The 88,890-nt window shown below is 71.1% G+C and carries 75 protein-coding genes (1 of these 75 cut by a window edge); 52 read left to right on the forward strand and 23 right to left on the reverse strand.

Features of this window, described 5'->3' with window-relative positions:
* Both ABZ808_RS00945 and ABZ808_RS00950 read left to right on the forward strand, forming a co-directional pair.
* A protein-coding gene (locus tag ABZ808_RS00945) for an NAD(P)-dependent alcohol dehydrogenase (RefSeq protein WP_356999046.1) crosses the window boundary here: on the forward strand, positions 1 to 139 show its 3' end. 953 nt of this gene lie to the left of the window's left edge; only the last 139 of its 1,092 coding nucleotides appear in the window; the start codon falls outside the window, past its left edge; the stop codon is at positions 137 to 139.
* Positions 140 to 319: 180 nt separating this feature from the next.
* Positions 320 to 1,537 carry an oxygenase MpaB family protein gene (locus ABZ808_RS00950; protein WP_356999048.1) on the forward strand — a complete coding sequence of 406 codons (1,218 nt, stop codon included), beginning with the start codon at positions 320 to 322 and terminating at the stop codon, positions 1,535 to 1,537.
* A gap of 14 nt (positions 1,538 to 1,551) precedes the next feature.
* On the opposite strand, the gene ABZ808_RS00955 is transcribed toward ABZ808_RS00950, so the two are convergent.
* The gene (locus ABZ808_RS00955; RefSeq protein ID WP_356999051.1) at positions 1,552 to 2,715 is read right to left on the reverse strand and encodes a TetR/AcrR family transcriptional regulator; all 1,164 of its coding nucleotides are present in this window, start codon (positions 2,713 to 2,715) and stop codon (positions 1,552 to 1,554) included.
* Between the two features lie 79 nt (positions 2,716 to 2,794).
* Positions 2,795 to 3,991, reverse strand: coding sequence for a TetR family transcriptional regulator (locus tag ABZ808_RS00960; protein ID WP_356999055.1), 1,197 nt, complete (start codon positions 3,989 to 3,991; stop codon positions 2,795 to 2,797).
* A 183-nt stretch (positions 3,992 to 4,174) separates the two neighbouring features.
* Between ABZ808_RS00960 and ABZ808_RS00965 the strand changes: the two genes are divergently transcribed.
* Positions 4,175 to 5,389, forward strand: coding sequence for an acetyl-CoA C-acetyltransferase (locus tag ABZ808_RS00965; RefSeq protein WP_356999058.1), 1,215 nt, complete (start codon positions 4,175 to 4,177; stop codon positions 5,387 to 5,389).
* A gap of 10 nt (positions 5,390 to 5,399) precedes the next feature.
* Positions 5,400 to 7,547, forward strand: a complete 2,148-nt coding sequence (locus ABZ808_RS00970) for a 3-hydroxyacyl-CoA dehydrogenase NAD-binding domain-containing protein (protein WP_356999061.1) — start codon at positions 5,400 to 5,402, stop codon at positions 7,545 to 7,547.
* A 4-nt stretch (positions 7,548 to 7,551) separates the two neighbouring features.
* On the opposite strand, the gene ABZ808_RS00975 is transcribed toward ABZ808_RS00970, so the two are convergent.
* From ABZ808_RS00975 to ABZ808_RS01000, 6 genes are all read right to left on the reverse strand, one after another.
* Entirely contained in the window at positions 7,552 to 9,498 is a 1,947-nt protein-coding gene (locus ABZ808_RS00975; protein WP_356999064.1) for a GMC family oxidoreductase N-terminal domain-containing protein, read from the reverse strand.
* Positions 9,498 to 10,250 (reverse strand): ABC transporter ATP-binding protein, encoded by a 753-nt coding sequence (locus tag ABZ808_RS00980; protein ID WP_356999067.1) that lies wholly within the window; start codon positions 10,248 to 10,250, stop codon positions 9,498 to 9,500. Before ABZ808_RS00980 ends, ABZ808_RS00975 begins: the two co-directional genes overlap by 1 nt.
* Complete coding sequence (locus ABZ808_RS00985) at positions 10,247 to 10,999, reverse strand: ABC transporter ATP-binding protein (protein ID WP_356999070.1); 753 nt, start codon at positions 10,997 to 10,999, stop codon at positions 10,247 to 10,249. Before ABZ808_RS00985 ends, ABZ808_RS00980 begins: the two co-directional genes overlap by 4 nt.
* Positions 10,996 to 12,936: an ABC transporter permease gene (locus tag ABZ808_RS00990; RefSeq protein WP_356999073.1), complete on the reverse strand. Its 1,941-nt coding sequence runs from the start codon at positions 12,934 to 12,936 to the stop codon at positions 10,996 to 10,998. Before ABZ808_RS00990 ends, ABZ808_RS00985 begins: the two co-directional genes overlap by 4 nt.
* Before the next feature lie 77 nt (positions 12,937 to 13,013).
* Positions 13,014 to 14,246 carry an ABC transporter substrate-binding protein gene (locus tag ABZ808_RS00995; RefSeq protein WP_356999076.1) on the reverse strand — a complete coding sequence of 411 codons (1,233 nt, stop codon included), beginning with the start codon at positions 14,244 to 14,246 and terminating at the stop codon, positions 13,014 to 13,016.
* Positions 14,247 to 14,670: 424 nt separating this feature from the next.
* Entirely contained in the window at positions 14,671 to 15,822 is a 1,152-nt protein-coding gene (locus ABZ808_RS01000; RefSeq protein ID WP_356999079.1) for an acyl-CoA dehydrogenase family protein, read from the reverse strand.
* A 75-nt stretch (positions 15,823 to 15,897) separates the two neighbouring features.
* On the opposite strand from ABZ808_RS01000, the gene ABZ808_RS01005 reads away from it, so the two are divergent.
* Positions 15,898 to 17,388: an aldehyde dehydrogenase family protein gene (locus ABZ808_RS01005; protein ID WP_356999081.1), complete on the forward strand. Its 1,491-nt coding sequence runs from the start codon at positions 15,898 to 15,900 to the stop codon at positions 17,386 to 17,388.
* Position 17,389: 1 nt separating this feature from the next.
* Here the strand turns inward: ABZ808_RS01005 and ABZ808_RS01010 are convergent, their stop codons facing one another.
* The gene (locus ABZ808_RS01010) at positions 17,390 to 18,070 is read right to left on the reverse strand and encodes a GntR family transcriptional regulator (protein WP_356999084.1); all 681 of its coding nucleotides are present in this window, start codon (positions 18,068 to 18,070) and stop codon (positions 17,390 to 17,392) included.
* Positions 18,071 to 18,114: 44 nt separating this feature from the next.
* Between ABZ808_RS01010 and ABZ808_RS01015 the strand changes: the two genes are divergently transcribed.
* Genes ABZ808_RS01015 through ABZ808_RS01030 form a run of 4 tightly spaced genes read left to right on the forward strand, consistent with a single transcriptional unit; the run spans position 18,115 to position 22,283 of the window.
* Complete coding sequence (locus ABZ808_RS01015; protein WP_356999087.1) at positions 18,115 to 18,936, forward strand: enoyl-CoA hydratase-related protein; 822 nt, start codon at positions 18,115 to 18,117, stop codon at positions 18,934 to 18,936.
* Positions 18,933 to 20,090 (forward strand): CaiB/BaiF CoA-transferase family protein, encoded by a 1,158-nt coding sequence (locus ABZ808_RS01020; RefSeq protein WP_356999090.1) that lies wholly within the window; start codon positions 18,933 to 18,935, stop codon positions 20,088 to 20,090. The genes ABZ808_RS01015 and ABZ808_RS01020 overlap by 4 nt, the downstream gene beginning before the upstream one ends.
* Positions 20,090 to 21,118 (forward strand): LLM class F420-dependent oxidoreductase, encoded by a 1,029-nt coding sequence (locus ABZ808_RS01025; RefSeq protein WP_356999092.1) that lies wholly within the window; start codon positions 20,090 to 20,092, stop codon positions 21,116 to 21,118. Before ABZ808_RS01020 ends, ABZ808_RS01025 begins: the two co-directional genes overlap by 1 nt.
* Before the next feature lie 28 nt (positions 21,119 to 21,146).
* Complete coding sequence (locus ABZ808_RS01030; protein WP_356999094.1) at positions 21,147 to 22,283, forward strand: acyl-CoA dehydrogenase family protein; 1,137 nt, start codon at positions 21,147 to 21,149, stop codon at positions 22,281 to 22,283.
* Here the strand turns inward: ABZ808_RS01030 and ABZ808_RS01035 are convergent.
* Both ABZ808_RS01035 and ABZ808_RS01040 read right to left on the reverse strand, forming a co-directional pair.
* On the reverse strand, positions 22,269 to 23,018 hold the full coding sequence (locus ABZ808_RS01035) for a helix-turn-helix domain-containing protein (protein ID WP_356999098.1): 750 nt from the start codon (positions 23,016 to 23,018) through the stop codon (positions 22,269 to 22,271). The genes ABZ808_RS01030 and ABZ808_RS01035 overlap by 15 nt on opposite strands.
* Before the next feature lie 106 nt (positions 23,019 to 23,124).
* Entirely contained in the window at positions 23,125 to 23,586 is a 462-nt protein-coding gene (locus ABZ808_RS01040) for a hypothetical protein (protein WP_356999101.1), read from the reverse strand.
* Between the two features lie 150 nt (positions 23,587 to 23,736).
* On the opposite strand from ABZ808_RS01040, the gene ABZ808_RS01045 reads away from it, so the two are divergent.
* The 3 genes from ABZ808_RS01045 to ABZ808_RS01055 all read left to right on the forward strand — a co-directional run bounded on the left by ABZ808_RS01045 (position 23,737) and on the right by ABZ808_RS01055 (position 25,082).
* The gene (locus ABZ808_RS01045; protein ID WP_356999104.1) at positions 23,737 to 23,988 is read left to right on the forward strand and encodes a hypothetical protein; all 252 of its coding nucleotides are present in this window, start codon (positions 23,737 to 23,739) and stop codon (positions 23,986 to 23,988) included.
* Positions 23,985 to 24,758, forward strand: a complete 774-nt coding sequence (locus tag ABZ808_RS01050; protein ID WP_356999107.1) for a hypothetical protein — start codon at positions 23,985 to 23,987, stop codon at positions 24,756 to 24,758. The genes ABZ808_RS01045 and ABZ808_RS01050 overlap by 4 nt, the downstream gene beginning before the upstream one ends.
* Positions 24,759 to 24,989: 231 nt before the next feature.
* Positions 24,990 to 25,082 carry a BBE domain-containing protein gene (locus ABZ808_RS01055; protein ID WP_357002688.1) on the forward strand — a complete coding sequence of 31 codons (93 nt, stop codon included), beginning with the start codon at positions 24,990 to 24,992 and terminating at the stop codon, positions 25,080 to 25,082.
* Positions 25,083 to 25,184: 102 nt separating this feature from the next.
* Here ABZ808_RS01055 and ABZ808_RS01060 read toward each other — a convergent pair whose 3' ends face one another.
* Positions 25,185 to 26,285 carry a lytic polysaccharide monooxygenase gene (locus tag ABZ808_RS01060; protein WP_356999109.1) on the reverse strand — a complete coding sequence of 367 codons (1,101 nt, stop codon included), beginning with the start codon at positions 26,283 to 26,285 and terminating at the stop codon, positions 25,185 to 25,187.
* Between the two features lie 826 nt (positions 26,286 to 27,111).
* On the opposite strand from ABZ808_RS01060, the gene ABZ808_RS01065 reads away from it, so the two are divergent.
* From ABZ808_RS01065 to ABZ808_RS01095, 7 genes are all read left to right on the forward strand, one after another.
* A complete protein-coding gene (locus tag ABZ808_RS01065; protein WP_356999112.1) occupies positions 27,112 to 29,982 on the forward strand; it encodes an AAA family ATPase in 2,871 nt (956 codons plus the stop codon).
* 152 nt (positions 29,983 to 30,134) lie between these two features.
* Entirely contained in the window at positions 30,135 to 31,160 is a 1,026-nt protein-coding gene (locus ABZ808_RS01070) for a hypothetical protein (RefSeq protein ID WP_356999114.1), read from the forward strand.
* 126 nt (positions 31,161 to 31,286) lie between these two features.
* Positions 31,287 to 33,563 (forward strand): TOMM precursor leader peptide-binding protein, encoded by a 2,277-nt coding sequence (locus ABZ808_RS01075; RefSeq protein ID WP_356999116.1) that lies wholly within the window; start codon positions 31,287 to 31,289, stop codon positions 33,561 to 33,563.
* Positions 33,564 to 33,615: 52 nt separating this feature from the next.
* Positions 33,616 to 35,070 carry a SagB family peptide dehydrogenase gene (locus tag ABZ808_RS01080; RefSeq protein ID WP_356999118.1) on the forward strand — a complete coding sequence of 485 codons (1,455 nt, stop codon included), beginning with the start codon at positions 33,616 to 33,618 and terminating at the stop codon, positions 35,068 to 35,070.
* Complete coding sequence (locus tag ABZ808_RS01085) at positions 35,067 to 35,876, forward strand: hypothetical protein (protein ID WP_356999121.1); 810 nt, start codon at positions 35,067 to 35,069, stop codon at positions 35,874 to 35,876. The genes ABZ808_RS01080 and ABZ808_RS01085 overlap by 4 nt, the downstream gene beginning before the upstream one ends.
* The gene (locus tag ABZ808_RS01090) at positions 35,873 to 38,056 is read left to right on the forward strand and encodes an NHLP family bacteriocin export ABC transporter peptidase/permease/ATPase subunit (RefSeq protein ID WP_356999123.1); all 2,184 of its coding nucleotides are present in this window, start codon (positions 35,873 to 35,875) and stop codon (positions 38,054 to 38,056) included. The genes ABZ808_RS01085 and ABZ808_RS01090 overlap by 4 nt, the downstream gene beginning before the upstream one ends.
* 24 nt (positions 38,057 to 38,080) lie before the next feature.
* Positions 38,081 to 41,104 (forward strand): ATP-binding cassette domain-containing protein, encoded by a 3,024-nt coding sequence (locus ABZ808_RS01095; RefSeq protein WP_356999126.1) that lies wholly within the window; start codon positions 38,081 to 38,083, stop codon positions 41,102 to 41,104.
* A gap of 8 nt (positions 41,105 to 41,112) precedes the next feature.
* Here the strand turns inward: ABZ808_RS01095 and ABZ808_RS01100 are convergent, their stop codons facing one another.
* The gene (locus ABZ808_RS01100) at positions 41,113 to 41,859 is read right to left on the reverse strand and encodes a MerR family transcriptional regulator (protein WP_356999129.1); all 747 of its coding nucleotides are present in this window, start codon (positions 41,857 to 41,859) and stop codon (positions 41,113 to 41,115) included.
* Positions 41,860 to 42,228: 369 nt separating this feature from the next.
* Between ABZ808_RS01100 and ABZ808_RS01105 the strand changes: the two genes are divergently transcribed.
* From ABZ808_RS01105 to ABZ808_RS01125, 5 genes are all read left to right on the forward strand, one after another.
* Entirely contained in the window at positions 42,229 to 42,591 is a 363-nt protein-coding gene (locus ABZ808_RS01105; protein ID WP_356999132.1) for a hypothetical protein, read from the forward strand.
* Positions 42,592 to 42,738: 147 nt separating this feature from the next.
* Positions 42,739 to 43,113, forward strand: coding sequence for a hypothetical protein (locus tag ABZ808_RS01110; protein ID WP_356999134.1), 375 nt, complete (start codon positions 42,739 to 42,741; stop codon positions 43,111 to 43,113).
* Positions 43,114 to 43,140: 27 nt separating this feature from the next.
* Entirely contained in the window at positions 43,141 to 44,307 is a 1,167-nt protein-coding gene (locus tag ABZ808_RS01115; RefSeq protein WP_356999136.1) for a YcaO-like family protein, read from the forward strand.
* Positions 44,300 to 45,697, forward strand: a complete 1,398-nt coding sequence (locus ABZ808_RS01120; RefSeq protein WP_356999138.1) for a TfuA-like protein — start codon at positions 44,300 to 44,302, stop codon at positions 45,695 to 45,697. The genes ABZ808_RS01115 and ABZ808_RS01120 overlap by 8 nt, the downstream gene beginning before the upstream one ends.
* 10 nt (positions 45,698 to 45,707) lie before the next feature.
* Positions 45,708 to 47,840, forward strand: a complete 2,133-nt coding sequence (locus ABZ808_RS01125) for a radical SAM protein (RefSeq protein ID WP_356999140.1) — start codon at positions 45,708 to 45,710, stop codon at positions 47,838 to 47,840.
* 78 nt (positions 47,841 to 47,918) lie between these two features.
* Here ABZ808_RS01125 and ABZ808_RS01130 read toward each other — a convergent pair whose 3' ends face one another.
* A complete protein-coding gene (locus ABZ808_RS01130) occupies positions 47,919 to 48,491 on the reverse strand; it encodes a zinc-binding dehydrogenase (RefSeq protein ID WP_356999142.1) in 573 nt (190 codons plus the stop codon).
* 115 nt (positions 48,492 to 48,606) lie between these two features.
* Between ABZ808_RS01130 and ABZ808_RS01135 the strand changes: the two genes are divergently transcribed.
* Positions 48,607 to 48,981 (forward strand): MerR family transcriptional regulator, encoded by a 375-nt coding sequence (locus tag ABZ808_RS01135; protein ID WP_356999145.1) that lies wholly within the window; start codon positions 48,607 to 48,609, stop codon positions 48,979 to 48,981.
* Between the two features lie 150 nt (positions 48,982 to 49,131).
* On the opposite strand, the gene ABZ808_RS01140 is transcribed toward ABZ808_RS01135, so the two are convergent.
* A complete protein-coding gene (locus ABZ808_RS01140) occupies positions 49,132 to 49,539 on the reverse strand; it encodes a RidA family protein (protein WP_356999147.1) in 408 nt (135 codons plus the stop codon).
* Between the two features lie 75 nt (positions 49,540 to 49,614).
* Between ABZ808_RS01140 and ABZ808_RS01145 the strand changes: the two genes are divergently transcribed.
* Positions 49,615 to 50,235 (forward strand): TetR/AcrR family transcriptional regulator, encoded by a 621-nt coding sequence (locus ABZ808_RS01145; RefSeq protein ID WP_356999149.1) that lies wholly within the window; start codon positions 49,615 to 49,617, stop codon positions 50,233 to 50,235.
* A gap of 154 nt (positions 50,236 to 50,389) precedes the next feature.
* Here ABZ808_RS01145 and ABZ808_RS01150 read toward each other — a convergent pair whose 3' ends face one another.
* Entirely contained in the window at positions 50,390 to 50,917 is a 528-nt protein-coding gene (locus tag ABZ808_RS01150; RefSeq protein ID WP_356999151.1) for a cupin domain-containing protein, read from the reverse strand.
* Entirely contained in the window at positions 50,914 to 51,129 is a 216-nt protein-coding gene (locus tag ABZ808_RS01155; RefSeq protein WP_356999153.1) for a TetR family transcriptional regulator, read from the reverse strand. Before ABZ808_RS01155 ends, ABZ808_RS01150 begins: the two co-directional genes overlap by 4 nt.
* A gap of 236 nt (positions 51,130 to 51,365) precedes the next feature.
* Between ABZ808_RS01155 and ABZ808_RS01160 the strand changes: the two genes are divergently transcribed.
* The 3 genes from ABZ808_RS01160 to ABZ808_RS01170 all read left to right on the forward strand — a co-directional run bounded on the left by ABZ808_RS01160 (position 51,366) and on the right by ABZ808_RS01170 (position 54,516).
* Positions 51,366 to 52,601 (forward strand): low temperature requirement protein A, encoded by a 1,236-nt coding sequence (locus ABZ808_RS01160; protein WP_356999155.1) that lies wholly within the window; start codon positions 51,366 to 51,368, stop codon positions 52,599 to 52,601.
* An 85-nt stretch (positions 52,602 to 52,686) separates the two neighbouring features.
* Positions 52,687 to 53,259, forward strand: a complete 573-nt coding sequence (locus ABZ808_RS01165; protein ID WP_356999158.1) for a TetR/AcrR family transcriptional regulator — start codon at positions 52,687 to 52,689, stop codon at positions 53,257 to 53,259.
* Positions 53,260 to 53,337: 78 nt separating this feature from the next.
* A complete protein-coding gene (locus ABZ808_RS01170) occupies positions 53,338 to 54,516 on the forward strand; it encodes a GDSL-type esterase/lipase family protein (RefSeq protein ID WP_356999161.1) in 1,179 nt (392 codons plus the stop codon).
* A gap of 52 nt (positions 54,517 to 54,568) precedes the next feature.
* Here ABZ808_RS01170 and ABZ808_RS01175 read toward each other — a convergent pair whose 3' ends face one another.
* Positions 54,569 to 55,174, reverse strand: a complete 606-nt coding sequence (locus ABZ808_RS01175; RefSeq protein WP_356999164.1) for a TetR/AcrR family transcriptional regulator — start codon at positions 55,172 to 55,174, stop codon at positions 54,569 to 54,571.
* Positions 55,175 to 55,369: 195 nt separating this feature from the next.
* Between ABZ808_RS01175 and ABZ808_RS01180 the strand changes: the two genes are divergently transcribed.
* The 7 genes from ABZ808_RS01180 (at position 55,370) to ABZ808_RS01210 (ending at position 63,182) form a co-directional block, all read left to right on the forward strand.
* Positions 55,370 to 55,930 (forward strand): hypothetical protein, encoded by a 561-nt coding sequence (locus tag ABZ808_RS01180; protein WP_356999167.1) that lies wholly within the window; start codon positions 55,370 to 55,372, stop codon positions 55,928 to 55,930.
* Between the two features lies 1 nt (position 55,931).
* Positions 55,932 to 57,353, forward strand: a complete 1,422-nt coding sequence (locus tag ABZ808_RS01185) for an NAD(P)/FAD-dependent oxidoreductase (RefSeq protein WP_356999170.1) — start codon at positions 55,932 to 55,934, stop codon at positions 57,351 to 57,353.
* 94 nt (positions 57,354 to 57,447) lie between these two features.
* A complete protein-coding gene (locus ABZ808_RS01190) occupies positions 57,448 to 57,747 on the forward strand; it encodes a hypothetical protein (protein WP_356999173.1) in 300 nt (99 codons plus the stop codon).
* Positions 57,748 to 58,008: 261 nt separating this feature from the next.
* Positions 58,009 to 58,758, forward strand: coding sequence for an alpha/beta hydrolase (locus tag ABZ808_RS01195; protein ID WP_356999175.1), 750 nt, complete (start codon positions 58,009 to 58,011; stop codon positions 58,756 to 58,758).
* Between the two features lie 418 nt (positions 58,759 to 59,176).
* Positions 59,177 to 61,210, forward strand: coding sequence for a hypothetical protein (locus ABZ808_RS01200; RefSeq protein WP_356999177.1), 2,034 nt, complete (start codon positions 59,177 to 59,179; stop codon positions 61,208 to 61,210).
* A 112-nt stretch (positions 61,211 to 61,322) separates the two neighbouring features.
* Complete coding sequence (locus ABZ808_RS01205) at positions 61,323 to 61,478, forward strand: hypothetical protein (protein WP_356999180.1); 156 nt, start codon at positions 61,323 to 61,325, stop codon at positions 61,476 to 61,478.
* Positions 61,479 to 61,616: 138 nt separating this feature from the next.
* Positions 61,617 to 63,182, forward strand: a complete 1,566-nt coding sequence (locus tag ABZ808_RS01210) for a hypothetical protein (protein WP_356999183.1) — start codon at positions 61,617 to 61,619, stop codon at positions 63,180 to 63,182.
* Here ABZ808_RS01210 and ABZ808_RS01215 read toward each other — a convergent pair.
* Positions 63,143 to 65,329 carry a hypothetical protein gene (locus ABZ808_RS01215; protein ID WP_356999186.1) on the reverse strand — a complete coding sequence of 729 codons (2,187 nt, stop codon included), beginning with the start codon at positions 65,327 to 65,329 and terminating at the stop codon, positions 63,143 to 63,145. The genes ABZ808_RS01210 and ABZ808_RS01215 overlap by 40 nt on opposite strands.
* Positions 65,330 to 65,623: 294 nt before the next feature.
* On the opposite strand from ABZ808_RS01215, the gene ABZ808_RS01220 reads away from it, so the two are divergent.
* Positions 65,624 to 67,114 (forward strand): S8 family serine peptidase, encoded by a 1,491-nt coding sequence (locus tag ABZ808_RS01220; RefSeq protein WP_356999189.1) that lies wholly within the window; start codon positions 65,624 to 65,626, stop codon positions 67,112 to 67,114.
* A gap of 94 nt (positions 67,115 to 67,208) precedes the next feature.
* On the opposite strand, the gene ABZ808_RS01225 is transcribed toward ABZ808_RS01220, so the two are convergent.
* Positions 67,209 to 68,804 (reverse strand): ricin-type beta-trefoil lectin domain protein, encoded by a 1,596-nt coding sequence (locus ABZ808_RS01225; protein ID WP_356999191.1) that lies wholly within the window; start codon positions 68,802 to 68,804, stop codon positions 67,209 to 67,211.
* Between the two features lie 263 nt (positions 68,805 to 69,067).
* On the opposite strand from ABZ808_RS01225, the gene ABZ808_RS01230 reads away from it, so the two are divergent.
* From ABZ808_RS01230 to ABZ808_RS01245, 4 genes are all read left to right on the forward strand, one after another.
* Complete coding sequence (locus ABZ808_RS01230; protein ID WP_356999193.1) at positions 69,068 to 70,672, forward strand: beta-1,3-glucanase family protein; 1,605 nt, start codon at positions 69,068 to 69,070, stop codon at positions 70,670 to 70,672.
* A 386-nt stretch (positions 70,673 to 71,058) separates the two neighbouring features.
* Complete coding sequence (locus ABZ808_RS01235; protein ID WP_356999196.1) at positions 71,059 to 71,547, forward strand: sigma-70 family RNA polymerase sigma factor; 489 nt, start codon at positions 71,059 to 71,061, stop codon at positions 71,545 to 71,547.
* Between the two features lie 115 nt (positions 71,548 to 71,662).
* Positions 71,663 to 72,625 carry a zf-HC2 domain-containing protein gene (locus ABZ808_RS01240; RefSeq protein WP_356999199.1) on the forward strand — a complete coding sequence of 321 codons (963 nt, stop codon included), beginning with the start codon at positions 71,663 to 71,665 and terminating at the stop codon, positions 72,623 to 72,625.
* A 112-nt stretch (positions 72,626 to 72,737) separates the two neighbouring features.
* On the forward strand, positions 72,738 to 73,625 hold the full coding sequence (locus ABZ808_RS01245) for a hypothetical protein (RefSeq protein WP_356999201.1): 888 nt from the start codon (positions 72,738 to 72,740) through the stop codon (positions 73,623 to 73,625).
* A 214-nt stretch (positions 73,626 to 73,839) separates the two neighbouring features.
* Here ABZ808_RS01245 and ABZ808_RS01250 read toward each other — a convergent pair whose 3' ends face one another.
* On the reverse strand, positions 73,840 to 74,601 hold the full coding sequence (locus tag ABZ808_RS01250) for an AraC family transcriptional regulator (protein WP_356999203.1): 762 nt from the start codon (positions 74,599 to 74,601) through the stop codon (positions 73,840 to 73,842).
* Between the two features lie 188 nt (positions 74,602 to 74,789).
* On the opposite strand from ABZ808_RS01250, the gene ABZ808_RS01255 reads away from it, so the two are divergent.
* On the forward strand, positions 74,790 to 75,236 hold the full coding sequence (locus ABZ808_RS01255; RefSeq protein ID WP_356999205.1) for an SRPBCC family protein: 447 nt from the start codon (positions 74,790 to 74,792) through the stop codon (positions 75,234 to 75,236).
* A gap of 305 nt (positions 75,237 to 75,541) precedes the next feature.
* Here the strand turns inward: ABZ808_RS01255 and ABZ808_RS01260 are convergent, their stop codons facing one another.
* Both ABZ808_RS01260 and ABZ808_RS01265 read right to left on the reverse strand, forming a co-directional pair.
* Positions 75,542 to 75,997 carry a DUF4913 domain-containing protein gene (locus tag ABZ808_RS01260; protein WP_356999208.1) on the reverse strand — a complete coding sequence of 152 codons (456 nt, stop codon included), beginning with the start codon at positions 75,995 to 75,997 and terminating at the stop codon, positions 75,542 to 75,544.
* 35 nt (positions 75,998 to 76,032) lie between these two features.
* Positions 76,033 to 77,265, reverse strand: a complete 1,233-nt coding sequence (locus ABZ808_RS01265; protein ID WP_356999210.1) for a CAP domain-containing protein — start codon at positions 77,263 to 77,265, stop codon at positions 76,033 to 76,035.
* Between the two features lie 231 nt (positions 77,266 to 77,496).
* On the opposite strand from ABZ808_RS01265, the gene ABZ808_RS01270 reads away from it, so the two are divergent.
* The 10 genes from ABZ808_RS01270 to ABZ808_RS01315 form a co-directional block, all read left to right on the forward strand.
* A complete protein-coding gene (locus tag ABZ808_RS01270) occupies positions 77,497 to 77,988 on the forward strand; it encodes a hypothetical protein (protein WP_356999212.1) in 492 nt (163 codons plus the stop codon).
* Positions 77,985 to 78,281 carry a hypothetical protein gene (locus ABZ808_RS01275; RefSeq protein ID WP_356999215.1) on the forward strand — a complete coding sequence of 99 codons (297 nt, stop codon included), beginning with the start codon at positions 77,985 to 77,987 and terminating at the stop codon, positions 78,279 to 78,281. Before ABZ808_RS01270 ends, ABZ808_RS01275 begins: the two co-directional genes overlap by 4 nt.
* 77 nt (positions 78,282 to 78,358) lie before the next feature.
* Complete coding sequence (locus tag ABZ808_RS01280; protein WP_356999217.1) at positions 78,359 to 78,718, forward strand: hypothetical protein; 360 nt, start codon at positions 78,359 to 78,361, stop codon at positions 78,716 to 78,718.
* Complete coding sequence (locus tag ABZ808_RS01285; RefSeq protein WP_356999220.1) at positions 78,715 to 79,455, forward strand: hypothetical protein; 741 nt, start codon at positions 78,715 to 78,717, stop codon at positions 79,453 to 79,455. Before ABZ808_RS01280 ends, ABZ808_RS01285 begins: the two co-directional genes overlap by 4 nt.
* A 3-nt stretch (positions 79,456 to 79,458) precedes the next feature.
* Entirely contained in the window at positions 79,459 to 80,676 is a 1,218-nt protein-coding gene (locus ABZ808_RS01290) for a hypothetical protein (protein ID WP_356999223.1), read from the forward strand.
* Positions 80,677 to 80,725: 49 nt separating this feature from the next.
* Positions 80,726 to 82,219, forward strand: a complete 1,494-nt coding sequence (locus ABZ808_RS01295) for an SCO6880 family protein (protein WP_356999226.1) — start codon at positions 80,726 to 80,728, stop codon at positions 82,217 to 82,219.
* Complete coding sequence (locus ABZ808_RS01300) at positions 82,216 to 83,919, forward strand: ATP/GTP-binding protein (protein WP_356999229.1); 1,704 nt, start codon at positions 82,216 to 82,218, stop codon at positions 83,917 to 83,919. Before ABZ808_RS01295 ends, ABZ808_RS01300 begins: the two co-directional genes overlap by 4 nt.
* Positions 83,916 to 85,679 carry a TraM recognition domain-containing protein gene (locus ABZ808_RS01305; RefSeq protein ID WP_356999232.1) on the forward strand — a complete coding sequence of 588 codons (1,764 nt, stop codon included), beginning with the start codon at positions 83,916 to 83,918 and terminating at the stop codon, positions 85,677 to 85,679. The genes ABZ808_RS01300 and ABZ808_RS01305 overlap by 4 nt, the downstream gene beginning before the upstream one ends.
* Before the next feature lie 146 nt (positions 85,680 to 85,825).
* Entirely contained in the window at positions 85,826 to 87,514 is a 1,689-nt protein-coding gene (locus tag ABZ808_RS01310) for a hypothetical protein (RefSeq protein WP_356999235.1), read from the forward strand.
* Between the two features lie 155 nt (positions 87,515 to 87,669).
* Positions 87,670 to 88,890: hypothetical protein (locus tag ABZ808_RS01315; protein ID WP_356999238.1), on the forward strand; the 1,221-nt coding region annotated here is incomplete at its 3' end.

Below are 88,890 nucleotides of genomic sequence, written 5' to 3' on the forward strand. Positions count from 1 at the left end.
CGAACTGGTGGATCTCCACCAGCGCGGCCTCTTCCCGCTGGACCGGCTCATCGCCACCTTCCCCTTCGAGAACATCGGTGACGCCGTGGACGGCATGCGCGACGGCTCCGCGATCAAGCCCGTCCTCACCTTCGACTGACCCGCGCCGCCGTCGCCGAGATGGCGGCGGCGCCCATGTCGTACCTGCCCCTTGCAGGCGGAGTCAAGCTCCTCTATGTTAATAGAAAATCACACGCCTGGACGACTTGAAACGCGCTTGTAGTGCCCCAACAAGCTGGCGTTCAGGGCGATGTCCGGCTGGCCCGGGAAGTGGTGGCTAATGGAAAATCTCAGCAGACGAAGTGTCCTGACCCTCGGTGCCGCGCTGGGTCTGGTGACCGTGGCCGACGTGCCGAAGGCATGGGCGTGGTCGTCCGCCAACTCGATCGCCGGGACCAACACGGTCACCGACCCGTGGGACGTCTGGGACGACGACACCGACCCGCTCGTCGCCTCCCTCCTCGACAACGGCCAGATCCCGGCCGTCAACAACGCTTTCAAGACGTTCATCAGGAACGGCGACCCGGTGCCGAGCGGCCTGCCCCCCGCGCTCGCCACCTACATCAGGCAGGTCAACAAGCTGCCGTCCTGGGCCGACCAGGCCAAGCTGGACCGTGCCGCCCAGTTCAACAAGCGCATGAGCATGTACCTGTTCCTGCTCTACGGGCTGGGCAGCGGCATCATGAGCACGGTGATCCCGCGGGAGGCCCGCAACGTCTACTGGTCCGAGGGCGGCGCCGACATGAAGTCGCGTGCGGCCAAGACCTTCACGTACGGCTACGATCTGAACACGCCCGACGCCTTCAAGGCGACAGGCAAATTCATCACCACCTCCACCAAGACCCGGCTGACGCACGCCGCGGTGCGGCACCTGCTGCCGCAGTCGGCAGCGTGGCGGGGGGTCACGGACCACCCGATCCCGATCAGCAACGGCGACATCCTGATCACCTTCCACAGCCTGGGCACCTACGTGCACAGCAAGCTGGTGGAGTGGCGTCGCTACGGCCTCAAGGTGTCGGCCGCCGAAGAGGAGGCCTACCTGCACATGTGGCAGGTCGCGCTGCACCTGCTCGGCGTACGGGACGAGTTCATCCCCGCCACCTGGGCTGCCGCCCACGAGCAGTCGCAGTACGCGCTGACGCCGATCCTGGCGCCGACGCGGGAGGGCATCGACCTGGCCGACACCCTGCTGAACCTGACGTCCTCGGTCGACCTTGGCATCACCAAGGGATTCCAACGCGAGTTCGCGCGCTACGTGCTCAGCGACCGGATCGGCAACTGGCTGAGGTTGCCGCGCGACCTCATCTCGCGGGGCGTGATCGAGGCCGGCTGGCCGACGTACATCATGTTCCGTGAAGGGTTGTCGCCGGTCATGCCGGGCACCTTCTCGATGTTCGACCACTTCGTGCGCGGCCTGGCGATGCTCTTCCTCAACAACGGCACCTCGTCGTCCCACACGCCCATCACCATCCCGACGATGAACCGGCCCGGCAGCTGAGTAGGCGTCCCGGCCTACCGGATCAGGGCACCGGTGACCAGTGCGGTGACCGTGTCCCGATGGCCGGGCGCATCCTGCCAGCGCAGGGCGCGCCCGGCCTCGACCACCACGCCGAAGCCCGCATGGACCAGCATCCGGGCCTGTCGGGGGTCCAACTCCGGGCGGACCAACCGCAACTGCTGCTCCCAGACGGCGATGTGCTCACGCTGCGCGAGGATCAAGGGGCGCCGCAGGTCGGCCGGAAGACCGGCGACCTCGGCGTCGGCAACGCTGTTGAGCGCGTTGTGCTCGAAGCAGTAGGCCACGTACGCCGCCGCCAGAGCGACCACGGCCTGACGTGGATCGGTCGCCCGCTGAAGGCTCCGCTCCACCGCCTGGGCCAGCAGGCCCGCCGCCTGCAGACAGGCGGCCACCAGGATGTCGACCTTGCCGGGGTAGTGGCGGTAGATCGCGGACGGGGCCAACCCCACGGCCTGTGCGATCTGCGCGTTCGTGACGTTGGCGAACCCGTCCTGCGCGAACAGCGGGATGGCCGCCGCCAGGATCTCGGCACGTCGAGTGCGCGGCACGGGCTGGGCGGGCAGTTCGACCAGGCTCGCGCTGCCCGTCGCCGCCGCCGGATCGGTCGCGACCACGCCCAGGGCGGATGCCAGCAACAGATCCTCGATCCGGCGTTGGGCGATCGAGGTGTGATGCATGGTGACGGACCCGATCACACCGAGGGCCGCCACCGCCCGCAGGTGCTCGCCGGGCAACGGATATTCGCACCGCACCAACTCGGTCACCCGCTCGACGACGTGGGCGAACTTCGTCCGAAGCAGCCGGCGGTCCGCGCGTTCGAGGTAGCGGGCCTCCCACCGGTAGAGGCCGCCCGACGCGCGGCGGGAGACCGTCACCCTGGTGAGGGCGACGAGTACGTCCTTCAGGGCGGCCTCGGGCGGGCACTCGTCGATGACCTCGACGAGCTTGTTCACGATGACATTGGCGCACTCGGCGAACAGCGCGTACTTGTTGGGGAAGTGCCGGTACAGCGCCGGGCCGCTGATGCCGACCACGGCGGCGATCTCCTCCATGGACGCCGCGTGGTAGCCGCGCTCGCTGAACACCTGGCCGGCCGCTTCGACGATGACCTGCCTGCGGTTGCGCGGTCGGGTGGCAGCAGTCGGCCCGGTGGTCACCGGATCAATCGATCAGAGGCGGGCGGACGCAGTACCATACGCGCTAGTCAATCACAGCGCCATCGAGGCTTTCGAGAGCTCAGGCGTGCAGCACCGCGAGGGCGAGGCGGGCCGTCTGGGTGTCGTAGCCCTCGGCGCGGTCGAAGCGGCCGAGCCGGCCGATGTCGGTGACGACGTTGAGCGCGGCGTGCACGAGCACGCGGACGTCGGCGGCCGGCAGGTCCGGTCGTACCGTCTCGACGAGGCGCATCCATTCCTCGACGTGCAGGCGCTGCGCCCCGCGCAGCTGGTGACGGTCCTCGTCCGGGAGGTTGTTGTTCTCCGCAAGGTAGACCGCGACGAGGTCGCTCTGGCCGAACGCGTAGGCGACGTAGGCCTGCACGACCCGGCGCAGCGCGTCCGCCGGGTCGCTCGCCTCGGCGATCGCCGTCGTCGTGGCCCCGGCGAGTCGGTCGGTGGCACGGTAGTAGGCGGCCGCGAGCAGGTCGGCCTTGCTGGGGAAGTACCGGTACACGCTGGAGGCTTGCATGCCGGCTGCGCGCCCGATGTCCTCGACGGCGACGGCGTGGTAGCCGTGGCGGTGGAACAGGCGGATCGCCTCGATCAGCAGCAGTTCACGACGCGAGGCCGGGCGCACCGGCGCGGTGCCCGGCGTGGCGTGCTGCTGTGGCGGCAACTGGGGCGCGTCGGCCCGCAGCAGAGTCCAGGCGACCCGGGTGAGCAGCTTCTCGGTGTCGGTGCCGGTTGCCGCCGCGCGGTAGGTGGTCACGCTGCCGAAGGCACTGAGTGCCGCATTGACCAGCAGCTCCGCCCGCCCGGCGGTCAGCTCGGGCCGCAGCTCGCGCAGGGGACCGGCGAGGCGGCCGACCAGCGTGGCCAGGGTCGTGGCGAACTCCTGCCGATGCTCGGGCGTGAGGTAGCGGCCCTCCCACTGGTACAGCCCGGCGACGCGCCGTTTGCTCACGGCGACTCCGGCGAGCGTGCTCAGCAGCTCGTCGAGCACACCCTCGGTGGTGCTCGCCTGCGGGTCGGCGGTCGCGGCGAGCAGGGCGCCGACGACCTCCCGGGTGGCGTGCACCAGGATCGCGTACTTGTTCGGGAAGTGCCGGTACACCGCCGGGCCGCTGATGCCGACCACGGCGGCGATCTCGTCGACGGTGACCAGGTGATAGCCCCGCTCGCAGAACAGCTCGGCGCCGGCCAGCGCAATGCGGTCCTTGCGATCCTTCGGTCGTTTGGTCGTTGCCGGGCCCACACCGCTCGCTGCTGGTCGCACCCCTACACGTTAGCGCCACCTCGCACGGTTGCGGTGATTGCCCTCGGCTTTCTCTCGTGCCGTGCATCGGCAAGGCCGAAGGTAGCCAGCGCGCATCGGGTGTGGACATTGCTTGACAAGCGGCCGTGAGCTCAACGAAAGTTAGGCTGGATTCGCATTGGGTGAGCAGCGAGGAGCTTGGCTATGACAACCGAGGCGTTCATCTACGACGCACTGCGCACACCGCGCGGCCGGGGCAAGCCGAACGGATCGCTGCACGGGGTTAAGCCGGTTTCGCTCGTCGCCGGTCTGATCGAGGAGACCCTGCGGCGGATGCCCGGCCTTGACCCGGCGCTGATCGACGACGTCGTGCTCGGCGTGGTGTCCCCGCTGGGCGAGCAGGGCGCCGACATCGCCAAGACGGCCGCCATCGTCGCCGGCCTGCCCGACACGGTCGCCGGCGTGCAGCTCAACCGCTTCTGCGCCTCGGGGCTGGAAGCGGTGAACATCGCCGCGCAGAAGGTGCGTTCAGGGTGGGAGGATCTGGTCCTCGCCGGCGGCGTCGAGTCGATGTCCAGGGTCCCGATGGGGTCCGACGGTGGAGCGTGGGCGCTGGATCCGGAGACGAACTTCACCACCGGCTTCGTGCCGCAGGGGGTCAGCGCGGACCTGATCGCCACCCTCGACGGCCATGGCCGCGACGTGGTCGACGGCTACGCGTTGCAGTCGCAGGCCCGGGCGGCGAAGGCGTGGGCCAACGGCTACTTCAACCGCTCGGTCGTACCCGTGCGGGACCGCAACGGCCTGACCGTCCTCGACCGCGACGAGCACATCCGGCTGGACTCGACCGCCGAGGGCCTCGCCGCGCTTCGCCCCTCCTTCGCCGGCATCGGCGAGAAGGCCGGCTTCGACGCGGTCGCGCTCCAGAAGTACCACTGGGTCGAGCGCATCAACCACGTCCACACGGCGGGCAATTCGTCCGGCATCGTCGACGGCGCCTCGTTGGTGGCCATCGGCAGCGAGGCCGTCGGTGCGGCCGCCGGTCTCACCCCGAGGGCGCGCGTCGTCGCCACGGCACTCAGTGGCGCCGATCCGACGATCATGCTCACCGGCCCGGCTCCGGCCGCTCGCAAGGCGCTGGCCAAGGCCGGCCTCGGCGTCGAGGACCTCGACCTGGTGGAGATCAATGAGGCGTTCGCGGCCGTGGTGCTGCGGTTCGTCGCCGACCTGGGTCTGAGCATGGAGATCGTCAACGTCAACGGCGGTGCGATCGCGATGGGGCACCCGCTGGGGGCAACCGGAGCCATGATCCTCGGCACGCTCGTCGACGAACTGGAGCGACGCGGTGGTCGCTACGGGCTCGCCACGCTCTGCGTCGGCGGCGGCATGGGCATCGCGACCGTCATCGAACGAATCTGAGGAGTCACGAATGGTCAACACAATCCGGTGGGAGCGCGGCGACGACGGCATCGTCCTGCTCACCCTCGACCACCCCGGGCGTTCGGCGAACGTGATGAACGACGAGTTCGGTGCGAGCCTCGTGGCGACTGTCGATCGGCTCGAAGCCGAGCGGGACCAGATCGCCGGCGTGGTCATCACCTCGGCCAAGAAGACCTTCTTCGCCGGCGGCGACCTGGAAGCCCTGCTGCGGCTGACGCCGGCCGACGCCGAGACCTCGGCGGCGAACACCCGCCTGCTCAAGAACGCCGTACGCCGACTGGAGACACTCGGTCGTCCGGTCGTGGCCGCCATCAACGGCTCGGCCCTCGGTGGCGGGCTGGAACTCGCCCTGGGCTGCCACCACCGCATCGTGCTCGACAACCCGGCCATCGAGATCGGCTTCCCGGAGGTCACCCTCGGCCTGCTGCCGGGCTGCGGTGGCGTCGTGCGCAGCGTCCGGCTGCTGGGCGTGACCGACGCGCTGACCAACTGGCTGCTCCGCGGCCAGCGGCGCCGACCGCAGGACGCACTCGCGCACGGGCTGGTCGACGAGATCGTCCCCGATGAGGCGGCCATGCTGAGCGCGGCCCGCGCCTGGGTCGCCGCCAATCCCGACGCGGCGCAGCCGTACGACCGCAAGGGCTACAGGATTCCCGGCGGCACCCCGTCCACTCCGGCGCTCGCCGCCCAGTTGCCGGCGATGCCGGCCATTCTGCGTCAGCAGCTCAAGGGCGCGCCCTATCCCGCCCCGCCCAACATCCTCGCCGCCGCCGTCGAAGGCGCCCAGGTCGACCTGGACACCGCCTTCACCATCGAGGGACGGTACTTCACCGAGCTGGCCACCGGTCAGATCGCCAAGAACATGATCAAAGCACTCTTCTTCGACGTGCAGACCGCCGGATCGCGGGACATCGGCGCGGGCCACCCGCCGCTACGGCGGGTGGCGGTCATCGGCGCGGGCATGATGGGCGCCGCCATCGCCTACGTGTGTGCCCGGGCCGGAATGCAGGTCCTGCTCAAGGACGTGACCCTCGCGGGGGCGCTGCGGGGGAGGGACTACTCGGTGGGCCTGCTCGACAAGGCCGTCGCCCGCGGTGTGTCCACGCTGGACGAGCGCGACGCGATCCTGGCCCGGATCCAGGCGACCGAGGACCTCGCCGACCTCGCCGACGTCGACCTCGCCATCGAGGCGGTCTTCGAGGATCCCGCCCTCAAACACAAGGTGTACGCCGAGATCGAGCAGGTCGCACCGAACGCGCTCATCGCCTCCAACACGTCGACGCTGCCGATCACCCTGCTTGCCGAGGGCGTCAGCAAGCCGGAGGAGTTCGTCGGCCTGCACTTCTTCTCGCCGGTCGACAAGATGCCGCTGGTCGAGGTGATCCGCGGCGAGCGCACCAACGAGGCCACGCTGCAACGGGCCCTCGGCCTCGTACGTCGGCTCCGCAAGACGCCCATCGTCGCCAACGACAGCCGCGGCTTCTTCACCAGCCGGGTCATCGGGACGTTCACCAACGAGGGCATCGCGATGCTGGCCGAGGGAATTCCAGCGGCCACCATCGAGCAGGCCAGCAGCCAGGCCGGATACCCCGCACCGGTCCTGGCGCTGATGGACGAGCTCACCCTCACCCTGCCCCGCAAGATCCGGCAGGAGACGGCCGCGGCCACGGTGGCCGCCGGCGGCACCTGGCAGCCGCACGCCGCCGACGCCGTCATCGACCGGATGATTGACGACTGCGGGCGGACCGGACGCTCGGGTGGCGCTGGCTTCTACGACTACCGCGACGGCAAACGGGTCGGCCTCTGGCCGGGCCTGCGGGACACCTTCGGCGGAACGAACCTCGACACGCCCTTCGAGGACCTCAAGGAGCGGCTGCTCTTCATCGAGGCGGTCGAGTCGGTGCGGTGCCTCGAAGAGGGGGTGCTGACCTCGGTGGTCGACGCCAACGTCGGTTCGATCCTGGGCATCGGCTACCCGAGCTGGACCGGCGGCGTCCTGCAGTACATCAACCAGTACGAGGGCGGGCTGCCGGGCTTCGTGGCCCGCGCGCGGGTGCTCGCGGAGCGCTACGGTGACCGGTTCAGCCCGCCCCACCTGCTGTTGGCCATGGCCGAGCGGGGCGAGCGGTTCGAATAGGAGGTCAGAGCCCGGCGGCGAGTCGTTGGGCGTTCATGTACGCGATGGCCTCGACGGAGATCATCGGGTTGACGCCCAACGACGCCGGGAACGTGGACGCGTCGGCGAGGACCAGGTTCGGGACCTCCCACGTGGCACCGTCGGGCCCGGCGACCGACGTGGCCCTGCTGCCGCCCATGCGGGCCGCGCCCATGATGTGCAGGGCGGCCATGGCGACCTGGCCGGGCGCGGTCCCCAGGGTGTCCGTGTGGCGGATGAAGTCCTCGATGGAGCCCTTGCCGCGCTCCCAGATCCTGCCGCGCTGATGACCGGAGAACAGCTTGCGGGCACCGGCCGCCTCCACGATCCGAGCGGCACCGGCGATCCCGGCCCGCATGTGGGCCGCGTCGTAGGCGGAGAGGCGGTAGTGCACCACCGGCTCGCCGTCGCTGCCGACCCTGACCTGTCCGCTGTCACGGTCGCGGGTGATGATGCCGACCCCGCTGAGGTTCGGCAGCGACCGCATCTGGTCGAGGTGGGTCCGGGCGCCCGTCCAGCTCATGAAGGACACGGCAGTGGCCGGGTTGGTGGCGGCGGTCTCGTAGATGACGCCGTAGCCGAGGCCGTCGAGATCGGCGTGTTCGGTGGAGTACCGGGTCTGCATGCCGCCCTCCCACGGGCGGACCTCCTCGGCGAACACGCCCCAGACGCCGGTGGCCGGGTGCAGATGGAGGTGCCGGCCGATGTTCGGGTTCGTGAGGCCGGAGCGGCGCAACAGGGCCGGCGTCTGCACGCTGCCGGCCGCGGCGACCACCGCGCGGGCGCGAATGGTCACCGGGTGACCGTCGGCGGTGTGACCGGCGACGCCGGTCGCCCTGCCGGCCGTGATGGTGACCGTGCGGACGTCGACGTCGACGAGGAGGCGCGCACCCGCGCGTTGGGCGTCCACGAGCCAGGTCTTGGTCGCGGATCTCTTGGCGCCGATGCGGCAGCCCAGGCCGCACCGCCCGCACTCGATGCCGGTGTCGCAGCCGTCGACGTTGCGGGGCATCTCGTCGACGTGCCAGCCGAGCGCGGTCAGTCCGCGCTCCATGAGCGCGTCGCGGGACGAGATCCGGCCGTGGTCGCGGTTGACGCCGAGCCGCGACCACACCGCGTCGAGGCAGCGCTCGTACTCATCCGTGGCGAACTGTGGAACGCCCAGCGCGGCCCACTCGTCGCGAACCCGCGGCGGGGTGCGGAACGACGTGGTGTAGTTGACGACGGTGCCGCCACCGAGGCACTGCCCCTGGAGGATGCTCAGTTGGCCCTCCGCGCTGGCCGAGGGGCCTGGGGCGTAGAGCCGCGACAATCCCGACAGCTCCCCGCCGTCGAAGTCCCTGTCGTCGTAGTACCCGCCCTTCTCCACGACGATCACGTCGAGGCCGTGGCCGGCGAGGACGGCCGCGGCGGTGCCGCCGCCAGCGCCCGACCCGACGATGACGACGTCGCAGTCCAGGGTGGTCGCCGTGGACGGGCGGATCGGCGCCAGGACGGGCTCGGGGGCGTCGGTCCTGGTGCCGAGCGGGCCGGGGTAGCCGATGGCGGGCCACACCGGCGATCGACCGGTCGGCCCCGGCGCCATGTAGTAGGACAGGGTGGCCGCGCCCTTGAGCGCCTGGAAGAGCGCCCGCTTGCGGGTGACGCCCGACTCGGCCAGGGCGAGCAGCATCTGCTCGCGGCGCTGCTGGGTCTGCCGGGAGAACCGCCGTGCGCCGCCGCCGAGGATCAACTGGGTGGCGGGGGAGTCCCACCGATCCAGCAGTTGGAGGAACTGCGTGACCTCGGCGGCGCGAGGGTTGTGCAGGACCAGCGCGGCCATGATGTCGACCGCGCCGAGCTGACTGGCCGACGGGAGGTCGGCCCCGTCGCCCGGTGCGAAGGTGTCGCAGATGCTCGCCAGGGCGGCGCGCTGTTTGGCAGATAGTTCCATCATTTATCCGTTCGGAGCGGTGGGCGGGGTCCCGCGTGGCCGGCGCCAGGCGCGGGGGCGGTGCCGAAGTAGGCCTCGGCGACGCCGCGCCTGTCGGCGCGGAGTTCGGCGGCGGACCCGGTGAGCACGACTCGGCCGTGATGAAGCACCATCGCCCGGTCGGCGACGGACAGGGCGAGGTCGATGTGCTGCTCGACGAGGACGACACCGACACCGAGCCGGTCGGCCAGCGCTCGGATGCCGGGCAGCAGGGCCTGGACCGCGATCGGGGCCAGACCCATGCTCATCTCATCGATGAGCAGGACCCGTGGCTGGCAGGCCAGTGCCTTGGCGATGGCGAGCATCTGCTGCTCACCGCCGGACAGCTGACCGCACCGGCGTGACATCAGTGGTTTCAGAGCGGGGAAGAGGTCGAGGGCGTGCCCCAGGCTGGAACGCCAGCCTCGGGCGAGGGCGAGATTCTCGCGTACCGACAGGCTGTGGAACACCCCTCGCGTGTCAGGTACCAGGATCAGGCCACCGCGGGCGTTCTGTTCCAGCCGTCCACGCAGCGGCCGGCCGAACGCGGTGACGGTGCCGACCATTGGCCGGATGACCCCGGCGGCGGTCAGCAGCGCCGTGGTCTTTCCCGCACCGTTGGGGCCGAGCACGGCCAGGACCTCGCCCTCGCCGAGGTGCAGGTCGAGCTCCCGGAGGGCGGGGATGCCGGCGTAGCCAGCCGTGACGCGGTCCAGTCGCAGGACATCGCTCATGGCACGAGCTCCGATCCGAGATACGCGGTACGCACCGCCGGGTCGGAGAGCACGGCGCCCGGCGTTCCGGAGGCGATGACGGCCCCGTAGTCCAGGACGTACACGCGATCGCAGATGTCCGCGACGAGGCTCATGTCGTGCTCGATGAGCAGCACCGCCCGACCCGATGCGGCGATGGCACGGACGTGGCCGCCGAACTCGGTGCTCTCGTCGGTGTCCAGCCCGGCGGCCGGTTCGTCGAGCAGGAGGACGCGAGTGGCGCCGGCGAGGGCTCGGGCGACGCCGACGATCTTCTGCCGGCCGAGGCTCAGCTCACCGGGGCGGCGATCGGCGATGACGTTCAGGCCGAACATCTCCAGCACGTCGTCGTCGTGGTCGGGCCGGCGACGACCGGCGAGGTCACTCCAGAGGTTGTGCAGCGGCCCCCGGCCGGACGCGATCGCGATGTTCTGACGCACGGTCAGGTCGGTGAACAGCTCTCCCGCCTGCCAGGTCCGGGCCAATCCGGTACGCCTGCGCTGGTGGGGCGCGAGCCGGTCGATCCGCCGCCCGGCCACGCTGATCGTGCCCCGGGCCGGGGTGAATCCGGTGACGGCGTCGACGAAGGTGGTCTTGCCGGCGCCGTTGGGGCCGATCAGCCCGACGACTTCACCCTCGTCGACATGGATGCTGATGTCGCTGTTGGCCACGACGCCGCCGTAGCGGACGGTCAGGCCGGTCGTGGTGAGCAGAGGCTGGGTCTCAGTCACGGGGTGACCTCCCGACGGGTGTGTCCGCGCAGCAGGCCGGTGGCGCCGCCGGCGATACCCGATGGATTGAGTACGGCGGTCACGACCAGGGCGCAGGCTGCGATGAGGGTGTAGTAGTGGCCGAGGCCGAACGTGCCGTTGAGCAGCGTGTAGAGCACGCCCAGTGGGGCGACGAGCCCGGCGATGAGCGCACCGCTGATTCGGGTGATCCCGCCGACGTAGGCCATGCACAGGACGCTGAGCCCCACGATGATGTTGAACGACTCGACCGACAGCTGTGAGCGGCTGTAGCCGATGAGGCATCCGCCGACACCGGCGAGGAACGCGGAGAGCGCGAAGCCGGTCAGTTTGACGCGGGCCACGTTGATGCCGACGCTTGCCGCGGCCCGCTCGTTGGAGCGGACGGCCAGAAACGACTGGCCGGTCGCGCCGGCCAGGATCCGGGCGACGGCCAGGGTCAGCAGGCCGACGATGACGATCACTGTGGTCGCGAACGCGGAGGTCGTCAGGTCGGTGCCGCTGCGCACCGCCAGGTCCCAGCCGAGCAGGGTGGGGTCCGCGATGAGGTTACCCTCGAACGGGGTCAGCGCCGGGTTGGCGAAGACGAGTTGTTGCAGGGCGACGGCACCGGCCAGGGTCACGACCGCCAGTTGCGCCCCGCGGACCCGTAGCGCCGGCAGGCCGACGATCACACCGACGAGGGTGGCGGCGCCGGCCGAGACCACGATCGACAGCGGGAACGGTATGTGCCAGGACGTCGTCGCGCGGGACAGCAGAAACCCGGCGGTACCGGCGAAGGCCATGGCGGCGAGCGAGATCTGGCCCAGGTAGCCGGTGAGCACGACAAGCGATAGGGCGATGAGCGCCATGATGATCGAGGTGACGACGCCGAACCGCCAGCTGCCCGAGGTCAGCGCGACGGCCAGGGCGGCGGCACCGACCAGCGCCACCGCCGCCCGGAACGGCCGTCGGGGCAGATCTACTGCCGGCATGCGTACGGTGCCCAACGCGCCCCGTGCGGGGAGGTGCCGGCCCAGGACGACCAACGCGACGATGACGAGCACGAACGGAACGACGTCGCCGAGGCCGGCCTGAGCCCAGACCGGCCAACCGTCGAAACTGCTCAACAACAGCAGTACCGACTGGAGGACGCCGATGCCCACACCGGCCAGGCACGCGATGATGATCGAGGTCAGGCGGGCCAGGAGGGCGGCGGCGAGGCCGGGCAGGACGTAGAACATGTAGCCGATCGGGTCGAGGCCGAGTGGCGGGGCGGCGAGGACGGCCACCAGTGCCGTCGCCGCGCCGGTGAGCAGCCACATGACGCTGGCCAGCCGATCCGGTGACAACCCGGTCAGCCTGGCGGCGAGCTCGTCCTCGGCTCCGGCCCGGGTCGCCACGCCCCACCGGGTGAACCGGAAGTACGCCGCGAGCACCACCGCCACCACCAGGGCCGCGACCAGAAGCACCAGGTCGCTGATGTTGATCACGGCGCCGCCCACGGACAGCGTCCGGTCGGTGAGCAGGGTGGGCGCGAGCACTCCGTTGGTCGAGAAGCGCAGCGGCACCAGCGAAGCGATCGCCAGCATCAGCCCGACCGACGCGACCACCTGTGACAACGGTGGTGCGGTGCGCAGCGGCCGGAACACCAGCCAGTGCGCGGCGAACGCCAGTCCGGCCGCACTGAGCACGCCGAGCGCGACAGCGGGCCAGGCCGGCAGTGGTTGCGAGCTGAGCCGCACCGCGCCGATGGGGAACACGAGCGTGCCGCTCTCCCGCAGCTCGGCGACCACCCACACCGCCCACAGGGCCAGGGAGCCCTGTGCGAAATTGAGGACTCCGGTGGCGGCGTACAGGGACACGATCGACGTGGCGATCACGGCGTACACCGCCCCGCCGGCGAAGCCGAGCGTGACGAACAACAAGACCTGATCCATTGTCGATTTCCTTGCGCTGGCCCTGACATGGACGGTGGGCGACGGCGTGCGGCCCGCGCACGCCGTCGCCGCGGGGCTTACACCGCGCCGGGAATGATGCGAATGACCTGGGGCATGGGCGTGATCCAGGTGTCCGTGGCGGGCTTGATCGAACCGTCGGGCTGGACCACGAAGAGCAGGAGTTGTGTCGTGCAGTTGGGTGAGGTGGCGCTGCCGCAGGTGATCTTGGGGCCGAGGAAGCTTGGGAAGTCCTTGAGCGCCTTGAGCGTCTTGAGGACACCGGGGCCGGTCAGGTCGGCTTCGGTAAACGTGGACATCGCCTTCGCGAAGTTCATGAAGAGCGCGAACTCACCGAACGCGTAGTACCCGGCGGTCCCGCCGGACACGCCGGAGATGTACTTCTCGGCCAGCGTCAGGTCGCCCTGGACCTCCGCCGGTGCGTACCGGGCGGCGGCGGGCAGCCAGTTCGACGAGTACAGGGCACCGCCGGCGGCCTGCTCCGGGGCGCCCTTGATGTAGTCGGTGCACGCGGCGGTGAAGATCTCGCCCTGGTACCGCAGTTGCCGCAGCGCCTTGACCAGAGCCGTGCAGACGGCCTCGCTCGGCGCGGCGACCAGGCCGCCCACATCGGGGTTGTCCCGCGCGATCGTGGAGGCCACGGCGGTGAAGTTGGGGTTCGTGGGGGAGAAGTAGATGCCCTTGGCATCGATCCCGAGCGCCTTGGCCAGTGCCGGAAGGAGATTGTCGATGGTCTGGTGCGACGACGGGGTGTCGACGAGGGCCAGCGTCACCGACTCTTTGCCTTCGGTCTTGAACGCCTGCAGGGCGCCGATGAGGAAGGCGGCCTGCGGCGCGGCGAAGAACACGCGGTTCTCCGCCTTGGCGCCGGTCACGGAGTCGAACGGAATCATTCCGACGAGCGGGATCTGCGCGGCGGTCAGGGTCGGCAGGGTCGCGCTCGAGGACAGGTTGTAGCCGTCCATGACGGCGACCACCTTCTTCTCGACGAACATGTTGGCACACGACTGTGCCCGCTCCGGTGTCGTGTCGGTGTCGCACGAGACGACCTCGAGCGGGTGGCCGTTGATGCCACCGAACTCACCGTTGATGTAGGACAGCGCCGCCTTGACCCCGGTGTCGGTGCCCGGTTGGGGGACCGGCCCGCCGGACGGGTTGAGGAAGCCCACGACGATCGGTGGCTTGGACAGTTTGGAGGTCGTGCTCGGGGTGTCCGAGGCGCAGCCGGTCGCGGCCACCAGGGCGGCGACGAGAATGGTTGAAGCCCGCAGGACGGCAGGGCATCTGGGCATGGATCCTCATTTCGACGCGACGGTCGGTGCCGTCATCCGTTCGAGGCGGCCGACCGAACGGCTCTCCGTGATGCGACGGGCCTGTCCTGCGGTGTTCTGTCAGACGTCGCCGAGTGGTGGCGTGGCGGTGTCGGCGAATGCCCAGGACGGCGCACCGCCCGACCGGTGCGTGACCGGAGCGGCGGTACCGGCGGTGACAGGCGATCGGCCCGCGATTGCTGGCGCGGGCATCCTCTTCGTGCTTACGGCACTGTAAATCAGACGTAACTTCTTGGGAAGAGTTCGGGACCCGCCCCCTGGTAATCTCGCCCTGCTGCCCGCTGACGGCGAGTATGACGGGCGGGCACTAGCGAACCATGCCTAACAAAACACCCCGTCCGACGAGTGTTGAGCACACTCGTCGGCCGGGGCGTGGCGCTGAGCCTTACCGCATGTGGTCGGACAGTCCGTAGGTCTTCGCGATGATCTCGCGCTGGATCTCGCTGGTGCCGCCGTAGACGGTGGACACGACCGAGGAGCGGACCAGGCGCTCCATGTCGAACTCGGTCGCGTACCCGTAGCCGCCCATCATCTGCATGGCGTCCAGGGCGACGCGGCGGGCGGTCTCGGTGGCCTTGAGTTTCGCCATCGACGTCTCCCGGGGCAGCACCGTGTCCGGAGAGCGGTCGACCTGGGCCGCGGTGTCGTAGACCAGGAGCCGGGCACACTCGATCTCGGTGGCCAGATCGGCCAGGCGGTGCCGGATCACCTGGAACGACCCGATCGGCCGGCGGAACTGCTGCCGGTTCTTGACGTATTCCACGACGTCGTCGAACGCCCGCTGCGCGGTGCCGAGCATCAGGCTCGCGAGGATTAGCCGCTCCATGTTGAGCCCGGCCATCAGCTGCCGCCAGCCGTTGTCGATCTGGCCGACCACGGCGTCGGCGGGCAGCGCGCAGTCGGCGAAGTAGAGGTCGTTGACCTCCCGGCCGCCCATGGTGTCGATGCCGGAGATGGTCAGTCCGGGTGCGTTGGCGGGGACCAGGAACATGGTCAGGCCGTTGTGGTCGCCGGCCCGGCCCGACGTGCGGGCGACCAGGAGAATGTGCTCGGCGAGATGGGCGTTGGAACACCAGGTCTTCTGGCCGTTGATGACGAATCCGTCGCCCCGGCGCTCAGCGCGGCAGCTCAGGTTGGCGACGTCCGAGCCGGCCTCGGGCTCGGACATCGCGACCGCCTCGACGACGCCGCGGGCCACCCCGCTCAGAATGAGCTTCTTCTGCTCCGCCGAGCCGAACCGTACGTAGGTGGCGGCGACGATGATCGACGTGGTGAAGCCGCCGATCGGCGCCATCGCTCTGGCGGTCCCCTCCAGAAAGAGGCAGAGCTCCACCATCCCCGCGCCACCGCCGTCGAACTCCTCCGGCAGCGACAGGCCGAGCCAGCCGAGGTCGGCCATCTTGCGATACAACTCCGGGCTGTGGGGTTCCCGTCCGCCGTTGGTGAGTCTCTGCCGTTGCTCACGGGTTCCGGCCTCGCGGCGGCAGAAATCCTGCACGGCCGCGACAAGGGACCGTTGCTCGTCGCTCCATTCCACAGCTGTACCTCCAGCGTCGCAAAGGGATTGACAGCAAGGCTAGACTATCGAATATCAAATGTCAGGAGGCTGCCGATGACGTCCCTCGTTGAGCACCCTCGCCGGTTACACGTCGTCGATCCGATCACCGGCGAGTCCCGCACCGATTACGACCTGGCCGACGAGGCCGCGGTGAGTGCCGCAGTCCAACAGGCACGCGAGGCGGCGGGCTGGTGGTCCGGCCTGGACGCCCGGCAACGTCGGCGTCATCTGCTCGCCTACAAGACACTCGTCGCGAGCCGCATCGACGAGCTGGCCGAGCTCATCCGGAGCGAGACCGGCAAGTCCCTCGCCGGGGCCCAGCTGGAGGTGATGCTCGCCGTCGAGCACCTGGACTGGGCCGCCCGGCACGCCCGGCACGTGCTGAAACGGCGGTCGGTGTCCTCCGGCCTGCTCGCGTTCAATCAGGCCAGCTCCGTGGAGTACGTGCCGTACGGCGTCGTCGGCGTGATCGGGCCGTGGAACTATCCGGTCTACACGCCGATGGGGGCGATATCGCACGCGCTGGCCGCCGGCAACGCGGTGGTCTTCAAGCCCAGCGAGTTCACGCCCGGCGTCGGCCTGTGGCTGGCCCAGCGCTGGAGTGAGCTGCATCCCGACCGGCCGGTCCTGCAGGCCGTCACGGGTGACGGCACGACCGGGGCCGCGCTGTGCCGGGCAGGGGTCGACAAGATCGCGTTTACCGGGTCGGCCGCGACGGGGCGGGCGGTCATGGCCGCCTGCGCCGAGAACCTGATCCCCGTCGTGATCGAGGGCGGTGGCAAGGACGCGCTCATCGTCACGGCCGACGCCGATCTCGACGCGGCCGCCCAGGCGGCCGTGTTCGGTGGCCTGGGCAACGCCGGGCAGACGTGCGCCGGAGTCGAGCGCGTCTACGTCGAGCAGGCCGTGTACGAGCCGTTCCTGGCCAAGCTGGCCGATCTGGTGCGGCAGGTCCGGCCGGGCGCCGAGCCGGATGCGGCGTACGGGCCGATGAGCACGCCGGTCCAGCCCGGCATCGTGCTGAGCCACATCACCGACGCGATCGACCGGGGTGGCCGCGCGGTCGTCGGTGACACGAGTTCGGTGCGGCCTCCGTTCGTCGAGCCGGTCCTGCTGGCCGACGTCCCCGAGGACAGCACGGCGGTCACCGACGAGACCTTCGGTCCGGTGCTGGTGGTCAACCCGGTGGCCGACGCCGACGAGGCGCTACGCCGGACGAACGCGACAAGCTACGGGCTCTCCGGCTCGATCTTCACGCGCCATCGCCGCCGAGGGCTGGCGCTCGCCGCACGGCTGCGCGCGGGCGCGGTGTCGGTCAACTCGGTGCTGGGGTACGCCGGTGTGCCGTCACTGCCCTTCGGCGGCGTCGGCGACTCGGGTTTCGGGCGGGTCCACGGCGCGGACGGCCTGCGCGAGTTCAGCCGGCCACGGTCGGTCACCTGGCAGCGGTTCCGGCCGGCGATCGACGTGATGACGTTGCAGCCGACCGCTTCCGCCATGCGGACCTCGTTGGCGATGTTCAAGTGGCGTCATGGTCGCCGGTGACTCACCCGCTCCACAGCCCCAGACCATCGAGGTGCTTTACCAGCCGCTCCGCGCCGTCGGTGAAGTGGCGGGCCATGACCGGCCGGACGGTGACCGGGTCGTGGGCATCGAGCGCGTTGAGCAGGGCCTCGTGATCGGCGATCATGCTCGCCCGCCACTCCGGGTCGGCCGCGTAGAACCGCGACGGCGTGTAGCGCGTTGCCGTCCGCAGCAGCCAGGACAGCTTGCGCGCGTCGGTCAGCCGGTTGATGCTGCGGTGGAACTCGAACTCGAGCTGCTCGACCCGGCTGACCTGCCTGGCCTGGGCGGCCCGGCGCAACCGCTCGTGCTGCTGCCGCAGGTCGTCGAGCTGGGCCGTCGTGATGCTGACGGCGACCCGGGCGGCGAGCTCGCCGGCGATGTGGCCCTGCAGGCTGAACACGTCGATGATGTCCTGCCTGGACAGCGGCGCGACCACGTGGCCCCGCCGCGGTTGCAGCTCGACCATGTCCTCCGCGCGCAGCATCAGCAGGGCCTCGCGCACCGGCGTGATGCTCAGCCCGGTCTCCTGCGCGACCTCCTCGAGCCGGATCCGCTCACCGGGGCGCAGCTGCCCCGACATGATCCGGTCGCGCAGCAGGCTCGCCACCGTCTCTGACAGCTGAGGATGAGAAACGTCCTGGACCTTGCTCCGCTCCGCCACACCGATAAGAGTATCAAATGTCAAATGTCACAAGCGATGCGTCGATGAGGTCGTCCCTACAGGACGCCGAACCGGCCGGTCGCGGTCTGCGAGCCGCCACCCACGCCGGGGTCCGCACGATCTGGTTCGACCGGCCCGACCAGCGGAACGCGATGACGCTGGACATGTTCCGCGACTACTACGCGGCGTTGCAGGCCGCCGACGCGGATCCGCAGGTGCGGGCGATCGTGGTGACCGGTGCCGGCGACTGGTTCTGTGTGGGCGCCGACCCGGAGGCGCTGCACGCGCTGCTCGACGAGCGTCACCGCGACCTGCTGGTGGACGAGTTCGGCTTCGCACCACATCTGCCGATGACGCTCGGAACGCCGATCGTCGCGGCGGTCAACGGCGGCGCCGCCGGCCTCGGCCTGGTCCACGCGCTCTATGCCGACGTGCGGTTCCTGTCGTCGCAGGCACGGCTGGCCGCCGCGTTCAGCCGGCTCGGCCTCATCGCCGAGTACGGCAGCGCCTGGCTGTTGCCCCGGTTGGTCGGTGTCGGCAACGCGCTCGATCTGCTGGTGTCCGGCCGCAAGATCGACGCCGCGGAGGCGTTCCGGATCGGACTGGTGCAACGGGTGCTCCCACGCGACGAGGTGCTGGCCGAGGCACAAGCCTATGCCGCAGATCTCGCCGCGCACTGCTCACCGGCGTCCATGGCGGTCATCCGGAGGCAGGTGTGGTCGGGCCTGGAGACCGGGGCCGCCGAGGCCGCCGCCGACGCCAACCGGCTCATGGCCGCGTCCCTCGCCGGGGCCGAGTTCGGTGAGGCCCTCGCCAGCCAGGTCCAGGGGCGCGCTCCCCGCTTCGCGGCGCGGTCCGGCGCATGAGCGGCCCGCTGGACGGCATCCGCGTCGTGGAACTCGCCGGGATCGGCCCGGGCCCGTTCGCGGCGATGCTGCTGGCCGACCTGGGCGCCGACGTCGTCCGGGTCGACCGACCGGAGCCGGGCGCGCTGTCGGCTGGCTCCCCGGGACGGGACCTGCTCAACCGGGGCAAGCGGTCGGTCGTCGTGGACCTGAAGCATCCCGACGGGGCCGAGGTGGTCCTCGGACTGGTCGAACAGGCCGCGATCATGATCGAGGGCTGGCGTCCCGGGGTGGCCGAACGGCTGGGCATCGGACCGCAGGCCGCGCTGGAGCGCAATCCAGGTCTCGTCTACGGACGGATGACCGGGTGGGGACAGCAGGGGCCGCTGGCCCGCGCCGCCGGCCACGACATCGACTACATCGCGGTCGCCGGCGCGCTCCACCCGATCGGCCGCGCCGACGAGCCGCCGCAGATTCCACTCAACCTCGTCGGTGACTTCGGTGGTGGCGCGCTCTACCTCGTCGTCGGCTGCCTGGCGGCGCTGCACGTGGCCCGGACCACCGGCCGCGGGCAGGTCGTCGACGCCGCCATCGTCGACGGCGCGGCCCACCTCACCACGATGTTCGCCGGCCTCCTCGCCGGTGGCGCGTGGCAGCCCGAGCGTGGCCGCAACCTGCTCGACGGCGGGGCACCGTTCTACGACGTCTACGCGGCCGCTGATGGCGGTCACATGGCGGTCGGCGCACTGGAACCCCAGTTCTACGCCGAACTGCTGCGGCTGCTCGGGCTGGCCGACGCTGACCTGCCGGCCCAGCACGACGTCGCCGGATGGCCGGTGCTGCGCGAACGCTTCGCGAAGGTCTTCGCCGAGGGCACCCGCGACGAGTGGACGAAGCTGTTCGAGGGCACCGACGCCTGCGTGGCGCCGGTGCTGTCGCTCGCCGAGGCGCAGCGCCATCCGCACCTGGTGGCCCGCGCGACGTTCGAGGAGCACTCCGGCGTCCGGCAGCCCGCGGTGGCGCCCCGCCTGTCGCGGACCCCGGGGGTGATCGGCGGCAGCCCGCCGGTGCCGGGCGCGGACACCGAGACCGTGCTCGCCGAGTGGGGTCTCGGCGCACACCGACAGCGGTGGCTGGACAACGGCGCCGTCAGCCAGACACAAGGAGTTCGCTGATGCGGATCGCGACACCGCTGGCCTATGCCACGGACCCCAAGAGCGGCGCGGACGCCGTGGCCGACTGGGAGCATGACGGCCTCGACGTGGTCTGGGTGTCGGAGGCCTACGGCTTCGACGCCCCGACCATCATGGGCTACCTCGCCGCAAGGACGACCCGGTTGCAGATCGGCTCCGCCATCCTGCCCATCTACTCCCGAACCCCGGCGCTGCTGGCACAGACCGCGGCCGGCCTGGACGCGATCTCGGGCGGCCGCGCCATCCTCGGCCTGGGCGCGTCCGGACCGCAGGTGATCGAGGGATGGCACGGCGTCGCCTACGACCGGCCGCTCGGACGGACCCGCGAGGTGATCCGGATCTGTCGGCAGGTGTGGCGACGCGAGACGTTGATCCAGGACGGCATCTACCGGCTGCCGCTGCCCGCCGGGGAGGGCACCGGCCTCGGCAAACCGCTGAAGATCCTCACCCACCCGGTCCGCGACCACATCCCGATCTACGTGGCGAGCCTGGGTGACAAGAACGTGCAGATGACCGCCGAGCTCGCCGACGGGTGGCTGCCCTTCCTGTACGACCCCGAGCGCGCGGCCGACGTCTGGGGCGCCGCGTTGACAGCCGGCCAGGCCAAGCGGCCCGACGATCTCGGACCGCTCGAGGTCGTGGCCGGCGGTCCACTGGCCATCGGCCCGGACGTGACAGGCCTGCGCGACCTCGCCCGGCCACTGATCGCCCTGTACGTCGGTGGCATGGGCGCCAAGGGTCGGAACTTCTACCACGACCTGCTGTGCCGCTACGGCTACGCCGCCGAGGCGAGCCGCATCCAGGAGCTCTACCTGGCTGGCCGCAAAGCGGAGGCTGCCGCCGCCGTGCCGGCGGAGCTGCTGGAGCGCACCAGCCTGATCGGGCCGCAGAGCTACGTGCGGGACCGCGTCCAGGCCTATCGCGACGCCGGCGTCACGATCCTCAACGTCACGCCGCTGGGCTCCGATCCGCGGCGCCTCATCGCCTCAGTGAAGGACATGGCCCGGTAGGGACCTGTGGAGCAAGGAGCTGACGTACATGGCGAACCGCACCATCTTCTCCGACGACCACCTCGCGTTCACCGAACTGGTGCGCGCCTTCATCGACAAGGAGATCGCGCCGCACCACGACCGCTGGGAAGCCGACGGCATCGTCGACCGCGGCCTGTGGCGGGCCGCCGGCGCCGCCGGCCTGCTGGGCTTCTCCGTCGACGAGCGGTACGGCGGCGGAGGGGTGACGGACCGGCGCTTCAGCGCCGTCCTCACCGAGGAGTTGGCCCGCGCGGGCGCGAGCGGGCCGGCGTTCGGCCTGCACAACGACATCATCGGGCCGTACCTCACCGACCTGACCAACGACGAGCAGAAGCAGCGGTGGCTGCCCGGCTTCTGCTCCGGTGACATCATCACCGCGATCGCCATGTCCGAACCCGGTGCCGGCAGCGACCTACAGGGCATCACGACCACCGCGGTCCGCGACGGGGACACCTACGTCCTCAACGGGCAGAAGACCTTCATCAGCAACGGCATCCTGGCCGACCTGGTCATCGTCGTGGCGCGCACCGATCCGGGCGCGGGGCACCGGGGGATCAGCCTGTTGGTGGTCGAGCGGGGCATGGACGGCTTCGAGCGCGGCCGCAACCTCGACAAGATCGGGCAGAAGGCGCAGGACACCGCCGAACTGTTCTTCGCCGACGTCCGGGTGCCGGCGGCCAATCTCCTCGGCGTCGAGGGGCAGGGCTTCGCCTACCTGATGCGCAACCTGCCCTTCGAGCGGCTGTCGATCGCCGTCGCGGCGCTCGCCGGTGCCGAGACGGTGTTCGAGCAGACCCTCGCGTACTGCAAGCAGCGCGAGGCGTTCGGCCGCCCCATCGGCAGCTTCCAGCACAACCGGTTCGTGCTGGCCGAACTCGCCACCGAACTGCGCCTCGGCCGGGTCTTCGTCGACCAGTGCCTGGTCGAGCCCGCCCTCACGGCGGAGACGGCGGCGATGGCGAAATGGTGGTGCACCGAACTGCAACACCGCACCGTCGACCGCTGCCTCCAGTTGCACGGCGGCTACGGCTACATGCGCGAATATCCGGTGGCCAAGGCGTACCTGGACGCCCGCGTCCAGACGATCTACGGCGGCACCACCGAGATCATGAAGGAGGTGATCGGCAGGTCACTTGGCCTGTGAGTCGCACTCCAGCATGGGCACGAGGAACCGCCGGGCCACGGCACGCAGTTGGTCGGCGTCGTCGAGGTCGACGACGACGCTGGGAGTGACGAGGAAGGAGCAGGACAGGCGCGTCATCAACTCGGCCACCACCTCGACGTCCACCGTCTCGGAGATGGTGCCGGCGCGTTGCTCGCGGCGGAGTTGGCCGGCGACGAACCGTTGCACCGTGGCCAGCGTACGCCCGCCGTCGCTGGTCATCGAGGGGATGACCGCGTCCGGTTCGGCGGTCATCAGCCCCCCGATCAGCGGGTTGCGGCGGAAAGCCTGCAACGCGCTGACGAAGCCCAGCACCACCCGGTCGCCGACGGTCGCCGCCTGCTGGATGTCGAGGAGGAACTGGTCGAAGTAGCGACGGAACTCCCGCCGGACCACCTGCTCGACCAGCCTGTCCTTGGTGGCGAACCGGCGGTACGCGGTGATCCGGGAGACGCCGGCCCGGCGGGCCACGTCCTCCATGGTGGACCGCCGGATGCCCATGCGGCAGAACTGCTCGTAGGCGGCGTCGAGAAGCCGTGCGGTGACCTCGTCGCTGTCGTCCGCGCGCTCCAGCGCATCGGTGAACGCGCGTTCCAGCAGCGAGTCCGGGCCGGACGCGACCCCCAGCGCGGGCAGCAGCGGTTGCGCGGTGTGCCCGTCGTGACCTGCCTCGGACAGCCCGGGGGACGGTGCGTTCGCGGATGCGCTCCGGGCCATGGCTGCCCTCTCGTGAGATACGGTGACGCACTTCGTGCATCACGGTACCAACCACGAACCCGCAACTTCGAGTACGGCGGCTCGGCGGCCCGGCGTCGGACCAGGCTCAGGCGGGGAAGCCTCCCGCCCGGAGCAGGGCACCCGGGAGTTGACTGCCGAGCCTTCCTTCCAGCCAGGACACGGCCGAGGTGAGCTCCGCCAGGTCCAGGCCGGTGGGCTGCCCCATCCGGTTGAAGAGGTAGACGAGGATCGCGTCGAGGGCGGTGACGCCCGCCTGGACCGCCGCGACGGCGTTGGCCACGCCGGCGTGCCGGGTGTCGTGCAGGTGCAACCGCAGCGGTGTGCGGGATTCGGAGATCTCCCGGGCGAGCGCCAGCCGACTGGTGACGGCGGAGGGTACGGCCACCCCGATGGTGTCGGCGATCGGTCCAAGCCCCGGCGGTTCATCACCAGGCCCTGGTACCGGACGCCGTCGTGCCGGGGGAGCTCGGCCATCAACTCGTCCGCGTCGGAGGTCCAGATCGGACGGTCGACCGACTACGCAAGCGTCCTGCCGATATACCTCCATCCTGGAGCCGCAGAAGCGGCTCGCGGGTGGGTTAGAGTCGGCGTTGTGGCGCCCGAGGAGCGGTTACGTATCGGAATGTCCGGACCGAATGTTCTGGAATGAAGTCGCGATCGATTAGAAGCGACCACTCCGCGAGAAGGATGAAGAAGCGTGTTCACTGAAAGGCCGACAGAGGAAGCGGTCCGTGCCGCAGCCGCAGCATCCGGAGACGCGGAACTTATCGCGCTTGTTGCCGCTCCGGGATCGTTCTTGCTCCGCAAGCGCGTCGACGAGGACTCAAAGCAGGATGTCTACGACCTTCTGGTTGTCAACGCGTCCCACCCCCCGCTGTTTCGAGTCGCCGTCGACCGGCAATCCGGCTCGGTCACCATTGCCCACACTGAAAGCGGTGGCCCGAGGTGACCGCCGACCCCCATACCGTCGCTAGCCGCGTGGTCGGCACCGAGGCCGACCAGCAGACGCGCGACTACATTCTCGGCTATCTGATGGAATCAGAACGGGGAGCGGAAATCCTCGGCGAGATCTGGAATTCCAACACCGACGTGACCTTTTATTGGTCTGATCGCGGTACCTACGCCAACAATGAACACATGTGGCTCGACCGGAACGAAAACCTCGAAGACCTACTTCCTGCGGCCGCGCACGAGATCTACCACGTGCGAGCGTACGTGGGCGGCGAAAGATCCTGGCCGGGCCAGGACGGCTACGTGCCAAATATGCTTGGCGAGGAAGCGCGGGCCCATGCTGCGGCTTTCGTGATACATATGCAGACGGGTCGGCGATATCCCGCTCCGCGCAATTTCGGGGATTTCAGACACAGCTACCGCAATATTGTCACGCCTTCGAGAGGTCAGCCCAATTTTGCCAACGTCACTCGAGCAGGCGAGTTCTTCTGCCGCATGCAGATGTCCAACGGCTTGTGGCTGACCAGCAACACCAACGAGAGGTATCGCGACTACTACGAACGTTTTCACCAAGCCGCACTCCAGAACAACCAGAGCAACCAGAGCAACCAACCCGCGCCGTCCTCCGTAGCTGCCGCAGCGCGTCTCCGTCAGTCACCGCGAACACCTTCCACCCCGACGGTCGCCAAGATCAACGAGGCCGACTCCCCGACACGACCGGCCAGAGGACGGCCCGGGGGCCAGAGCTCGAGCGGGATACGGCGATAGCCACGTTCGGTCCTAATCAAGCAGTTGGTCCACATGATGGAGCACGGGCGCGGACGCGCCGGAGGTCAGTCCGGCGCGTCCGCGCCGTCGTCCCAACGCTGGGCGACAAGTCTGCGGGGGGTGCCGTGGCCGCCACCGCCACGGACGCCACGGCGTACGCCTGGCGCGACGCCAACTTCCTGATCGCGGCACCGGCCCGGAGGCTCTGGCACGCGCCTTCCGCCCGATCACCTGCGGCGGCTCCGGGATCTCAAACGCCGGTGGGACCCGACCGGCCTGTTCCGCGACAACTTCGCCATCGACCCGTCGGCGGACGACGCCTGACGAAACCACCGGCGGATCGTCGCCTGCCACGGGGTGAATCCGCGCACGAACGCCGGTGTCCGAGTCTCCCGGGAGGGAGTGCAGGACACCGGCGTCAGCGGTTCAGGACTGCGGATGCCACAGGGCGGGGACGTTCGGCGGCTCCCAGCCGGGTTGGGCGACGTGCCCCTGGCGGGCGACGTAGCGACGACCGTCGAAGGTGACGAGCGCGCCAACCGGGTACGCCGTCTGCGGCTGCCACTGGCCGGATGTCGCGCCGGCACTGGACTCGGCCAACCAGAGCGCCGCGACCAGCGGCGGCTCCCAGCCGGGCTGGGTGGTGTGGGCCTGCCGGCAGACGTAGACCTGGCCGTTGTGGCTGACCCGGGCACCGACCGCGTAGGCGGTGCCCGGTTGCCACGGAGCGACGACACTCTGCGCCAGGCGCTGCCCCGGGGTGTGACCGCCCCCTGCGCCCTGCTCGTGGTGGCCACCGTGCTGCTGGCCCGCGTCACCATGGTTACCGTGCGCAACCGGCGTGGGCGACGGCGATTCGGTGTGCTCCTCGTGCGGCGGGGGCTGCGCCGGGCCGCCATCCTGACCGCCGAAGACCACGTCGGAGCAGGCGTAGAACGCCTCCGGGCTGTCGGTGCGCTGGTAGACGGTGTAGATGAGGTGGCGGCCGGTCCGGCCGGTCGGAAGCGTGCCGCGCATGACGTAGGAACCGTCGATCAACGGCGGCTCGTCGACCGCGAGGAACGGCTGCGAGTCCAGGTCGGACCAACGCAACGGTTGCTTCGGGTCGTATCCCGGACGGGTGAGGTAGAACTCGAATCCGCCCTTGTGCGGCGCGGTCGCGCGCCAACGGAACTCGTAGCTCGCACCGGCCGCGAGCGTCGTGGCCGGCCAGTCGGCGCGGGGCAGGTCGAAGCCGGCGAAGGGCGCGTTTCCGGCGCTGCACAACTGCCCGTCGGGGATGAGGCGGTGCTCGCCGCCGGCGTGGCCCCGGTTGATGCCGTTCCAGTCGTAGAAAGCCTGAGAGCCGCCCCGATCCAACGCGGCCTGACACGCGGGAGACAGTGCCGCCGCCGTCAGTTCCAGATAGCAGGTGTACGCCCGGCTGACCGGCGCCTGGACGGAGCCGTGCGCGCGAGCACCGCGGTCGTCGAAGCTGACCGCCAGGAGCACGCCCGAGGCGGCCAGCAGCACGAGCGCGCCGCCCACGAGTATCGCTTTCCTGAGGTTGGGGACTAGAACCCGCACGGTGATTCCCCTCTGTGTGGTGCCATCGATCCGACACGTGCATGACGAACCGGCACCGGTCACGGTTCAACCTCTGCTCGATTGGTCGTGTCGACGTCTCCCACCTGCCGTGCCGCACGCCTGACAGGCTCTGCCCGCGCAGGGCTTCGGCCAACGGCCGTCGGGGAGCGTGGGGTGGTCACCGACCCGCGTCGCGAGGTCCCGGACATTGCGCAACGTGTCAACGAAACGCTGATCGATCTGTAGAAGGGTGGCCAGCCCTCGCGCGGCGACGATATCGCCGATTGGCTCCGCCGCCGTGTCGATGGCTCATGGGAATGTTATGACAGTAGTCGCGTCGACGGCCGTTCGGGCGGACTTATCCAACCGGGAGGCTCGTCATAAGTGCTCTGATCGTCAGGGTGATGGTGCGGTAGAGATATGACCGCTTCGGGTGGTTCGTATAGGCGTTCGTGATTCTGGTGTTATCGGGCGGGTGTCCTCTCCGATGGTCGTTCAGGTCAGGCTGGATCCGTACAGAAGCCCTGCGGTGGCCCCGACCTGCTCGGAAGGTGGCTGGACCCGGGTTGGCGAGGGGTGATTTATTGGGTTTCAGGGATATCGTTCCGGCATTTTGGTGACCGGTACCTTTCTGCGGGTTGTGGCCCGATGCCGAAAAAAACCTCTGCCCCGGCCTCGTCTGGCGAAATGGCAACCAACCGCATTTAACATCTTCGACATCTGACGGTGCTCCGGTATAGTGCGACCAATCCCCTTTGAGTGTGCCGGAAAGCGTCTGATCTGCGTGATGACAACTGGGCTGGAAAATGCGGCAACAGACCCGCGCTTCGTCGGGCGGCGACCACAGTTGGCGCGTATCGGGAGAGCCCAGGCCGCCGCGCTGAACCGCGGCCGGCAGATGGTGTGCGAGGTGGTGGGGGAGCCGGGCATCGGCAAGACCCGGCTCGTCCGCGAGGCCCTGGAGCGGTGCGTCCCCACCGTCGCATGGGCCATCGGGACCTGCGCGCCGGATGAACGAGGCGTTCCCTTCCACGTGTTCCGACACGCCTTCACCGAGGGGCAGCCACGCCGACGCGGGCTGCGCGCCGGGCGATCCACCACGGAGACCTGGGCGGAGTCCGCCGACGCGGTGCCACCGTCGCCGGCGCGGGCGTCGGACGCCCGGCGGTTCCGGACCTACCAGTTGGCCCGCCGGCTGATCGGCCTGGCGGCGCGGGACGGTCTGGTGCTGGTCCTCGACGACCTGCACTGGGCGGACGCCTCCTCCACCGGTCTGATCGCCCACCTCCTGCGATATCCGGTGCCCGCCCCACTGCTGCTCGTGCTCGTCTACCGCCCGCGGCAGATGGCGACCCCGATGCCGTTCGGTCCACCAGATCCCCACGAACACGCCGATGCGGACCCGTCGCCACGCGATCGGATCGAACTCCGCCCTCTCGGCCTGGCCGATGTCGCGCTTCTGCACCCCCACGTCGACCCGGCGGAGTTGCGCGCCCGATACGACGTGACAGGCGGCAACCCCGGTTACCTCGCGGCGCTGCCGGGTGGCCCCACATCCGACAGCGCCGACCCGATCCGTGCGGCGCAGGGCGCCCGGTTGTCCGATGCGGCGGTGGCCGTGCTTCGCCGCGACTGGGCGGGCCTGCCGTCGGTCGAGCTTGCCTGCCTGCGGGCCGGGGCGATCGTCGATGCGCCCTTCGCGGCGGACCTGCTCGCCGAGGTCGCGCAGGTCCCGGTGTCACTGGCGGTCGAGGCCAGTTGGCGGTTGGCCCGGCTCGACCTGATCCGCCGCGTCCCCGGCACCGGACGGTTCGCCTTCCGACACCCGGTGCTGCGGATGGCGGTCGCCGAGGACACCGACCCGGCGTGGCGGGTGGAGGCCTGTGCGCGGGCGCTCACCGCGCTGGTCGATCTGGGCGCGCCACCTGCGGACCGGGCCCGCTTCGCGGAGCGCCTGCTCGCCGTGCCGAACGGCCGCTGGGCCGACAGCTGCGTCGACGTGCTCTGCCGGGCCGCCCAGGAGATCCGACGCGAGACACCCGACCTGGCCATCCGCTGGCTGCGGCTGGCGCTGCGGGCGCTACGGCCGACGGCCGGTTCGACGCAGCGTCGCCGAGACGTGTCACTCGCGCTGGCCCAGATCACCGGGGAGGCCGGCAACCTGGCCGAGAGCAGGGCCCTGCTCCAGGAGATCGTGCCGCTGTTCCCGGCCGACCCGGAGGGAGGGCGAGCCCACGCGGTAGCTCTCTGGGCGCGCGTGGAACGCCTGCTCGGCAACTACGCGGAGGCGGCGGCGATCAGCCGGCGTGAGCTGGCCGCCCTGCCGGCCGCAACCGGGCCGACCGGCGGCTACCGACTCGCCGCCGAGATCGGCGCCGCCGGCATCCTGGCCGGCCGCCCGGTGGTCGGGCTGCCCGACGCGCTCACCGGAGAACTCGGCGGGGACCGGGCCGGTCTACTGGCCATCCGCAGCCTGGCCGCCGTGCACGACGGCGCACTCGACGACGCCCGGGGTCTGCTCGACGCCGGCGTCCGGATCGTCGACTCGCTGCCGGACCGGGACGTGCGGGACCACCCCGACTGCCTCACCGCGCTCGGCCTGACCGAGTTGTACCTCGAACGCCAGGCCGACGCGACGCGGCACCTCGACCGAGGGCTGGCGCTCGTCCGCGCCGCGCACCGCGACGACGGTTTGTGCCTGCTGCTGCTCGGTCGCAGTCAGGTGGCCTATCACGGCGGTCAGCTGGCCACCGCCATCGGCCTGGCCACCGAGGCGGGCATCGTCGCCCGGCGCATCGGCAGTCGGGACCTGCTGAGCTTCGCCCTGGCGTTCGAGGCGGAGGCGACGGCGTGGCGTGGTGGCCCTCGCGACGACGACCGGGCGGTCGCGCTGGCCCGCAGCGCCATGGGAATCGCCCCCGACCTCGCCACCTGGTGCGGTCGTACCGCCGCGATGGCGCTGGCGACCGCGGCACTGCTGTCCGGTGATCCGGCGACCTGCGCCGAACTGGTGCACTCAGCAGGTGGCGACAGCCGGCTGAGCCGTCTCCAGAGCACCCTCCGGCCGATGTGGTACGAGCTGCTCTGCGCCGCCGCGCTCGCCGCGGGCGAGGTGGCCGACGCCGAGCGGCAGGCGCGACGGGCGATGGCCGAGGCGGACCAGGTCGGTCTTGCCGGGCAGCGGGGCTTCGCCGAGTCGGCGTACGGCGAGGTGCTGCTCGCCCGCGGCGAGATCCCGGCGGCGCTGCTCCACCTGGAAGCCGCGGTTGATCTGTTCCGCTCTGGCGGGATGGCCCTACGGCGCAGCCTTGCGCTGGCCTCGCTGGCCCGGGCGGCCGAAGCCGCGGGCCAGGTCGGGGCGGCGGCGCGGGCCCGCCGCCGGGCGCTGGAACTGGCCCGGTGGTGCGGGACGGAACGGGTCGGCCTGCGCCTGGCCCGTCCGGTCGGCCCGCGCGAGGTCGCCGCCCTGACCGACCGGGAATGGCACATCGCGCGGCTGGCGGCGACCGGGGTCACCAGCCGGCTGATCGGGCGGCAGTTGAACATCAGCCCCCGCACGGTGGAGGCGCACCTGACCCGGATCTACCGCAAGGCGGGCGTCGCCTCCCGGTCGGGTCTGGTCGCCTGGGTCGCTCGGCTCGATGACACCGAACGGTGACCGCGATCCGGGCCGGATGACGTCGTTTGGTGCAACGCCGACAGGCCGTGCAGCACGAGGCCGCGCCGGCACCGGTGTGGCCCGACGGCCGCTCACATACTCGAATGCATCGGGCGCGATTCCCGTGTACCGGGTGGTGGATGGAGGACGAGATGCTGGGCAGAAGATCCGTCAGGAGCCCGCGTACCCCCGCCGCGCCGGTGCCGGCGATGCCGTTCGCCGCCGCCGCGGTGGCGCTGCTCGTGCTGACCGGTTGTGGCGGCGAGCCGGTGGACGCGGCCACCCCGGAGCCCGACGGTTCGGCCACCTTCGGTCGGGACCGGGCCGCGCTGGTGCTCACCGCCTTCGACCAGGCCGACTCGGCCGCCTCGGTGGCCGGTGACGTCGAGGCGCTGCGGACCCAGGAGGTGTCGCCCTCGCTGGACCTGAGCATCGCCGCAGTCCGCCGGGCCGCCTACAACCAACGTCCGCAACCGTCTTTTCAGCACATCAACCCGGCGTTCGCGGTGCCGCCCGGCGACCCGGCCTGCTTCCTCGTCACGGCCACCCTCAGGCTGGCCGGCTCGGAGCTGGCGCCCACCGACGTCAGCCAGTTCGTGCTCGGTGCCGACGGCCAGTGGAAGCTCAGCCACAACGTCCAGGTCACCCAACCGTCGCTGGTGGTCGCCCGGAGCATCGACGGCCGGCCGGCCACGGAGGGCGGCACCGCCCTGGACGAGACCAGCCGGCGGGCACTCGCCGCCGAGGTGTTCGCCCGCAGCATCGGGTCCACGACGAGCAATCGGTCCCTCGTCGCGTCGAGCCCGCTGCTCGACGGCCAGTTCGCCGGCGGTTGGGAGGTCTACGGGCAGCAGCTCGCCGGCGTCGGCGCGGCGGTGCAGCGGACGATGGACCGCGCGGAGTGGTCGGACTGCGCGGTCGCGGTGCCGACCGGCACGCTGACCTTCCTGACGATCCACGCCACCGACACGCTGCGCCCGGCGCCCGGCGGCCCGGCCACCGTCCGGATGGTGCCGCAGAGCCCGGATCTGATCGCCACCGGTCACCGCGAGGACGTCAGCGGAAAGTCCATCCGGGTCACGCGGGTGGAGACCTTCCTGCTGCTCGTACCGGCGCAGGCCACCGGCACATCGGTGCTGGGGCTCAACGACACCGCGCTGACTGTCACCGCCAGCTGACCGGGCCGGAGGCGGCCGACGGCAGAAACCGGTGGCATCACTCGGGATCGGACGCTGCGGACCGCGACGATGGCAGCAGCGGTGATCGCCGGCGGAGCTGGCGGTCCAGCAGGCTCGGGAGGAACCATGTGGCGTCCGCGTTTCCGATCGGACTACGTACCGGTGCGGCTGCCCGACGGTCCGCTCGTGGTGCTGGGGGAGACCCGCAGCCTGCTCGTCGACGATCCGGTCGCCGCGGACCTGGCCGACCAGCTCGACGGCGCCGCGCCGCTGGCCGACGTGGTGGCCCGGCTGGCCACCCGGCACCCGGTCGCCGCCGTCGCAGCCGCCCTCGCCCGGCTGCGCGACCACGGCCTGCTGGTGTCCGGTCCGGCGCACACCTCGCCGGCCGAGGCCGCCGGCTGGGACGCCCGGGGTGTTCCGCCGGAGGCCGGGCAACGGTGGATGGCCGGAGGCCCGGTCACCATCGTGGACCTCGGCGCGCCCCGGGTGGCCGAGACCGCCGACGCGCTGCGGGCACTCGGGCTCGCCGTGACGGTGGTCGGGCCGGCGGGACCGGACCCCGACCCAGGCACCGCCCAGGTGCTGGTGCTGCCGTCGTCGATGCTCGACCCCCGGCTGGCCCTGATCAACGATCGTCACCTGGCGGCCGGCCGCGCGTGGACCCTGGCCCGGCCGCACGGCAACGTCGTCTTCCTCGGCCCGCACCTGGTGCCCGGCCGCACCGGCTGCTGGGTCTGCCTGCGGCAACGCTGGCAGGAGAACGAGCAGGTGAACGCCTTTCTCGGCGGGCAGGACCTGGCCGGTCCGCTGCCGCAGCCCGGCCGGGCGGTCCTGCCCGGACTGGCCACCATGGCAGCGGGACTGCTCGCCGCCGAACTCGCCGTGCTCGCCGTACGGGGAACGTCGCCCCGACTCACCGGCCGGATGGTCGCCCTGGACACCCGGGACCTGAGCACGGAGAGCCACCAGCTGGTACGCCAGCCGCAGTGCCCCGCCTGCGGCGACCCGGACCTCGTCGGCAAGGCCGAGCCCCGGATCGACCTGCCACCGAGCGGCGCCCAGCCCAGCCGGGCCGAGGACTCCCGCACCCGGGAGCCCGCCGAGGCGTACGCCGCGCTCGCCCACCACGTCAGCCGGTACCTGGGTGTGGTGAGCCGGCTGACCCCGCTGGAGGCGACCGACAACGGCGTCACCCACACGTACTCGGCCGGGCACAACTTCGCCCAGCCCCGCCAGCTCGCCGCTCTGCGCCGCAACCTGCGTGGGCAGAGCGGCGGCAAGGGCCGGACCGACCTGCACGCCCGGATGAGCGCGATCGGGGAGGCGGTGGAGCGCTACTGCGGGGTGTGGCGCGGCGACCGCCCGGTGCACCGGGCGACCTACCAGCAGCTCGGCCCGGACCGCGCGGTGCACCTGCGGGAGTTGCTGCTGTTCTCGAAACGCCAGTACGCCGACCGGGAACGGCTCAACCGCGACTTGGGCCACCTGCACCGCGTTCCCCGCCCGCTGCCGGACGACGTGGAGCTGGACTGGACCACGGGCTGGTCGCTGACCCGCCAGACAGCGCGCGAGTTGCCCGCCGCGCACTGCTGGTACGGGCATCCGGAGCTGGCCGGGCTCGGGGTGTGCTCGGCCGACTCGAACGGCTGCGCGGCCGGCGGCAACCTGTCCGAGGCGATCCTGCAGGGCTTCTGCGAACTCGTGGAGCGCGACAGCGTGGCCCTGTGGTGGTACCACCGCTCCCGGATGCCCGGGGTGGACCTCGCCTCGTTCGGTGACCCGTGGACCGCCGCCTGCGTCGACCACCACGCCACCGCCCTGGGCCGCGAGCTGTGGGCCCTCGACCTGACCGCCGACCTCGGCGTACCCACGTTCGCCGCGGTGTCCCGGCGGGCCGACGGAGGGCCGGAGGACGTCCTGGTCGGCTTCGGCGCGCACCTGGACGCGCGGGTCGCGCTGACCCGGGCGCTCACCGAGGTGAACCAGTTCCTGCCCGCCGTTCCCGGACCCACCTCCGCGCGCAACCGGTACGGCGTCAACGATCCGGACACCGCGCGCTGGTTCGGCACGGTGCGGGTGGCCGACCAGCCGTGGCTGTCTCCGGACCCCACCCGCGCACCGAGCACCGCCGCGGACCACCCGGCGCTGACCACCGGCGATGTCGGGGACGACGTGCGTCGGTGCGTACGCCGGGCGGAGCGGGCCGGCCTGGAGGTGATCGTCGTCGACCAGTCCCGTCCGGATGTCGACCTGGCGGTGGTGAAGGTCGTCGTGCCGGGCCTGCGGCACTTCTGGCGCCGGCTCGGTCCCGGCCGGCTGTGGGACGTGCCGGCTCGCCTCGGCCGGGGCCCGCTGGCCGCCGACGAGGCGTCGGCCAATCCGCTGAACGTTTTCTTCTAGCGAGAGGTGCGCAGATGACCACCGTGGGGGACCCGGTCGGTCGGCGGTCGTCATGAGCGGCTCCGTCGGCGGTCCGCCGATCCAGGATTCGTACCGACTGCGCCGCGACGCGGAACTGCGGCTCGGCGAGGACGGCTCGCTGACCCTGCGGCAGACCCGCTTCCAGCTCACCCTGGAGCAACCGGGGATGGGCCGGCGGGCGCTGCTGCTGCGGCTCGCCGCCGACTGGGTCAGCGACGTCGAGGTCGGTCGACTGATCAGCGGCCTGGAGGGGGAGAGTCGGGTTCTGCCAGCGCAGTTGCTGCTGCGCAGGCTGCTCGCCCACTCCTGGCTGGAGCGTCGCGTGCAGGTCGACGACCGGGCGCTGCTCGACCTGGTGCCCACCGGCCTGGGTCGGGGCAGTCTGCCGGAGAGCCGCCCGCACACCCCGGGGGCCCGCTACCGGCTCTCCCGCTTCGCCACCCTCCAGCACGAACGGGCCATGCTGGTGGCCGCGTCACCGCTGAGCACCCTCGCCGTCGGCTGCGCCGATCCCGCCCTCGGCGCGGTGCTGGCCGCCGCCGTGCCGGGCGTCGGAGGAGACACGGTGGCCCGCACGCTCGGCGTGCCGCCGGAGGCCGCCGGCCGGGTGCTCGACGAGCTGGCCACCGCTCGGATCCTGGTCACCGACGCCGAGTTCGAGGCGGAGCGCGACGACGCGCCGCTGGCCTACTGGTCGCCGGAGGAACTGCGACTGCACCACCGCTCCCGGGCCGGCCGGCACGCGCTGCCGGTGGGCGGCACCTACCGGATGCGGGAGCGCTTCGCCCCGCAACCGCTGCGCCGCCAGTACGACGGGGGCCGGACGATCGAGCTGCCGCTGCCGGACCTGGCGACGATCGCCAAGGCGGACCCCGCGTTCAGTCAGGTCGTCGCGGACCGGCGCAGCGTACGCGAACACGACGACACCGCGCCGCTGCCCCTGGAGCGGCTGGCGGAGTTCCTGCACCGGTCGCAGCACACCACCGCCGTCGGCGAGGCCGGCGGGCAGGAGGTCGGCCACCGGCCCTACCCGGGCGGCGGCGGGGTCTACGAGCTGGAGATCTACCCGCTGGTCGCGCGCTGCGCCGGGCTCGACCCCGGGCTCTACCACTACGACGCGGTCGGGCACCGGCTGGAGCCGGTCGCCGGCTGGGGAGCCGCCGCCGACCGGCTGCTGGCGTACGCCCGGGCGGCCGGCGCCATGGCCCGGCCGCCGCAGACGGTCCTGGTGGTCACCGCCCGGGTTCAGCGGCTGATGTGGAAGTACGAAGGGATGAGCTACGCCATGATTCTCAAGGACGCGGGTGTGCTGACCCAGCAGATGTATCTCGTCGCCACCGCCATGGGGTTGGCGCCGTGCGCCCTCGGCGCCGGGGACTCCCAGGCCTTCGCCGAGTTGTCCGGGCTCGATCCGCTGGTCGAGCCGAGCGTGGCCGACTTCCTGCTCGGCTCGCGCTGCGCCGCCGGGGCGGGGGGTCAGCCATGAAGTTCCGGCGGCAGGCACTGCGCCAGTTGGAGGCGCCCGAGCAACTGGACCGGGCGGTCCGGCTGACCACCGTGCCGAACTGGCTGGCCACCACGGCGCTGGTCATCGTCGTGGTCGCCGCGGGTGTCTGGTCGGTGCGTACGGTGGTGCCCCGGACCGTCGAGGCGGCCGGGGTGCTGATCCATTCCAACGGGATCTCCGCCCTCGACGCGCTCGACAGCGGTCAGGTCACCAAGGTGTGGGCGTCACCGCACCAGCGGGTGACCAAGGGAACCCCCCTCTACAGCCTCCGCACGATGGACGGCAAGGTGCGGGTGGAGAACGCGCCGGGTGACGCGTACGTCGTGGCCTGGCTGGTCTCGGAGGGCGAGATCGTCACCCCGGGCACGCACCTGGCCGACCTGGAACGACTCGACACCGCCGGGGACGCGTTGCAGGCCGTCGTCTACGCCCCCGCCGTCGCTGCGCCGCTGCTGCAACCCGGCGTACCCGTCGAGGTGGCCGCCGCGGCGGCACCGCGCAACGTGTTCGGCACGCTGGCCGGTCAGGTGACAATGGTCGGCGCCTTCCCGGAGACCGAGGCCTCGTTGCGGGCCTTCCTGGGCACCGGGCCGGACGTCCGGCGGCTGCTCGCCCGCGGCAGCGTGATCCGGGTGACGGTCGCCCTGGAGCCCGACCCGGCCGCCCCGGGTGGCCTGCGCTGGACCAAGTCCCCACCGCCGTTCCAGCTCAACTCGGCCAGCGAGGTCACCGCCTGGTTCACAGTGGACCAGGAGCACCCGATCGACTGGTTGCTGCGGCGATGAGCGCGCCACCGATCCCCGCCGCCGGCACACCGGAGCTGCCCCGGATCCGGCGTCGACGGGTCCGCACACCCACCCTGATCCAGATGGAGGCGGTGGAGTGCGGCGCCGCCGCACTCGGGATCCTGCTCGCCCACCACGGCCGGCACGTGCCCTTGGAGGAGCTGCGCCGGGTGTGCGGAGTGAGCCGGGACGGCTCCACCGCCGCCACCGTGCTCAAGGGCGCCCGCCGGTACGGGATGGTGGCCAAGGGTTTCCAGATGGACCTGACCGGCCTGGCCACCGTGGCGCTGCCGGCGGTGCTGTTCTGGCGGTTCGAGCACTTCGTGGTGCTGGAGGGCCTCGGCCGCAAGGTCTACATCAACGATCCGGCCACCGGCCCTCGCGCGGTGAGCTGGGAGGAGTTCGACGGCGCCTTCACCGGCATCGCGCTCACCATGGAGCCCGGCCCGGAGTTCCGGCCGGGCGGCACCCGCTACCGGATGGTCCGGGCGCTGGCGCAGCGGTGGCGCGGCCCCGGCTCGGCGATCGCGCAGATGCTGCTGCTCGGGCTGCTGATCGCCGTCGTCGGTCTGACCATCCCGGTGATGGCCAAGGTCTTCGTCGACCGGGTGCTGCTGCAGGAGGACCGGGCCGCGTTCGCCGGCCTGGTGGCGGCGGTGGCGGTGGCCACCGTGCTGACCTTCCTGGCCAGTCTGCTCCAGCAACACCTGACGGTACGCGCGGAGACGGCGCTCGCCCTGGCCAGCGCCGCCCGGTTCTTCCGACATCTGCTGCGGCTGCCGCCGACCTTCTTCGACCAGCGGCAGGCCGCCGACCTCAGCCAGCGGGTCCGCGGTAACGAGGTGGTCGCCGAGGTGCTCACCCGCCGGGCGGCCACCACCGTGGTGGACACCGGCCTGGTGCTGGCGTACGGGGTGCTGCTCTGCCAGTACGACCTGCTGCTCGGACTGTGCGCGGTGGTCCTCGCCGGGCTGAACGTCAGCGTGCTGCGCTACGTCGCCTCGACCCGGTCGACCGCCGTCGCCGGGCTCCAGGCGGACCGCAGCAAGTTGGTGACCACCGTGTACACCACGGTCCAGATGATCGAGACGGTGAAGGCCGGTGGCGAGGAGGAGCGCGCCGTGGCCCGGTTCGCGGCGCGCCACGCCACCGTCGCCACCCGTCAGCAGCGGCTGGGGGTGCCCACGGCGGTGCTCTCCGTCCTGCCGGCGTTCCTCGCCTCGGGGACCACCGCGGTGCTGCTGGGGTTGGGCAGCCGGCAGGTCATGGCGGAGGCGATGAGCGTCGGCGTGCTGGTCGGCATGCAGAGCCTGGCCGCCGCGATGAACCGGCCGCTGGGCAGCCTGACCGCGCTGGGCTCGCGGTTGCAGGACATGAGCGCCGACCTCAACCGGCTGCGCGACGTGGAGCAGTATCCGCTGCCGTCGGCCGGGGATCGACCCGCCCGACCGTTGACGCCGATGGAGGGGCACCTGCGCATCGAGGAGGTCACCTTCGGCTACAACCCGCTGGGCCGGCCACTGCTGGAGAACTTCAGCCTGGACCTGCCGCCGGGTGCCCGGGTGGCGCTCGTCGGCCGCTCGGGCAGTGGCAAGTCGACGGTGGGCCGGCTGGTCGCCGGGCTCTACCGTCCGTGGAACGGCCGGGTCACCGTGGACGGCGTCGAACGGCCGGGGGCCGACGACGGGCTCTGGGCGGCCACCGTAGCCATCGTGGACCAGGACCAGCGGCTGTTCGAGGGGACGGTCCGGGACAACGTCACCATGTGGGACCTCACGGTCGCGGACGAGGACGTCGTCACCGCGCTGTCCGACGCGTGCCTCTACGACGAGGTCGCGGCCCGTCCGGGCGGCCTGGCCAGCCCGGTACGGGAGAACGCCCGCAACTTCTCCGGCGGCCAGCGGCAGCGGCTCGAGATCGCCCGCGCGCTCGTCCGCAACCCCCGGGTGCTGGTGCTCGACGAGGCCACCAGCGCGCTGGACGCCGAGACCGAACGCCGGATCGACCTGCACCTGCGCCGGCGGGGGGCGACCTGCCTCATCGTGGCCCACCGCCTGTCCACGGTCCGCGACTGCGACCTGATCGTCGTGCTGGACGGCGGTCGAGAGGTGGAGCGCGGCACCCACGAGCAACTGGTCGCCCGGGACGGGGCGTACGCGCGCCTGGTCCGGGACCACTGACCACGACGATCCGAGGAGACGCTGATGAGCGGCGCGGTGGAGGACCCCCAGGCCGGCGGCCTGATCGGCTTCTGCGCCGACGGCGTACGCCAGGTCTGCCGCCTGGACGGCCCGATGGCCGGCTGGCTGGTGACCGGCGGCGAGGCCGACCTGTTCGCGGTGCGCCGGGCCGGGTTGAGCCCGTCGCGTCGCCACCATGTGGCCCGGCTGCCCGAAGGTGGCCTGGTGCCGACGTCCACCGCGATCGGTGCGTGGCAGTTGATCCTGGTGCCGCTGCCCGGTACGGAGCTGCGCGGGCTGTCCCGGCGTCACCTGTCCCTGCTGGAGCGGCACGTCAGGCTCGGCCGTCCGGCGGACGAGGGGCGGGCGCGGACCGCCGCGAGGGAGCTGGTCGCGGGGGTGGACCTGGTGCTGGTCACCATCGCCGACGCGCTGCGGCGCGGGCAGGCGCCCCGGGAGGCGTCCACGCTGCACGGGCGCGAGATCCTCTCGTTGGCGCAGGGGAGCGCCCTCACCTCCACCGGCGGCGCCTGGTGGCTGCGCAGTGCCGGCGGACAGCTGCGCCGCAACGACGGTGGCCCGGTGGAGATGTCGGGGGAGCGGGAGCTGCTGCTGGTCGCCGAACGGGACTGGGTGGTGGCCGAGTCGCCGTGCGCGGTGGAGAGCCACGGCAGCTGGGACCTGCTGGTCACCGGTGAGCTCCGGTCGGCGGTCGACCAGCACGTGGCCCGCCTGCTGCGGATGGTGGAGACCCGGATCGAGGAGGCCGACGCGGCCCTGCTGAGCGCCGTCGAGCGGCGCCGGCAGATCGACGCCGCGGTGCTGGCCGCGGCGGCCCGCCGGTCGATCGGGGTGATCGGCGCGGGCGGCGCGGTGCCGGTTCCGGACATCGAGGCCGGCTTCGACCGGTACGGGCGGGCGGCCTCGGTGGTCCGGGTGGTCACCGAGGGTATGGGCAGCCCGGTCAACGAGCCGGCGGACCGCAGCCGTGCGCCGCTGGACGACCGGGCGGCGGTGCACGCGGTGTCCCGGGCGTCCAGCCTGTTCCTGCGCGAGGTGCACCTGCCGGACCGGTGGTGGCGGCGGGATCTGGGGCCGCTGGTGGGGTGGCGGACCGGCGATGACCCGGAGCGCGCCGTCGCGGTGCCGCTGCTGTTCCGCCGAGGTCGCTACCACCACGTCGACCCGGACACCCGGGCGTACGGTTCGATCGACGCGACGGTGGCCGCGACGTTCGCCGCCGAGGCGACCCAGGTGCAGGCACCGCTACCGCCGACCGCGCGGATGCGCCACCTGCTGCGGGCCGGGCTTGTCGGTGCGGCCCGCGACGTGCGGGGCCTGCTGTTCGCCGCCGTCTGCGTGGCGCTGCTGGGCCTGGGCGTGCCGCTGGCCACCGGCGCGGTGCTCGGCCAGTTGGCCCGGCAGGGCGAGGTGCACGGCCTGTTCGGCTTCCTCGGGCTGCTGCTCAGCGCCGCGGTGGTCGCAGGGCTGGTCGGTGTGGTGCAGAACCTGCGGCTGCTGCGGCTGGACGGCAGGTTGCAGTCCGGCGCGCAGATGGCGATCTGGGACCGGCTCATGCGGCTGCCGGCCCGGTTCTTCACCGGTCGCAGCAGCGGTGAGATCGCCAACTCGATGTTGGGGATCTCGTTCGTCGGTGAGGCGCTGAGCGCGCTGCTGCCGCAGCTCGTCTCGGCGGGCGCGACAGTCGTGGTGACCCTCGGCATGCTGCTGGTGATCGAGCCCGTGCTCGGGTTGTGGGGGGCGGGGATCGTCGGCGTCACCATGCTGGCCTTCGGCGCGTTCGCCGTACTCATCGTCCGTCAGCAACGGTCCGCGCTGCCGGCCGAGCACCGGGCGGCGGCGATGACCAACCAGTTGCTCGGCGGCATCATCAAGATCAAGGTTGCGGCCGCCGAGGCGCGGGCCCACGCCCGCTGGTCCGAGGTGGCCGCGGTGGCCCGGGCGGCGCTGCAACGGGTCCGGCAGAGCCAGGCGGGCCTGGTCGCCTTCGCCACCGTGCTGCCGGTCGCCGGTCAACTGGTCCTGTTCGCCGTGCTGATGGGGCCGCTCGCCGGCCGGGTCGCGCCGGCCGACTTCTTCGTTCTCAACGTCGGTTTCGCGATGCTGCTCGGCGCGCTGCTGGTGCTGGTGACGGCCGGGGTCGAGGTGATCGCGGCGGTGCCCCGGCTGGGCAGCCTGCGGGACATCCTGCGCGCCGACCCCGAGGCGCGGCCGGACCGGGTGGACCCGGGCGAGTTGCGCGGCGAGGTCGCGCTGCACCGGCTCACCTTCGCCTACCAGCCGGACGAGCCGCCGGTGCTCGTCGACATCGACCTGCACGTCCGACCGGGTGAGTTCGTCGCCATCGTCGGGCCGAGTGGCTGCGGAAAGTCCACGCTGCTCCGGTTGCTGCTCGGCTTCGAACGCCAGCAGCAGGGCGCGGTGCTCTACGACGGCCAGGACCTCTCCGAACTCGACGTGCACGCGGTCCGCCGGCAGTGCGGGGTGGTCCTGCAGGACGGTCAGCTCTTCGCCGGCTCGGTACGGGACAACATCTGCGGCGCCGGCAGCTTCCCGCTGGACCAGGTCTGGGAGGCGGCGCGGATGGCCGGCCTCGCCGACGACCTGGAGGCGCTGCCGATGGGAATGAGCACGATGGTGCCGTTCGGCGGCGGGACGCTCTCCGTCGGGCAGCGCCAGCGCGTGCTGATCGCCCGCGCGCTGGCTCCCCGGCCCCGGATCATCTTCCTCGACGAGGCGACGAGCGCCCTGGACAACCGGACCCAGGAGGTGGTCACCCAAAGCACCGCGGCCCTGGCCGCGACCCGGGTGGTCATCGCCCACCGGCTGTCCACGGTGCGTGCGGCGGACACCATCGTGGTCCTGGAAGCGGGGCGGATCGTCCAGCGGGGCAGCTACGACGAGTTGATGGACCAACCCGAAGGGCTGTTCCACCGACTGGCGCGGCGGCAACTCGTGGAACAGCCGGATCGGTCCGACGCCGAGGTGGCGAGCCGGCAGCCGGACGGGCAACCCGCGACGAGCTGACGGTCCGGTCAGCCGTTGTCGATGGCCGTGCCGTCCTCCAGGCACACGTCGGCGTCGAGGTGGTTCTCCAGCAGTTCGGCGACGTGCGCCTCCGCCTGGTTCTCCACGGCGAGCCGGAACGCCTCGGTGAGCACGTTGACCACACCCTGGGTCAGCAGCAGGGTCTCCCGGTCGAGGTCGGCCCAGGACGACCGGGCGCCGCTGCGCACCAGCTCCGGCGCGAGGGCCAGCAGCCGGGCGGTGACGGCGGCGACCAGTTCGTCGGCTATCGGCCGGAGGCTGTCCAGCACCTCGCTGAGGGTCTGCAGTGCGGGCACCGTGCCCACCCGTACCCGATGCAGGTCCAGGGCGGCGCGCAGCGGGCGTGGCCGGACGGTCCGGACGGTGCCGTCGGCGGCGCGGCCGATCACGCCGTGCCGGGTCAGCGCGTGGGCCAACGCGGGACGGTCGGTGGCCAGGCGTTGCAGCATCGCGGTCAGTCCGTCCGGCGCCTCGTCACTGGCCCGGACCCCGAGCATCGCCTCGATGGAGACCAGGTTGAAGCCCTGCCGTTGCAGGGCGAGGATCGCGTCCAGCCGGCGGACGTGGGAGTCGTCGTAGAGCGCGGCCCGGCCGTGTCGCACTGGCGGGGGCAGCAGCCGCCGGGCCTGGTGTGCGCGGATGTTGCGTGCTGACATCCCGACCTTGCGAGCGAGTTCCTCCACGCTGTACCCGACCGGGCCGCCGGACGTCGTCGTCACCTCGTCGATGGTCACGGTGGCCTCCGGCAGCACTCGGTGACGGAACCTGGCACCCCGTCGAACCGCTGTCACGGTGGGCGGGCCGACGATCGCAGCGTATGTGCGGGCACCGGGCGGGTAACAGGCGAGGAATTACTACTTGTCTATGGCGACAACGGTCATTAGAATCGCGATCCGCCATCGGCTGCTGATTCCCAATTACCCGGCTTTCGCCGCAGCGCGACCTTTTCGCGGCCGCATTCGATGAAATTCCCACTCGTTGGGCAAACCGGATCGGCCGGTGGCCCACGATGAAGCGAAACCGGCGGCCCGGGGAACCTCCCGCGCTGCCTGTCGCCGCCCCGGTGTCGCCGCCGGTGGCCGACCATCGAAGGGAGCAGGGGTATGACGCCTATCGATCGAGCGGTGTTCGTGGCCGCGTACAGCCGACTCGTTGCCGACGTCTGGGCCGACCCGGTCAAGGAGCAGGCGCTCGACCGGGACCCGCGGGGTTTCCTCGCCGGCTACGGCCTTCAACTGCCCGAGGACGTGCAGGTCCGGGTGGTCCGGGACGTCGCCGACGCCGATCCCGACCTTGAGGTGCAGGTCGAGTCGTGGGAGCAGGCGGGGACCACCGGCGCCTTCGTGCTCTTCGTGCCGTCGCTGCTGCCGGTGGCCCAGGCGGAGTTGGCCGAGGACGAGCTGGACAGCGTCGTCGCCGGCCTGGACTCCAGCTGTGCCTGCTGCTGCCCGTGCTGCTGCACCTGACACCGATGTCTGCCGCCCGCCGGCCGCTGCGGCAGAAACTGATGGCAGTCAGAGGAAATCCTTGATTGCCGAACCTCGATCTTTCTAGCGTTCTCCCCACGGCAATTAACCGCTTCTCCGCAGCGATCCCGAGGAAAGGACCGAACGATGAGCAACGACGGACAGGAATATGGCGCGAGGTTCGTCACCAAGTACTCGGAACTGGTCACCGCGGTGTGGCGCAGCGACGAGGAACTGCAACGCCTCCTCGCCGACCCGACCGGGTACGCGACGGCGGCGGGCCTGCCGGTCGCAGCCGGCGCCACGGTCGAGGTCGACCGCGCCCAGCCCGCCACGCTCTACACCAAGGAGGAGATCGTCAACGACTGGGCCGGCACGCCCGGCCGGCACGTGCTGCACGTGCCCGAGGTGCCGCTGGTCGACCTCAACGAGCTGACCGAGGCCGAGCTGGAGACGGTCGCCGGTGGCGTGGCCCCGGTCGCCGACAACAACGTCAACATCATCGCCGTCCTCATCCTCTGAGATTCCCACCCCCCACCGGGAGCCTCGATGACTGACATGACCGAGACCATCGCGTTCCGATCCGGCACCTACCGGACGGCCACCGTGGAGCAGACCTGGGAACGGGTCGGTGGCATGCTCGACCGGTTCCGGATCACCCGGGTCGCCGACATCACCCGGCTCGACGAGATCGGCCTACCGGTGCACGTCGCCTACCGGCCGGTCGGAGCCACCATGGCGGTGAGCGTCGGCACCGGCGCCACGGCGACGCAGTCCCGGGTCAGCGCGGTGATGGAGAGCATCGAGTCCTGGCATGCCGAGAACCTCCGGCCGGGGACCGTCGTCCGGTCCCCGGCCGAGGCGCTCGACCTTCCGTACGACGTCCGGTGGTTGCACCTGGCGGAGCGGTCACCCCTGACCCCTGCCGTCGAGCTCGACTGGGTGGCCGGCCGTGGCCTGGTGACCGGTGCGCGTTACCTGGTGCCCCGCGCCACCATCGAACTCGACTTCACCGTCCGGCGTGGTTGGGACCGCGCCCTGTTCACCCCCAGCAGCAACGGGCTGGCCACCGGGAACACCTTCGCCGAGGCCAGCCTGCACGCCCTGCTGGAGGTCGTCGAGCGCGACTGCATCGCCCCGTACTGCACCTCGCAGTTGGACGAGCGCACCTACACCGACCCGGGCACCGCCACGAACGCGATGACCCGCACCGTGCACGACGCGCTGGTGCGCGCCGGCTGCTGGGTGGAGGTCTGCGACATCACCAACGCGGTGGGCGTGCCCTGCTACGCCGCCTCGATCTGGTCGGAGGACCTGCCGGTCACCTTCGGCGGCTTCGGCTGCCACGTGGACCCGGAGATCGCCGTCGGTCGGGCCATGTCGGAGGCCGCCCAGTCGCGGCTGGTCATGGTCTCCGGGGCGCGGGACGACATCGACGCCACCGCGTACCACGACGTCGGCGCCCCGCCGGTCCCACCTCCCACCGTCGACCGGCCCGTCCGGCCGGTCCGTCGGGACCAACCGCCCGCGGGGGACGTGACCCAGGTGCTGCGCGAGTTGGCGTCGCGGGTGCAGCGGATCACCGGCGTCGAGCCGTTCAGCGTCGACCTGACGCACGACGACATCGGCATTCCGGTGAGCAAGGTGTTCGCCCCCGGCCTGCGGATGTTCGACGAGCGGGCCCTGAGTACCCGACCAGGAGTGCCCCGTGACTGACGTCGTCTTCATCGGTCCGAGCCTGCCGGCCGACGAGGTCGGTCGGCTGTTGCCCGACGCGGTGGTCCTGCCGCCTGTCGCGCACGGCGACCTGCTCCGCCTGGACGTCGCACCCGGCGACCGGGTCCTCGTCGTCGACGGGTTCTTCCTGCAACACCCGCCGGTCCGCCACCGGGAGATCCTCGACCTGCTCGACCGTGGGGTGACCGTGGCCGGCGCCGCCAGCATGGGCGCCCTGCGGGCCGCCGAGTTGTGGCCGTTCGGGATGCGCGGCGTGGGCGAGGTGTTCCAGCTCTACCGCGACGGCATCGTCACCGGCGACGACGAGGTGGCGGTGGTGCACGGGCCCGCCGAGGACGGCCATCGTCCGTTGAGCGAGCCGCTGGTGAACATCCGCGTCGCGCTGCGTCGCGCCGTCGCCGCCGGCGTGCTCAGCGACGCCGAGGCCGCGCTGCTGCTGGACATCGGCCGTGACCTGCCCTTCCGGCGGCGGTCGTACCGCGCGCTGGAGCGCACCGCGCCACCCGAGGCCGCGGCCGTGGTGGACCGGTTCCTGACCTGGCACCGGCGAGATCCCGCCGACGCCAAGAGCGCCGACGCGCGGCTGCTGCTGTCACTCGCGGCGGACGACGCGCCCGAGCTGTGCCCGGCGCACGACGGCGATCAGCCGATCGACAACCTGCACACCCGCTTCCTCGACAGTTGGCGATCGCGGTTCGCCGGGGCGTCGGTCGGCGGGCACTGGGTCAGCGACCGGGAGGCCGCGGCGGTGCTGATGCTGCTGCACCCCGAGGAGCCGACCTGGCACCGACGGGGGGTGCTGGCCGGGCTGGCCGGCGTCGACATCGCCGACCCGACAGTCGAGGAGCGCGCCCGCGAGGTGGCCCGTGAGCGAGGGCTGACCGCCGGGGCGCCGGGCGGGTGGGACTGGCTGACCGACCGGGAACGGAGCCTCGACGACCGCGAGGCGGTGCTGCGGGTGGTGGTGCGGGCGTTCGGCACCACGCCGTACCGCAGCCTGGCGCTGTGGATGGTCGCGGCGCCGCTGCGTACGCCCGCGATGCTCGCCGCAGCCCGGCAGGTCGCGGCGACCGCAGCATCGCTGAACGAGACAGTCGTCCCACGTACGACCGGGCACCGCCGCCCGGGTGGTCGGCTGCACTTCCGTACCGAGGTCATCGACGCGTGCTTCGCCAGGCTGTGGGGCTGCGACGCCGACGGGCTGGAAGCGGCGGCGTGGGACCGGGGCTTCGTCGACCTGGCGGCGTTCCGGTACGCCGCCGAACCGCTTGTGGCATACGTGAAGGCGTTCGGCGCTCCGCGGCTGCCGGAGGTGGCGCGACGCGCGCAGGAGGACACCCTGGCCGGTTCCGTGGCCCGGGTCGGCTGAGGAGGCGTCGATGAGCGGCACGGTGAACGCGGCACTGATCTACCCCCCGCTGACCGATCCCACCTCGGGATACCACTCCCTGAACTACCTCGACTCGTACGCCCGGGCGCAGGGGCACCGGCCGGCGGAGATCATCGACGCCAACATCGAGGCGTTCCACCACTCCTACACACCGTCGGCGTACGAGTGGCTGCTGCGGGAGCGGTCCCGGCTCTCGATCGACGACCTCAGCGGCCCGGACGCGCTGATGGCCCGGGCGAATCAGCTCGGCCTGCCCGACCCCGATCCGGAGCGGCTGCGCCGGTCGATCGGGGTGTTGCAGGATCCGACCCTGTTCTACGACTACCGGCACTACCAGGACGCCGTCGAGGGTGTGATCTCCTGGATGGACGCGCTCGGCGCGGTCGGGTTCCCCGGCCAGTTCCGCGCGGGCTTCCGACTCCACCCGCCGCCGATGATCTCGATCGGCTCGGTGGCCGCGCTGACCGACGAGGCGCTGCTCGGCCGGCTCAACCGGCCCTTCCAGCCGTACTACGAGGACGTGCTGATCCCGCGACTGGCCGCTGGCGGGCACCAGGTGATCGGGATCAGCGCCACCTATCAGTGGCAGCTTCCGTTCGCGCTCTGGATCGCCCGACTCGTGCGGCGGGCCTGCCCGGACGTCTTCCTCATCGCGGGTGGCACGGAGATCTCCGACGTCTGGAAGTGCGCCAGCAAACCCGAGTACGTCTTCCAGGTGCTTGCCGACTTCGACGCGATTGTGGTCGGCGAGGGGGAGAGCGCGTACACGGAAATCCTGGACGCGGTGGCGGCCGGCACCCTGCCGGCCGGGCACCCCAATGTCCGCCTGCACCCGAAGTACGGCCGGCAGCGCCAGCTGCCGCTGCGCTACGAACGCCTGGCGCAGATGCCCGTCCCGGACTTCTCCGGCCTGCCCTGGGACCTCTACCTCAGCCCGGAGCGATTCGTCTACTACTCGCCGACCCGAGGCTGCTACTGGAACAAGTGCACGTTCTGCGACTACGGACTGAACACCGACGGCCCCACCAGCCCGTGGCGGCAGGACACGGTGGACAAGATGATCACCGATGTCACCGAGCTGTCGAAGTTCGCCAAGTTCATCTACTTCTCGGTGGACGTGCTCGCTCCCGCGACCATCCTGCGCTTCGCCGAACAGGCCGTCGAGCGGGGGCTGGACTTCCGCTGGGGTGCGGAGATCCGGCTGGAGAAGTACTGGTCGGACGAGCGCTGCGAGCTGCTGCGGCGCAGCGGCTGTGTCGCCATCTCGGTCGGTTTCGAGTCCGGCAACCAGCGCATCCTCGACCTGATCGACAAGGGCACCAAGCCGGAGCAGGTACGGCGCACCATGACCGCGATGACCAAGGCCAACATCGGTGTGCAGATGATGGGCTTCACCGGGTTTCCCACCGAGACCCGCGAGGAGGCGCTGGACAGCATCACGTTCCTGCGCGACAACCCGGACCTGTGGACCCTCGGCGGGCTCGGTGACTTCATGCTGACCCCGGGCGCCATCGTCGCCAAGGAGCCGGAGCGGTTCGGCATCACCAACGTACGGCCGGTGGAGGGCTCGGACATCGTCCGGATGCTCCGGTACGACGAGCCGGTGACCGAGGCGGCGCAGGAGGAGGTCGCCCAGGCCAAGGCCGGCCTCAACCCTGGGCACTTCCACCGTCCGTGGCTGGGCAGCACCGACACCCCGCACACGTTCTTCTACCACGACCGGTACGGCACCGCCGTGCGCGGTGTGCTCGCCCACGACCGGGTCCGGCACGACACCGACGACCAGACCGAGTTCCTCGCCAACGGCTCCTTCGTGGACCACGACGACGAGCGGGTCCGCGACGCGTACCGGCGGATCCGGTCGGATGAGCAGGACGGCGTCCCCGGCGACCTGCCGGCGGACCGGAACCTGTTCCGTCGGGCCGACGGCCAGGTGTTCGCGCTCAACCGCAGTAGCCGGCTGATCCTGGAACTCTTCACCGCGCCGCTCACCCTCGCCGAGGCGCAGAGTCGGCTCTGGATGGTCGAACCGACGGTCGCCGAGCGGGTCTGGCGGACCTTCATCGGAGAGCGGCTGATCCGCCGGCATCACCCCCCGGCCCCGGCCGAGCCGACGCGGTGACCCGAGCGCGGGGCGCGGCGGCCAGATCTGACACGTGCGAGCGTCCCGACCGGCCGTGCCGGTCGGGACGCCTGCCGATCAGGCGGTGACAGCGATCACCAGCTTGCCGGTGGTGTGACCGGTCTCGACGGCCGCCAGTGCCTCCGCGCTCTGGTCGAAGGTGAACGTACGCGTGATCTGCGGGTCGATGGTGCCGTCCACCATCAGCGCGGCGACCGCTTCGAGCGACGCTCTGCCGAGGCGGCGGGTCAGGTACTCGCCGCCCAGTTCGCTCACGATGCTGTCCGCGGCTGACAGCAACTGCTTGGCATCCTTCACCAGCCCGGCGATCGCGCGCAGAGAGTCGCCGCCGACGAGGTCGATCACGCCGTCGACGCCGGAGGGGGCGAGCTCGCGCACCTGCGCGGGCACATCGCCGGCGCCGACCGCGAGCACGTCGCCAGCGGCCTCCATCCCCATCACCTGCGGGAATGGCACGTGCCCATTCAGCATCCGGACAGCTCCGGATCGGAGCAGGTGGTCGAGGCGTGCGACCCCAGCGGCCCGGACCTTGACGAGGATCTCACCGTCGCCGGGCTGCGGGTCGGGCCGATCAAAGTACAACTGGACCTCGGGGCCACCGAAGGCACGGTATCCAAATGCGCGGCTCATAGTAACGCGGCTCACACATCCGGGTGGTGGCTTGGGCACCGGCTACCGTGCTTGCTGACGGTGACGTCAGGGGTAGGAACACCCGACGTGGTGTGACGCGAAGGAGGGGGCGGTCGTGCGGATCGGCGAGGTGGCGGAACGATCCGGAGTCAGCGTGCGGGCGCTGCGCTACTACGAAGAGCAGGGCCTGCTGTACGCCGAGCGCAGCACCAGCGGGCAGCGGCGCTACGACGGGACGGCGGTGGACCGGGTCCGCCTCATCCAGCAGCTCTACGCCGCCGGGCTGTCGAGCAGGGACATCCTCGAACTGTTGCCGTGCGTCTACACCGGGATCGCCACACCCGACATGATCGCCAGGCTCGGGGTCGAACGCGATCGCATCGACCGCCAACTGCGGGGCCTCACCGAGACCCGGGACCGGCTGGACTCGGTGATCCGCACCGCATACCAGCACCTGGACCAGGCTCCGAAGCCGGAATCGCGCGCGTGACAAGGGCTGTCGCGATCGTCGCCTCGCCGGCTGGGTCGGAGCATCCTGACCGGTGACGATACGGATGAGCGGAGGTCGCCCTGGCCGGGGCGGTTGAGCCCGACGCGACACCGGCGGTCGCCGGTGTCGCGTCACTCGGCACGTCTGCCCTCAGCTGAGGACGGCGGTGGCCTCGACCTCGACCAGGAAGTCGGGGGCGGCGAGCGCGCTGATGCCCAGCCCGGTGAGGGGCGGGGTCGGGGTGATCCCCAGCTTCGCGGCCGCCCGGGAGATCCCCTCCAGCAGCAGAGGCATCTTGTCCGGGGTGAAGTCGACGATGTAGACGGTCAGCTTCGCCACGTCGTCGAAGGACCCGCCGACCTCGGCCAGGGCGGTGCCGACGTTGAGGTAGCACTGCTCGACCTGAGCGGCGAGGTCGCCCACCCCGACGGTGCTTCCGTCGGGGCCGAGTGCGACCTGGCCGGCGAGGAAGACCAGCTTCGAGCCGGTGGCGATCGAGACCTGCTGGTGGGTGGCCACCGTCGGCAGTCCCTCGGGGTTGATCAGGGTGATGGGCATGCCGTCTCCTTCGTCGCGGAGCCTGTGGACTCGGTTCGGAAAACATAACACAGCAATGTTATGTATCCTGGTGTGATGGCGAGAACACGGGACCCCGCCGTCCGCACCTTGCTCGTCGAACGAGCGGCGACGATGCTCCGCACCCGCGAGCCCATCACCCTGCGGTCACTCGTCGAGGGGACGGGCGTCTCGACGATGGCCGTCTACACCCACTTCGGCGGCATGGACGGCATGTGGAAGGCGTTGCGGCAGGAGGGTTTCACCCGCTTGGCCGCCCGCTTCGCCGCCGTGCCCACGTCGGCGGACCCGGTGGGGGATCTGACCGCCCTGGCCGCCGCCTACCTCGGCAACGCCCTGGACCATCCCGACCTGTACCGGGTGATGTTCGACGCGAGTTTCGACCTCGAAGACCTCAAGGCCGCGGACGCGACCCTGGAGTACCTGGTGCAGGCCGCCGGGCGAGCCATCCAGGCCGGTCGCTTCCGCGCCGACAGTGTCCCCCTGGACGTGGCGATCCAGACCTGGACGGTCACCCACGGGCTGGTCTCGCTGGTCGCCAACGGCCCGCTGCCGCCCGAGACGCTCGCCAACGGCGTCACCCTGCTGACCGCGCTGTTCACCAGTACCGGCGACGACCCGGAGCGATGCCGCCGGTCGGTCGAGAGCGGCTGGCGGCAGTCGGGCCCGGCCAGGTGAGAGGGGGTACGGGGAGGACTCCGACGCGGGCGGAGTGGCGGACGACACCCCGTACGCCGGCCAGCGCCACAGGCGCGAGGCGCGTCAGTTGTCGCGGCTGCGTCGAGGGGGCCTGATCTCGGAAGCGGGTGGGGTGGTCGTGCGCGGCGGGCTGTCAGAGCATCTCGGTGCGGTATGCGGGAGCCAGGTCGGCTGCGCGTTGCCGGCGCTCCGCCATGTCCTCGTCGGTGAGCTGCGGCGGCCGTGCGTCCTTGTCGGCGACTTCGTCGCCCACGCGCAGGAAGTATTCGTCCTGGCCCGCGGGGGTGCACATGCACAGCATGCGGGCGGGCGCGCCGGAGGTGTTGCGGAAGTTGTGCGGCGCGTTGGCCGGGATGTTCACCGTGGAGCCGGCCCGGACGGTGTGCTTCTCCCCGCGGAAGGTGAAATCGATCTCGCCTTCGAGAACGGTGAACATCTCCTCGAAGTCGTGCCGGTGTGGCGGCGGCCCGCCGCCGTCGGGGACGCGCATGTCGATGAGGCAGTACTGCCCGTTGGTCTGCTTGCCGGTGATCAGCATGGCGTAGGTGCCCCCGGCGAGGGAGATGTAGGTGGTTGCCGGGTCGTCGGGGTTGGCGACGGCCAGTGTCCGGGTCGGATCGTCGTCGGGGATGGCAGGGGTTGCGCGGTCGAGGGCGGTCATGCTGCCTGTCCTTCCTGGTGGAGTTCTTCGCAGCGCAGTGCGGCGCGGGCTTCCCGGTCGCGGAAATGACGGTAAAGCGTCCCGACGTCCACGCCAGCCTCCTGGGCGACCACCGCCATGGGAGCCGTCATGTCACGCTGCAACGTGCGCAACGCCGCCGCCAGGACCTTCTCCCGGTTGGCGACGCCGTCGCTGCGCGGAGCACGAATCACCGTTGGTCCGCGTGGCGCGCCGCAGTCATGACCCGCATCCTAGTGACGACGAGATAACGCGGCCGCGCAGCGGCACGAGGAAGCCCATTCGCCGGCCCGACAGTAGGCCAGCGGCGCGGCGTCGTTGGCGGCTGTCTGCTGCAAAGCGAAGCGGATACCGGCCCGGGCGGGTGAAGGCTGGCGCAACTCCTCCGGCACCGGTTCGTTGGTGCGACAAGGGGGGACGGAGGCGGACGATGGCGGCGGGCCGGGGTGCCGAACTGCTGCGCTCTCCGATGAGTTCGGGCCGCGCGACGTTCATGGAGCTCTTCTTTGACCTGGCCTTCGTTGTGGCCCTCACCCGGGTCTCGCAACGGTTCGCCGGCCTGAGCGATGACGCCGGCTGGGAACTCGTCACAGGGTTCGGTCGCACCCTGCTGCTCTTCTTGGCGCTCTGGCTGATCTGGTCGCACACCGCCTGGATCACCAGTCGCTACGAACCGGAGCACCCGCTCATCCAGGCCGTCGTGGTCGGCACCATGTTCGCCGGCCTGATCATGGCGGTGACGCTGCCACGCGCCATGGAGGAGCGGGCACTGCCGTTCGCGGCCGCGTACCTGATGGTGATGCTGGTGCGGCCGCTGGTGGTCGCCGCCGGGCTGCGTGGCCATCCGCGGCGGCTGGTGCCGCTCCGGCTTGCCGCGTGGGCCGCGGCGAGCGCGCCGCTCTGGCTGGCCGGCGCGTTGGGTCCGGACCATCTTCGCCTGCCGCTGTGGGCTACCGCCCTCGCGGTCGACTACCTCGCCTGGACCCTGGGCTGGCCGCTGCCGTGGCTCGGGGCCTCAAAGGTGGGCCGCTGGCGGATCGCTGGGACGCATCTTGCCGACCGTTACCAGCAGATGTTCCTCATCGCGCTCGGTGAGTCGATTCTGGTCATCGGCGTGGTGTTCAGCGGTCGGGACTACTCGGGGGTGCGGGCAGCAGCCTTCACGGTCGCCTTCGCCACCAGCGCGCTGCTCTGGCGGATCTACTTCCACCGCGCCGGTCTGCTGCTGACCGAGGCGTTCGATCGGGCGGCCCTGCCCGGCCGGCTGGGCGCGGCATCGGAGCGGACGCATCTGCTGATCGTGCTCAGCGTGCTGGCCACCTCGGTCGGCTACGAGCTGGTGATCGATCAACCGTTCGGACCGGCGCGGCCCAGTGGGCTTCTGTTCGTGGCGGGAGGTCCGGTGCTCTTCCTCGTCGCCCGTATGCGGCTGGAGTACGAGATCTTCGGCCGGGTCACCTCATCCCGGCTGATCGGCGTGGTGGTCCTCCTGCTGCTCACGCCAGCGATGGTCCGCTGGGCGCCGATGGTCGGGCTGTGCGTGGTGGCCGGAGTGCTGGCCCTGGTCGCGTCACTCGACGCGCTGCGCAGCCGGGGACGGCCGCTGGAGGTTCCCGCCTCGCCGATCGGTCGGGAGGCATCCGACGATCGCCCCGCCGAGGCGTGACCGCGCGCGGCCACGCACCGCGACCGGCATTTGCCTACAACCATTAGGCAGGAGCATAATAGGTGTAGGCAGATGGGGGAGAGCGATGGAGAGGCTGGGTCTGACGCCGGAGCGTCTGACTCGCGCGGGGGCGGAAATGGCCGACGAGGTCGGCTTCGACGCGGTCACCGTCTCGGCGCTCGCCCGGCGGTTCGACGTCAAGGTCCCGAGCTTGTACTCGCATCTGAAGAACTCCCAGGATCTCAGGACCCGCATCGCGCTGTTCGCGCTGGAGGAACTCGCCGACCGCGTCGCCGACGCCGTGGCCGGCCGTGCCGGCAGGGACGCGTTGGCCGCGTTCGCTGACGCCTACCGCGACTACGCGAGGGAGCACCCGGGTCGCTATGCCGCCGCCCGGCTCCGACTCGACCCGGACACGGCGGCCGCCAGCGCCGGCGTCCGACACGTGCAGATGGCGCGAGCGATCCTGCGAGGCTACGAGTTGGACGAGCCGGCCGCGACGCACGCGGTCCGGATGCTGGGCAGCGTCTTTCACGGCTACGTCAGCTTGGAGTTGGCCGGTGGTTTCGACCACAGTGCCCCCGATGCCCGGGAATCCTGGGACTGGATCGTCGATTCGCTCGACGCGCTGTTGCGCGACCGCAGCAGCACCCCCTGACCCGGCCGCGCCGCCGCACACGGTCCGCTGCGCGTCGCGCCGACGAACACCGACATTTCGGTCGAGAGGCTTGAGGCAATGACCACCGAACACCACTGGGTCGTCACCCCGGTCACCACGGACCTCCTGCGTGGCCACGTCGACGTGGAGGCGACCGCACGCGGTCTGCTGCCGCACAGGCTGCCCGCGCGGGCGCGCCGGCAGATCCCCGATGACCAACTGACCATGGCCGAGGCCCAGCCCTCCGGTGTGCGGCTGGCCTTCCGCACCCGGGCCCGCGTGATCGAGTTGGACACGCTGCCGACCAGGCGGGTCTACCAGGGCTTCGCGCCCCCGCCGGATGGCGTCTACGACCTGCTGATCGACGGTCGCCTGGCCGCGCAGGCCTCGGTGGCCGGGGGCAATGTCCGGACCATTACCAACATGTTCACCCAGGCTTCCGTGCTGACCGAAGGGCCGGCCGGCACCGCACGCTTCGCGGGTCTGCCCGCGGGTGAGAAGGACATCGAGATCTGGCTGCCGCACACGGAAATCACTGAGCTGATCGCGCTGCGCAGCGACGCGCCCGTCGAGCCGGCACCGCCCAGCGGGCGCAGGACGTGGCTGCACCACGGCAGTTCCATCAGCCACGGCTCGAACGCCGGTCATCCCAGCGCCATCTGGCCAGCCCTGGCCGCGGCCGAGGGCGGCGTGGAACTGGTCAACCTGGGGTTCGGCGGCAGCGCGTTGCTCGACCCGTTCACCGCCCGTGCGATGCGGGACATCACCGCGGACCTGATCAGCGTCAAGATCGGCATCAACATCGTCAACGGCGACGTGATGCGTCTACGCGCCTTCACTCCAGCGGTCCACGGCTTCCTCGACACTGTCCGAGAGGGGCATCCGACCACACCACTGCTGGTCGTGTCCGCCATCCTGTGCCCGGTCCAGGAGGACACGCCCGGCCCTCTCGCGCCGGACGTCGAGGGCGGGAGGCTGCGGTTCAAGGCCACGGGCGATCCGGCCGAGCGGGCCGCCGGGCGGCTGACGCTCAACGTCATCCGTGCCGAACTCGCCCGGATCGTCGAACAGCGCGCGGCCGACGACCCGAACCTGCACTACCTCGACGGCCGCGACCTGTACGGCGAGGCGGACTACGCCGAACACCCGCTACCCGACGAACTCCACCCGGACACTGCCGGGCACCGCCGTATCGCCGAGAACTTCGCGCGGCTCGCGTTCGGCGACGGCGGCCCTTTCGCCGCCAAGAGGGGCTGACCAGGGGGTACGCGGACAGCGCCGGCCGCGGGCGTGGATCGATCAGCCGCGATCAGCGGGATGTGGTCGACCGGCGCTCGGCGTTGATCCGGAGGAGCCCTTCGACCCCGCGCACGAAGGTCTCGGACACCAGCGCGGGGTCGTAGAGGCATCCGGCTGCCATGGCGCCGTCGCGGAGCATGACGAAATGGCGCGCGGCGGGAGCCGCCGTCTCCTCGTGGACCTGCGCCATCAGCATGGTGAGTGTGTCCAGGAACCATTGCCGGTGGGTGATGATCTCCTGGTTGACGGGATGGTTGGTGTCGGGATATTCCGCGGCGGCGTTGAGGAAGGCGCACCCACGGAACCCGGGGGACTGGATGTTCTGCGCAATCGAGCCAGCAATGGCCAGGAGGGTGTCGAGCGGCGACGGGTTGGTGGCGAGGGCCGCATCGACCGCGCGGCGATCCATCTGATGGACGTCACGCAGGTAGGCGAGGATGAGGTCGTCCTTGCTGGGGAAGTGCCGGTAGAACGTGGCCCGGGTCACTTTCGCCTCGGCGATGATCCGGTCGACGCCGACGGAGTGGATGCCCTCCGCGTAGAAGAGCCTGGTTGCCATGGTGAGGAGCCGGAGTCGCGCCTCAGAGGGCCGAGTGTCGGGTTCGCCGCGCGTCATACCGACCATCTTAGCGAAAAGAACGTTCGGTCTGAGCAGTGCAAGCCGCCGTGAGCAGCGGTGTTCCGCCCGCCACCGCCCCGCCCGGCGAGCACAGATAGAACGTTCGGTCTTGACGTTTGCCGTGGCGCCTGCCATGCTGGCACGACAGAACGTTCGATCTCTCCAGCAAGCCCCTCCGCTGAAAGGCTCACCGTGGCCACCATTGCTGCTCCACCCGGCATCTCCCAGACGGCGTCCGCGCTGCGGCGGCTGTACTTCGGCCGCTTCGCGTTCGCCATCGTGTGGGCCGGGGTGACGATCGCTACCGCCAAGGAGATCGGCCCCCTCGCGGTGGCGCTGTTCGTGCTCTATCCGTTGTTCGACGTGGGTGCCGCCATCTACGACCTTCGCTCGTCGCGGACCACCGGCTCGCCGGCCCTGCTGTACGTGAACATCGCGGTCAGCCTGATCGCGGCCGTCGGCGTGGGCGTCGCCAGCTCGTCCGGCATCCCCGCGGTTCTGCGGGTCTGGGGTGCCTGGGCGATCGTGGCCGGCCTGGTCCAGTTGATCGTGGGGGTCACCCGTCGGAGGATGGGCGGCCAGTGGCCGATGATCATCAGCGGCGGCATCTCGGTTCTGGCTGGTGGGTCCTTCATCGCCAGCGCGTCCGCGGACAACCCGTCGTTGACCAACGCGGCCGGCTACGCCATCCCCGGCGCCATTTTCTTCCTCATCGCGGCTGTCCGCCTCGGCCGCGCCGCGAAGGGCAACTGACATGACCACCTTTGAGTACGACGTCGTCGTGATCGGTGCGGGTCCGGTCGGGGAGAACGTCGCCGACCGGGTCGTGAAGGGTGGCCTGACCGCCGCCATCGTCGAGCGGGAGTTGGTCGGCGGTGAGTGCTCGTACTGGGCCTGCATGCCGACCAAGGCGTTACTGCGCAGCGCGTCCGCGTTGCGGGCGGCCCGCCAACTGCCGGGCGCGCGGGAGGCGGTGACGGGAGACCTGGACGCGGCTGCGGTGCTGAGCCGGCGGGACTCCTTCGCGTCGCACTGGCAGGACGACGGGCAGGTTTCGTGGCTGGAGTCGGCCGGGATCGCGCTGCACCGCGGTCACGGGCGGATCAGCTCCGAGCGGGTCGTCGAGGTGACCGGCGTCGACGGTGTCACGACGACGTTGACCGCGCGACACGCGGTGGTCGTCGCGACCGGCAGCAGTGCTCTGTTGCCGGACATCCCGGGCCTGCGTGAGGCGGCGCCGTGGACCAGCCGCGAGGCCGCCTCGGCCGCCTCGGTTCCCCGCCGGCTCGCCATCATCGGCGGTGGCGTGGTGGCGACCGAGATGGCGACCGCGTTCGCCGCTCTGGGGTCGTCGGTGACGGTGCTGGCTCGCGACTCTGTGCTGCCGTCGGTGGAGCCGTTCGCCGGTGAGCTGGTCACCGAGTCGCTGCGCGAGGCCGGTGTGTCGGTACGCCCCGGCGCGGAGGCCGTTTCCGTCAACCGCGACGACAGCGGAGCCGTCCAGATCGTGACCGCCGACGGTGACCGGGTCGAGGCCGACGAGGTGCTGGTGGCGATTGGTCGTACACCGAACACTCAGGACATCGGCCTCGACGGCATCGGGCTGACCCCGGGTGCCTGGCTGGCGGTCGACGACACCCTGCGCGTCGTCGGCGGCGGCGAGTGGCTGTATGCGGCGGGCGACGTGAACCGGCGGGTGCTGCTGACCCACCAGGGCAAGTACCAGGCGCGGGCGGTGGGCGACGTGATCGTGGCCCGGGCGAAGGGTGCCACGGTCGAGGACGGCCGGTGGGGCCGGCACGTGGCGACGGCCGACGAGCGGGCGGTGCCGCAGGTGATCTTCACTGACCCGGAGATCGCGTCGGTGGGTCTGACGGCGTCCGCGGCCGAGGCAGCCGGGCTGCGGATCCGTGTCGTGGACTACGACCTGGGTGCCGTTGCCGGGTCGTCCCTGCACGCCGATGGCTATAAGGGGCACGCCCGGATGGTCGTCGACGAGGACCGGAAGGTGATCGTCGGCTTCACCCTCGCCGGCCCGGACGTGGCGGAACTGATCCACGCCGCGACGATCGCCATCGTCGGTGAGGTGCCGCTGGACCGGCTGTGGCACGCGGTTCCGGCGTACCCGACCGTCAGCGAGGTGTGGCTGCGGCTGCTGGAGACCTACGGCCGCTGACGGTCGATGGGCCGGGCACTCGTCCCGTCGTCCGGGCCCGGCGCCCTCGGTCGTCTCTCGTGTCATCACTCGGAAACCATGTAAGGAGAGCGTCATGCCCACCAAGATCACGCTGATCATCGGTAAGCCCGAGAACCCTGACGAGTTTGAGAAGGTCTACGCGGAAGTACGACAGGCCGCGGACACGTTCCCGAAGGTACGGCGTATCGAATCGGCCAAGGTGTGGCCGAAGGAGGATGGCACCGCCACCCCCGCGTACCGGACCCTCGACCTGTACTTCGACAGCTACGAGGACGCCTCCGCCGCGGTCGCGACACCCGTTGCCGGTGCCGTCTTCGGAGGGCTGACGCAGGCGCAGGTGACGATCATGGGGCTGTTCTCGGATATCGAGTAGTGCCGTGTCGGCGCTTCGGGTCGGCCGGCCCGAGGCGCCGATTCAGGGCCCACCGGAACGCCGGGGTGGGCTCGTACATCTGGCTTTTCTCGATCTCGCTGACAGCAGTCTGACCCGTACCGGATATTGGATGCGGCACCGCACTGGCCGGGATTGCGGGTCGGTACGCGCTGCCAGTGAATCGCCCGTCGACCGTCCGCGCTGGCCAGGTCTGCATTACCACATGCAGCGGGCAGTGGGGCCTCTCGAAAGGAATGCCAGATGAACGCTGCGCCCGACATGTCTGCCCAGGAGGCAGGGATGCCCACCGTTGTTCTCGTCCATGGGGCATTCGCCGGCTCGTCGAGTTGGAATGGAGTGATTGCTCACCTCAAGCGTCGGGGGTATCCGGTCATTGCCGTCGCCAACCCGCTGCGCGGTGTGCAGAAGGACGCGGCTTACGTTCGCTCGCTTCTGGACAGCATGCCCGGGCCGGTCGTGATGGCCGCCCACTCGTACGGCGGGCTGGTAATGACCGAGGCCGCGGATGGCGCTCCCAATGTCAAGGCTCTGGTGTACGTCGCCAGCGTGAGCCCGGACGTAGGGGAAAGTGTGATCGGGCTGATCTCCAAGTACTCCGGAAGTCAGCTCGCCTCCAGCATCAAAATGGTGCCGATCCCTCTCGACAACGGTGGCACGACAATGGATCAGTACATCCAGCAGGACAAGTTCCCGGAGGTGTTCGCCGCGGACGTCGACCCCGACACCGCCGCACTCATGGCGGTAACGCAGCGGCCCGCCTCTGCGAGCGCCCAGGAGGAGGGTGTGACAAAGGCCGCCTGGAAGACGATCCCATCGTGGACGCTGATCAGCACCCAGGACCAGGGCATTCCGCCAGACCTGCAGCGCTTCCTCGCCGAGAGGGCCGGGTCCACGACAGTCGAGGTCGCCGCGTCCCACGCCGTGGCAGTCTCACAACCCGGTCCGGTCGCGGACCTCATCGACACCGCCGCCCGCGCCACCATGAGCTAGGTGTGCTGTCCCGACAATGTCGGCAACCATGATGACGATTGGTGGCCCCAGGCTGTCTCGCACCGAGACCCAGCCTGGGGCCAGCATCGGAGATCCACACCGGATCGGCGGCATAGCGCCATCCCGTCAAGCTGATACCGCGACGTCGCCGAAACGGAGTCGATCTTAGGGCGTCAGGCAGGGCTGTGACCCCCGCACACCGCCGGCTCAGACATCACTGAGCCGGCCTTCACGCGCTGAGACGACATACCTGCGCGCGCATCCTCGGGAATCCTCGACCCACCGCACGAAACCTGCGGACGAAGGGGAGAGGTGACGTGGTGGCCCCTTGCTGAGATCCATTCACGAGCGTAGGAAGAACACCACCCCCACCGTCGGCCCTCGCTCCGACCCACCGTCCAGCGTCGAGGAGATGCGTGTGACGACACACAGACGGCTCCGTCTTGCCGTGTCCGTGCTGGCGACAATGAGCACCGTCCTGCTCGGCGCCACCCCCGCCGCCGCGCATCCCGCGCATCCCGCACCCGCCCGACCCGGGGCCTGCGACCCGATCGACCCGACCGCCTGCCTGCTGCCGTTCCCGAACGACTACTTCACCGTGCCGGACCGGACCAGCCCCACCGGCAAGCGGGTGCGGTTCGCGGCCTCCGCGATGCCCGCGAGCGCCCAGGGGACCCCGATCGACCCGACGGAATGGAACCGGCAGGACGGGTTCAGCCCCGGCTCGCCGATCCTGGTGCGGGTGCCCGGTCTCGACGCCGTGGCCTCCGGGATCGCCCCGGTCACCGACATCGGCCGCTCGCTGGCGCCGGACGCGCCCATCGTGCTGCTCGACGCCCGGACCGGGAAGCGCACACCGTACTGGGCCGAACTGGACGCGCACGCTGTCGGCCAGCCCGACCGGCAGGTGCTGATCATCCGGCCGGCGGTGGCGCTGTCCGAGGGCACCCGGTACGTCGTCGGGCTGCGTGGCATGCGTGACGGCAGGGGAGCGCCGATCCCGGCGCCGAAGGCGTTCACGGCGTACGTGAAAGGCTCCGGCCTCGGCCATCGGGACAGTCGCGCACCGCAGATGAAGCGGATCCTCGCCGACCTGACCAGGGCCGGTGTCAAGCGGCAGAGCCTCTACCTGGCCTGGGACTTCACCGTGGCCAGCCGGCACGGTCTGACCGGGCGGATGCTGTCGATCCGGGACAGCGCGTTCGCCGGCCTCCGCCGGGCCGCACCGACGTTCACGGTCACCCAGGTGACCGACTACCCACCGGAGCAGGAGCCGCTGATCGCTCGGCAGGTGACCGGCACCATCAGCGTGCCGTCCTATCTCACCGGTGACGGCGGGCCGGGGTCCCGGCTGCACTACGGGCCGGTCGGCGGCAGCGGGAGGCCGTCGACGCCGAACTCCCTGCCCACCCCGTCGGGCGCGACGGTGGCGGCGGACTTCGTCTGCAACATCCCGCGCAGCGCCTCCGCCGCGAAGCCGGCGCACCTCTCGCTCTACGGTCACGGCCTGCTCGGCAGGCCGACCGAGATCAACGCTGGCAACGTCAAGACGATGTCGAACACGTACGACTTCACCTTCTGCGCGACCAGCTGGATCGGCATGGCCGCCGCCGACGTCCCCTATGTGGCAGGCGCGTTCACCGACCTCAGCGCCTTCCCGGCGGTGGCCGATCGGTTGCAGCAGAGCTACCTGAACTTCCTCTTCCTGGGCCGCGCGATGATCCACCCGGGCGGGTTCGCCGCCCACCCGGCGTTCCGGGACGCCGCCGCACGGCCGCTGATCAACGTGGCCGGCGGGCTGCACTACGACGGCAACAGCCAGGGCGGCATCAACGGTGGCGCGCTCACCGCCATCGCCCAGGACTGGACCCGGTCGGTGCTCGGCGTGCCCGCGATGAACTACTCCACGCTGCTGCAACGCAGCGTGGACTTCGCCCCGTTCCAGTCGATCATGGACGGCTACTACCCGGACAAGGTCGACCAGCAGTTGATCCTCGCGCTGCTACAGATGTTGTGGGACCGCTCCGAGGCCAACGGGTACGCCCAGCACATGACCGACCGGCCGTTGCCGGGCACCCCGGCGCACCAGGTGCTGATGCACGTTGCCTTCGGCGACCAGCAGGTCTCGCCCGCGGCGGCCGAGGTCCAGGCCCGCACCATCGGCGCCCGCCTACACACCCCCGCACTCGCCGACGGCTGGTCACTGGACGTACGGCCGTACTGGGGCATCGCGCCGATCCGCAGGTACCCGTACACCGGCTCGGCGATCGTGATCTGGAACAGCGGCGCGGCCCACGCGCCGCCACCGACCAACCTCGCCCCGGCCGGGCCGGAGTACGGCGACGACCCGCACGAGTTCCCGCGCGCCCAGGCCGCGGCCCAGAGACAGAAGGCGGTCTTCCTGCTCACCGGCAAAATCATCGACGTCTGCGCGCGTACACCCTGCGCCTGACGCCGACCGGACGGGCCCGCCGGGATCACCATCCCGGCGGGGCCTGTCGGTGGCGCGGCGGCGGTCAGGCATCATTCGCGCATGACCGCACCGACCTTCGCCGACCGGGTCGATGCCGATCGCGCTCCAGGACCGCTTCATCGCCGACGCGGACGCGCTGACCCCGGGCAACCGGTTCGACGTCCGGTCACTCGATGTCAGCCACGCCGCAGTCCTGGTCCGCCCGGGCGAGGCCGCGGCCCTGCCCTCCGAACTGCTCCCGAAGTGACCTCCCGTTAACGGCACCGCCCTGCTGCCGACACAGGACCGCCAACCGATCACGGTCACGTTGAACCGTCGCGACCCCGGCTCGTATTACAGGACCGGAACTGCAGGATGTGGATGGACCGAGGGTACGGAGGCGATGGTGCTGATACGGCGAGCCGTGGCGGCGGCACTGGTGCTGGTCGGGCTCGTCGTGGGTGCCCCAGCGGGGCAGGCGCGTGCGGCCCCCGCCGAGACGGGCCGGTACTACGTGGTGGGGCCGGCGGTCGACGGCCAGAGGGAGTACCTGTACGCCATTGCCCTGCGCACCCTCGGCAACGGCAACCGGTACCGGGAGATCGTCGACCTCAACGTGGGGCGCAAGCAGCCCGACGGCGCGACATTCACCGACGGCCTGGTGCTCGAACCCGGCTGGATGTTGGTGCTGCCGGCGGACGCGAAGGGCCAGGGGGTACGCATCGGCCGGATGCCGACGGTCGCCGCGCGGTCGCCGCGACCGGCGCCGAGCACCGTGGCACCGAGCGCCGCCCCGTCGAGCCCGGCACCCCGGTCGACCGCCCCGTCTCCACCCGCACCGTCCACACCGGCCCCTTCGACGGCTGCCCCGTCCACGGCCGCCCCGCCGCCCCCCTCGGCCCCGGCCGTGGCGACGACGGAGACCGAGGCCCTCGCCCGGCCGCGGGAAGAGCGGACGGTGACCACCGATCCCGTCAGCCCACTGCTGGTGCGGGGTGGTGCCGGCGTACTGGCGGTGATCTTCGCCGTGGTGGCGCTGATGCTGCTGCGCCGGGTGGGATCACGCCGGGGCGCGCTTGCCCTCACCGACGACGGACCGTGGCCGCCACAGCGGCACCACACACCGACCCCCGCCGAACTCGCCGCCGGTCACTCCCCGCCGCCGTCGGTCGCTCCAGGGCCATCCGAGGTGACGGCACCCCTCGTCCTGCCGGCGCCGCCGACGATCCCGATCCGGGGCGGTACGCGGCCGGGCGAACCTCCCGTGGCACCGTCCACTCCGGTCCCGCCGGTCGTGCATCCGAAGGCTGAGCCTCCGGATCCGGTGCCGGAGCGCGCGGTCGTCGGGCCGCCGGCCGAGCAGGCGCCGGTGCCTGCGCCGGAGGTGCCACGACCGACGGTGCCGAGCGGCGACGAGGTCCCCTACCTGAGCGCCGATCTGGACACCGAGGCCGGTCCGATGCGGGTCCGGCTGGCCGGGGTGGCGACGGGACGTGGATCAGCGCCCGCGTACGCCTGGCTCGGCGAGCGGGAGCCCGCCCCGCCGGCCATCCTCCCGCTGGTGCTGGGCAGCCAGGGCCCCTGGCGGCTGCACGTCGACCTCGGTCGGGCCCCGGACGTCCTCACCCTCGTCGGCCCCGTCGACGACTGCCGGCGTGCGGCCGTGCTCCTCGCCCGGCGGCTGCATGCCGGTGGCATCGGCGTGGCCGTGGTCGGCGCGGCACTCGGCACGGACGCCCCCGGCGGCAGCCGGGTCCTGGACGCCCTGCCACAGCCGCCCACGCCGGAGGAGGAACTGCCGAAGCCGTACGTGGTGTTCACCGCCGGGTTGCCCGCCGGTGGCGCGGCCGGCGCGCGGAGCCTCGCCGCCACGACGGGCGGACGGTGCGTGCCGGTGGTGACCGGTCCGGTTCCCAGCGGCCGGTGGTCGATTCAGGTCGGGCCGGATGCCGGGGCGGTGGCGGCGGACTGAAGCCGACGCAGCGTGGCGGGCAGCGGCCCAGGGGTGACGCCACGGCTGCGCTGCCAGCCGCCGTCGCGGGCCTCGTGGACGCGCCGCACCTGGATCCGGTCGTAGGAGCGGCTGCCCAGGATCAACTCCACCCCGGCCCGGTGCAGCGAGTCCACCCGGGTCCGCACCGAGGCGAGCGGTGCGAGCACGGCGGCGGTGGCGCCGACGTCGACGGTACGGCTCCGGGGCACCCGCACCTCCACCAGCAGCCGGCCGGGTCGGGCCGCTGGCGGTTGCCGGTACAACCGCAGCCAGCCCCGGGGAAGACCGCGCGACCGCACCGGCAGGAGGGCGTACGCCTTCCGTGTGCCGAACTCGGGCCAGCGGCGTACGTCGTTCGGCAGCCCGGCGGTCGAGCGGGCGGTGGGGGCGGACCGGATCCGCAACGTCGCGCCGTGCGCCTCGCCGACCGGCATGAGCCATCCGACGCCCTCGGTGCGGAACCCGCCGACCGGGCGCACCCGATCCAACCGGGCCGCCGGCAGCAGGTAGGTGTCCGACGTGCCGAGGAGGTACTGCAATCGGGCCGGTACGTGGGATCGCAGCGCGGCAACCGCGATCGCGCCGCCCGGCTCGATCCGTACCCGCAGGAGATCGCAGCCCTCGGGCGCGGACCGGGGGTCGAGGAAGGCGATCAGGAACAGCTCGGCGCTGGGCATGCCGTCGGCGACGACCCCGGCCGGGTCGCCCGGCGTCCGGACGAACGCCTCGAATGTCTCCGCGTTGACCTGCTGGCCACGGCGCAGCCAGGGCGGGCCGTAGTCCGAGGCGCGGCGCCGCTCGGTGACCAGCGCGGGGCGGGGCAGCGGCGAGGTCAGCACCGCCGTGGGCGGATCGGCCGGCCCCTCCGCCGTCTGCTGGTCTGCCGCCGACCCGTCTGTCGACTTCTTTGGCGGCGTACCGACGGCCGCGCCATCCTTCGGTGTGGCGTCGGTCACGCTCGCGTCTGCCGGCGTTCCGTCCGCGGCCTCCTGGTCCGCCGCCGGCGCCTCGTCGGCGCCAGCCGTCGGGCCACCCACGCCGGACGCCGGCTCGGCCGGTCCGTCCGCCTCCGTGGTGGCAACCGGACGAGGCGCCACGCCACCCGCGACGGTCAGCGCGATCCGTTCCCGGGTGAGTCGCGACACCAGCAGACCGTCGGGAGTGGCGTCGAGGGTCGCCGGACCGTCGGCGTACCTCGGCCGGTACGCCCGCCACGGCGCGACGGCGCCCGCGGCGTCGAGCGCCCGCAGGTCCCGGTGGTCGTCGATCAACTCTGCGCGGCCTCCCGGCGGCGGCGTCCAGACCGTGGCGCCGGTCGTCTCGGCCAGCTCGACGGTCTGCTCGGCGAGTCGGGCCTGCTCGTCGGCGTCGGAGGGCCAGGTCAGCCAGAGCCGCAGGTCGGCGCCGTAGAGGGGAAGGTCGCCCACGAGGGCGGCGAGCTGACGGCCGCTGTGCACGCCCTGGGTGCCGCTGTAGTTGCCCACCAGGAAGCCGTCGGCGCGGGCCGTGACGGCAACGGTGACGATGCCCTCGGAGATCAGGCCGAGCCGGTGCGCGGTGGCCCGGCGGGCCACGAAGTCGGCCCGGGTCGCGAGGGCGAGCCCGTCGGCGAGCGGCAGGCGCACCACGCCGGTGCGCGGGCGGACCAGGCCCTCGTCGAGGGCGAACCAGCCGGGCAGGTGGGTGGCGAGGTCGGGTGGCTGGAGTACGAGCCAGTCCATCGGCTGTCGGGTGACCCGGTGCAGCGGCACCGCGTGCAGTGGCCCGGCGGTCCCGGCGCTGCCGGCGTCGGCGCCGATGACTCGGGGGGCGGTGTGCCGGATGTCGGTGCCCTCCGGGCTGATCAGCACGTCGTGACCGAGCAGCCCGGCCACCTCGGTGAAGAGGTCAGCGTGCCGGGCGCCGTCGTCGGTGAGGATCCGGACGTCGTCGGCGGCGTCCCCGGTGCGCCGTACGAGGTCGGCGATGGACCGGGCATCGAGTAACCGGTTCGGGTCGGTGGGCACCATGAGCCGGCCTTTCGGGCCCGGGGCCAGCCACAGGTCGAAAAGCCCGGCGACCCGCCGGTGCCGGCGCGGGTCGAAGCGCCGGGTCGCTGGGACCCGGTCGATATCCCTGCTGGCCACCGCTCTGGCGGACCGTCCGAGTGCTGTCACCGCCGCCCTGCCTTCGTCCCCACCGGATCATCGTGACGTGATCCGCCCCATCCCACCACTGTGTACGGCCGCGCGACGAGGCGCGCCGTCATCACGAGTCCTAAAGAGACAGTCTCTCAGCCGCCGCCGGTACTCTCCATCGACCTCATGACGAGGTTCGTCGGGGCCTGGTTCAAATTGATTTGAACTAACGCGGCGCGAATCCGCAATAGACGGTGGAACGCGGTGACGTTCATGGCCGTGGTGACTAAAGGAGGACACCCAGTGCTGGCGAAGCACCCCATCCTTGCCCGCCTGCTCGTGGTGGTGATGACCGGTTGCGTGCTTCTGGCCGTACCCCGGCTGTCGGCGGCGAGCCCCACACCCGACAGCCGGCCGTACGTGAAGTACTACGTGGTCGCGGCCCAGTACCAGGGCCAGCCGGAGAATTTGACCGACATCGCGTGGCGGCTGCTCGGCAGCGGCGAGCGGTCCGATGAGATCTATCACCTGAACACCGGACGGGTGCAGCTGGACGGGCTCCGGCTGACCGACCCGGCAATCTTGACCGCCGGGTGGCACCTGGTGCTGCCCTGGGACGCCGCCGGTGAGGGGGTCAAGTACGGCCAGCTTCCGGCGCCACCGGCGCAGACCCCCTCGGCCCGTCCCGGCGGCACCGCGAAGCCCAGCGGCACCGCGAAGCCCAGCGGCAGCCCGTCGCCCACGGCGAGCCCGACACGCAGCAGCCCTGGACCCGGCGGTGGCGGCACCCAGAAGTGCGCCGCCGCCGCCGGGTCCAGCAGCCGCTCGGACTGGGCGCAGTTGCGGATGGCCGCCGACAGCGCCTGGACCCTGACCCGGGGCAACGGAGTGAAGATCGCGGTGGTCGACACCGGCGTCGACGCGACCCTCCAGCAGTTGAGCGGCCGGGTCGCCGTCGGCGCGGACGTGACCGTCGGCAATGGCCGCGGCGACACCGACTGCGTCGGTTCCGGCACCGCGATGGCGGGCATCATCGCCGCTGACAGCAGCGTCGACGGCAGCCCGGTCGGGATCGCCCCGGACGCCACCATCCTGCCGGTCCGGATGGTGGGGTCCGGTGCTGCCCGAGCGGCCGACGCGGCGACCGCCATCGAGGTGGCGGTGAGCGCGGGCGCGTCCGTCGTCGCGCTCGGCTCCCACGTCGACCTGGCCGCTCCGGCGGTGGCGGCCTCGCTGACCACGGCCCTCAATCACGACGTGCTGGTGGTGGCGGGCGCACCGACCAAGACGACACCGCTGCCGTCGGCGGGCAGCGGGGCCGCCGGCGGTGCCCTGCTGCTCACCGGCGGGGTCGGACCCGCCGACCAGTTCGCCGAGGAGTATCCGGAGGGGACCGTCGAGGTCGTCGCGCCGGGTGTCGACGTGGCGAGCCTCGGCACCGGCGGCAGGGTGGCCGGCAGGACCGGCACCGGCCTCGCCGTCGCCTTCGTGGCGGGACAGGCGGCCCTGATCCGGGCGGCCGAGCCGAACCTCACCGCAGCCCAGGTCAAGGAGCGGATCCTCGGTACCGCCGATCCCATCGGCGGGCAGGACCCGCACCCCAAGTTCGGCGCTGGGATGATCAACCTGGCCACCTCGATGGCGGGTGCCCTGGACAACCAGGGTCCGGTGGCCGCGAGGCAGGACAGCGGAGGCTCCGGCGCGGCGATCATCGTCCTGCTGGGCCTGGCGCTGGTGTGCGCAGGTGGTGTGTTCTTCGGCCTTCGGATGCGCCGCCGCCGTTACGCCGGCTGAGCGTCTCGTTACAGACGCCGGTGCCCGGCGGCCGCCCTTTCGGGGACGGGCCGCCGGGCACCGGCTGTTACGAAACAACCCCTGCTGGGCCGGGCTACTTCTGGGTGAAGGTCTGCTTCAGGTTGAACACGCAGATCCAGATCACCAGCGGCGCGCCCGCCGCGTGGCCGTCGACGTCCAGGCACTTGTCCGTCGCGCGGTTGAAGAGCGAGCGGCGCCCGTTGCTCTCGATCCACTCCCATTTCTGAGCGGGCCCGGCGGTGCAGTTGGCGGACTGCACGGGAGCGCCGTCGCGCTTCTCACCCCAGGCGACGTCCAGGCAGAGGCCGTTCGCCCGGACGGTGCCGTCGGACGCGAAGGACCACCACTGGTTCCGCACCTCCTGGCACTTGCGCAGCGTTGCCCGTACGCCGTCGCCTTCGCCGCCGTTGACGCAGAGCCCGGTCTCCTGGCCGACGATCTGCTTGACGCCGGCCGGCCGGACCGGTGGCGCCGGCACCTTGGTGGGCTCGTCGGGCCGCTCGTCCTGCGCGGGCGGAGGCTTGGCGACGGCCTGGCTGGGGGTGGGGGACGGCGACCCGGACGGTGAACCGCTGGGCGACGGGGGTGTGGCCGGGGTGGTCGGCGTGGTCGGCTTCAGGCGGGCGTCGAGGGCGTAGAACTCGGTGTTCTCCCGGACGGTCCGCAGGAACACCTGGGTGGGGCCGTCGAGCTCCCCGCCGGTCTGCCGCACGGTGGTGGGCCCGTTGCGGAACGCGGCCAGCGCCAGCAGGTACGGGTCACCCTCGATACCGTCCAGCTCGCTGCGCAGCGCGCACATCACGCTACCGACCGCAGGTATGGCCACCTGCGGGTCCCAGACCGAACCCTGGGCCGGGCCGTGCTCCTGCCACACTTCGGGCAGGAACTGCGCGATCCCGCGCTGGCCCTCGTCGCCGAGCATGTTCGGGTCGAAGCCGGACAGCGCCATCACCTGGCCGGCGACCGCCGCGGGCGGCACCTCGGGGCAGGCGGACCCGGCCCGTACGACGAGCTGGACGTACTCCGCCGGAACTGCCTGCGGCTGCTGCGGCTTGCTGTTCGGTCGGGGCTCGCCGGCCCCGCCGAACGGCACCAGGTTTGCGTAGAAGGCGGCGTACCCGCTGGCGTGGTCGACGTAGTCGACGGAGCTGGACGGCACTCCCTTGGCCTTGCGTACCTCGTCGATACCGGCGTTGAACGCGGCCAGCGAGAGGCGCCAGGGGTCGCCCGCGATCTTGGTCACTCGGACCTGGCCGCTCAGATCGCACATCTTGTGGGCCAGGGCGAGGATGTTCGCCGCGCTGTCCGAGCGTTGCGCACCTGGCCACGGCACCCAGGCCTGCCATGCCGCGTCGTCCAGGCCGGCGATGCCCCGGCCGCCGGAGGCGGTCCGCTTGGCCTGGCCGTCGAGCCCCGACTCGGCCATGAGCTGGCCGGCGAGCCGAGCCGGGGTCAGGGCCGGGCAGGAGCGGGCGGCGGACCGGATCGTGGTCAGTTGCTCGTCGGACACGGCCCGACCGACAAAGTCATCGTCCTGAGCCGAGGCGACTCCCCAGCTGACGGTGGCGACGACCGCGGACAGCACCGCCAGGCCGGCGACCACCCCGGCGGCCGCGCGACGCGAGATCGGACCCAGCCGGCTACGGGTGGAGGGCTGATCGGGTTCCACGGGAGCATCCCTTCCGGTGTTGGCATTGCTGTCTCGACGGACGCGCGCTGCCCTCGGTTCACCGGCTCGTGATCGGATCGAACGAAATTTTCCTGCGAGGTATTGAACCGAGGGGCACGCCGAGCCGTCAACGCTGCAACCGCCGGCCCGCGTTGCGTGTCACGCCGCAACGACGCCGACGGCTGACCGTCAGACCCTTTGATCGGAGTTGATTAATGCTGACTCGCCGCAGGATGCTCCGGATCGGACTTGCCGGAGCTGCCGTGGTCGGGGCACCCCTGGCGGCCGCACCCCTGATCTCGCGGGCCTACGCCGCCGACGGGCTGCCGTTGAACATCGTGAACAGTACCGGCCGTTTCGACAGTGCCGCGATCACCATGTACGTCGTCGGCACCGACCTGGCGACCGGCCGGATGGGGTACGTCCGCGAGAGCGGCACGTTCACCCCCGCCAACCCGGCCGACAACGGCCCGGACGGCTTCGCCAATATCGGGGTACGCCTGGACGCCTCCGGCACGACCCGGTTCGTGCTGCCCAAGATGTCCGGTCGGATCTACTTCGCGATCAACGAACGGCTGAGGTTCACCGTGGTCAGCGGCGGTGACGGCCAGCCGGCGTTGCAGTACCCGGTGGGCTGGGCCGAGGGCGACCCGGCGTTCGGTGTGCTGCACGACTGCTGCGAGTTCACCTACAACGACTCCGTGCTGGCCTGCAACACCACGACGGTGGACATGTTCAGCATCCCGATGGCGATCCGCCTGCGCGGCAACACCGAGCAGGTCGCCGGCAAACTGGTCGACGGTGGACGAGAAGCGATCTTCGCGGAGTTGGCCCGCCAGCCCGGCTACGAGCGCCTCGTCATCGGAGACGGGCTGCGGGTGATCGCGCCGGGCAAGGGCATCGAGACGGGCCGGTTCGATCCGCACTACTACGACAGCTACGTCGGTGAGGTGTGGGACCGCTACAGCCGTACCGAGCTGCGCGTGCACACGCCGTCCGGGACCCGCCGGGGCCGGGTGGCCGACGGGCGGCTGGTCTTCGACGGCGTGCGAGCCTTCGACCGGCCCTCGACGTTGGACGTCTTCTACTGCGCCGGTGCCCTCGGCACGACGGGTGACGAGGCCGCCAACCAGGTGGCACGAGTCCTCGGTGCCGGCTTTAACCGGTCCACCTTGGACCAGCACGATCACCCGACCACCAACCGCAGCGCTTTCTACCAGCATCCGGTCACCAACCACTACTCACGGGTGCTGCACCGATACTCCGCCGACGGCAAGGCGTACGGGTTTCCCTTCGACGACGTGATCGAGGACGCCTCGTACATCCAGGACACTGCTCCCCAGGAGATGACCATCACACTCACGCCGTTCGGCGGAGGACGGGTGGAGGTGCCGGCGCCGTCGGGCACCGAGGCGGTCGTCGTGCCGCCGGTCGTGTCGGCCGGACAAGCCGCACCGGGCTCCCGGGGGGTGGGCGAGGAGATCGCCGCCGCGAGTTTTGACCGGCAGCACGGGGTCCAGACCGAGGCATCCAGCGAGGGTGGAGAGCACATCGGCTTCCTCGCCAACGGTGACTGGGCCGGTTACCAGGGGGTCGACTTCGGCGGCACACCGGTCACCCAGTTCCAGGTGCGGGTCGCCTCCGGAGCGCCGGACGGGGTCTCCGGCCTGGTCGAGGTGCGCCTCGACGCTGCGGACGGCCCGCCGGTGGGCGAGATCGTGGTGGCCAGCACCGGCGGCTGGCAGAGCTGGACGACGGTGTCGGGCAACCTTGCCCCGGTCACCGGCACGCGCGACGTCTACCTGACGTTCACCAGTGGGCAGCCGCAGGAGTTCATCAATGTCCGCTGGCTGCGGTTCAGCACGTGAGCGCGGCCGTACTCGTCGATGCCGACCGGCGGAGCGAGCTCACCACCGTGAATCCCCGCGCCGACCGGTCCACACCAGACACAACGGCCCCTCCGTCGGGTCAGGACGGACGCCGCCGACGACCCGGCGCCGCCGGGCCCCGGTCAGCCGCCGGCACCGCCGACTCACGCCTGCGTGAACCCGTTGGGCGGCGGCCACGATGGTCGTCTGTCGGATCCGGCTATCCTTCCCCTCAGGGTGTGATCGACGTTGACACGTCGGCGCGACCGCACGGGCACGACCCGTGCGTGAGGGGGAGGCGTTCTGTGTCGGCGGTGCCCAACGAAGCGCTGGGATCTGAGGTCGTCGGCGACACCGTGACCGGGCAAACCTCTCCGGATGCCCTGATGCGGTCGATCCACGAGCAGTACCGGGGCCCCTTGCTGCGGTTTCTCACCCGGCTCGTCCTCGGTCAGCATGAGTTGGCCGAGGATCTGGTGCAGGAGACGTTCCTGCGGACCTGGCGAAACCTGGAGACGCTGGCCGCCGATCCACGGCGGATCGCCCCCTGGCTCTACACCGTCGCCCGACACGTGGCGATCGACGCGATGCGCGCCCGGCAGGCCCGGCCGCCCGAGGTCGCCATCCCCGACCTGAACCGGCTCTCCGTCCCGACGGACGACATGGACCGGGTGGCGTCCGCGCACACGGTCCGGCTGGCGCTGCAGCGGATCTCGGCGGAGCACCGCGCGGTGCTGATCGAGATGTACTACAAGGGCTCGTCGGTCGCCGAGGCCGCGGAGAGACTAGGAATACCGGAGGGTACGGTAAAGTCCAGGACGTACTATGCGGTGCGCGCGCTGCACGCGGCAATTGGTCCGATCGAGTCGTCCTGATGGCACCTCTCCTGATGCCTCGTCGCCCCGGGGCCTCGCCAGGTCTCCAGCACGGCGGTCGTTGCGGGCGGCGACACGCCGTTCGCGGTGCTCTGGGTCCGAGATGGGGGGCGTGATGCGAACCGGCGAAGAGAATCCGACTGCCGAGCACGCCACGCTGGCCCGCTATCTGCTCGGTGCTCTGGACGAGGCCGAGCGCGTCGCGTTCGAGGCGCACCTCGCCGGCTGCTGGGAGTGTCTGTCGGCGGCGGGGCAGATGGGCAGCGTGACCAGTGCCCTCCCCGAGTTGGACGCCGCCGACTGGGAGGCGATCGCGTCCCTTCCGCCGGACTTCGCGCTGCCGGAGTTCGTGCCGCCGACCGAGCCCGACACGTCGGCGGTCGTGCGACCGACCGAGCCCGACACGTCGGCGGTCGCGCCACCGGCTTCCGGTCCGACTCTCCCGCCGGGCGGCCTCGCGGTCGAACGCGAGGCCGGCCCGCCTGAGCCCTCGGACGACCCGCCCGGGGCGACGGCTTGCGCCCCGGCCGGCCCTGGAGCTGACGTGACCCGCCGCCGGAACCGCCGTGGCGGCGCCGGTCCACGTACCGTCGGGTCGGCCCGGCCGGCCGGAAGCCGACCGGGAACGCCAGCCGCACCCGAGAGCCGCCCGGGTCGCCCGTCGAGCGACCCACGACGTCGCCGGCTCAAGCTCTGGGCCGGGGCGGCCGCCGCGGTGCTGGCCGTCGTCATCGCCGGCGGTGGTGTCGTGGCCGGCCTCGGCCCCACGAACAGCGACGTGGTGCTCACCGCGAACGGGGAGGCGCCCGCCCAGGGCGTGAGTCTCGCCGTCACGATCACCACCGACCAGGACAGGTCGAGCATCAAGGTCACCGCCATCGGTCTGCGTCCGGGCCTGCGCTACCGCCTCTTCGGGGTGACCCGGGACGGCGCCACCCATGTGATCCGCGACTGGACGGCGTCGTCCGGGCCGCAGGACGTGGCCGCCGAGCTGTCGCTGCCCGTCAACGACCTCGCGTTCGTCACGGTGGGGCTTGTCGACGGCACGGCGATCGTCACCGCTCCGATCTCCCGCTGACCCGCCCGCCGACCGGCGGGTGGGCGGGCTCCCCACGGATTGGGCTGAACCGAACGTCGGCGGCAGCCGTAGGGCCTGCGACGGCGATGACCGAGGCCCACCGGAGGTGTCCATGCCCGAGCAGACGCGAGCGCCCAACCCACACGTCGAGCGGCTGGCGCTGAAGATTGTCGAGAATGACCTGCGCCGGATCGCGCAAGCGGCTCACAACCGCTCGCCCGATCTGGCGAACAAGTGGAACGACGCGAGAAAATTCGTCGACGGCAAGCAGCGCGACCTCGACCGCAAAGGACCGCCCCCGCCCGGCGAGACGCGCCGACGCGACCGGGACCCGGGTCAGGATCTGGACCCGGCGGAAGCGCAGTGGCAGCCGGAGACCGTTGTCCACCAGAGCTCGGAGAGCACCTTCGGGCGCCTGGTGCGGGAGCTGTTGCAGATGCTGGACGGGTCGTCGACGCAGCCGACCGCGACGTATCCGGCCTCGCAGGGGCCACCGCACGCGACGCCGGGGCCGTGGCCGGCTCCGCCCCCGCCCGTCACGCCGTACAGGCTGCCTCTCCACGACCTGCCGATGGACGTCCGACCGATGTCCGAAATAGACGAAGCGGTGCTGCGCAGCCACCTCACCGATGCGGTCGACTCGATGCTGAAGGACAGCCCCGCGCTGAAGGAACTGTACGACCAGGTCGGCCTGCCCACGGTGTCGCACTTCCTCAAGGGCCGCGCGGACGGGCCCGAGCCAACGCCGGACGGGGCCGAGGCGAGGTTGGACGGGGCCGAGACCCGGCTCGACCGGGAGCCGACCGCCGCCGACGTGGCCGCGCTCACCAGCCCGGGCGGCGACCGACCACCGTCCTCCCGGCGCGGGTCGGAGACATCGATCGCGAATGTGGCCGCCCTCCGGTCGACGCCCGCGGTGTCGCCGAACACCACGCCGGTCTCGCCGGTCAGTCGACGGCCGAGCACCGTCGTGCCGAGCCGGACCGCGATGCGGCGGTAGCCTCGCGGACCAGCGGCCTCCCGTCTTCCCTCGGCCGGGTGGCCGCGGTCGCCGCCGCGCACGCCCGCGCCGGTTCGGAGTTCGTGGATCAGGTTCGTGAGGTGTTGACCGGCGTGGCCGGGCCGGGATCGACCCCGACCTGCTCGCCGACGGCCACAACACCATGAACGCCCTCACCGACCTCGCCGCCGGCTGTCCCTGGCTTAAGCCCTGATTAGTTACCCGTCCGGTACGCCGACGGTCGAATACCGGTCTCTCGCAGGAAGGCCGCCGAAAACTGCGCGGTGCCGCCGAACCCGCAGCGGATCGCAGTCTGTCCTACCCCCATCCCACGTTCCAGGTAGCGGCGGGCCTGATCAATGCGCAAACGGGTCAGGTACCGGGCCGGGGTCAGCCCGGTGGTCTGCCTGAACACCCGCAGGAAGTGAAAGGTGCTGAGGTGCACCTCCCGTGCCAGATCGGCCAGTCGCAGTGGTTCAGCCATACGCTCGTTCATGAGCTCGATAGCGGCGTGGACCCGCTTGTCCTCACGACCCACCCGTTCGGCCTCTCCGGGCCGGCCCAGCAGGTGAACCGCGAGGAACTCAGCAGCCGTCTGAGCATGAAGGTCGCCGGCGCCCCGGCGTGCCGCGCTCGCGAGTGATGGCAGTAGCGACGGGAGTAGTTCGTCATCGCTGGGGACGTGTGTTGCAGTCGGGAGACTCATCTCAGCTGCCACCCTGCGGACCGTGTGGCCGGGCAGATGTAGGTGGACAGTGGACATCGGTTCCGAGAGCTCGAACCGCAGGCGGCTCTCATCGCCGCCCACGGACCCGCCGATCAACCCCGGAGCGACCGGAACAGTCTTGCGTTCGTTGCCCTGCTCGATCCGCATCGTGCCCTGCCCGGCCACGACCAGCCACACGTGGTAGCTGGATGTGGCGGGCAGGTCGACCTCGCCGACCTTGTCCAGATGATCGAAGCTCTGGACAAGCAATGCACGTCAGCCTGCGGCGTCCCAGCTGTACAGATTCGTGTGGAGTCGTGACGTGTCGTATCCCGCGTAGGCGGCGAAGTCGAACTGGGCCTCGCGATTCACCGATCGACGCTAACACCGCAAGATCGATGCGGCTGTCCGCAATCTCACGTAACAACCGATCACGCCCACGCTTCTACCGTCGGGGAATGCCTCACCGCTACTCCATCAACGCGCGCTCGAACGCCGCTCCCACGGCCGTCTATGATGCGCTGCTGCGTGCCGGCTCCTGGCCAATGTGGTCACCTATCGACTCGGTGACCCTGGCAGACGGCCGCGACCCGTGGGATCGCGGCCGTGTAGGCGACGTCCGACTCTTCCGCACAGGACGGGCTCTGAGCCGCGAATCAATCGAAGATCTCGATCCCGATCGGCGCTTCGTCTACAGCAATCCCTCCGGACCGTTTCGCAGCTACCGCGGTCAGATAGAACTGATACCTGACGGCTCCGGGACTAAGATCAACTGGCAGGCCGAGTTCGAGACGAACATCCGTCTGATGGGTCCGATCATGCGCCTCTACCTGCTGCGCTTCATGCGTCGGATGGCGTGGGGACTCGCCACCTACGCGGAACGGCCGACGATGACGAGCAAGTAGTTGTGAGCAGGGCAGCAGCCGGCGACAGGTCATCAGGTCCGGCAACCAGCCGACGGCAGCGTTCTCATTACCCTGCGGCGGATGGTCGGCGCCACGGTGGACGTGACTCGGCGGGTGCCGAACGCGGTGTCGCCCAGGGCGATCCATCACCGAGGCAGTGCCAGTCACCGACGGTGAACACGGCGGGCTGCTGCCCGACCTCGCAATAGCCCTGACCCCCCTTGCCGAGCCGGAGCCCAACGCGGCGGTCGCCTCGCTGACCTGCGGCCTCCCGTCCCCCTCGGTCGGGAGGCCGCCCGCCGGACTCAGTACGGGTCGACCTGCGGGACCTCCTTGGCCCGGTGCGCGCCGGGCTTACAGCCGGCGAACGGACCGGACGGGTCGCGCAGCGTATTCATCACCGGGCCGAGGTGGTCGCGGTGCCAGTTCGCCGGTCCACTCAGCCCGGCGTTCGGGCCGGTGAGCTCCTGCCACGCCAACCACAGCCCGTAGAACTGGGCGACGGCCTCGGGATGCTGCCACCACCGGGAACACCAGGGCGCGGTCGAGGAGACCTCCCGGGCGTAGACGGGCACGAGCAGGTGCCGTACCCACATCGTCAGCATCCGCAGCGCCTCGGCGTGCTCGTCGCCCTCGAGATAGAGGATGAACGGCGGCTTCCTCGGCGCGGGTGGGGCTGACGCGTCCGTGGCCGGCGGAGCCGGTTCCCCGGCCGACTGTGCGGGCTCGGCGGCCCGCTGCTGCTCCTGTGCTGACAGCATGTCCTCTCCTTCTCGGTTGGTCGATGAGCTCGTGGTCAGCCCGGGGCGGCGAAGTTCTGCGTCCAGTACGGGCCGTCCCCGTTGTCGGCGCGGCCGATCCCGATCTCGGTGAACGCGCAGTTGAGGATGTTGGCCCGGTGTCCGGGGCTGTTCATCCAGGCGTCCATCACCGCCTCCGGCGTCGGTTGGTTGTACGCGACGTTCTCCCCGTAGGTGCGCCACACGTAGCCGGCCCGGTCCAGCCGTTGGCCCACGTCGCTGCCGTCGCTGCCGGTGTGCGACATGTTCCGGTGGTCGGCCTGGTCCTGGCTGTGCCGCATCGCTGCCGTGGTCAGTTCCGGATCGCTCTGGACCGGAGCGCAGCCGGCCTCGCTCCGTCTGGCGTTGACCAGTTCGAGGACCCCGCCGCCGGTGGTGGCGCTGTCGCCACCATCCGCACCGTCGTCGTTTTCGTTTTCGTTGTCGTCCTCGGTGGTCGCCTCCGAGGTCGGGCCGGTGGTCGTCGGGGTGGCGTACGGCTCGCCGAGAATCCCCATGTACTGGCCGAAGTAGGCGCGTACCTTCGCGGTGTAGGCCCGGGTGTTCGTGCTCGGGCTGACCCCGCCGGCCTCGCGTACCGCGTCGATCCCGTCCTGGTACGCGGACAGGGTCAGGTCGAGGACGTTGCCGATCACCTTCCCCTCGTCCAGCAGGGTCTGCACCTCCTTGGCGAGCGCGCACATGTACTTCGCCTGCGCCATGATCGAGTCTTCCGGGTCCTCCGGGCGGGTCTTGTCGTTGTCGTCGGTGTCCTCGCCGTACTTCTCGAAGATCTCGGGGTCGAGCTGGGAGATGCCCACCTTCCCGTCCTCGCCGACCTTCGCGGTGTACCACCCGGAGCCCACCTGGATCTGGGCGGCGATGACCACCGGACCGATCTCGGTGCACTCCTTGCCGGCGTCCTCGATGGTCTCCAACAGCGAGGCCGGCACCTGCTCGGTGTCCAGTTCGCCCTTGCCGTCTCCCCGTCCCGCCTCGATGGACTGCCGGGCGGCGTCCTGGACGTCGATGTCCGGCCCGCCGCCGCTTCCGCTGAACCCACCGAAGAGCCAGATGAGCAGGATCAGCGGGAGTAGCAGGATGTAGAGCGCGCCGACCACGACGACCAGGGCGCCGCCGACGGCCAGCGCGATCGGGCTGGACATCAACGCCATGCCGCCACCGATCGCCGCGCCGATCACGGCGATCCGGGTGCCGCTGCCCTCCCCACCCGCACCGGAACCACTCACGTCGCCTCCCGTCCTCGGGTCGCTTGAAAAATCTGGAACTCGTCTTGAACCGGGGCGTCGGACGCCCCGTAGAGGCGTCCGTCAACGAGCCGGACGGCCGCACAACGGGGCCGAGGGCCTGTCGGTTCAAACCCGGTCGGGACAGATCAGATCGGGATTCACGAGGAGGAGGTGGATGGCATGATGCCCGCGACGACGGTCGGGCCGGCATCGCGCGTGCCACCGGGATCGGTGTCCGCGCGGACACCGGGCCACAGCCCCGCCACGCAGCCCCGCCGGTACCTCTCCGAGGAGGGGATTGGCTGGATCGCGGCGCACGGGGGCGCCGGCACGACGACACTGGCCCGGCTCCTCGGCGGCACCGACCTCGGCTGCCGATGGCCGGACGCCGCGTTGGCCGAACCCGCCACGGTCATGCTGGTGGGCAGGACCAACGCGGAGGGGATCCGGGCACTGTCGCGGGCCCTCAACGCGTTGCGGGAGGGTCGGCACCCACCCGGCATGCGGCTGACCGGCCTGGTGCTGCTCGCCGACGCCCCGGGCCGGCTGCCGATGGCGCTGTCCCGGCGGATCCGGGTGCTGCGCTCGGTGGCCCCGGTGCACCGGGTGCCGTGGGTCCCGGAATGGCGTCTGGGCCGCCAGGCGCGTACGACGCCGAAGGCGATGCTGCGGCTGGCCACGGCGGCCGGTCTCCGTTCCGACACGCGGGGGAGACCGTCGTGAACCTCGATTTCGAATCTATCCGCGCGGCAGATCCGAGCCCGTTCGTGCCGCCGCCCGGGTACACCCCGGTCTCCGAGGCGAACGACCTGCTCGGCCTGCTCGCCTGGTGTGTGACGGCGGCTGCGATCGCCGGTCTCATCGTCGTCGGCATCCAGATGGCCTTGCAGCTCAACCGTGGTACGCCGGGCGAGGGTGCCGAACACTTCCGTGGCCTGGTTGTCGTCGCGCTCGCCTGTGTCCTGGGCGCCTCGGCCGGCCCTCTCGTCGCGTTCTTCGGCGACCTCGGTCTCTGACCACGTCGTCACCGGTCGACCGGGAGCCCCCGGATCGCCGATCGTCCTGATCCGCTTCCTCCACAAGGAGTTTTCCGATGTCGCTCACCAGCCTCAGCCAGTCCGCCGCCGCCCACGTCCTCGCCCGGCTGCCGATGGAGCCGGCTCCCGGCGGCGGTGGCGTGGTCAACCCGACGCCGAGTGCCCCCACTGCGCTCAGCGATCTGGTCAACAAACTGCTGGGGTTGATCGCCTGGGGCGGCACCGCCGCGGGGGTGGCCGGGGTGCTGATCACCGGCACGATGATGGCGATCTCGGTGAAGCGGGGCGAGAGCTCCGAGCACATGTCAAGGCTCGGCCTCGTCCTCGGTGGGTGCATCCTGGTCGCCGTCGCCGGCCCGGTGGCGAACTGGTTCCTCGGCGGCGGTGGGGACACCACCCAGGGCGGGGCCCAGTGACCGACGGCGGCCGACGATGGTCGGAGGACGGGAAACCGCCCTTCTGGACGGAACGGGGGTGGATCGTCTCCGCGGTCTTCCTCGCCGGGGCGGTCCTGCTCTCCGGGATGGTCTGGATCGGCGGGCTGGGCGGAGACGACTCGGCCGACCTGGGGGGTCAGGCCGCCGCGGGGCCCGCGAAGCAGCCGGCCCCACCCTGTCCCCCGACCTCCACAGTGGCGTCCGCTCCGGCGCAACCACCTGCCCCGACGAAACCACCCGCCGACGTGTCCTGGCGGGCCGTCGACGTCGGCTACCAGGTGCCGGTCTCGGCCAGCCAAGGGCCGCTGCGCATCGAGGGCGGGGTGCTCCGCTGCTTCGCCCACACTCCTATCGGTGCGGTGCTCGCGGCGCACATCATTCCGGTCAAGTTGGACGGCCCCGACTGGCAGACGGTTGCCGACCTTCAGGTTCTGCCCGGCCAGGGCCGGGAGGTGCTGACCGCCCGGCTCGACCGGGTGGTCAACAACAACCGTCGGGGTGGGGGCAACTACGCCGGCTACGCGGTCGACGCGTACACGCCGGAGGCGGCCACCGTGCAGCTACTCGTGCACGGCGCCGGGTCGTACATGGCGAGCCGGATCGAGCTGCGCTGGGACGACGGCGACTGGAAGCTCGCGCCGTCGCGGGTCGGCGTGGTGTTCGAGTCCATCGGCACGGTCGCCAGCAGCCGTGGCTTCAGTGTGTGGAGGCAGTGACACGTGTGTGACACAAGTCCGCTGAACAGCCTGAAGGACATCTTCGAGCTCATCATCAACCCGGTCGGGATGTTCGTCCGGATCATCGCCAACCTGATCCTCGCCGGGGCGATCTCGATCTTCGGTGAGTTGACCGACGAGGTGCCCACCCTCTCTGCGGAGGCGGACGGCGAGCCCTCCATGGCCGTCCCCGGGATGATCAGCGACCAGATCGAGTGGCTCATCGTCTACCTGGCGGTCGGCTCGATCCTCTTCGCCGCCGCCAAGATGGCGATGGATCGGCGCGCCGAGGCCGGCAAGGTGGCGCTGCGCGGCTTCCTCCGGGTGATCCTGGTGGCCGGGGCCGGCTCGTGGATAGCGATCAAGGCCGCCGCCATCTCGGACGACTACACCCGGCACCTCTTCTCCACGGCCTCCCTGAACATCATCAAGAGCGTGCCGTGCATCGACGACGGCTCCGGGATGGAGGCGTTCCTCCTCCTGGTCCTGGCCTTCCTGTTGCTGATCTCGGCCATCGTGCACGTCCTGCTGCTCTACGTCCGGCTCGGCGTGATGATCCTCCTGCTCGGCACCCTGCCGCTGGCCGCCGCCGCCTCCATGACGAACTGGGGTGCCGGCTGGTGGCGCAAGCACATCGGCTGGACGGTCGCCTGGCTGCTCTACAAACCGGCGGTCGGCCTGATCATGTATGCCGGCTCGCAGATGATCGCCCAGGGGAACAAATCCGAGGACGGCATCCACAGCCGAATAGCCGGGGTCGGCGTTCTGCTGCTGTCGGCGATCGCGCTCCCCGCCCTGCTCAAGCTCGTGGTCCCGGCAACGGCGGCGCTGGGCACCGGTGACCCCGCCGGCACCGCCATCTCCGCGGCCGGTGGCGCTATCGCCTCCGGTGCGAAGAAGATCGCCAGCGGTGCCGCGTCGTCGTCCGGCGGCAGTGTCGGCCCGTCCGGGTCACGCGCGCCCAGCGGTGCCTCCGGCCCCGCCGGCCGCGACGGTGGCTCCGCGAGCGGGGGTCGCGACGGAGCGTCGGGCCGCAACGGTGCCGGCGGGCGACCCGCCCCGAGCAGTGCCGGTGCCGCGACGAGCGGCGCTGGCGCCGCAGCGAGCGCCGCCGGACCCGCCGCCGCCGTGATCGGCGCGACGTACCAGGCGGCCCAGGTCGGCCGGCGCATGGTGTCCGGCGCGGTGGAGCGAGCCGACGGCGACGCGGGCCACAACTGACGGTGCGTCGGCGGCCGACCGCCGACCAGAAGAGGCGAGGGAGAGGTCTATGTCGACGGAAGCCGCTATCGAACCGACGTACGGGAACTGGCGCCGGCCACGCCGCGCCGGGCTGGGGCCGTTCGGTCTGCTCGGCACTGTCGGGGTCTTCGGCGGGCTGGTGGTGGTGCTGCTGGCGTCTCTGGCATCGCTGCAGGCGGCGATGGTGATCGGTACGCCGTTCGTGCTGGGCCTTGTTCCCATGGCGGTGCGCACCCCGGACGGCCGCAACCTGTACCAGCTCGTGACGCTGCGCATCGGCTGGTCCCGGCGCCGGGCCCGGGGCGAGCACCTGTACGTCTCGGGGCCGCTGTCGGCCCGTCCCGAGGGTCGGTTCGCGCCGCCCGGCATGCTCAGCGGGGTGGCGGCCCTGGAGGGGCGGGACGCCTACGACCGGTCGTTCGGGGTGCTGCACCACCGCCGCCGCAACCTCTACACCATCGTGCTGCGCTGCGAACCCGACGGCGGATCGCTGGTCGACCCGGACCAGGTCGACACCTGGGTGGCGCTCTGGGGCGAGTGGCTGTCCCGACTCGCCCACGAGCCGGGGCTGCGCGGCGCGTCGGTGGTGGTGGAGACCGCGCCCGACCCGGGCACCCGGCTGGCGACCGAGGTGCTGCCCCGGCTCGACGCTGACGCCCCGCTCGCCGCCCGCGCGGTGATGCAGGAGGTGGTCGAGGACTACCCGTCCGCGTCGTCGGAGATGAACTCGTACATCACCCTGACGTACGCGCCGGTGGGCGGGCCCCGCCGCGACCCGGAGGACGTCATCACCGACCTGGCCATCCGGGTGCCGAGCCTGCTGACCGGGCTGGTCAGCGCGGGCGGAGGGGTGGCCGAGCCGCTCACCGCCGAGCAGATCGCCGAGGTGGTCCGGGTCGCGTACGACCCCGCGTGTGCCGCCGACGTGCTCAGCGTCCGCGCCGAGCACGGGCACACCGGGCTGGAGTGGATCGACGCCGGGCCGGTGGCGGCGATGGAGACGGTCGACGCGTACCAACACGACTCCGGGGTGTCGCGGACCTGGCTGCTCACCCTCGCACCCCGGGGCACGGTCCGGTCCAGTGTGCTGCGGACCATGCTGGACGCCTCCGCCGGCACCCGCCGCAAGCGCGTGGCGCTGCTCTACCGCCCGATCGATCCGGCCACCTCGGCCCGGATCGTCGAGGCGGACCGGCGGACCGCCCAGTTCATGGCGACCTCCGGTCGCGGCATGGTGCAGGCGCGGGCCGCCGCCGAGGTACGCGCCGCCGAACAGGCCGCCTCCGAGGAGGCCACCGGCGCCGGGCTGGTCGAGTTCTCCCTGATGCTCACCATCACCGTCGACCGCCCCGACCAGCTCGACGACGCGTCGGTGGTGGTACGCAACCTGACCGGGGCCGCCCGGATCTCCATGCGTCCGGCCAACCGGATGCAGGCGGCGGCGTTCAGCTGCAGCCTGCCGGCCGGAATTCTGCCCTGGGAACAGACCATGCTGCCGCACGAACTCCAGGAGGCGATGTGAGCACCCCACTCGGTGCCGGTTGGCCGGCCGGGCACGCCGGGGCGTCCACCGCGCTCACGGGCCTGGTCGGCGACCCGGACGACGAGGCCCCCAAGCCGGCGAAGGCCGCCCCACCGAAGCCCCGCCGGGACTTCCCGGTCTCGGCGCGGGGCTGGGACGGACCGGGCGGCGGCAAGGTCGGCTACCTCGACGCGCCGACGATGTGGCGGGCCACCACCGTGCAGGCGTGCGGGCTCTGGCCGTTCTCGGCCGGCTCCGGCGCGCCGATGTCCGGGGTGCCGCTCGGCCAGCACCTCTTCACCGGCGCGACGGTCTGCGGCGACCCGATCTCCTGGTTCACCCGGGCGAAGTACATCTCCAACCCGTCGCTGTTCATGCTCGGTATGCCCGGCCTGGGCAAATCGACCCTGATCAACCGGATGGCCGTGGGACTGGCCGCCACCGGTGTGGTGCCGCTGGTCCTCGGCGACCTGAAGCCGGACTACGCGGACACGGTCCGCGCCCTCGGTGGGCAGGTCATCTCGATCGGCCGTGGGGTCGGCGGCATCAACGTGCTGGACCCGGGGGCGATGGGGCTGGCCGCCGAACGGATCGGCGGCAAGGCCGGTCAGGCGCTGGCGGCCGAGACCCACGGCCGGGTGCTCAACATGGTGGCGGCGCTGCTGACCATCGTGCGGGGCCGCGCCCTGGACGACCACGAGCAGGCGGTGCTCTCCGCCTGCCTGCGGCACCTGCGGGAACGTACCCCGAATGGGCGTGCCCCGATCCTGCCTGACCTGCTGCGGGTGTTGGAGGAGGGGCCGGACCGGGTCCGGGCGGTGACCCTGGACCGGGGGCAGGAGACCCGGTACCGGGACGCGGTGGACCCGCTGCACCGCTCCCTACTCGGCATCCTCGACGGCGCGCTCGGCGACACCTTCGGTTCGTCCACCTCGACCCGGATCAACCTGGACGCCCCCGCCGTCTGCATCGACATCTCCCGGATCGGCGAGTCGGACACCCAACTCACCGCGGCGGCGATGCTCGCCGCCTGGTCTGATGGCCTGGGTACGGTTGCCGCCGCGCATGCGATGGCCGACGCCGGAATGGCACCGCGCCGCTGGTTCTTCACCATCCTGGACGAGCTGTGGCGTCCACTGCGGGCGGCCTCCGGCATCGTCGACCGGATCGACGCGCTGACCCGGCTCAATCGCTCACTCGGCCTCGGCGACGCGAAGATCACCCACACCCTCAAGGACGCCGAGGCGCTCGGCACCGACGCCGACCGGGCCAAGGCGCGCGGCTTTGTCGAGCGGGCCGGGATCGTCGCCTGCGCCGGACTGCCGGCCGCCGAGATGACCGACCTGGGCCGGGTGATCGGCCTGTCCCGCCGGGAGATCGAGCTGGTGTCCTCCTGGTCGTCCCCGCCGGGCTGGGCGAGCAGTGGCAGCAACGAGGAGCCGCCCGGCCGGGGCCGGTTCCTGATCAAGGTCGGTGGTCGACCTGGCATCCCGATCCGGGTCTCCATCACCGACACCGAGCGTCGCCTGCACGACACCAACCTGCGCTGGGTGCAGAACGGTTTCGCCGAACAGCAGGCCGCTGAGCGGGCCGCGGCCCGGCAGGCGGCCTTCGAGGCCGAGGCCGAACTGGGCAACCTGAGCACCCAGCCGGAGTACGCCCAGGTGACCGAGGGACCCAGCCGGGGGTGGGAGGCGTGAGCGGGAGGATGTCCTCCGGCCCGCCACGCGGGTCCGACCTGTTCTTCTGGGCCTTCTCTCTGGTCGTCCTCGCCAACCTCGGGCTCTTCATCGTCGCCTGGACGGGCGGCACGCTCGGCGCCGGGCTGACCGGGCACGGCTGGCGCCCGCCGCCGTTCACCATCGGCTCGTACTTCGCCCTGGTCTCCGGCGACCTCGACACGCTCTGGCCCGGCGCGTCCCCGTACGCGGTCTACGGGGGGATGGTCGTGGTGGCCGCTCTCCTCGTCGTGCCGGTCGTGCTCGTCGGGCGTTGGCTGCTCGACCGCCGCAACCAGGGCGTCGGGCTGGCCCGCAGAAGCGATCTCGCGTCGTTGGCCCCGGCCGGCATCGCCGCCCGCGCCCGGGAGTTGCGTCCCTCGCTGGCCGGGATGAAGCACCTACCGCCGGACGAGACCGGCAACCTGCTCGGCGACCTGTCTCCGAACGGCCCGGAGTTGCGCTCCTCCTACGAGGACGTGGAGTTGGACCTGATGGCACCCCGGGCCGGAAAGTCCACCGGCATCGCCATTCCCCGGGTGCTGCGTGCCCGGGGCGCGGTCCTGCTCACGTCCAACAAGTCCGACGTGTACGCGGTGACCCGCGCCGAACGGGAACGTATCGGCACCGTCTGGACCTTCGACCCGCAGGGCATCGCGCACGCACCCCGGGAGATGTGGTGGGACATCCTCGCCGACTGCGTCACCATCGAGGGCGCGCGGCGGCTGGCCGGGCACTTCGTCGCCTCGGTCAACGACGACAGCTCGAAGAAGGACTTCTGGATCTCGGCGGCGCAGAACACCCTGACCGCGCTCTTCCTGGCCGCCGCCCGGGGGCGGGCCCCGGTCACCGACCTGCTCGGCTGGCTCGCCGACCCGGCCGACCGCACCCCGATCGACCTGCTGCGCGACGCGGGCATGCAGGCGATGGCCGAGCAGTTGCAGGGCACCGTACGCGGGGCCGTGGAGACCCGCGACGGCATCTATGAGACCGCCCGGCAGTGTGTGGCGTGCCTGCTCGACCCGGAGATCCTCTCCTGGGTCAGCCCGGACCCGTACCTGCCGCAGTTCCGTCCGGATCGGCACGTCCTCGGCCGGGACACCCTCTACCTGCTCTCCAAGGACGGCGGCGGCTCCGCCGCCGGAGTGATCGCCGGGCTCGCCGACGCGACGCTGCGGGCCGGGGTGGTCGCCGCCGAGCGGATGGGCGGCCGGCTGGACCCGCCGATGACCGCGGTGCTCGACGAGGCGGCGAACGTGTGCCGGATCTCCGACCTGCCCGACCTGTACTCGCACCTCGGCTCGCGCGGGATCAACGTGGTGACCCTGTTGCAGAGCTATCGGCAGGGCTCCCGAGTCTGGGGCGAGGCCGGCATGGACGCGATGTGGGGTGCCGCCACCATCAAACTGCTCGGCGCGGGCCTCGACGACGCCGACTTCGTGGAGAAGATCTCCAAGTTGGTCGGCCTGCACGACGTGAGCACCGTCAGCATCTCGCGTAGCCGGGACGGCTCGTCGCGGTCCGTCTCGTACCGTCAGGAGAACGTGCTGCCAGCCGACCGGATCCGGGCGCTGCCGAAGGGGACCGCTCTGCTGCTGGCCACGGGCGTCCGACCTGCGGTGATCAAGCTGCGTCCCTGGTACAAGGAGCCGGACGCGGGACGAATCTCGGCGCTGGCCAAGCAGGAGGTCGCGGCGATCACCGAACGGGCCACCGCCAAGCTCGGCACGGGGTGGTCGTAGGGCTTCGGCAGCCTCATCGGGACGCGATCAAATCTCCCGTTATGAGGTGAACCGCGTCCTGTCCTCCTCCGTAGTGCTGGCGACAGAAGGCGTGCGACAGCACGGTGCCGCCGCACGCGGCACCGTGCTACAGAAAGGCGGCAACAGTGGTCAGGTACGCACCGTGGCAGATCGGACTCCAGCAGGAGGCACTCGACGACAGGCGTCAGGAACTCGCCGGGATCATCGACCGTCTGCCGGAAATCAGACGTCGACTGTGGAGCGGCAGCCGCCACGAGAAAGAGTTCGGCGTGGCGGTCGCGCGCTACCGGTTCGTCGAGGCGATGCGCACGTCGTCGCTCAACAACCCGCCGGACCTCGGTTCCTCCGAGTCACGGCGCTTCGAGCGCTACCAGCGCAATGCCCGGACGCTTGTCGACGAGCCGGTCCGCGAGCTGATCGAGACCGCACGGCAGCGCTGCGCGGAGCTCGACCGGCGCGGCAGGCTGGTGAACCCGGCCGACCGCGAGGACCTGAACCGGGCGAGGAGCCTGTTCGGGCAGAAGTTCGAACTGGAACGCGACCTGAGGGAGTCCCGGCAGCACTATGCCCAGCAGGTGATCGACGATCTGCGCAGCCGGATCAACGTCGCCAATCAGCACGGCCGCTTCGCCGCGACCGGCGGCCAGAGCCTGGAGGTCCTCCACGCCCAGGTGCGGGCTCCGGAGGCCAAAATCGATCCGCCGACCCAGGAGATCGAGTTGGGCCAGGAGGGAGCGCTGGCAGAGCATTACGGGGAGGCCGCCTGCGAGGAGTTCGCGTCCCTGATGGCCTGCGCCGGGCACCGGGATCTCTACGACCCGGCCACCCGGACCGGCGACATGATCACGCGGAAGGACTTCTCCGATGTGACGTCGGCACCCGGCGCGCCGGCTGCCGCTCGTGACCACGTGGTTGTCTACTTCGGTCCTCCTGCCGCACCCGAGGGCGTTGTCTGCGAGGCGTGGACGCGCCAGCCGAGAGCCCTCGGCGCCCTTGAGTATTCGGTTCGTGAGGCCCATGCGTACGACAACAACTATCAGAAGTGGGCGCACGGCAGGGACTACCTGGCCACAGCCAGAGCCCAGTACCTCGATCACGAGTGGATCGCGAATCATCCGCGGGTGGACATCACCGCCAGTCCGAACACCGCGACCGCGACCCTCGAGGCGATCGAGGACCATGCCGACGCGCACGCCGTGTACCAGATCGGGCACCCCTACCACGGTGTCGCGGACCCTGCGCTCGGCCAGCCACTGAATCAGGACACCCTCTTGGCGACGGGCGCTCAGGGCTTCGCGGTGTACCCCGAAGACTGGTCTCCCGCGCCCTTGACTCCGGCGTCGGACCAGGCCGAGGCGCTGGGCCCCTACCTGCCCGCAGGCGCGGCATCGCTGTCGTTCGGCGACCGGATGCTGCCCATGGCTCACGGTTCGGGCTCGGAAGGGGAGTCGTCGTCGGCGGAGCCCGCGGCACCTGGCCACTTCGCCTATGACCAGTTCGGCTACGACCAGTTCGGCTACGGACACCCCGTCTGGAGCGCCTCGGTCGAGGGACAGTTCAGTGATCTGTCGGTCTCGGACTCTCCGTCGCCACCGGGGCAGACGGACCCGGGGCCGAGTGTCACCCAGCAGGCCGGATCCTCGCACAGCTGGACTCCCAGCCAGACGCTCGCGTATCTCGCGCAGGTCAACGCGGCACGCGCGGGCCAGGACTACGCCGAGCAGGGGTACCCCGCGCAGGAGTACCCCGGGCAGGGGTATCCCGCCGGGAGTAACACGCAGCAGCCCGCCCGCCGGGGCGGGCGCGGTCGGTAGCCGGCATTGCCGCCGTGACCGGCCGGGGTCCGTCCTGGGTACGGCCGATCACGGCGGGCGGGCCATTCAAAAAGATCTCCGTTCCGGACTGAACCGGCGCGCCGAGTGCCGCGTAGAGCGGGAATCCACGTCCGCCGTCGTCAGGAGACGATGAAATGGAACGTAGTCAGAACTCCAGACAACCCTACGACCACGGAAGCGGCTACCAGGGTTCCAGCCGCAGCGCCAGCGACCAGGGCGACGACAACGCCTACGACTTCGGCCCGGCGCTCGACGAGAACGGGTACCCGTCGCACATGAACGTGAGTGTCGCTCCGTACGCGACCATGCAGCCGTTCTCGAGCAGCGGCACCAGCTCCGCACCGTACCCGTACCCGTACCCGGCCGCCGCCTCGCCCTCGCCGCAGGGGCCGTACGACTATTCGACCGGCTTCGAGCAGTCTGTCTCGGTCGACGAACTCGCCAACCAGTTTGAGCGTTATCAGCTCGCCGGCAACCTCGCCTCGGTTGACCACGATGTGTGGGAGGCGCAGCGCGCCTTCGCCACGTCACCCGCTGATGACCGGATGCCTGAACCTGCCCCGGTGACGCCTCCGCCGCCTTTGGACTTCGCCGAACTGGAGGCGAGCACGAGGGCGTGGGAGCAGTGGGCTGATCAGCAGGTCGCCGACGGACTCACCAACCTCGTGACGGGGGAGCCGTTCCAGCTCGGGACGCGCCCCACGCAGCAGGAGGAAGTGGTCGTCCCCGACCGCTCCCCGCTGGCCAGTCCCAGCCACACCCCGAGTGGATCTCCGCCTCTTCCGCCGGTTGGCGGCCCTGCGGGCGGGCCTGACGTGGAGGCGGGGCGGGCGGACACGTTCGCGCTGCACGAAGACGGGCAGACGCTCATGCAACGTGTCAAAAATGGCTGGCAAGTTGTCATGGACGAGGAGGTCCGGACCCGGGTCCTGTACGCGCTCGGCAGCACGCTCGAGGCGTTCGGGCGATCCGCCGGATTTTCTTACGCCATCGCGACCGGCAACGCTGTGATCCTCGGTGCCGACATCATCAACAGAGGTCAAAGCATCTACAACAACATCACCGCGCCGCAGGTCGACATGCCGCGTCTGGCCCGGGACACCGCCGACGTCGTCGGCCTCACCACCGGTATCGCGGCCGGCTACACCGTGATCTCTGGTGTGAACAAGGCATTGTCAACGGACGATCACCTCGTCATCGACAGAAGTCATGTCCGAGCGGCGGGTTATCTGGGCGGCGCCGCTGCGGTCGCGTACGGGGCCGGTGCGGTTTTCGCTGGCGTGGACCGGAACAGAACGGCAGCCGGGCCCGCCGACACCGGCAGCGAGCCCGCGCTGCCCGAAACGTTCGACCGG

The sequence above is a fragment of the Micromonospora sp. NPDC047527 genome, from assembly GCF_040643015.1.
In the GTDB taxonomy this organism is placed as follows: Bacteria; Actinomycetota; Actinomycetes; order Mycobacteriales; family Micromonosporaceae; genus Micromonospora.

Bases quoted from the DNA above. Each gene is read 5' to 3' on its own strand.
- ABZ808_RS00950 (WP_356999048.1), top strand. From the start codon at position 320: ATGGAAAATCTCAGCAGACGAAGTGTCCTGACCCTCGGTGCCGCGCTG.
- ABZ808_RS00965 (WP_356999058.1), top strand. From the start codon at position 4,175: ATGACAACCGAGGCGTTCATCTACGACGCACTGCGCACACCGCGCGGC.
- ABZ808_RS00970 (WP_356999061.1), top strand. From the start codon at position 5,400: ATGGTCAACACAATCCGGTGGGAGCGCGGCGACGACGGCATCGTCCTG.
- ABZ808_RS00975 (WP_356999064.1), bottom strand. From the start codon at position 9,498: ATGGAACTATCTGCCAAACAGCGCGCCGCCCTGGCGAGCATCTGCGAC.
- ABZ808_RS00980 (WP_356999067.1), bottom strand. From the start codon at position 10,250: ATGAGCGATGTCCTGCGACTGGACCGCGTCACGGCTGGCTACGCCGGC.
- ABZ808_RS00990 (WP_356999073.1), bottom strand. From the start codon at position 12,936: ATGGATCAGGTCTTGTTGTTCGTCACGCTCGGCTTCGCCGGCGGGGCG.
- ABZ808_RS00995 (WP_356999076.1), bottom strand. From the start codon at position 14,246: ATGCCCAGATGCCCTGCCGTCCTGCGGGCTTCAACCATTCTCGTCGCC.
- ABZ808_RS01005 (WP_356999081.1), top strand. From the start codon at position 15,898: ATGACGTCCCTCGTTGAGCACCCTCGCCGGTTACACGTCGTCGATCCG.
- ABZ808_RS01015 (WP_356999087.1), top strand. From the start codon at position 18,115: ATGAGGTCGTCCCTACAGGACGCCGAACCGGCCGGTCGCGGTCTGCGA.
- ABZ808_RS01020 (WP_356999090.1), top strand. From the start codon at position 18,933: ATGAGCGGCCCGCTGGACGGCATCCGCGTCGTGGAACTCGCCGGGATC.
- ABZ808_RS01025 (WP_356999092.1), top strand. From the start codon at position 20,090: ATGCGGATCGCGACACCGCTGGCCTATGCCACGGACCCCAAGAGCGGC.
- ABZ808_RS01030 (WP_356999094.1), top strand. From the start codon at position 21,147: ATGGCGAACCGCACCATCTTCTCCGACGACCACCTCGCGTTCACCGAA.
- ABZ808_RS01035 (WP_356999098.1), bottom strand. From the start codon at position 23,018: ATGGCCCGGAGCGCATCCGCGAACGCACCGTCCCCCGGGCTGTCCGAG.
- ABZ808_RS01040 (WP_356999101.1), bottom strand. From the start codon at position 23,586: ATGGAGGTATATCGGCAGGACGCTTGCGTAGTCGGTCGACCGTCCGAT.
- ABZ808_RS01065 (WP_356999112.1), top strand. From the start codon at position 27,112: ATGACAACTGGGCTGGAAAATGCGGCAACAGACCCGCGCTTCGTCGGG.
- ABZ808_RS01070 (WP_356999114.1), top strand. From the start codon at position 30,135: ATGCTGGGCAGAAGATCCGTCAGGAGCCCGCGTACCCCCGCCGCGCCG.
- ABZ808_RS01075 (WP_356999116.1), top strand. From the start codon at position 31,287: ATGTGGCGTCCGCGTTTCCGATCGGACTACGTACCGGTGCGGCTGCCC.
- ABZ808_RS01080 (WP_356999118.1), top strand. From the start codon at position 33,616: ATGAGCGGCTCCGTCGGCGGTCCGCCGATCCAGGATTCGTACCGACTG.
- ABZ808_RS01085 (WP_356999121.1), top strand. From the start codon at position 35,067: ATGAAGTTCCGGCGGCAGGCACTGCGCCAGTTGGAGGCGCCCGAGCAA.
- ABZ808_RS01090 (WP_356999123.1), top strand. From the start codon at position 35,873: ATGAGCGCGCCACCGATCCCCGCCGCCGGCACACCGGAGCTGCCCCGG.
- ABZ808_RS01095 (WP_356999126.1), top strand. From the start codon at position 38,081: ATGAGCGGCGCGGTGGAGGACCCCCAGGCCGGCGGCCTGATCGGCTTC.
- ABZ808_RS01105 (WP_356999132.1), top strand. From the start codon at position 42,229: ATGACGCCTATCGATCGAGCGGTGTTCGTGGCCGCGTACAGCCGACTC.
- ABZ808_RS01110 (WP_356999134.1), top strand. From the start codon at position 42,739: ATGAGCAACGACGGACAGGAATATGGCGCGAGGTTCGTCACCAAGTAC.
- ABZ808_RS01115 (WP_356999136.1), top strand. From the start codon at position 43,141: ATGACTGACATGACCGAGACCATCGCGTTCCGATCCGGCACCTACCGG.
- ABZ808_RS01125 (WP_356999140.1), top strand. From the start codon at position 45,708: ATGAGCGGCACGGTGAACGCGGCACTGATCTACCCCCCGCTGACCGAT.
- ABZ808_RS01130 (WP_356999142.1), bottom strand. From the start codon at position 48,491: ATGAGCCGCGCATTTGGATACCGTGCCTTCGGTGGCCCCGAGGTCCAG.
- ABZ808_RS01140 (WP_356999147.1), bottom strand. From the start codon at position 49,539: ATGCCCATCACCCTGATCAACCCCGAGGGACTGCCGACGGTGGCCACC.
- ABZ808_RS01145 (WP_356999149.1), top strand. From the start codon at position 49,615: ATGGCGAGAACACGGGACCCCGCCGTCCGCACCTTGCTCGTCGAACGA.
- ABZ808_RS01150 (WP_356999151.1), bottom strand. From the start codon at position 50,917: ATGACCGCCCTCGACCGCGCAACCCCTGCCATCCCCGACGACGATCCG.
- ABZ808_RS01160 (WP_356999155.1), top strand. From the start codon at position 51,366: ATGGCGGCGGGCCGGGGTGCCGAACTGCTGCGCTCTCCGATGAGTTCG.
- ABZ808_RS01165 (WP_356999158.1), top strand. From the start codon at position 52,687: ATGGAGAGGCTGGGTCTGACGCCGGAGCGTCTGACTCGCGCGGGGGCG.
- ABZ808_RS01170 (WP_356999161.1), top strand. From the start codon at position 53,338: ATGACCACCGAACACCACTGGGTCGTCACCCCGGTCACCACGGACCTC.
- ABZ808_RS01175 (WP_356999164.1), bottom strand. From the start codon at position 55,174: ATGACGCGCGGCGAACCCGACACTCGGCCCTCTGAGGCGCGACTCCGG.
- ABZ808_RS01185 (WP_356999170.1), top strand. From the start codon at position 55,932: ATGACCACCTTTGAGTACGACGTCGTCGTGATCGGTGCGGGTCCGGTC.
- ABZ808_RS01190 (WP_356999173.1), top strand. From the start codon at position 57,448: ATGCCCACCAAGATCACGCTGATCATCGGTAAGCCCGAGAACCCTGAC.
- ABZ808_RS01195 (WP_356999175.1), top strand. From the start codon at position 58,009: ATGAACGCTGCGCCCGACATGTCTGCCCAGGAGGCAGGGATGCCCACC.
- ABZ808_RS01205 (WP_356999180.1), top strand. From the start codon at position 61,323: ATGCCGATCGCGCTCCAGGACCGCTTCATCGCCGACGCGGACGCGCTG.
- ABZ808_RS01235 (WP_356999196.1), top strand. From the start codon at position 71,059: ATGCGGTCGATCCACGAGCAGTACCGGGGCCCCTTGCTGCGGTTTCTC.
- ABZ808_RS01240 (WP_356999199.1), top strand. From the start codon at position 71,663: ATGCGAACCGGCGAAGAGAATCCGACTGCCGAGCACGCCACGCTGGCC.
- ABZ808_RS01245 (WP_356999201.1), top strand. From the start codon at position 72,738: ATGCCCGAGCAGACGCGAGCGCCCAACCCACACGTCGAGCGGCTGGCG.
- ABZ808_RS01255 (WP_356999205.1), top strand. From the start codon at position 74,790: ATGCCTCACCGCTACTCCATCAACGCGCGCTCGAACGCCGCTCCCACG.
- ABZ808_RS01260 (WP_356999208.1), bottom strand. From the start codon at position 75,997: ATGCTGTCAGCACAGGAGCAGCAGCGGGCCGCCGAGCCCGCACAGTCG.
- ABZ808_RS01280 (WP_356999217.1), top strand. From the start codon at position 78,359: ATGTCGCTCACCAGCCTCAGCCAGTCCGCCGCCGCCCACGTCCTCGCC.
- ABZ808_RS01295 (WP_356999226.1), top strand. From the start codon at position 80,726: ATGTCGACGGAAGCCGCTATCGAACCGACGTACGGGAACTGGCGCCGG.